General features: G+C 45.5%; 75 protein-coding genes, 1 tRNA gene, 1 rRNA gene and 1 other RNA gene. 28 read left to right on the top strand and 50 right to left on the bottom strand.

What is annotated here, in order from left to right; all coding sequences use genetic code 11:
- Together ACRD7P_RS15345 and ACRD7P_RS15340 are read left to right on the top strand one after the other, a co-directional pair.
- Nucleotides 1–2,976: gliding motility-associated C-terminal domain-containing protein (locus tag ACRD7P_RS15345; RefSeq protein WP_430908519.1), on the top strand; the 2,976-nt coding region annotated here is incomplete at its 5' end.
- A 14-nt stretch (nt 2,977–2,990) separates the two neighbouring features.
- Nucleotides 2,991–3,920 carry a PorP/SprF family type IX secretion system membrane protein gene (locus ACRD7P_RS15340; RefSeq protein WP_430908518.1) on the top strand — a complete coding sequence of 310 codons (930 nt, stop codon included), beginning with the start codon at nt 2,991–2,993 and terminating at the stop codon, nt 3,918–3,920.
- Between the two features lie 191 nt (nt 3,921–4,111).
- Here ACRD7P_RS15340 and ACRD7P_RS15335 read toward each other — a convergent pair whose 3' ends face one another.
- From ACRD7P_RS15335 to ACRD7P_RS15315, 5 genes are all read right to left on the bottom strand, one after another.
- The gene (locus tag ACRD7P_RS15335) at nt 4,112–4,930 is read right to left on the bottom strand and encodes an RNA polymerase sigma factor (protein WP_430908517.1); all 819 of its coding nucleotides are present in this window, start codon (nt 4,928–4,930) and stop codon (nt 4,112–4,114) included.
- 7 nt (nt 4,931–4,937) lie between these two features.
- On the bottom strand, nt 4,938–5,588 hold the full coding sequence (locus tag ACRD7P_RS15330) for a YdhR family protein (RefSeq protein ID WP_430908516.1): 651 nt from the start codon (nt 5,586–5,588) through the stop codon (nt 4,938–4,940).
- A gap of 345 nt (nt 5,589–5,933) precedes the next feature.
- Entirely contained in the window at nt 5,934–6,404 is a 471-nt protein-coding gene (locus ACRD7P_RS15325; protein WP_430908515.1) for a YybH family protein, read from the bottom strand.
- A gap of 72 nt (nt 6,405–6,476) precedes the next feature.
- Nucleotides 6,477–7,538, bottom strand: a complete 1,062-nt coding sequence (locus ACRD7P_RS15320) for a helix-turn-helix domain-containing protein (RefSeq protein ID WP_430908514.1) — start codon at nt 7,536–7,538, stop codon at nt 6,477–6,479.
- A gap of 297 nt (nt 7,539–7,835) precedes the next feature.
- Nucleotides 7,836–9,170, bottom strand: a complete 1,335-nt coding sequence (locus tag ACRD7P_RS15315; protein WP_430908513.1) for a MutS-related protein — start codon at nt 9,168–9,170, stop codon at nt 7,836–7,838.
- Nucleotides 9,171–9,426: 256 nt separating this feature from the next.
- On the opposite strand from ACRD7P_RS15315, the gene ACRD7P_RS15310 reads away from it, so the two are divergent.
- Entirely contained in the window at nt 9,427–9,861 is a 435-nt protein-coding gene (locus ACRD7P_RS15310) for a hypothetical protein (protein ID WP_430908512.1), read from the top strand.
- Between the two features lie 141 nt (nt 9,862–10,002).
- Here the strand turns inward: ACRD7P_RS15310 and ACRD7P_RS15305 are convergent, their stop codons facing one another.
- The 4 genes from ACRD7P_RS15305 to ACRD7P_RS15290 form a co-directional block, all read right to left on the bottom strand.
- Entirely contained in the window at nt 10,003–11,730 is a 1,728-nt protein-coding gene (locus ACRD7P_RS15305; protein WP_430908511.1) for a hypothetical protein, read from the bottom strand.
- A gap of 145 nt (nt 11,731–11,875) precedes the next feature.
- The gene (locus ACRD7P_RS15300; protein WP_430908510.1) at nt 11,876–12,325 is read right to left on the bottom strand and encodes a lipocalin family protein; all 450 of its coding nucleotides are present in this window, start codon (nt 12,323–12,325) and stop codon (nt 11,876–11,878) included.
- Nucleotides 12,326–12,509: 184 nt separating this feature from the next.
- Nucleotides 12,510–13,202: a hypothetical protein gene (locus tag ACRD7P_RS15295; protein ID WP_430908509.1), complete on the bottom strand. Its 693-nt coding sequence runs from the start codon at nt 13,200–13,202 to the stop codon at nt 12,510–12,512.
- Between the two features lie 167 nt (nt 13,203–13,369).
- Entirely contained in the window at nt 13,370–13,939 is a 570-nt protein-coding gene (locus ACRD7P_RS15290; RefSeq protein WP_430908508.1) for a Crp/Fnr family transcriptional regulator, read from the bottom strand.
- A 543-nt stretch (nt 13,940–14,482) separates the two neighbouring features.
- Between ACRD7P_RS15290 and ACRD7P_RS15285 the strand changes: the two genes are divergently transcribed.
- Together ACRD7P_RS15285 and ACRD7P_RS15280 are read left to right on the top strand one after the other, a co-directional pair.
- Nucleotides 14,483–14,842: a hypothetical protein gene (locus ACRD7P_RS15285; RefSeq protein WP_430908507.1), complete on the top strand. Its 360-nt coding sequence runs from the start codon at nt 14,483–14,485 to the stop codon at nt 14,840–14,842.
- Between the two features lie 166 nt (nt 14,843–15,008).
- Nucleotides 15,009–15,563 (top strand): DUF5946 family protein, encoded by a 555-nt coding sequence (locus ACRD7P_RS15280; RefSeq protein WP_430908506.1) that lies wholly within the window; start codon nt 15,009–15,011, stop codon nt 15,561–15,563.
- Between the two features lie 143 nt (nt 15,564–15,706).
- Here the strand turns inward: ACRD7P_RS15280 and tnpA are convergent, their stop codons facing one another.
- The 18 genes from tnpA to ACRD7P_RS15190 form a co-directional block, all read right to left on the bottom strand.
- Complete coding sequence (gene tnpA, locus ACRD7P_RS15275) at nt 15,707–16,138, bottom strand: IS200/IS605 family transposase (RefSeq protein WP_430908505.1); 432 nt, start codon at nt 16,136–16,138, stop codon at nt 15,707–15,709.
- 242 nt (nt 16,139–16,380) lie between these two features.
- Nucleotides 16,381–17,424, bottom strand: a complete 1,044-nt coding sequence (locus ACRD7P_RS15270) for a succinylglutamate desuccinylase/aspartoacylase family protein (RefSeq protein ID WP_430908504.1) — start codon at nt 17,422–17,424, stop codon at nt 16,381–16,383.
- A gap of 120 nt (nt 17,425–17,544) precedes the next feature.
- Nucleotides 17,545–17,976: a MerC domain-containing protein gene (locus ACRD7P_RS15265; RefSeq protein WP_430908503.1), complete on the bottom strand. Its 432-nt coding sequence runs from the start codon at nt 17,974–17,976 to the stop codon at nt 17,545–17,547.
- A gap of 34 nt (nt 17,977–18,010) precedes the next feature.
- On the bottom strand, nt 18,011–18,832 hold the full coding sequence (locus ACRD7P_RS15260; protein ID WP_430908502.1) for a hypothetical protein: 822 nt from the start codon (nt 18,830–18,832) through the stop codon (nt 18,011–18,013).
- A gap of 20 nt (nt 18,833–18,852) precedes the next feature.
- The gene (locus tag ACRD7P_RS15255) at nt 18,853–19,806 is read right to left on the bottom strand and encodes a DUF5829 family protein (protein WP_430908501.1); all 954 of its coding nucleotides are present in this window, start codon (nt 19,804–19,806) and stop codon (nt 18,853–18,855) included.
- 105 nt (nt 19,807–19,911) lie between these two features.
- Nucleotides 19,912–21,258 carry a DUF3526 domain-containing protein gene (locus ACRD7P_RS15250; RefSeq protein ID WP_430908500.1) on the bottom strand — a complete coding sequence of 449 codons (1,347 nt, stop codon included), beginning with the start codon at nt 21,256–21,258 and terminating at the stop codon, nt 19,912–19,914.
- Nucleotide 21,259: 1 nt separating this feature from the next.
- Complete coding sequence (locus tag ACRD7P_RS15245) at nt 21,260–22,711, bottom strand: ABC transporter permease (protein WP_430908499.1); 1,452 nt, start codon at nt 22,709–22,711, stop codon at nt 21,260–21,262.
- A 5-nt stretch (nt 22,712–22,716) separates the two neighbouring features.
- Entirely contained in the window at nt 22,717–25,212 is a 2,496-nt protein-coding gene (locus ACRD7P_RS15240; RefSeq protein ID WP_430908498.1) for a TonB-dependent siderophore receptor, read from the bottom strand.
- 94 nt (nt 25,213–25,306) lie between these two features.
- Entirely contained in the window at nt 25,307–26,002 is a 696-nt protein-coding gene (locus tag ACRD7P_RS15235; RefSeq protein ID WP_430908497.1) for an ABC transporter ATP-binding protein, read from the bottom strand.
- 118 nt (nt 26,003–26,120) lie between these two features.
- Nucleotides 26,121–26,426, bottom strand: coding sequence for a hypothetical protein (locus tag ACRD7P_RS15230; RefSeq protein ID WP_430908496.1), 306 nt, complete (start codon nt 26,424–26,426; stop codon nt 26,121–26,123).
- A 505-nt stretch (nt 26,427–26,931) separates the two neighbouring features.
- A tRNA-Pro gene (locus tag ACRD7P_RS15225) sits at nt 26,932–27,005 on the bottom strand.
- A gap of 233 nt (nt 27,006–27,238) precedes the next feature.
- Nucleotides 27,239–27,721 carry an SRPBCC family protein gene (locus ACRD7P_RS15220; protein ID WP_430908495.1) on the bottom strand — a complete coding sequence of 161 codons (483 nt, stop codon included), beginning with the start codon at nt 27,719–27,721 and terminating at the stop codon, nt 27,239–27,241.
- A 137-nt stretch (nt 27,722–27,858) separates the two neighbouring features.
- Nucleotides 27,859–28,434 (bottom strand): Crp/Fnr family transcriptional regulator, encoded by a 576-nt coding sequence (locus ACRD7P_RS15215; RefSeq protein WP_430908494.1) that lies wholly within the window; start codon nt 28,432–28,434, stop codon nt 27,859–27,861.
- Between the two features lie 86 nt (nt 28,435–28,520).
- Entirely contained in the window at nt 28,521–29,441 is a 921-nt protein-coding gene (locus ACRD7P_RS15210) for an alpha/beta hydrolase (RefSeq protein WP_430908493.1), read from the bottom strand.
- Nucleotides 29,442–29,548: 107 nt separating this feature from the next.
- Entirely contained in the window at nt 29,549–31,036 is a 1,488-nt protein-coding gene (locus ACRD7P_RS15205; RefSeq protein ID WP_430908492.1) for a sulfatase, read from the bottom strand.
- A gap of 80 nt (nt 31,037–31,116) precedes the next feature.
- Nucleotides 31,117–31,839, bottom strand: coding sequence for a M15 family metallopeptidase (locus ACRD7P_RS15200; RefSeq protein ID WP_430908491.1), 723 nt, complete (start codon nt 31,837–31,839; stop codon nt 31,117–31,119).
- Between the two features lie 89 nt (nt 31,840–31,928).
- A complete protein-coding gene (locus ACRD7P_RS15195) occupies nt 31,929–33,032 on the bottom strand; it encodes a serine hydrolase domain-containing protein (protein WP_430908490.1) in 1,104 nt (367 codons plus the stop codon).
- A 121-nt stretch (nt 33,033–33,153) separates the two neighbouring features.
- Nucleotides 33,154–35,010 (bottom strand): DUF5060 domain-containing protein, encoded by a 1,857-nt coding sequence (locus ACRD7P_RS15190; RefSeq protein WP_430908489.1) that lies wholly within the window; start codon nt 35,008–35,010, stop codon nt 33,154–33,156.
- A gap of 375 nt (nt 35,011–35,385) precedes the next feature.
- Here ACRD7P_RS15190 and ACRD7P_RS15185 point away from each other — a divergent pair, with 375 nt between their 5' ends.
- The 3 genes from ACRD7P_RS15185 (at nt 35,386) to ACRD7P_RS15175 (ending at nt 39,853) form a co-directional block, all read left to right on the top strand.
- Complete coding sequence (locus ACRD7P_RS15185; RefSeq protein ID WP_430908488.1) at nt 35,386–36,810, top strand: GH1 family beta-glucosidase; 1,425 nt, start codon at nt 35,386–35,388, stop codon at nt 36,808–36,810.
- 74 nt (nt 36,811–36,884) lie between these two features.
- On the top strand, nt 36,885–38,693 hold the full coding sequence (locus ACRD7P_RS15180) for an arylsulfatase (protein WP_430908487.1): 1,809 nt from the start codon (nt 36,885–36,887) through the stop codon (nt 38,691–38,693).
- Nucleotides 38,694–38,806: 113 nt separating this feature from the next.
- Nucleotides 38,807–39,853, top strand: coding sequence for a glycoside hydrolase family 26 protein (locus tag ACRD7P_RS15175; RefSeq protein ID WP_430908486.1), 1,047 nt, complete (start codon nt 38,807–38,809; stop codon nt 39,851–39,853).
- Between the two features lie 154 nt (nt 39,854–40,007).
- Here ACRD7P_RS15175 and ACRD7P_RS15170 read toward each other — a convergent pair whose 3' ends face one another.
- The 9 genes from ACRD7P_RS15170 to ACRD7P_RS15130 form a co-directional block, all read right to left on the bottom strand.
- The gene (locus ACRD7P_RS15170) at nt 40,008–41,687 is read right to left on the bottom strand and encodes an ankyrin repeat domain-containing protein (protein WP_430908485.1); all 1,680 of its coding nucleotides are present in this window, start codon (nt 41,685–41,687) and stop codon (nt 40,008–40,010) included.
- A complete protein-coding gene (locus ACRD7P_RS15165) occupies nt 41,687–42,055 on the bottom strand; it encodes a BlaI/MecI/CopY family transcriptional regulator (protein WP_430908484.1) in 369 nt (122 codons plus the stop codon). The genes ACRD7P_RS15170 and ACRD7P_RS15165 overlap by 1 nt, the downstream gene beginning before the upstream one ends.
- A gap of 216 nt (nt 42,056–42,271) precedes the next feature.
- Nucleotides 42,272–43,897: a sulfatase family protein gene (locus ACRD7P_RS15160; protein ID WP_430908483.1), complete on the bottom strand. Its 1,626-nt coding sequence runs from the start codon at nt 43,895–43,897 to the stop codon at nt 42,272–42,274.
- A 127-nt stretch (nt 43,898–44,024) separates the two neighbouring features.
- Nucleotides 44,025–45,611, bottom strand: a complete 1,587-nt coding sequence (locus ACRD7P_RS15155; RefSeq protein ID WP_430908482.1) for a sugar phosphate isomerase/epimerase family protein — start codon at nt 45,609–45,611, stop codon at nt 44,025–44,027.
- Between the two features lie 59 nt (nt 45,612–45,670).
- Entirely contained in the window at nt 45,671–46,390 is a 720-nt protein-coding gene (locus ACRD7P_RS15150) for a gluconate 2-dehydrogenase subunit 3 family protein (RefSeq protein ID WP_430908481.1), read from the bottom strand.
- A 5-nt stretch (nt 46,391–46,395) separates the two neighbouring features.
- Nucleotides 46,396–48,117 (bottom strand): GMC family oxidoreductase, encoded by a 1,722-nt coding sequence (locus ACRD7P_RS15145; RefSeq protein WP_430908480.1) that lies wholly within the window; start codon nt 48,115–48,117, stop codon nt 46,396–46,398.
- A 353-nt stretch (nt 48,118–48,470) separates the two neighbouring features.
- Entirely contained in the window at nt 48,471–49,226 is a 756-nt protein-coding gene (locus ACRD7P_RS15140) for a phytanoyl-CoA dioxygenase family protein (protein WP_430908479.1), read from the bottom strand.
- Between the two features lie 106 nt (nt 49,227–49,332).
- Nucleotides 49,333–50,184: a helix-turn-helix domain-containing protein gene (locus ACRD7P_RS15135; RefSeq protein ID WP_430908478.1), complete on the bottom strand. Its 852-nt coding sequence runs from the start codon at nt 50,182–50,184 to the stop codon at nt 49,333–49,335.
- A 12-nt stretch (nt 50,185–50,196) separates the two neighbouring features.
- Nucleotides 50,197–51,075 (bottom strand): helix-turn-helix domain-containing protein, encoded by an 879-nt coding sequence (locus tag ACRD7P_RS15130; RefSeq protein ID WP_430908477.1) that lies wholly within the window; start codon nt 51,073–51,075, stop codon nt 50,197–50,199.
- 179 nt (nt 51,076–51,254) lie between these two features.
- On the opposite strand from ACRD7P_RS15130, the gene ACRD7P_RS15125 reads away from it, so the two are divergent.
- Together ACRD7P_RS15125 and ACRD7P_RS15120 are read left to right on the top strand one after the other, a co-directional pair.
- Nucleotides 51,255–53,078 (top strand): sodium:solute symporter family protein, encoded by a 1,824-nt coding sequence (locus tag ACRD7P_RS15125; protein ID WP_430908476.1) that lies wholly within the window; start codon nt 51,255–51,257, stop codon nt 53,076–53,078.
- Nucleotides 53,079–53,089: 11 nt separating this feature from the next.
- Nucleotides 53,090–54,271: a glycoside hydrolase family 130 protein gene (locus ACRD7P_RS15120; RefSeq protein ID WP_430908475.1), complete on the top strand. Its 1,182-nt coding sequence runs from the start codon at nt 53,090–53,092 to the stop codon at nt 54,269–54,271.
- Between the two features lie 137 nt (nt 54,272–54,408).
- Here the strand turns inward: ACRD7P_RS15120 and ACRD7P_RS15115 are convergent, their stop codons facing one another.
- Both ACRD7P_RS15115 and ACRD7P_RS15110 read right to left on the bottom strand, forming a co-directional pair.
- A complete protein-coding gene (locus ACRD7P_RS15115) occupies nt 54,409–56,532 on the bottom strand; it encodes a thioredoxin domain-containing protein (protein WP_430908474.1) in 2,124 nt (707 codons plus the stop codon).
- A 45-nt stretch (nt 56,533–56,577) separates the two neighbouring features.
- Entirely contained in the window at nt 56,578–57,957 is a 1,380-nt protein-coding gene (locus ACRD7P_RS15110) for a sialate O-acetylesterase (RefSeq protein WP_430908473.1), read from the bottom strand.
- Nucleotides 57,958–58,056: 99 nt separating this feature from the next.
- Here ACRD7P_RS15110 and ACRD7P_RS15105 point away from each other — a divergent pair, with 99 nt between their 5' ends.
- The 3 genes from ACRD7P_RS15105 to ppk1 all read left to right on the top strand — a co-directional run bounded on the left by ACRD7P_RS15105 (nt 58,057) and on the right by ppk1 (nt 63,361).
- Nucleotides 58,057–59,427, top strand: a complete 1,371-nt coding sequence (locus ACRD7P_RS15105) for a Gfo/Idh/MocA family protein (protein WP_430908472.1) — start codon at nt 58,057–58,059, stop codon at nt 59,425–59,427.
- A gap of 116 nt (nt 59,428–59,543) precedes the next feature.
- The gene (locus ACRD7P_RS15100) at nt 59,544–61,019 is read left to right on the top strand and encodes a sulfatase-like hydrolase/transferase (RefSeq protein WP_430908471.1); all 1,476 of its coding nucleotides are present in this window, start codon (nt 59,544–59,546) and stop codon (nt 61,017–61,019) included.
- A gap of 278 nt (nt 61,020–61,297) precedes the next feature.
- A complete protein-coding gene (gene ppk1 / locus ACRD7P_RS15095; RefSeq protein WP_430908470.1) occupies nt 61,298–63,361 on the top strand; it encodes a polyphosphate kinase 1 in 2,064 nt (687 codons plus the stop codon).
- A 209-nt stretch (nt 63,362–63,570) separates the two neighbouring features.
- Here ppk1 and rny read toward each other — a convergent pair whose 3' ends face one another.
- The 4 genes from rny to ACRD7P_RS15075 form a co-directional block, all read right to left on the bottom strand.
- Nucleotides 63,571–65,139, bottom strand: coding sequence for a ribonuclease Y (gene rny / locus ACRD7P_RS15090; protein ID WP_430908469.1), 1,569 nt, complete (start codon nt 65,137–65,139; stop codon nt 63,571–63,573).
- A gap of 134 nt (nt 65,140–65,273) precedes the next feature.
- Nucleotides 65,274–65,384: non-coding RNA, 6S RNA (gene ssrS / locus ACRD7P_RS15085), on the bottom strand.
- A 63-nt stretch (nt 65,385–65,447) separates the two neighbouring features.
- Nucleotides 65,448–65,744 carry a cell division protein ZapA gene (locus ACRD7P_RS15080; protein WP_430908468.1) on the bottom strand — a complete coding sequence of 99 codons (297 nt, stop codon included), beginning with the start codon at nt 65,742–65,744 and terminating at the stop codon, nt 65,448–65,450.
- A gap of 17 nt (nt 65,745–65,761) precedes the next feature.
- The gene (locus tag ACRD7P_RS15075) at nt 65,762–66,052 is read right to left on the bottom strand and encodes a hypothetical protein (RefSeq protein WP_430908467.1); all 291 of its coding nucleotides are present in this window, start codon (nt 66,050–66,052) and stop codon (nt 65,762–65,764) included.
- Between the two features lie 309 nt (nt 66,053–66,361).
- Here ACRD7P_RS15075 and ACRD7P_RS15070 point away from each other — a divergent pair, with 309 nt between their 5' ends.
- Genes ACRD7P_RS15070 through ACRD7P_RS15060 form a run of 3 tightly spaced genes read left to right on the top strand, consistent with a single transcriptional unit; the run spans nt 66,362 to nt 71,199 of the window.
- Nucleotides 66,362–68,038 carry a M23 family metallopeptidase gene (locus tag ACRD7P_RS15070; RefSeq protein ID WP_430908466.1) on the top strand — a complete coding sequence of 559 codons (1,677 nt, stop codon included), beginning with the start codon at nt 66,362–66,364 and terminating at the stop codon, nt 68,036–68,038.
- Nucleotides 68,039–68,043: 5 nt separating this feature from the next.
- Entirely contained in the window at nt 68,044–70,512 is a 2,469-nt protein-coding gene (locus ACRD7P_RS15065) for a TonB-dependent receptor (RefSeq protein ID WP_430908465.1), read from the top strand.
- 9 nt (nt 70,513–70,521) lie between these two features.
- Nucleotides 70,522–71,199, top strand: a complete 678-nt coding sequence (locus tag ACRD7P_RS15060; protein WP_430908464.1) for a hypothetical protein — start codon at nt 70,522–70,524, stop codon at nt 71,197–71,199.
- A 206-nt stretch (nt 71,200–71,405) separates the two neighbouring features.
- Here the strand turns inward: ACRD7P_RS15060 and ACRD7P_RS15055 are convergent, their stop codons facing one another.
- The gene (locus ACRD7P_RS15055; protein ID WP_430908463.1) at nt 71,406–71,804 is read right to left on the bottom strand and encodes an ACT domain-containing protein; all 399 of its coding nucleotides are present in this window, start codon (nt 71,802–71,804) and stop codon (nt 71,406–71,408) included.
- 127 nt (nt 71,805–71,931) lie between these two features.
- The gene (locus tag ACRD7P_RS15050; protein ID WP_430908462.1) at nt 71,932–73,092 is read right to left on the bottom strand and encodes a cysteine desulfurase family protein; all 1,161 of its coding nucleotides are present in this window, start codon (nt 73,090–73,092) and stop codon (nt 71,932–71,934) included.
- A 91-nt stretch (nt 73,093–73,183) separates the two neighbouring features.
- Between ACRD7P_RS15050 and ACRD7P_RS15045 the strand changes: the two genes are divergently transcribed.
- Complete coding sequence (locus tag ACRD7P_RS15045; protein ID WP_430908461.1) at nt 73,184–74,194, top strand: hypothetical protein; 1,011 nt, start codon at nt 73,184–73,186, stop codon at nt 74,192–74,194.
- 69 nt (nt 74,195–74,263) lie between these two features.
- On the opposite strand, the gene ACRD7P_RS15040 is transcribed toward ACRD7P_RS15045, so the two are convergent.
- Nucleotides 74,264–74,812, bottom strand: coding sequence for a Smr/MutS family protein (locus ACRD7P_RS15040; RefSeq protein WP_430908460.1), 549 nt, complete (start codon nt 74,810–74,812; stop codon nt 74,264–74,266).
- Between the two features lie 111 nt (nt 74,813–74,923).
- Here ACRD7P_RS15040 and ACRD7P_RS15035 point away from each other — a divergent pair, with 111 nt between their 5' ends.
- Genes ACRD7P_RS15035 through ACRD7P_RS15025 form a run of 3 tightly spaced genes read left to right on the top strand, consistent with a single transcriptional unit; the run spans nt 74,924 to nt 75,830 of the window.
- On the top strand, nt 74,924–75,175 hold the full coding sequence (locus tag ACRD7P_RS15035; RefSeq protein WP_430908459.1) for a DUF2752 domain-containing protein: 252 nt from the start codon (nt 74,924–74,926) through the stop codon (nt 75,173–75,175).
- A gap of 12 nt (nt 75,176–75,187) precedes the next feature.
- Entirely contained in the window at nt 75,188–75,514 is a 327-nt protein-coding gene (locus ACRD7P_RS15030) for a CCC motif membrane protein (protein ID WP_430908458.1), read from the top strand.
- Between the two features lie 13 nt (nt 75,515–75,527).
- Nucleotides 75,528–75,830 (top strand): CCC motif membrane protein, encoded by a 303-nt coding sequence (locus ACRD7P_RS15025; RefSeq protein ID WP_430908457.1) that lies wholly within the window; start codon nt 75,528–75,530, stop codon nt 75,828–75,830.
- A gap of 84 nt (nt 75,831–75,914) precedes the next feature.
- Here ACRD7P_RS15025 and rocD read toward each other — a convergent pair whose 3' ends face one another.
- Nucleotides 75,915–77,198, bottom strand: a complete 1,284-nt coding sequence (rocD, locus tag ACRD7P_RS15020; protein ID WP_430908456.1) for an ornithine--oxo-acid transaminase — start codon at nt 77,196–77,198, stop codon at nt 75,915–75,917.
- Nucleotides 77,199–77,427: 229 nt separating this feature from the next.
- Here rocD and ACRD7P_RS15015 point away from each other — a divergent pair, with 229 nt between their 5' ends.
- The 5 genes from ACRD7P_RS15015 (at nt 77,428) to ACRD7P_RS14995 (ending at nt 83,830) form a co-directional block, all read left to right on the top strand.
- Entirely contained in the window at nt 77,428–78,600 is a 1,173-nt protein-coding gene (locus ACRD7P_RS15015; protein ID WP_430908455.1) for a mechanosensitive ion channel, read from the top strand.
- A gap of 311 nt (nt 78,601–78,911) precedes the next feature.
- Entirely contained in the window at nt 78,912–80,663 is a 1,752-nt protein-coding gene (locus ACRD7P_RS15010) for a serine hydrolase (protein WP_430908454.1), read from the top strand.
- 465 nt (nt 80,664–81,128) lie between these two features.
- The gene (rlmD, locus tag ACRD7P_RS15005; protein ID WP_430908453.1) at nt 81,129–82,538 is read left to right on the top strand and encodes a 23S rRNA (uracil(1939)-C(5))-methyltransferase RlmD; all 1,410 of its coding nucleotides are present in this window, start codon (nt 81,129–81,131) and stop codon (nt 82,536–82,538) included.
- A 4-nt stretch (nt 82,539–82,542) separates the two neighbouring features.
- A complete protein-coding gene (locus tag ACRD7P_RS15000; RefSeq protein ID WP_430908452.1) occupies nt 82,543–83,043 on the top strand; it encodes a DUF6452 family protein in 501 nt (166 codons plus the stop codon).
- Nucleotides 83,024–83,830 (top strand): DUF6048 family protein, encoded by an 807-nt coding sequence (locus ACRD7P_RS14995; RefSeq protein WP_430908451.1) that lies wholly within the window; start codon nt 83,024–83,026, stop codon nt 83,828–83,830. The genes ACRD7P_RS15000 and ACRD7P_RS14995 overlap by 20 nt, the downstream gene beginning before the upstream one ends.
- 69 nt (nt 83,831–83,899) lie before the next feature.
- On the opposite strand, the gene ACRD7P_RS14990 is transcribed toward ACRD7P_RS14995, so the two are convergent.
- Entirely contained in the window at nt 83,900–85,063 is a 1,164-nt protein-coding gene (locus ACRD7P_RS14990) for a THUMP domain-containing class I SAM-dependent RNA methyltransferase (protein WP_430908450.1), read from the bottom strand.
- Nucleotides 85,064–85,190: 127 nt separating this feature from the next.
- On the opposite strand from ACRD7P_RS14990, the gene ACRD7P_RS14985 reads away from it, so the two are divergent.
- The 3 genes from ACRD7P_RS14985 to ACRD7P_RS14975 all read left to right on the top strand — a co-directional run bounded on the left by ACRD7P_RS14985 (nt 85,191) and on the right by ACRD7P_RS14975 (nt 87,371).
- The gene (locus ACRD7P_RS14985) at nt 85,191–85,862 is read left to right on the top strand and encodes a ZIP family metal transporter (RefSeq protein ID WP_430908449.1); all 672 of its coding nucleotides are present in this window, start codon (nt 85,191–85,193) and stop codon (nt 85,860–85,862) included.
- Nucleotides 85,862–86,296, top strand: a complete 435-nt coding sequence (locus ACRD7P_RS14980; protein ID WP_430908448.1) for a DUF4268 domain-containing protein — start codon at nt 85,862–85,864, stop codon at nt 86,294–86,296. Before ACRD7P_RS14985 ends, ACRD7P_RS14980 begins: the two co-directional genes overlap by 1 nt.
- Before the next feature lie 148 nt (nt 86,297–86,444).
- Complete coding sequence (locus tag ACRD7P_RS14975; RefSeq protein ID WP_430908447.1) at nt 86,445–87,371, top strand: ThuA domain-containing protein; 927 nt, start codon at nt 86,445–86,447, stop codon at nt 87,369–87,371.
- A gap of 13 nt (nt 87,372–87,384) precedes the next feature.
- Here the strand turns inward: ACRD7P_RS14975 and trhA are convergent, their stop codons facing one another.
- The 3 genes from trhA to rrf form a co-directional block, all read right to left on the bottom strand.
- The gene (gene trhA / locus ACRD7P_RS14970) at nt 87,385–88,002 is read right to left on the bottom strand and encodes a PAQR family membrane homeostasis protein TrhA (protein WP_430908446.1); all 618 of its coding nucleotides are present in this window, start codon (nt 88,000–88,002) and stop codon (nt 87,385–87,387) included.
- 81 nt (nt 88,003–88,083) lie between these two features.
- Nucleotides 88,084–88,476, bottom strand: coding sequence for a RidA family protein (locus tag ACRD7P_RS14965; protein ID WP_430908445.1), 393 nt, complete (start codon nt 88,474–88,476; stop codon nt 88,084–88,086).
- Nucleotides 88,477–88,706: 230 nt separating this feature from the next.
- Nucleotides 88,707–88,818: ribosomal RNA gene (gene rrf, locus ACRD7P_RS14960) — 5S ribosomal RNA — on the bottom strand.
- Nucleotides 88,819–89,061 lie beyond the last annotated feature (243 nt).

The raw sequence follows: 89,061 nt of genomic DNA, 5'->3' as shown, positions 1-89,061 counted from the left end.
ACACAACCTACCGATACCGATGGGGACGCCGCGGAGGACCTGCCCGACTATATCGATACCGATAGCGACAACGACGGTGTACTGGATGCCATAGAGGCCTGGGATACCGACGAGGATGGAATTGCCAACTATTCCTATGTTGGAATAGATAGCGATGGTGATGGTTTGGACGACGGATTTGACGATGTGGATACGACCGGCCTCCCCTCCGATGTAAATGATGCTGAAAACAATGGTGCTAACGACACGAGAAATAGCGATACCGTAGATGAACCCGACTTTAGGGATATAGACGATGATAATGATGGTGTAAACACCTTGTTTGAAGTCGATGCCAATTCGGATACCGTTGGTCCCGACGACACAGATAATGACACCATTCCTAATTACCTTGACGTGGACGACGACGGCGACGGCGTGGATACCGCCTTCGAAAACCCGAACCCCGATGGGGACGGAAACCCCAACACCGGGGACACACAGGATACCGATACCGATACCCTGCCCGATTACCTGGACGTGGACGATGACGGCGACGGCGTGGATACGGCGTTCGAGAACCCGGACCCCGATGGGGACGGCAATCCTGATACCGGGGCCACCCAGAACAGCGATACCGATACGACGCTGGATTACCTTGACGTGGACGACGATGGCGATGGCGTGGATACCGTATTCGAGAACCCGAATCCCGATGGGGACGGCAATCCGAACACCGGAGACACACAGGATACCGATACCGATACCCTGCCCGATTACCTGGACGTGGACGATGACGGTGACGGCGTGGATACGGCGTTCGAGAACCCGGACCCCGATGGGGACGGCAATCCCGATACCGGGGCCACCCAGAACAGCGATACCGATACGACGCTAGATTACCTTGATGTGGACGACGACGGCGATGGCGTGGATACCGCCTTCGAAAACCCGGACCCCGACGGGGACGGAAATCCCAACACCGGGGCCACCCAGAACAGCGATACCGACGCCCTACCCGATTACCTGGATGTAGACGATGACGGCGACGGTGTGGATACCGTATTCGAGAACCCGGACCCCGATGGGGACGGAAACCCCAACACCGGGGACACACAGAACAGCGATACCGACGCCCTACCCGATTACCTGGATGTAGACGATGACGGCGACGGCGTGGATACGGCGTTCGAGAACCCGGACCCCGATGCGGACGGTAACCCGAACACTGGGGATACACAGAACAGTGATACCGATAGCCTGCCCGATTATTTGGACGTGGACGATGACGGCGATGGCGTGGATACCGCTTTCGAGAACCCGGATCCCGATGGGGACGGTAACCCGAATACCGGGGCCACCCAGAACAGCGATACCGATTCGATTCCCGATTATCTTGATACCGATGACGACGGCGATGGTGTGGATACCGTCTTCGAAAACCCGGACCCCGACGGGGACGGAAATCCCAACACCGGGGACACACAGGATACCGATACCGATACCCTGCCCGATTACCTCGACGTGGACGACGACGGCGACGGCGTGGATACCGCGTTCGAGAACCCGGACCCAGACGGGGACGGCAATCCCGATACCGGGGACACCCAGGATACCGATACCGATACCCTGCCCGATTACCTGGACGTGGACGACGATGGCGACGGTGTGGATACCGCCTTCGAGAACCCGGACCCCGATGGGGACGGGAACCCGAACACCGGGAATACCCAGAACAGCGACACTGATATCCAACCCGATTACCTGGACGTGGACGATGACGGTGACGGCGTGGATACCGTATTCGAAAACCCGGACCCCGACGGGGACGGAAACCCGAATACCGGGGACACCCAGAACAGCGATACCGATTCGATTCCCGATTATCTTGATACCGATGACGACGGCGATGGTGTGGATACCGCTTTCGAAAGCCCGAATCCCGACGGGGACGGAAACCCGAACACCGGTAATCCACAGAACAGCGATACCGATACCATTCCTGATTACCTGGACGTGGACGATGACGGCGACGGCGTGGATACCGTATTCGAAAACCCGGACCCCGACGGGGACGGAAACCCGAACACCGGTGATACACAGGATACCGATAAAGATTCCTTATTCGATTATTTGGATACGGACGATGATAACGATACCATAGCCACCGCTACCGAACTGTTGGATGAGACCGATCCGCTAAATCCATGTGATTCCATTGGTGGTGCCCCACCGGAAGGCGTAGTTTGTGATACCGATGGAGATGGCATTCTGGATGATCAGGAAATCGTTGACGGTACAGATCCGTTGGATGACTGTGATTCCTTAAACGGTACCCCATTGGAAACAAGTGATTGTGATAACGACGGGCTTACCAATGCAGAAGAAGTTTCGCTAGGCACCGACCCAATTAATTCCGATTCGGACGCCGATGAAATACTGGATGGTCAGGAAGTCTTGGATAATACCGACCCATTGGATGACTGCGATTCTTTAAACGGGACTCCATTGGAAACAAGCGATTGTGACAGCGATGGGCTTACGAATGCCGAAGAAGCAGCGCTCGGAACAGACCCCGAAAATGAAGATTCGGATAACGATGGAATTATAGATGGTCAAGAGGTAGCGGACAATACCGACCCCTTGGATAGTTGTGATTCCAACGGTGGAACACCACCACTGGGAGTTGCCTGTGCGATTGCGGTAGAAAATGAAATGATTACCCCCGATGGCAACGGTACCAACGATATATTCAGGATTACAAATATTGAACAGTTCCCGGAAAACTCGGTAGAAATTTTTAACCGCTGGGGCGTAAAGGTGTTTGAAGCAAGAGGATATGACAATGCCCAAAATTCTTTTTCCGGTATTTCCAGGGGAAGGGCCACCATACAGCGGAACGAAGCGTTGCCTGTAGGGGTATACTTCTACATCATTAATTACAATGATGGCGGGAAGACCAAAACGATATCCGGATACCTTTACATCAATAGATAAAAACCAAAAATCAAATGAAACGAATACTGATATACGGTATCCTTACCCTGGGCGTCTTTCATACCGTTATGGCGCAACAAGACGCCCAGTACACGCAATACATGTATAATACCATCGTAGTCAATCCGGCCTATGCCGGTTCTAGGGGCGTTTTGAGTCTTGCGGGCCTATACCGTACCCAATGGATTGGCTTGGAAGGGGCCCCCAATACCTTTACGTTGAACCTCAACGCTCCGGTATCGCGGAGAATCGGCCTGGGACTATCCCTAGTGAACGATGAAATCGGTGAAGGAACCAATCAGGAAACCTATGTGGACGGCTCTTTTTCGTATTCCGTACCCACCTCGGAAAATGGAAAATTATCCTTTGGTCTAAAGGCCGGAGGTCATTTTTTGAATATTGATTTCTCCAAATTGGCAAACTACGGGGTAGAATCGAACCTGGCCAATATTGACAGAAAGTTTTCGCCGAATTTTGGGGCAGGAATATATTATCATACCCAAAAATTTTATGCGGGTCTTTCTGTTCCCAATTTTTTGGAAACACAACATTTTGACGAAACTGGGGAAGGCAATTCCTTTCTTGCAGAGGAACGGATCAACTGGTACCTGATTACGGGATACGTTTTTGATCTGAATCCCGATCTCAGGTTCAAACCAGCCCTATTGTTCAAGGCCGTAAGCGGGGCGCCCCTGCAAGCGGACGTATCGGCAAACTTTCTACTGAACCAAAAATTTACCTTGGGCGCAGCTTATCGTTGGGATGCCGCGATCAGTGGTCTAATGGGGTTCCAGATATCGGACCAGTTCATGTTGGGCCTGGCATACGACAAGGAAACGACCGCATTGGGAAATACCTCGTTCAATAATGGTTCTTTTGAAATTTTCTTGCGATACGAGCTAAGGGCCAAGTACAAGAGCATAATTACCCCCAGATTCTTTTAGCCTTGAACATGAAACCGAAATTTCGGTGCCAAAATACCCATGGCAATAGTTCCTAACGACCGTAATGGCCTTAGGTGTACGAAGCGCTTATATCTCATTTAGGAACGGAGGGCGATTAAAAAATACAATTCTGATAAGATAGCGAACCATTGTCGTAACTAGAGCCCGGTACCGAGGCCATCGATTTTTTTTTAACGCTCCAGCAAACGCTCTAGCATACCATCGATCTCTTTTTTGACCTGGAACGGACTGGATTGAAACATTTCCTTTAAATCCAGCTGTATTTTGTCGCTCACGGTATTCTTTTTTTGATCAACTACATCCCCTATTTTTTTGGTAAAGGAGGTATTGAACTTAAGATTGTTGCCATCCACTACCCCTTGGCTTACAAGTACCTTTGCCTTTTTCGGGCATCGGCAGGGATTGCTGGGATCGATGATTCCACAGCGTCCGGAGACATAGTTGAGCAACTCGGCTTTTGCCCGATGCAACTTCACCCTATAATTCCCTTTTGAGGTCCGGAAGAGTTCCGTCCCTAGCGCGTGGTCGGCCCCAAAGACTTCACCGATAATATAAACCAAACGCTGTTCCCTGTTCAGGCACATGAGCATTGCGGTAGCGCACAAAACACGTACCTCCTCCGTAATCGCCTCGGTAATTTTAGGGGAATCGGTATGCGCCGAAACAGTCGTCAAATGCTCCGTTTCGCGCACAAATCGTTTTTCCATTTTTCGCTGTGGAGCGTTTAAAAAATGGTTGACCGTTATCCGATATATCCACGTTTTGAAACGGCTTTTCCCTTGAAAAGTCCTTAATCCGGTCAACACCTTGATCAATACTTCCTGGGTAGCGTCCTTTGCATCTTCCGGGTCCAAAAACATGCGTAGCGAAATGTTGTAAATATAGTCCTGATATCGCCCAAGCAAGGTATTTAATGACCGCTTATCCCCGCTAATGGAGCGCTCCACCAATACGGCATCGTTACAACTATCGTCTTGTTCCGTTCGCATAGATGGGTCAGTTTTGATTATTTAACAATACCGGTGTAACAAAGTACAAATTATTGGTGACGTATTTTCTAAAATAGTCCCTGGCGTATTTTTGACTTTTCCAAAGTGTAATATGGACCTTGTTCCCCGAAGCGTCCAAGGCATTTGTAATACGCAACAATCCCTTAGGAGCATCATTGAACACTATTTTTGCCGCGGAAATAACGGTATAGTATTTCCCTTTCGTTTCTGTTATTTTTCGGAGCGTTCGCGTATTGATTACTCGGTAGTAGGTAATCTGTCCGGTTTGATCATACTTTTGCCGTATACGTTCATGCCAAGCGCTGTTAAACCATTTTTTTGCCGCGTTTTCATCTTTCCACAAATATATACCGCCAAAATGGCCGTGATCTTCTGTAAAAGCATACGATTTGAACAGTAGGCCATCGACCTTTTCAAATTCCGGTATACTTTCGATAAACTTTTTCACTACGTAGTTTTTCGGAGCGATCCATGGTTTTTTGATTCTGGTTACCGTAAGATATCGGTCAGGGGTATTATCGTATTCGGAATGTGCCGCAATTGGCGTTAGCTCGGGTACTTGCTGCGCCGTCATATAGGTTAATCCAAGAATCACCATAACAATTATGACAAGGGAAATACTTATCGCTTTTTTCATCTTCTGTTGTTTTTACCCTTTAGACCGGAAAAACCAGATGTGTTACAAAAGCATGTTTTTGGGAGTGTGGTACCCTTTTAGAACGAACTGCAAGTTTCAAACGTTTTTTTGAACCGACCCATAACTTTTTGACTTGTTCGAAAATAAAAATGTTAGCAAAGATGAGTTCACCTCGTTAGGTGGAAAACAAGGCTATGTAACCGAGGTGCCGCTAACCGTATAAAAAATGTAAGGCGTTTTTGCTCTTGGGACGTACACTTTCGCACTGGCCTTAAAAAGAGCATTTTTTCTCTCAAATAGCCGTAGCAACAAAAGTCAACCAACAAACAACAAGGGGCCAACCACTTACTCCGTTGCAAGTTGATTAAAGGTATCGATGACCACACGATAACTCCCATCTATTTGCCGTTTCCAAACATTTACATATTTAAAGGGTAATGCTACGATTTCTCCATCTTCGGAACGGATATAGGCCGAACCGGTTCCTGTTTCGTAAAGCAATGCCCTTGTACCTTCCAAGGTTTCCATATGTAGGTTAAGGTCGGTCATAAAATCGAAGGAGGCCTTCCAATATTGAAGGATGGCCTTTTGGCCATGTATCGCATTGGCATCATTGGGCAGGTAATGCGCTTTTTCATCATATAGGCCGGCCAACAACGAAATATCCTTTTGTTTAATAGCCTTCCCCAAAGTAGTACTTGCTTCTACAATAAGTGGTTTAAGGGAATTGGGGTCAAAATTGGAATGTTCATTTTCTTGGGCAAAACAACCAAAGGTCATTAAAAAAGCAATGATAATGTAAAATACCTTCATCATAATTATTTGTTTTTCCGAAAATAGGCAGGTCTATGGAAAAAGGATCACTGTCTCAATAAAAAGAAGTAGCACCTAATTATTTGAAACCTGTTTTTTGTTGCGATAGGCACTCGGGCTGCACGCCGCAAATTTTAAAAAGGAACGATAAAAGGTACTTTTGTTCGTAAAACCGGACTCCAAGGCAACCGCGAGGATTTTCAGATTCTTATGTTCTGGGTTTTCCAATATTTTTTTTGCGTGACCAATCCGTTTTTCATTCACAAAATCGTTGAAATTCGTTTTCATTTCGGCGGAAAGCACCTGCGAAATCCAATGTTTTTTCTCTGCAATACCGATACTCAAATCGTTCAATGATATCTGAGGATCAAGGATATTCCCAGGCTCTTCAAAAAAAACATTTATCTTATTTGTAATTCGTTGAATCGTCTCTTGATCTAGATAGGAACCGGCATATTTATTACGCAGCCGGGCGAATACGTGAGGTTTGTAATAAAGCACATAACCCACAAACAAGCTTAAAACGGCAGTCGACAAAAAGTAATATATGAAGTAAGTATAATTTACCATTACCGCCGTTAAGACCGTAACCAAGACCGCGGTAGTCAAATAGATCAACATGATCATAAAAAAATACTGTTTTTTTTCGGTCGGGAGATACCGTTTATGCCGTTCATAGAACCTTAAAATCAAAACGGCATATATGAAAACATGTATGGCTTTAAGGTAATTCAACGGTTTTACAATGGTTTCGTAAATGGACGCTACATAGGACAACCGCTCCGTTCCATGATAACGAAACAAATAGACCGTAAATCCGGTAAACACTATAAACGGAATAAAATGAAACCATTGGTTTTTAAGCGGGTGCTCGGGACCAAAACGGAACAGCCATAAATGAAACCATAACACCGGACCTGCCAAAAGGCAAATGGGATACAATAGCATATAGAACGCCGGATACCCTTGTAATAAGGGGCTGGTAACATATAAGAAGTCCAACGTTTCAAAAGCAAAGACCAAAACGAATACCCCAAGATATTGATAGGTCCTATTTTGAGCATTGAACAACAACCCCCCACTAATCAAAAGACTTAACAGTGCATAACATAAAAGTACATGTCTAGCAAATTCCATGAGCATTGGCCTTAGCGTGTTTTCAAAAACGATACCTAAATATAGACTATTCGTCGGACTGTGTACAAAGCCCCATCTACACTATAATCATAGTAAATTAACGCCACATATGTTGATTACTGCAGCGGATACGGTCAAATAGGGTACTTTGGTCCAACATGTGGCGATCACCACTAAATTCATGACCATTTCGCAAAATAAGGCGGAAACTTTACGATTCTCCTATGACGTAAATCCATAGCCTTTCCTCCTTTTATTACTGACCGACCCGTTGAAGTCTTATATAGTGAAGATTGGTCAACCCCGATCGCAAACCCGATTTAAAATTTCCAGTATTCCTTCTTGTTCCAAAATTTTCCTGCCAAGTTTCCGGTGCGCAACACCTTTTCGTAAGGCATAGGCATAGCTTTCCAAATCCTTCTCGTCACCAATACCAAGATGCCAGTATTGTATACCACGATTACTTTCTTGCAAATCGCCGGTCACTTCCACAATATGGCTCGAAACAAAAAACTTACTCTCCTTTATCTTTGTAAAGGCGGCCGATATCGCCGCGGTACCGTATCTGGCATCTGTTACATTGGTACCACGAAACATTTCATCGATGATCACAATAACACGTTGTAACTTTTCCAATCGTAGTGCCACGTACTTCATCCGCTGTATTTCCCCATAGTAATGGCTATACCCTAGATTTAAATTATCGGAAAGATTTATGGTGGTAATCAATCCATGAAAAGGCGTGAGCCGTATTTTTTTTGCCGGCACCGGAAATCCTAAGTGTGCAAGATAGACACAAAGCCCTATCGACTTTAAAAAAGTGGATTTCCCGGACATGTTCGGACCGGTCAAAAAACAACAGTTATCATCTTCCTTTAATTCGATACTATTTTTTACGGGGCTATCGACCAAAGGATGATAGAGGTCTTTTATGGATAAAAAAGTTCCGGATCTAACATTTTCAAATTCCGGCAGTGAAAACTCATTTTTCTGCATGGCCTTTACAAGGGAGAATAACACATCCAACTCGTAAATGGCTTCCATAAAATCTTTCAATTCGAGAATAGTACGGTCCCTAAAAAAATTATCCAGGCGATTGATAAAGCGGCCACTCCGCCTCCTTGTCTTTTTTTCGGGGATGACAAGTACTTCCTGCGGAATCGATAAGGCGTCCAATTTACTTTTGATACCGGTCAAAAGACTTGGTAATCGAGAAGCCTCATGGTACAGGAACGATTGTCGTAGGTAGCGATAAAGTTTTAAAATGGCATCGATTCCCTTTCCGATAAGGTAATAATCATTGGTAGCCTTAATTTTATTTTTTAGGGCGTCCTTAAAGGCATCGATAAAATGATCTTGCAGTGGTTTTTTATCCAGCCTTAGGTAATGTTCCACATAGGCTACGTCCTTTTGTAGGATTTCAAATTCCGGGGTCAAATCCATTAAATAGTCAAGCGCCCGCACCCTGTTGTCGATTGTGGTAAAATCGGAGCTCGGCGTGCTCATTTGTTTTCGAAGCAATACTTTACCACCGAAGGTATTGGTATAATTGTAGCAGTTAAATATGCATTCGTCCCTTTCGGAAAAAAGGTTTAAATCCTTCACCGTTTGTGCGTCTGTCTCGAATTTCATTTTTGACCGGGATTCCATACCTAAGATACTCGTTATACCCTGCAATTATTCTAAACTTTTTCATAAAGTAAATCAAAACGATTTCATAGCAGTCCACGGCTATCGATAAAAAAAACGTTTTAGAAAAATTGACTTTATTTTGGCTTTTCGCCCCTATAACCCCTTAAAAATCAACATTTATCCGATTTTCAAACATCCGAAGCCCTCTTTTTTTCGTTAATACCGGTATAATCGTATTGACTCCGAATGTTACCTGATGAAACGAAAAATACCCTCCCTATTTTTTGCACTGTTCCTATGGTATAGCTACGCACAGCAAATTTCCAATGGCTGGACCGTACTCGATCCCAACAAGGCCGATAAGATTATTTACGTAAGCGACAGCGATGGCACCAACAATGGCGTGGTATACTCCTTTCCCTCTCCCGTCATCGGAAGCGACCCAATGACACCCTCCGGCACTATCGCAGCATTCAAAACGATCGATCAGGCCATGGAGAACGTCGATGATGGCGAAGCGGCTTGGGTACTCTTTAAAAGGGGCGATGTCTTTCAGGGCGGTATTCCCCCGCAGTCAGGGGCGGTACAGGACCGTCCGTTTTTATATAGCAGCTACGGAACGGCGCAGGAACTTCCTCTTTTCTTGACCGGAGCGGAATCAGCGGTCAGTTTTTGTTGTACCGGTCTGTAACATTTCTGGGTCGTTGGCCTCTCTTTTTATGCATACCAGAGGCCCTGAAAATCCAGATTACCAAGGGGAGGCCGGTAGTAAGGGCATTTACATTGAAACCAATGACGGCGGCGTTATCAAAAATGTTCTTTTTGGAGGAGGTTACCTCCAATCGGGCAAAGCCGTTTGGGTCAGGTTTCCCAAATCTTCAAATGTTTTTTTACTCATATAATGCCGAACGGGATGGTACGCTCCCAAAAACCCGTTTCGGTCATTCCTACCGATGATGTTCCTATCGAAATCGCTTCCGCTCCAAGTCGTTTTTTTCCAAGGCAAATGCAGTTCGTCGGGCGTTTTGTCGAAGCTCCATTCCGGTCCCACGGAAACCCATCGCAGCGTAAAGGCCTGGGTACAGGTATTTCCATAGTCGACCCAGGTTACCCCATTTTCGGGAACAGCGTTTTTGGGACGGTCTTCCGGCCGGGAATACACGATAATGTAGTTTCTGTCATCGTCAAGAACCACCTCATCATCCATAATAGAAGTGTTTTCAAGACCGACAACTTTTGAAAAGGGGAAACTTGCATCATAACTCGTCAAGCTCCAGTAGCGGCATTGTGCAGGTTGGAGTTGGCCCGCCCCATCGCGGGTATCCGGAAAGGTCGGCATCTTCCCCGAAATCGCATAAACGTTCCCTTTTTTAATACTCATGCCATTGGTAAGATATCCATGGTAGTTGCAACCTGTAGCGTGTGGTTCCAAACTGGCGGGAGCGATCATATCAGCTCCTCGGCCGGTGATGCCCTTGTGCAGGTTGCGCACGTATTCCTTATCCGCTTCGGTATCCTTGTACAATGCCCTTGCCCCACCGGTCGCAATTTGAAGAAAAATACCGAACTGTTTGTCCCAACCGACGTCCTTTCCGTTATAGGCGGCAGGATCATTGTTTCCAATACTTCTATTGGCCATGGTCTTTTCGGAGGCCTCAATGAATCCTTCATAGTCGGCAATGACAGTAAATCGTTCGCCCGTTTTGAGTTGGAAGTACATCTTGGGCAATGCCACGCCCCCCGAGGGGAACTTATCGTGGTCTATACCGTAATACCGCACCCAAACATCCCCGAAGTCCCAAATGCCCCTCCCATGGCCACTTTTGGAATCTTCTCCCCATGGCCCCTGTACCTGAATCGCACTGCCATACCGCATATGGCCATCGCCCCGATAGGGCGGGGTATGCGAAGGGTCCAAGGCACTGGCATTTCCCATGGCCATCATATAGGTTACTTCATAGGAACGGTTTTTTGCCATTCGGTCCCCGTTGGGCGTAAAGGGATTTACGTGCCCCGGTTTGGGAACCATATCGCTATCCACAATGGCCACTTCCCCATTTCCCGCAAACTTGTCGTAACGGTATCCTTTTCCATCAAATGGCGGCGATGTTTGAATATTGAAGAAGCGACAATATGGAAACTCCCCTTCAATGACCATCTTCGCCCCAAATGGTGCATATATGATGGGAGCCAATAAATAGGTACAGTGCGGATCGGGAAAACTACCGTATAGTCTATTGAAATCGATATCATGTGCCTTTCTGGAGACCCATTGTGTTTCCGGGTCGATTTCCCCGTATGGAACAAGGCGAACGTTTTTAAAACGTTCGGTGTCATATCCTTTGGGCAATATGTTGTCCGGCAGTTCGGCGGGTACTTCCCCCCTTGCCCATTTTCTGATATACTCCTCCAAATTATCGGACAATTCCTGGGCACCTCTTTTAAGTTCCGTATCAGAACGAAAGGGGTACTCGGAAACTTTTGGCAAACAACCGATACAACAGGCACCTAAGAGCATCATGACGAGACCGCTATAGAGAGTACTAATGGGTAGTTTCATAGGGGTAAAAGGCTTAAATTCCATACGTTGATCAATGAGAGCATAACACCTGTCAATTTAAAAAAAATCATTTGCGCGATAAAATAAATTCCGTTCCAGAGCGGTTTTCCGCACTCAGACCTTCCCCATAAATGATAAATTCATTTTAGGACAACCGTATTCGTGCGCCTTCCGAGGGCGTACCCTGACCGTCGTCAAATGTTAGGATATCTCCTTCCAGCTCCCAAGTACCTTGAAACGAATCGGACGAACCGGTCGGACATACGATGTTATCGGGATCGGTACTAATATATAGGATCGTGCTTTCGGTAAAAACGTCCCCATTCGCCCTAAAATCATACGATAAAATTTTACAGTCCGCTTCGATCAGTGTGCCAATAATCGCTTCACTGACCAATAACTGTGGCGCCGAAACGGTATCGGAGACCTTAAACGCTGAAAGTTCCCATTGACCGACCAATGTCGGCGCTTCGTTATTTTCGGTAGCATCGTCCGAAGTACAGCCGTGTAAACATAAGACCATACCGGTCAAAAAGGCCAAAACCGATTTCATTTTATCCATATTCGATTTCTTGTTATATGATAGGTGCTTCATGATGTAAAATGTTGTTTTTCAATTTGCAGTCGTTTCAAGGATATGTATTTAACGGGCCATCTACATTCGATACTACGCTGTGACCGTTGCATGGAGACAAAACTCTTTCCGTATCCCGTTTGCCCGCACGGTACCGGTGCCATGGTTTTATCACAGGCACGGTCGAACGCGCTGCGGTCCAATTTTAGTCGATGTCGATATCCAGGGCATTTGGACGGTATCGCGCCGTAACGAGTCCTCCCGCTTCCGTGGCATCCATGGCATCCATGGCTTCGATACGTTCCAAGACCAATAGTCCCTTTTGTTCGTTTGCTATCTGGCCCAGAACGTCCGGCGTAAGCATTACCGAGGTGGCCCCCTCTGCGGTCTGGGAAAAAAGCTTGGTCTCCCCTAAGTTGGAGGGTACCACCGTAGCTACAACGGAAGACTGTCCGGTCCCCACCGCTTGGCCGTCCCACCGAATTTCGTGGGATTTTGACCTGTCGATAACAGTAGGCGTCCCTGCCGCAAAAGCTATCGGGACAATGGAAATATCGTTTTGAAAAACGTTACCGTTCAAATCGATATACTCGAACGTTCCGGTCTGCACAAAACCGGTCAGTTTTAGCTCGTAATATCCCAATGAGGTATAGGGTACCGCATCACCATTAAAGCTGATGGCAGCACCTTCGGCAAGTTCCAAGCGCGTACCATTATAGTTTCCCAGAGAAAAGGTAACATTGATAATGGTAAGGTCTTGGGCTTCGTCCCACAAGGCACCATAGGCCACATATATACGGTCCTGCGAAACATCGACAGTGCTTTCGGTCTCACAACCGAAACATAAAAAAATAAGACATATAAATGACAAATAGGGTAGGCGTTTGGTCTTCATCATTGGTTTGATTTTAAATTTCAATGATAACGTGAAAGGGGGTACCGTAAGTATTCCGTATCCGGGATATCCTATGAAATGAAACCTTTTTTGATATTTATCAAAAAAAACAGCGGAACAAGGAGCTGCCGGAAGAAAAATCTTCTAACGGAAACATCTATTTTAAGGGACTACGGTCGTTTTGCGCGTATTCTGCTCAGGGTTTCTTGGGACATGTTCAAATAGGATGCAATTTGTCCCGAAGTGGCCAGTTGAAGAAGATTGGGACGTTGCTCCACAAGCTTTTCATATCGCTTTTGCGCGGGCGTTATCTTTGAAAGCTCCCCAAGGCCGGCAATCTCCAAAAAATACTTTTCCAACATCAATCTCCCAAAATGATTGAATTCAGGATACGTTTTATACATGTACTGCAGGTCGGCATAGCTTAGGGCGTATATTTTACTATCCTTTAGGATCTCTATGTTCTCGCTACAAGGGGTCTGCGTCAAAAACGATATCATATGGGTAACAAAATCGTTATTGGTCCAAAAGAAGTTGGAAATCTTTTGGTCTTTTTTCCATTTGAACTGATGCGCAAAACCAAATTGCATGAAATAGATATGGGAACAAGTTTCACCTTCCTTTAGGAGATAGGCCCCCCGCTGTACGAATTTGGAACCGATCATCGATGTGAGCTCGCTTTCCGCGGCATCGCTAATGTTGCTTATACTTTTGATAATATCGATTACTACGGTGCTCATAACATAAATAGCTTGGTCCTATCAAATAAAATAAAGGTAAGGATTGACGGATTCCATTCCAAGGCACCCCACTGGGGATGGCCCGGTTTTTTGTTGACAAATGTCAAAAAAGAATGCTATTGGGTCCATCCGCACCCTCAATTCCCAATCGTTCTTTTACTGGAATCCAAGGTAGCTTAAAACCAGGTGTTCTCCCGGTTCTACAGTAGTATGGACATTGCCTTACGGTTATCGTGATCGCAGTTTCAGTGTGCTATAGGTTCCTGTTCAAAAACGATGGCATACCATTATCGGGGATACCCATTTCCCAATAAAAGGTGTGCTATTCCGCAGCGAATTGCCGTAACTTTACGGGCTACCGGGCCGATTGAAAAACACCAGAGGTACCGGCAAAAAAATATCAAAATTACATACCTAATTTAAAGGGTATGGCCAAACCACAACCAAACCGGTATGCTTTTAACGTGCGTTCTTTCAACCAACACCCGTAACGAATGAAACCACTTTAGCGCACATAATAATGTAAACCATAAAAAAATCCAAATGAATGGCGTCGTCCTCTTTAACATATTTTATTTTGCCTTACCCCTACTTATCGTAGGAGTATTGATAAAATATGTATTGAAATTGAATGTGAACATGTTATTGCCCTCCGCAATAATGTTGGTGGTTTTTATCCTCGTCACCAGCTGTTCCCCGTTTACTTCAAAACAATTTGAAACCGAACTGTACACCATATTTTGTATCGTTCAACTGGTAGCACTGGCGTTCGGTATCTTTTTGATGTCCCGACAAAGGGTTCCATGGAAGCACTTTTTTGTCTCTTTGTGCTTTCAGTTTTTTTATTGGATCTATCTGTTTTATTATGGCGGCCTGCAGTTTACACATAAATTTGATGTGTAAGCCTTCGTTCGGATGTTTTTTCATCTACGTTCATTCGTATAAGACGGCTCACCAGCGAACGAAAAATGATCATAGGGCAACATTAAACCAAAATGGCATCCGAAAATTTTTATTCGCGCAAGACGGGAAGCACCGGGGGCCAAGCGGTTAAAAATGACTAAAAAACATGCAAGATTATATTGATTTCGCAGCAAAGAACGGGGTGCTACTTTTAAAATCGGGAGCTTGTCAATTTTGCGGTGCGAATACAAAACGTGGCATCCATGAATGTTTGGAAATATTTAATTTCGGATTTGGCGAAATAGACTTTTCCAAGAAGGAAAACCACATGTATAAGTTTCTGATGGTGGATGCCCATACCTTACAACATCCCGAAATTCACGGCAGATGGAACAACCACTTTCATCTTTCCAGATTGCATTTAATACTGAAACATGACGTAAAATGGAGCTACCGGCATTCACCGATGCTCAGCAATTATTTGAAAGTTTATAAAATCGACAAGCAGAACGAATATTTAATCCCGCCGGAGGTATTGAAGCGAGGAACGATCACAACAACGGATATCCTTAAAAATACGAAAAACGCATCCGATCGTAAGGCCTTGATCTTTGAATGGGCAACAGAAGTACACCGAACATGGCATTCCTCCCACCATGTGGCCGAAACCATTGCCAAAGAATTCTTGAACAGAAATAAATCACTTAATGAACTCATTTAGACTTTTTTAATTGGCTAAAAAATTGCCCTTTACAGCCCTGTTTTTGTCTTTTTTTCCTCCCGTAGCCCTGCTATGAAACTAAACCACTATGGACTAAAGTACCATAGGTTTTTAAACCCAGCTAAAGTTAGCTGTTCGGAAGACTACTCCAGTATGAAAGCATCGGTATCGTTACCGGACTTACGATGATGCTCCAAATACTCGTCCACCATTTTATCCGTTATATTGCCCGTGCTCCAACAGCCGAATCCTATAGCCCAGAAATGCCGGCCCCAATATTTCTTCTTCAGTATCGGGAATTCCATTTGAAGTTTCCTGGAACTTCGACCCTTTAGCTTCTTGACAAGCGTACTGATATCCTGGGACGGGCGATACTCCAAATGCATGTGGACATGGTCCTTACTTACCACACCTTTCAAAATGTTGACCCCTTCCGCGTCACAGATCTCTATCAGGACCGTACGGCAACGCTTTTGCACATCTCCCACAAGGACAGAATATCGGTATTTCGTACTCCAGACTATATGCACCGAAAGACGAGAGACCGTATGTCCATTTACCCTTTGTTCCAACATAATAGCAAAAGTAGGTTTTTTTAGAAGCTAAAGCGAAATGCACTAAAGTGCATAGGTTGAACTATTGCTGTGACCACTCAAAAAAGTCTTCAACAGGCCTTAAAATGGATAATTTTCGCTTCAATCCAAAAAGTCTAAATGAGTTCAATAGCTAAAAGGTACCATCGAATACCATTTCTGATGTTAAAACATAACAACGGTACTGGACGGCAAGGATAACCACAGTTAAACCAGAAATGGTATTACTCCAAATTGGTGCTGATGCACATTACCGTATCGCCCACGTTGATCGGTGGGGTCGCGATCTTATAGAGGATAATACCGCCAGACGGTGCCCGATACTCGGCAATACGTTCACCGAACTCATCCGTGGTATACCCTACAACATCCCCCTGTTTGACGGCATCCCCGGCCTTATGGTCACTATAAAAAATTCCTTTTTCGTTGGACCTGATATAGGTTTGATGGTTGAGCCGTATCCGCTTCGGTTTTGGCATCGTCGGGGCATCGTACATCTCCATTTGGTGCAACATATTATATATGCCTTTTTTAATCAAAACTACCGCTTCTTCCTGTACGTTCCCCAATTTTCCACACTCGATGCTCAGGGCCGTTTTTCCATCTTGCACGGCCTGTTTGAACACATATTTTGCGGGGTCGTCATCTTTTAGGGTATAGGGATAGGAAACGATATATTCAAATCCACTGGCCTGGGCAAGTAGCTCGGCCATTTGGGTCCTTTCGGGGCGGTTCTTGTTATTATAGTAACATACAAAGGGTAGCAGGTCCTCATTGGCGTCGCCACCATGAACATCCAAAAAAACATCACTTTCCGGAATAACTTTTTTAGTGATCAGATGTGCCAAACGCTGGGTAATGGTCCCTACCGAATCCCCAGGAAATGCACCATTTAAATTGGTACCATCTTGTGGGTTGATAAAGGGCGTTCTGGTATAAAACGAGGCGGTATTCGCAATAGGAACACATAAAATCGTCCCGGAGAGTGCTTCTGGCTTAATTTCCCGCATCAATTCTTGTACGGCAACGATTGGGGGGTATTCAAACCCGTGCACACCGGCTACTACCGTAAATACCGGACCATCGGTTTTTCCTTTTATGATGGCCACCGGCAAATGCCCTTTGTTTCCCTGACCATCTTGAACATGCCAGCGAAGCGTTTCTTTTAAAGGCCCGGTGGTGTTCGCGAGGACCTTTTTTATGCTTTTTTGCGCTCCGCCTACGTGGACCGAGCAAAGCATTAAACCGATAAAAAAAAGTTTGTGCATGACTAAAAATAAGAAATGACCGGTAAAAAAGAAGCTGCTACATAAAACGTAACAACACCAACGCCATGAGACCCTCCCAAGGCGTAAAGGCGTCCTTCACAATTCAACATAACCAATCGCTCACCCATCGCCCTTTAGGCTTTGGTTTTCGTGAACGCAACATTCGTTTGGGCACCTACAATACTTGCGATTGTAAAGGTGTAACACGATCAGGGCGATACTCGGAAAATAAAAAAATGCTTCGGCTACGGGAAACAACTCCAACTTTTCGTTTACGACCAGCACCGCCAATAATGCCCAAGAAATCCAAAGCGCATATTTCATCCAGTATTTTGATGTATTTCGTACGGACCAAAAAACCGCCAAAAATGACAGGACTATAAAAAGCACATCGATACATCCCCACCAAAAAGGATGTGCATGATGCCCGTGAACATGCCCGGGATGTGCAGCAAATAAAAAAGGCGTCGCCACACAATGTGCAAGGCACAACCCACTGGTAAAACTGCCCCATATATTGGGGTGATCGGTCAATGTAATACTGGCTTTCATAGCGTTTTGTAAGTTATTTTAAAAAGGATACTACCTATTGTTCCAGGGTGACGGTACGGGTTACTTGATTAAACGGGCCGGCGATCAAATTACCCTGATTATCGACCAGTTCCAGTTGCAGCGTCACTTCTCCCATAGGAAGACCTTTAATAAGATATGGCGCCCATTCCGAAATCATGAATGTTTTACCGTTAATGGTGGCCCGCACTTTGTTTCCATCCTCCGAGAGCACGGTATTGAGTACAAAAAAGTCCAACAACAGGTTTTCGGTGTCCTTTCCGGAATAGGTTCCCTTGGGACGGCTGTAAATAAGCGTCGGCGCTTTCATATCCAACCCCAATGAGTCCTTCGGGTTCTCCCCTACTTCCAGTTTGCGAACGACCACCGAGTTTTTATTTTTAACCGATTCGTGATACGATCGGCTTAAAAAAGCCACCAAATGGTGTACTCCGTCCGGAAGTTCTTTCTTGAATTGGGGTTCATAATGGGCGGAATAGGGTTGATTGTCCAGAATAAAGTGAATGTGCTGCCCCTTTCCCGAATTGGCCAGCATTTCGGCGTTGGGACCTTTGGTCTGCGCCTTCAGTTCATAATTGTTCACCTGAAAAACGAAATCGGCATCGCTCCCTTTTGCAATGGTACCCGTACCCGGCGATTGCAGTTCCAAAGCGGCCGCTTCATATGAAGGGGAGCCTTCCAACTTGATCAATTCCAAGGGCGTTTCGGCGTTTTCACTGGAAACGGTAACGGCTTCTTCCGTTGTATCGCCTTCCAACTTTTCTTTTTTCTGCGGTTTGCACGCGGTGATACCTATTAGGGTCACGACCAGTAAAATACTTGAATAGGATGTTCTCATTTCTTTTGTTTTAAATGAACTCAGTTAGACTTTTTATATAGATTTTCCAAATTCCATATCGATTCCATACCGGTATCGATAATGGTAATGTTACCCAATCGGGTACTCCCGGAATGGTGTGTGTTCAGCCCGCACCGTATACGATCGATACGACTGTAGGCAATAGTGTCGGAAGGAGTAAGGTTGATGGATACGTCGCCGCTGGCAATGGTAAGGGTGTTCTCATCTTTTGCTATCAGCTGGCATCCCAACTGCCGCATCTCTTGGACAATTCTATCGTAGTCCCGGGAGGTGCAGCTCATATCAATGGTCTTTATACCTTCAAAAAGCTGTCCCTCGTCATACGATTCCTTCAAAAATTCCTTCCGGGAATACTCTCGATGTTCCTTTTGATGCAGACTGTCCAAAAAAGCGGGATTATAAAAGGCGTACCAGGTATGTAGGGCGGTCCCCAAACTTGGGGAATAAAAGGCTTTGAACCAAGTGGTCCGTTCGTTTCGGAAAGGCATGTCCACCGTTTCGAAGGCACTTAAATACGGTGTTCCGGTCTGTTTCAATTTCGGACTTACCCCCAAATGAAAGTGCTCGCCCTTATTATGGAGCGCAAAACCGATACCACTCTTCCCCACAGGTTCATTGTAACTGTTATTGGGGCCCAACAGTTCTATAAAATGTTTATGCCCCCTTAAATAACAGGTGGTGGTACTATCGTCCACTGCCTCAAAATTGGGAAGTCCCTTATCGATGGAAGCATAGGTTTCCTTAAAAAAGTCATGCGTTGTCATTTGTGCGTAAGTAGCACTGTCCAACACCACATACAAGTGGTCGAACAGTACTTGGGATACATCGTGCCCGAAAACCTGATCGATCTTCTCCCGATCAATGATCGAGGCATCATATCCTTTTTTCGGCTGCTCTTGACAAGAAACCAACAAAAACAGTGCGGCTAAAAATTTAAGTACGGGCGTTTTCATATTGAAACTGTTTTACCGATTAATAATGTTATCCCATTTTAACGTTGAAATGGTATAGCCTTTCCGCATAAGCCTTTCGGTACCGAAGGGCACCCGCCCAACGGTTCAATACCATCTTTTAAAAACGACCGCACAACCGAGCATTACGATAAAAGCGGCGCTTAGCAATGGCCACAGATACCGTATCGGGTTTTCCCCTTCAGTGTTCTGGGACCAATATTTTGGCGTGAATTTTGTCCAATCCACACGGTCACCGGATACTTCCTTGAATACCATGGGATAAAAAAACAACCTCAGTTCTTCATGGAAGGCATTGGTCGCCTCCAAAAAATCGAGCTGCTCCCCAAGGCCGGTTCCGGCAAGTCCATTGAATGCCAATTGGAGGTGCATGTTCGGCAAAAACGCGGAAACCCGTTTGCTCACGCTCTCCCGTTTCCGGATTTTTTGCCATAAGGCTTCGGTGTCCTTTCGGGCATCGTCATCGCCCATTTGTTGCATGGCATAGTACCACGTCCAATTGAAGCCTTCCGTCGGATATCCAAAAGTTTCAAATTGCGGATAATGCCCATAGAACTTTTTTATGGTCTCCGTTTTGTCCATATCCCACTTGGTATGGTACCCGTCGCGTTGGCTGATCATGGTGGTCAATGCTTCGGGAATGGGGTATCGGTTGGTTATATACGCGTTGATGCCCGCTGGCAAGAGCATGAGCAGTCCCAACCATGTAGACAACAGCAACAGCGCATTGAAATGGGATCCCTTGTTGAACGCGATCACAAAAAAACAGACCCCGAACCAAAAAGCGATATAAACTATCGATAGCAGTACCACCATCATAAAATTAACATCCAAAGGAATGGACAGTGCTATTTTGGCGGCGATAAGCAATATTCCCAACACCGCATATACCAATACCGCCCTCACGGACAGCTTGGTCAAAAGATATTTTCGTTTTGAGGGAGCCTGCACCGCTACCAGTCGCCAAGTTCCGGTCTCCGTTTCTTCGGACAGCAAATTGAACGTAAAAACGATGACCAACAACGGAAAAAGATAGATCAGGACGAAGGAGAGGTCCAGGTTTCCCGATTGTAAATTCATGGGGTTGACCAGATCGGTGTCATAACGTTGTCCCTCCAGGTTTTTGATCGTGATCCGCTGTATAATCGGGTTGATATCGCTTTGGCCGACGGAAAGCCCCGCTAGACTGGCCGGACTGTTTACGAAAGCAAATTTTAGGTAATACATCAAAAGCCCCAAATCGTCCTTGTGCAGTTCCACATTTCGTTCGATATGTTGTTTTTGGTAGCGTTCCACCTCATCGATAGCGGCATTCTTTTGATCCAGAAACTGATGCCCAATACCAATGCTTATTCCCCCCAACAAAAGCGTTAACAACAAACCGGCACGTACTGCCTTTGATCTTAAAAACTGTAAAAAAAGAAGTCTGTACATGCTAAATTGCTTTTGCTTTTTTAGAGAGATATCCTAAGCCTAATATGGAAAACACCCCCCACCCCAGCAAGGAGAGCAGCGCCAAATAGGTACTTTGAAAAGCACTTTGCAACGGTAGTGCCCGATGGTTAAAATCCGGAAATTCTTCCCAATGTTCATGACCGACCACGTGTTGCTTCCCTTCGGAACCACTTATTTTTTTGGTACTGATATAGTCCATCTGAAGCGTGTTCATCTCTTGTGCCAATTGATAGCGATAGGTTTCTGCCTGCCGCTGAAAATCCACATAACCTTTAAAATCCGTTCCCGCGAAGGCCATGGACAGGGTCTTTATGGCCAAAAAAGGATTTAGAACGGAAACATAATGGCTAAGGTCGTTCTGTTTTTCGTAGATGTGCAACAGGCTGTCATGATGTTTCCCGTAGAGGTTGGCACTCGTTTTTTCCCCTTCGCGCATTACAAAACCTCCATAGTTAAAAGGGAGTTGGGTAACGGAATCTACCTTATGAACGGCCAAAACGGAATCCTTGAGCTTATTGAAATACGGATCATTGGGGTCGTGGCTATCCCCTTTTTTGATCACATCCCGTTCAACCGCCGATTGAAAACTTAATTTTGAGGGCGTGGGGTACACCGCGTTTCCTATGGCCTGTGCGGTTTTGGGAACCAGCACCACCATGAGCAACCAAATACCCAATAAGGTAAGCAGGGCGTTTTTGGAAGAACGTGCCGTAGCGGATACGGTGATGCTCATCACGCTCAAAATCCATAGAAATAGGAGATATCCTCCCAATAACCATAAGAACCTCCCCCAGGTATCGTATGGGTCCATTGGGGTTTCGCTAAAAAACAGAAAAAAGAGGGTAATCAAAGCAATCGGGGTGCAAAATAGCAACGCAAGCGCAAACAGCCCTAACGATTTGCCCAATAAGATCTCTTTCCAGCCGGCCCCTTGGGACAACAGTATCTTTAAGGTTCCGTTCTCCTTCTCGGAGGCGATCGTAGAAAACCCTAAAAAGAACAGGATCAAAGGCAATACCAGTTGTAACAACATCGCCATACTCAACTCCCCAAAGCGCAAGGTTCCGGTGGAGAAGCCCGCATCCGAAAAATTAACGCTATTTTGCCGATGCGCCTCCAAAAAAATAGCATTTCCGGTAAAACTTTCGATACCGTAATCGAACATACTCAACGGTTGCTTCAAACGAAACGCAAAAGATCCAAAGTGCGCCATACGATGTGGATGCTTATCGGGATTGGCTTCCCAACTTTGACGCGCCTTGCGTTGGTGTTCCTTCCTGATCGTATTTTGTTCCTCATAGTTATGGATACCGCTGACCGCGGCATAAACCGTCAACAGCGTAAAAATGCCCCAAAGCACATATACCACTTTGGTCTGCATTACATTTTTAAGAAAATACCGACCAAACAAGCCAATGTTGATCTTCTTCATAACCGTTAAAATTTATAGGTTGCATTGAGAAGCACATTCCTTGGCGCGCCCGGACCTAGCCTGGAAGGGTTAAGACCGCCCAACCAATAGGTCTCATCAAACAAATTGTTCAATTTAAGGGTCAATTGAATCCCCGTATTGTTTGGTCTGTAGTAAACGGCGGCATCGAACACCGTGTATGACGGTAACAACAGCCTATCGGTATCGTAGGTAGGGTTGTACCAAGTAAATCTTTCGTCTACATGTTGTGCGCCAAAACCGACTCCAATGCCCTTTAAGGTGTTGTTCATAAAATCATAACGTCCCCAAAAATTTGCCGTATGCCGAGGCGCCCCCCCGATCGGTTCCCCAATGAATTCCGTTATGGCATCTTCCACAATTTCGGCATCTGAAAAACCGTAGGATGCCGTAAGCTGAAAGTTGGGCGATACGTAACCGGAAACATCCATTTCAAAACCGGTACTTCTTTGCTCGCCCCTTGTGGTCAGGGTTTCCAGATCATAGGTATCCCCTAGCAGGATATTTTTTTGGGTGATATTAAAAATTGCAAGGTTCGCAAATACCTTCCCATTTAAGAACTCCCCTTTAGCGCCCACTTCCGTTAAGCTACTTTCCAAAGGATTGAACCTGCTCGGTGAAGCGGACCAAAAGAACCCTTCGGCGGTCGGTGATAGGGATACGGTATTCGTATGCGGTTGAAATCCTTCGAGGTAGGTGGCATATGCACTAATGGTATTGGTCACCTCATAGGTCAGACCCAGTCGCGGTACAAAAGCATTGGTTTTAAACTCCTCTTCATCCGCCTCATAGTTAAAGATATCCGTGAACCACTCGTAGCGCAAGTTTACTAAAGCCGAAAATTTTCCGACCTTAAATTGGTTTTGAAAATAGATACCGTTCGAACTCGTTAAATTTGCCGGTATGGTCAGTTCGGCCAGGTTGTAGGCATTTGTATTTCTGGCCCCGTTAAAGGGGGTTTCCAAGTTAAAATGGGGAACGGCCGGTACGGGCATCGTTACACCATCTACGACCATTTGTTGAAAATTATCCGCATTGTCCGGGTCAAAATTGGACTGTCCCCCATCGACGGTCAAATATCTCCTGGCACGTAAAAATCCCGCTCCAATTTTCCGTTCCCAACGCGTGGCATCGTACCCGACCAATATTTTATTGGTAATCTTGTCGCTTTTGATGTCATAGGTCAAATACGTACTAAAATTATCGGTTTCCCAAAATTGTTGCCTTTCATCATATCGCAACCTTGCCAAGGTAGGGATCACGTTACCCTCAATATCCACCGCGGTACCGTCAACTCTATGTTCGGCCAGATCTTCGTCCCACGTTTGTTTCATGAACTGGGCATTGAAACCAAAATTTTCCGTAAGTTTTTTACTGAAGTTGGCCATAAAAACGAACTCTTTGTTTTTGTAATGGTCGCTGGATGCCCCTACATTTCTGGTAATTGGCGTACTGTTGAGATCAAATTCCCCGTTAATGGCACCAAAAATGGGCTGTCCCCTATCCAGGTTCCCCTCGGCATCGCTGTAGACCATTTCCACATTTAACGAGGTCCTTTCATTAGGGACATAACTTAAAGAGGGGGAAATCAAAATAGCGTTGTTGTTTACGACATCCCTAAAAGAGTCCGCCTCTTGAAAGGCAGCGTTAAAGCGATATAGCAAGGTTTTTGATTCGTTTAGGGGTCCCGTAAAATCGGCGGTAGCCCTTAGGGTACCAAAACTTCCCGTAGTCAACGAAATTTCGCTTCGTTTTTCGGTCAACGGTTTTTTGGTCACCATGTTTACGGTACCTCCCGGATCTGCACTGGAGAACGTTACCGATGAGGGCCCCTTTATGACCTCGACACGTTCTAAATGTGACGTAATGGGTTGCAGAAAATAATATTGGCGCGTACGCATACCGTTTAGCATTTGTCCGTCATCGCCCTGTGTTATACCCCGTATGTTGTAATGGTTGTATAGGCCGGTAACCGTAACATTACTGACCGCTTTTACCGCATCGGGCAATTGAAAGGCAAGGCGATCGGCGATCAATTCCTTGGTTACCGTGGTAATGGCCTGCGGCAGTTCTTTGTTCTTGATGGCGACCTTGGTGGCCGAAAAGGAGTAGTCACTATTATAATCCGTTCTGGCGCGACCGATAACCTCTACGTTCTGGAGGTTTTCCGTAGCTTCCATCAATTCGATCTTTCCCATATCCAAAGGGGTATCCGCGTTAACGGTTATCGCTTGTTTAGTGGATACGTACCCCAAAAAACGCACCTCGAACGCATAACTCCCCGGAGGAACGTTCAGTTGGTAGGCACCACTGGCATCGGTAAGTACGCCGAAGGCATCGTCGGTATTGGTCAGGGATACCGTGGCCCCAAAAACGGGAGCTCCCCGTTGATCCGCTACCGAACCGGATACCGCTACCTGCGCGTAGCCTGCACCGACGAACATTAAAAGGAATAAGGTGAAGAGAATAGGTGTAATTTTCATAAGTGATGAATTGTTTCGACCGGAGGATCGCCACTAAATGGACGTTCCCATAAAAATGGGTCACGCACATTGTAACGCCCCCGATCTCTCGTTTTTAAATTGTTTTTAAATAAAGGTGCTGTAATTCGTTGGCATTGACGGCCGCGGTATCCGACGTATATACTAAGCGGCCCTCTTTCATAATACCGATTTTGGTGCCTACGTTCACCGCATTAAAGATGTCGTGGGTAGCCATGAAAATCGACTTGCCCATTTGGCTCAATTCCTTGCAAATGGCCGTAAATTCCATAGCGGCTTTTGGATCCAGACCGGAGATGGGTTCATCCATAAAAATGAAATCGGCATTTTTGGAGAGGGCGATCGCTATCGCTACTTTTTGGCGCATTCCTTTGGAGTACGAAGCCAGTGGCCTACGATGATAGGCCTCCTGTAGTCCCGCCTTTAAGAGGTATTCGGCCAGGACATCGCTCGCATAACGAAACCCGGCGATACGGCTGAAAAAATCCAGGTTCTCGATCCCGGAAAGGTTCCCGTACAACTGCACCACTTCGGGTATGTAGGCGATCATTTTCGAAGTAGCGTTGCTGTTTGGTTTTACTTCAACACCATTGATCAGCGCTTTGCCGCTCGTTGCCGCGAGCAGGCCTAAAAATAAATTAATTGTGGTGGTCTTGCCAGCGCCATTTTGGCCCAACAAACAGAAAATTTCGCCTTGGGCAACGGAAAGGTTCAAATTGCGCAATGCTTCGTGCCCACCGTATCTTTTAGAAAGATCGATTGCTTCCAACATCTGAAACTATGTAAATGTGATTAACAAAAAGAGGATACGATCTTAAAAAAGACCGCATACGACATGATGACCGGGTACCCTAGGGAACCGACCAATCGTTAGCTAGATAAAAAAGATGTTAGACCACGGGGGGACCACGCAGGTATTGCTGTTCTTGTGTTCGAACAACGGGAGATGCTACCGGAAACTCCTGAAAATAGTACGGAGAGGAGGCCAATTCGTAACTAAACGAATTTTCCACGTACAGTTGTTGATCAAAATAAAAACTACAGAGCTGACAATCCGTATCGTGGTCAACGGTAATCTGATCAACATCTCCGGTAGCGATGGATATCGCATTTTGAGTATGCGTCCGGGAGTGAAAAACCAACAGCAAGGGCAGGGACAACATATACATTGCCAGCAGACCTGTCCGTATTTGCATTTTATTTTTCACAATCGCTAAAGTAAACTATTTTTTAATTTGTAAAGAAGCTTTGACGTTATTCTTTTATGAATACCGTTATCGGTACTCAAAGCGGAAGCGTATCGCTTTTGAACGGTGCCGAGGGTTTCCGGAAACCTAAAACTTCATTTTCCCATCCCGGTAGGACCGGTTTCAAATAAGCTCGAAACGGTTTTACACTTGAATCGATGATTGGCGTTGTTGGAAAAGTTGTGGTCAAACAAAAAAGAACGATTTATTACGGTAAATCGTTATATGCTTCTTTTCGGATTATACATGATTTCGACACCTGAATGCTACTATGTCGATAACATCGACACCTTATAAATATATGTCGAAATATATTAATTTTATCAACATTTACCCATTAGACCGCACAATCCAAATACTTGGCAAACTTCAAAAAAACATGTACCACAGTCTCACGGAGCCAAGTTCGGAAACAAAAAAGTGATTTACTAATGTAAATCACTTTTCCGTTCGGTCGGGATGACAGGATTTGAACCTGCGACCACTCGGCCCCCAGCCGAGTGCGCTACCGGACTGCGCCACATCCCGAAGTTTACTTTTTGAAACTTAAAATTAATCAAGCCTAAGCGGTTTTTGACCGGCCCTGAACTTACTGTAGTGCAGTTTATTCTGAGCGGAGCCGAAGGACCACATCCTGCGTTTGGGAGAATTAAAAATTACACCCAAATTAAAACGGCAAAAATAAACAGTTCGGAACGTATTTGACAACTTTTTGATAAAAACTTTTAACAAAAGAAACGTGGTTGATCCCCGTTTGTAGATCAATCGGTCAAAAGCTCCTTAACAGTGACCAACTCCGCTTCTAAAATACCGGTATAATCCTCCCCCATGTACTTTTTAAAATTCTTTGGGGAAATGCCGGTATACCAAACGTTTGCCGTAAGCAGCGCTCCAGAATCGGTTTCCGAAATGGACCGTTTGATAAAAAGGGTTCCCGAGGATAATTTGTGCCGTAGCGTGTACCCGACCCCTTCTTGAGACTCCTGTATACCGAAATCGATTACTTTGGCATTTTTGGTAACCAATTTTCCCTGGGCCTTTGGCGCAAACCCGTCTATAAGTTTTGCATCGATTACATGCGTGTCCCATTCCTTCCACCGGGCCACATCGGTCAACAAGGTCCAGACATCCGCAGCCCCCACATTAAGGTCGATCGTTGCCTCGAACCGTTTATCGGTATCCTTTGATTGCGAAAAAGCAAAAATGGAAAAAAACAGTGCCGTACTAAAAAGAAGCGTTTTCATAATGTTGGTTTTAACGAATACCCATTGTCTATAGTCTAGGATATTCTAGTTATAGCTTAAAGTTCATTCATCCATAACCAAACCACTGTGTCAAATGACACACTAACAAAAAATTAAGAAACTAGGGCACGCTAACGTTAAGCAAAAAGATGTTTCTTTCGAATACGGTGCAAGGTTTCCCTTGACGTGCCCAAATAGGAAGCTAATATTCCAACGGAAGTGTTTTGTACGATATCCGGTTTGGTTTTCACCAGCTCTAAATATCGTTCCTCGATCGTTTTATTCGCGATGGTTTTCAATTGCTCAAGAATGTTGACCAAGGTTTTTTCGATGACCCGTTTTACAAAATTGCTCCATTTTACATTGGTATTTACCAAAGCATCGTATTTCTCCTTCGTCAAAACGTAAATGGTAGCATCCGTTAGGGCCACACAACTATCCTTAGACAATTTTCCTTCGGTAAAACTTTCGAGGTCCGTACAAAAGCAAGGCGCATCGTGCAGGTCGATGGTTTTTTTCTCTCCTTTTTCCGTATAGTTAAAATGGTGGAGTATTCCGGTACTTACAAAAAAAATAGTGGTGACCACTGCCCCTTGCTCAAAGAGTACGGTTCCCTTTTTAATGCGCCGTTCCTCCAAATGATCGATCAAAAAAACCATATCATTTTTTGACAGCCCTTCGGAATGATTTAAAAATGTGCGTAGTGCTTCCATAACCGTGTACCGAAAGTACAAAAAAGCAATTCCCAAATGGAATGTAAGACGTTAAAACGGCAAATGGGGCCCTGAACCGGCAAATATCATTCTAGGCTGCTGATCCATTCGACCATGCGCTCGGTCCATCCCCGTAAATGACGGTCGTCCCGCGCCAATGAAAATCCATGTCCCCCTTTTGGATATACGTGTAAGGTCGCGGAGCATCCTTTGGCCTCTAACGCTTCCAAAAAGAGCAGACTGTTCGCCACCGGCACCGCAACATCGTCCAGGGCGTGTACCAAAAAGGTAGGCGGGGTTTCCGTAGTAACCTGTTTTTCAGCGGAAAACCGCTTTATCAAATCTGCTGCCGCATCTTTTCCCAACAAATTGTTTTGTGAACCTTTATGGGTCACCGTTTCCCCGAACGCAATAACGGGATAGCACAAGGCCATAAAGTCCGGACGTGCACTTTCCGTATCGATCGCATCGATCGGAGCATACACGTTCTCATTAAATTGTGTCCCGAGCGTAGCCGCAAGGTGCCCCCCTGCCGAAAAACCGATAATGCCGATCTTATCGGCATCCAAGTTAAATTCGCCCGCCATGCTCCTGACGGACCGAAGCGCCCGTTGCGCGTCTATTAACGGCACATGGTGTTTTTCCTTTTGGGAACGATCGGAAGGCAGTCGGTATTTGACTACAATACCGGCAATCCCCTTTCCGTTCAAAAACTTTGCAATATCGGTCCCTTCCCAATCGTAGGCCAAAATGCCATAACCGCCCCCGGGAAATATCAATAGCCCCTCGCCCGTTGCGTTTCCTTTTGCGGGAAGGTATACCTCGATGGTTGGTTCCTGTACCTTTCTGAGCTTCAACATGCCGTTCGCCCGCTCCTGCGTTTCCCGTTCATCGGAGGCAATATAGTTGGGCATAAGCCCCTTGGGCCATAGCGGAATTATAGTATCCTGTGCACTACCGAACAGTGCCATTGCGCTAAAGAAGGTTAAAAGGACAGTTTTTTTCATCTGTTTACATTTATTGTTTTTTAATGGTCAGATGTAATTCGCCAATAATCATTTCGGTCGGTATCAAGAGTTGTTATGGCTCATTTCATATTCGATTTTTCTTTAAACTATTCCAACCCGGGAATGGGATCGGACGCTTCGATCGCCTTTCCCTGCCAGATAATGGAATCGTTTTTATACTCCAATACCCGCTGGTAGTTTCCCGTATACGGAAGGTGGTTTTCCTTGGGAAGCCACGAGGCCAAACTATCCACCAAGGGTTTGAGCTGTTGGTCATCGATACGGTTTTCCCATTCGTTGGGATCGTTCTTCATATCGTACAATTCCTCTTCGCCGTCCGCATAGCGGATATAGCGCCAATTGGTGGTACGCACCGCATGGTTGTTCCAGTTGTTGGTGGTAATGGCCGGCCATGGGCGCGGAGTTTCGCTATCGGTCAATTGGGGCACCAAACTATGTCCCTCCAAATCCTTTTTTGGGGGCAGTCCGCAAAGTTCGTTAAGGGTAGGATAGATATCCAACAGTTCTACCGGTTCGGCATACCGTTTGCCCACGCCAATACCTCTTCCCGCAAAAATAAGCGGAACCCGGGTAGCGCGTTCCCATAGCGTGTTTTTTCCCGATATTTCTTTTTCGCCCAAATGAAATCCGTGATCGGACCATAACACAATGATCGTATTATCCTGCTGTCCGCTCGCCTCCAAAGCGTCCAATACCCTTCCCACCTGATCGTCGACAAACGAAATGGAAGCAAGGTAAGCCTGAACAAAAAGGGTATCCTGCTTTTTTTCCTGGAACCATTTCCAACGCGGTTCGGGAACGTCCCAATGATTGTACCAGGACGAGCGTGGCGTATCGGTCCGATCATTGGCCAACATCGGCGGCATGACCACCGAATCTTTGGGATACTTTTTAAAATGTTCCGTGGGAGCGAAAAGGGGAACGTGGGGCAGAAAAAAACCGACTCCCAGGAAATAGGGTTCCTCCGGTGTATTTTTTAACACATCTACCGCCCAAGAGGCGATATCATAATCCTGGGTATCCTCTTTCTTTAGTCCAAAATCGCCCCAATCCACCCATGGATTGTTACCACCGGGCGTTTCACCGGCCAACTTTTTTGGAGGAGCGGTCTTTACCCCGGAAGCAGGTCCCAAACTATCGAACTCCACAGGGTCTTTTCCCTTGCCATATCCTCCATGAAATATTTTGCCCGTGGCATAGGTGGCATAGCCGTTCGCAGAAAAATATTGCGGTAGGGTCACCATGTCCTTAAGATCGGGCACTTGGCGTATCCAAGGGGAAAGCCCGTAAATGCCGGTAGTAGAGGGGCGGTACCCTGTCAACAAACTGGTTCGGGAAGGATTACAGATCGGGGATTGGGTATGGGCATTGGTGAACAAGGTACCCATGGCCGCCAAACGGTCCATATTGGGCGTCTTTATCTGTGGATGCCCTTGCAAACAGCCGATCCAATCGTTAAGATCATCAACGGCAATGAACAATACGTTCGGTTTAGACGCTGTTTTCTCAGGGGCCTTTACGTCCTCCTTACACGATAGAAGGAGGCTAAAGCCCAACAACAACACTAGAGCCATCGGTGATATACGGGTGATTTTTTTTATTAAAGTTCTTTTTAAAGCTACCTCGTAGTACATGTTCTTTTCCATAGTAATTATTACTTACAGTCCCATTTAAAATTGGCAATCTCGTTTTTGTGGGCACCGTTCAAATTGTAGTGCCACCATTCCGTCCGGGTAGACCAAAACCCATGGGCCTCCATCGTTGTTTTTAGTAACTTTCTGTTCTCCAATATTTCCTGTGGCAAATCTTTCATATCATGATAGGCCCGCTTTCCAAAAAAATCAAAATCGGTTCCCATATCGAGCACCTTGCCGTCCAAGGTTTCCAAAGTGATGTCCACAGCGCCTCCTTTGTTATGGATCGACCCTTTTTTAGGATTCGCCACATATTGCGGGTTGGGTACTATGGCCCACATTTTGTACTGTACGGAATTGGGCCGGTAACAATCGAAAAAACGGATCCGCACCTTTTTTTCCCGAAAGGCTTTATTGGCCGCCAATAAGGCCTTTGCCGTTTTTACCCTGGTATAACATTCGGCACAATCATACACTTTTTCCTTTAAAAAATTGTTCTCGGTAGCATAACGCAGATCATAGGAGAAACCATCGCTAAAATCGGCCAAACGCACAAAAGTAGTATCGGCCAGTTTTTCGAACGACCGAAAGGTTTTTGTTTCGGTGGTTTTCTGTTCTAGCTCTTTTTTCGCTTGTATGGTATCCATGGGCAAAGGGTGCTCCACCACATCCTTGTTTTCTGTTTTTTCCTTACAAGAAACTAGCAGTAAAAAAACAAAGAGGTAACCCAGTTGTTTGGTCATGGCGTTTTTGTTTGATGCTTAAGAACCCGTCTTGGGTTCGTTTACAAGATGATTATTGCGTACCGAAAGTACTAAAAAAGTAGGTGTTGTTACTTCACCGCCAATGCCATCCGTTTAAAAAACGCGTTGTACACAAATGGCTTTCCTTTTTCGGGATTGCCATCCTCTCCCCTTCTCACGAACACCATGTTCCATTCCGGTATTACAAAACACATATTATTGTGCAGTCCACTAGCGTAATACAGGGATTTGGGCGCGTCGGGCATGTGCCATTTCCCTGTTGGCATTTTATCGTTTACCCACCAGTTATAGCCGTAGCAGCCCCTACCGTCAACTTTTTTTCGGTCGGTATCGGCCACCTCTTTTGCGAACACCTGGTTTTGGGTCGCTTTTTTCACCCATTCTTTTGACAATAATTGTTGTCCGTTCCAATTGCCCTCGTTCAGGTAAAAATGTCCAAAACGGGCCAGTTGCTCCGCGTTTATGGTAACGCCCGTGCAACCATTGTTCAACACTTTTTCCGGCATGTCGGGATCGTTTTCCGTACCCCAATCATAGCTTCCCATACCGATAGCGTTTCCGATCTGTTCATCAAAAATGGTCTTTAAACTTTTGTTTGCACTTAAGGTCAGTAAGCGACCGAACATCATTTGCGCCTCGTCCCAATAGGCATATCGGGTACCCGGGGCGAACAATGCCGAATCAATGGCATAGGGCGTCCAGGACCAATCTTCGCTAGGTTCGTTCCATCGGCTAACGCCTTTACCGCTATAGCCTGAGGTCATACTGGAAAAGTGTTTCAATCGTACTTCGGGGTACTGTTCCGAAAGGGCGGTATCAATAGTTTTTGCATACGTATTTTCATCTACGATCTTCTTATCCGACAAAATACCGAGCACCGTGCTGGTAAATGATTTGCTAGATGAATAAATGTTATGCTTTTTATGAATACTGTCCCCTTTATAAATGAGATACCCGTTACGGACGATAAACACCTCATCCAGACCGTCCTCACCGGATTCGGAGGCCAAATAATCTAGGGCTTCTTGCATTTTAACGGCATCTATCCCCAAATTTTCCGGGCTTTTCTCGATCCAGCTGTCCGTTGGAAAAACCATCGGTAACGCTTCTTTCTCGGTTTTGCAGGACGTCCATAGACATAAGGACATTATAACGGCTAAAATTCTTTTCATGTTAAAATGTTTAACAAGGTTTCCCTATACTTCTTATACTGTTTCTGTTTTCCCGTAATAGGTGATATCCCTAGAGATAAAATATAATTTCGGAATGCATCTGAAACCGAAGAGCAATAGGCTACTTTCTTTTGATCACAATAACCCAATCCATGTCGCTTTTCCCGTTCAACGCTGACAAGGTGACGCTATTGGGTTTGGTAATTTCCCACCCCCCGTTCTGCATATCGTATAGCTTGCCTCCGGCCCAGGGGTCAAAAAAAGCAATGGTAAAGGCCCCATCACCAATTTCCAGTTCGGTACGTTCGTTTTTGGGGAGGTACACCACATATATTTCGTCTTTCTTGGCAAAACAAAAGGCTTTCGGATTGCTCAACAGCTCGTCATGCCCCTGCATTTCCCAAAAGGGAAGATGATCGTTAAAAAACTTTTTGGCATTTCCGCTGATCTGCCACCATTGTTCCCGTGTTCGAAAGTCTTCGGCCGCCATATCGTTGTTGGGCGTATCCAGCCCCCCAAAATACCAGGAGGTTCCCGCACCACCGCTCAAAAGGCTTCCCCAGAGGCTGGAACGCATGACCATTTGATGGTTGTTATTTGCGGCAGTGTCCGTAGTGACACCGATATCCCAATGTCCGATCTCATCCAAATATACCACCCAAGGCTTTTTGTGTTTTACCGAAAGGTCGCGCCATTTACGGACTTCACGATGTACCTCGGTAGTGTCGAACATTTGGAGGGAAGGCACCTCAAAATCGGCATATCCTAGCATTGGCGTAAGCGTCTCCTTTATCGGGTCGAGCGGTCTGCCCTCCATCCGTTTTCCGGTTACCCGAACATGGTTGTGCACGGCGATGGGATGACGATAGGGGTCTAGTTGCCGAATATAACCGGCATAACTTTTTAGTTGGTCGGCATTTCGGTTGGTTTCTTCACCTAAATTCCAGACCACGCCCAAATGGTGCCCAAACCGCGCTACCAATTCCTTATAATATAATTTACGGGTGGCGCCCAAGTCACCTTTGTCCAGAATGGTATCGTTTTCCGTCTCTTGCGTAAACAGGTTCATGGCTATTCCCAAGCGATCCATATGGGAAAATACCATTTCCCATTGTTGCAATTTGCTCACATCGTAACGCGTCTGTATTTCAGGTTCAATCCAAGGCCATACATCGTCGCCATCACCATGTTCGTTCATGGTTAGAAAATACAGACTGTTCATTTCATTGGAGGCCATGTAGTTCAGTGCACCAATAATACCCTTTCCTTTTCCATTGCCCCAACTCGGGTCTCCCGACTTCCAGTCGCGGGTATGCGGTTCATATCGGTGTAATCCATCGATTAATGTCGGCGTATCCGCCCCGCCATGGTCAAACGTACCGTCGAACTCCCAATAGCCTAAAAAGTTCTCCGGACTGCCTACCCCATTTTTTAAAAATGGCGCCCCGCTTTCCGATCGCTCCAAATAATGCTTACCGACATAGGCCAGTTTTCCTGTCCGATAAAAACCCGTTTCGGTGGTATCGGTTTCAGCAACTTCGAAAGAACCTTTGGTTTTCCAAAGTAAATCGACCTTCTCGAGAGCAGTATCGGGAACGATACCGATACCCGCTCCCTTGCGGAAAAAGGATTCAAAAGTCCATGAGCCAGTTTTGGGAGGGGAAAATTTGGTTTCCCATTTGTTTCCCGAGCTAGCGCCGGAGTTGGCCGCATCCCCATCAGCCGCAAAATAGCCGTGTACACGTAAAGTATCTTCGCCATTAGTGAAAATAGTGAGCAAACTGTATTCCGTAAAGGGATTGACACTATCGGTTTCGGAGACCTTGGGACCGTCAAAAGTCAGTGTCACCGGTTGCCATTTTTTCAGGCTCCCATCGATCAAGTAGTTAGGGTTCCGTTCTTTTTCGGAACACGCCATAAGGCAAAATAGAAACGTGCACACAAAAGCTAGGGTTTTGCGCCTTTTCCATATTTTCATTGGTAGTAGTTTGATTGGAAGTTTTATACCATTTTAACTTTGAAATAGTGGGTATAGAAATTGAATTATTTTTTGGGTATTCAAGGCAAAAAATGGAAGCATAGCCTTAGCTACGGTTCTATTTTTTAACGAAGAATACCTGAAAAAGAAACCATTTATTAGTGCTATTTCAAATTTAAAATGGTATTACACCAATTGCCCATTAAAATGAGCCATTGGTAGTATTCCGTTGCGCAGGTAAGATAGGAATATTTTTCCGTCGTAAAAATCCGTATCCTTTCAAATTGGTATTCGAATTTGTCAGTATCCGCGTTGCGGTTTTCTAAAATTTTAAAGATTTTTATATCCGTATCTTACGGTAATCAATTGCGCCTTATGATTGAAAAACAGCTATTGACATTTCCTTCGAATTTTATCTGGGGCTCCGCTACCTCAAGCTATCAAATAGAAGGAGCCGCTACCACCGATGGTCGTGCCTGGAGCATATGGGACGCCCATGCCCATACCCCTGGCAGAACCCATAACAATGAACATGCCGATGTTGGTTGTGACCACTATCATCGGTATAGGGAAGATGTTGCCCTCATGGCCGACATGGGCGTAAAGGCCTATCGGTTTTCAATTTCTTGGAGCCGGATCCAACCCGATGGTCGGGGCGAAATCAATGCAAAGGGAATCGCTTTTTACAACAACCTGATCGATGAACTTATCGCCAATGGAATAACCCCTTGGGCGACACTTTACCATTGGGATCTTCCGCTGGCGCTCCAAACGGAAAAAGACGGATGGCTCAATCCGGAAATCGCTGATTTTTTCGCCCGATATGCCAGCATCTGTTTTGAACATTTTGGGGACCGTGTAACGCATTGGATTACCTTGAACGAACCTTGGGTGGTGGCGATTTTAGGATATGGGGAAGGGGTGTTCGCCCCCGGAAGAACATCTAAAAACGAGCCCTACTTGGTGGCACACCAGCTTTTAAGGGCCCATGCAAAGGCCGTACAATGCTATCGTCAAAAATTTCAGAAAACGCAAGGAGGAACGATCGGGATTACCAACAATTGCGATTGGCGGGAACCGCTGACCACATCACGGGCCGATAAGGACGCCGCCGAACGCTCCTTGGAATTTTTTCTGGGGTGGTTTGCCGACCCGATATATTTGGGGGATTACCCGCAGACCATGAAAGATCGTGTCGGGGACCGTTTGCCCCGCTTTTCCAAAGAGGATAAGGCCCTGCTAAAGGACTCCTCCGATTTTTTCGGGCTCAACCACTATACTACCCTTTACGCCTCCGATGTAGACCCAAATGGTGAGGTGCAAAACGAGGTATATGGAAACGGAGGTATTTTTGAGGACCAGTACGTGCAGTTGACCGCCGACCCGAAATGGAAAATGACCAGTATGAATTGGGGCATCGTCCCCTGGGGATGCCGAAAGCTATTGGAATGGATTCGAAATCGTTATGGAAACCCGCCCATTTATATCACCGAGAACGGTTGTGCACTTGACGATCGAATAGAAGACGGCGAAATACGCGATCCCTTACGACAGGAATTTTTAGAAGGATATTTGACCGCCTGCCATGAGGCCATTGCCAACGGAGTAGACCTAAGGGCTTATTTCGTATGGTCCTTTATGGATAACTTTGAATGGGCATTGGGGTATTCCAAACGATTCGGTATGCATTATGTTGACTATGAAACATTGGAGCGCACCCCAAAAAATTCGGCGATCTGGTATCGAGAGGTTACCCAGAACAACGGATTTCGGGCCGCGGACGATAAAGAACACTTATAAATGTTGCTGAACAAAGGTAGTCGGGGTTGCAGTGCGACTTTAACCCATCACCTCATCATAAAACACTAGAACAAATGAATATCAGAGTTTCCATTGCAATTTTATGTCTATTGTGGGCCGCCAGCGCCTGCAAGACCGATAGCAGAAAAACTGGCACGGAACCTTTTCTGGAAAGACTGCCCAACATCGTAATCATTTTGGCCGATGACCAGGGTTGGGGAGATCTGAGCTTACACGGCAATACCAATTTAAAAACACCCAACATCGACGCGCTTGCCCAAAACGGGGTTTCTTTCGACCATTTTTTTGTACAGCCCGTATGCTCCCCTACCCGCGCCGAACTGCTCACGGGAAAGTACTACCCCAGAACCGGCGTACATTGGGTATCGGAGGGAGGGGAACGAATGAATCCGGAAGAGCTCACCTTAGCGGAATTGCTAAGGGAACAGGGGTATGCGACCGGTGCTTTTGGTAAATGGCACAACGGCATGCAACCGCCCTATCACCCCAACTCCCAGGGCTTCGATACCTACTATGGGTTTACCTCCGGCCATTGGGGAAATTATTTTGACCCTATGCTGGAATATAACGGAAAATTGGTCCGTGGGAAGGGATACCTGACCGACGACCTGACCACAAGGGGACTCGAATTTATGGAGGAAAACAAAAATGGTCCCTTTTTGCTCTATCTGCCCTACAATACCCCGCATAGCCCCATGCAGGTCCCCGACAGTTACTGGGACCGTTTTAAAGATCGGGAATTGGAACAAAAATACCATGGAACGGAAACCGAGGACATCCCATTTACCAAAGCGGCATTGGCCATGGTAGAAAATATAGATGATAATGTAGGGCGGGTCAGTGCCAAATTAAAGGAGCTCGACCTCGAGGAGCAGACCATCGTCATTTACCTATCGGACAATGGACCCAACGGATGGCGTTATAACGGGGGAATGCGCGGCAAAAAAGGAAGTACCGACGACGGCGGCGTTCGAAGTCCCTTGTTCATACAATGGAAAAATGTGCTGCCGGCCGGTAAAAAAGTTGCACACATCGCTAGTGCCGTGGATCTTCTACCGACCTTGCTCAATTTGTCCGATGTAACGCGCCCGACAAATTTATCAATCGATGGAAAAGACCTTTCGCCGATCTTAAAAGGAGATAAGGACACCCCTTGGGAGGATCGCTTGATCTACAACCATTGGAACGGCCATACCAGCGTACGTACCCAAGGCTATCGTTTGGACCATGAAGACCGTCTCTATGATATGAAAAACGATCCCGGCCAAACTACTGACATCGGTCTACAAAACCAAAAACTAAGGGATTCCCTAAAGCAGGCGAAAGCCGATTGGCTTATGGCAACGGCCCCACTTACCCGGGAAACCGATGATCGGCCCTTTACCTTGGGGCATCCTGGGGCCATATACACCCAAATGCCTGCGAGGGACGGCATTCCACACGGAAACATAAAAAGAAGCAACCAATACCCGAACAATACGTTTTTCACCAATTGGAAAAGCCAAAACGATTCCATCACCTGGGATGTGGAAGTATTGGAAGATGGTAATTTTGAAGTAGAACTGCTCTATACCTCAAAGGCCGACAACAACGGGGTTGGGCTTATGTTGAGCCACGGCGAGAGCAAATTGGTCACCCGTTTAAGGGAAAATTTTGACGCTCCCATCACCGGAATGGAACATGATCGTGTTCCCAGAAAGGAGTCCTATATAAAGGAATTCAAGCCGCATAACATGGGCGTGATCCCCCTGAGAAAAGGAAGGCATCTTTTAACGCTAAAAGCACTGGCCTTTGATGGTAAGGAGGCGATCGACCTGCGCTTGTTACAATTTAAAAAAATGGCGCTCCCTCTTAGGAACTAATTGACAGCAAACAGGAGAAACCCGAAGGATTACCGGCCTGTCCCGAACGACCGATAACGGGGTTCGGTCGCTTTTCAGTTCATTGATCGAATTTCATTTGTACCTTCAGCGATATGACAGATGCTAAAAAAATCGCCACCACCACAATACGCAAAAAAATGACTCGGCGTACGGCCGAACTGTTGCGACGCCTTTCCGAAATTCCAAAAAAAGGCTATGCCTTCGGGCACCAAGATGCCCTTTCTTATGGCATCACTTGGAAAAACAACGGCAAAAAAATGAAAAGCGATGTGGCCCTGGTATGCGGTAAGTACCCAGCGGTATTCGGTTTTGAATTGGGAAATTTGGAAAAGGCCCTACCGAACAGCATCGATTCGGTCAATTTCGACATCATGCGCAAGCTCATTCGCAAGGCCTACAAAAAAGGCGGTGTCGTTACCTTGAGCTGGCATCCGGACAACCCAGTGTCCAATGGCAATGCATGGGACATTACCAAAGCCGTACCGAGCTTACTTCCCGAAGGCGATCGATACGATACACTTTATGAGTGGACCAAAAACCTGGCACATTTTTTTAGGAGTTTGAAAGATAAAAAGGGCAAACGTATTCCTGTAATCTTCCGGCCCTATCATGAAATGAACGGCGGATGGTTCTGGTGGGGAAAGGGCCATTGTAACGCGCAGGAATACCAACGTCTTTGGCGAGAAACGCACAGGCTTTTGGTACGGGAATTCAAAGTACATAACCTGCTGTATTGCTATTCGCCCAACCTCCTGTTCCGAAAAAAGGACTACCTGACTTATTACCCCGGGGACGCTTACGTAGATATGTTAGGGATAGATGTATACCAACACCTTACCACCGGCTTGTTCAAAAGACATTTAAAAAAAGATCTAAGGACACTACAAACCGTGGCCAAAGCAAAAAACAAACCCTATGCGCTTACGGAAACCGGATTGGAAAAAGTGAATACCGCCAATTGGTTTACCAAGGTACTGCACCCGCTATTGAAAGATAGCGGAATATGCTATGCGTTGGTTTGGCGCAACGATAGCGAAAGACACCACTACGCCCCTTTTCCCGGCCATACCTCTTGTGACGATTTTATACGGTTTTCCAGACTTGAGGAAGTGCTTTTTTTAAACGATTTGAAAAGGTAGCAATGAAATTGATCGCTGTTACAACATATGCGGTACAATAGCACTTATATACCCGCTGTATCTTTTCTAAAAAACGCCTTAATACGATGAAAAAACGCTCTTTTCGATATCGAAAGAGCGTTTTTTCGGTCTGGTCAAGTCGATTTGAAACGGATTATTCTTCGGCTCCCTTACTTTTTAAAAAGGTACTGATTTCCGTATGTCCTTTCAACCGGGCCATCTTTAATGGCGAACGGTAACGGCCCGAGCTATCCGTAGAAGATAGGTTTACATCGGCGCCCCGTTCGACCAAATAACGTACGACAGCAAGATGTCCCTGTTCACTGGCGTTAATGAGTGGAGTTTCGTCGTCCTTGACCGCTGCATTTACATCGGCGCCTTCCCCTATAAGGTATTTCACCACATGCAGCTTTCCATTTTTAGACGCCATGATCAGTGGGTTTCCGTCTCCCTTGACTCCCATATCGAGATCGGCACCTTCCTTTACCAGCATTTTTACAATTCCCAGGTATCCCAATTTTGATGCTACGATCAGTGCACTCCCGTCCCCCGGCAACAACTTGTTCACATCGGCTCCTTTTTCGATCATCCGCCTTACCATATCCTCATCGCCACTGGCAATGGCGACCAACAACGGAAAACCGTCCATCCGATTTCCAAGGTTCGGGTCCGCACCATGCGCTAGAAGCACATTGGCAATACCGACATGGGAATGCTGTAAGGCCAAGTATAGTGCGGTTCCTTCGCCCCGTATCATTTGATTGGCATCTGCCCCTTCCGAAATTAAACGGCGTACCGTTTGCAACTCCCCATCCGCAGCGGCACGCATCAACGGGGTTTGTTCCCCCGTATCCCCATCATAATATTCGCTTGGCCCCGTACTTTCTTGGGCATATAACATCGATGGTCGGTTCATAAATAAAATGGTAAAGCATAGCATGGGTGCGATCAATGCATACTTAAAATAGTTTGTGCGTTTCGATTGTTTTGTGTTCATCATGATGATTCGTTTTTTGATTAATGATTTATTATAATTGGATACGATGGATAAGGATTTTTGACCCGTAGCGGTCCTAAGCAAATTCATTTGGTAGTCTTCCGGATCTACCAATTCGGTGCGAAGCATGAAATGGTCGGTCTGAAATTCAATGTTTTTTTCGATATCCTTTCGGAACATCCATGTAAAGGGGCTGAACCAAAGCAGCATACAAACAACCTCCGCCATTAACAGGTCGAAGGAATGGTAGACGCGGGCATGTACCTTTTCATGGGCCAAAATGTATGCATAGGCTACATCGTCATATTTTTCGGCATCTATAAAAATGTAATGGAAAAAAGAACAGGGACCACTGGGCATTTCGTTATTGATAATGACGTACCGTCCATCGTGAAACTTATCAGCGCCATCGCCGATACTCTTGAAAACGCACCACAATTGATAACAAAATTTAATGCACAACAGTCCCATGCCAAAAAGATAAACGAGCCCTATCCAAAATAGCGGTCTTTGGAATTTAGTACCCGTAGCGGTTGCTTCGGGTATTGGTATGGTTGCCAAGGCAGCACCGACAGCTTCCGATTTTGGCCCATCACCAATATCACCTTGAATTACATAAGGCTCGGCCGCTCCTACTTCCGACAGTGCAACGCTCAGTATGCCTTGATCGGAAAACAATGTCGGTAACACCATAAAAGGCAAGCAGAAAGTAAAGAGTAGGCCTCCCAAAAGATACGCCCTGTTACTGCTAAAAAAACGTTCTTCTTTTAACAAAAGCCGGTAGAACCCCAAAATAATGGCCATGCCGAAAGCCGCTTTGATAACATACAACACCATTACCCGCTTTTTTTTGATTTGATGATCCTTATCAATTCCGCAATCTCCGCTTCCGAAAGTTGCTCCTCTTTAGCGAAGTGCGCCATCATTTTTGGAAGGGAATTGTTAAAGTACTTTTTCTTGATATCCAGAATATCGGTTTTGCGATAACGCTCCAAACTGACCAAAGCCCCATAACGGTCGCTATTCCCTAATTTTTCAGAAGTTAAAAATGCCTTCTTCACCAGAATCTTTACTATAGTGGCTATGGTATTGTAATGGGGTTTTGGATCGGGCAAATGCCCCAAAATATCCCGTATGAACATCCCCTCTTCGGACTGCCATATAACCTGCATGATCTGGTCTTCCCTTTTCGTCAATTTCTGCATTCGAACAATTGCTTTGGAATAAAACTACTAATTTTTTAGTACTACTACTAACTTTTTAGTAGAATTATTTTATTTTTCTCCAACGGCTCTGATATATGGGCGTCATTAATTATACCATTTTAATTTGCAATTGGGATTTGGTTCCGCAAATGGTCAAGACAGCAGCAACTGTTTCACTAAATCACTTTCTTTGTTCCGTTAACGCAAAGGGTAAGGTTATTGCCGATACCGTAAGGTGTCACTATCGATAAATCCGATGCGTTCCGCTTTTGCCTCAAAAGATACCTTATTGGGCAAGGGTGTACTGTATACCGACCAAATGGAATCTTGGGGTCGTTTCCAAACAATGGTAGCATCGCTTTTTTTGGAAAGGAGTACAATGCTATCCCCTTTCTCTTCCATTTCCAAGGGTGGCAATGCAGGCTGCACTCCCTTAGGGAGCCATTTGGCAAGGAGTTCTTTTTCCGGAAAACCGCCCAAATCGTTAGTTTTTGTCATCCAATCGGACAATAGTTTTCGATAGAACAGTAAGGTGTCCGCCAGCGCTGGTACCGCTGCCAAATTGTGTAGTTCGTACGGGTCCTTTTTCAGATCGTACAACTCCTCTTCCGGCTTTGGACTGTTCAGCCAAGCGGCCTGTTCGTCATTCAGATCGCCACTTGCGTGCAATGCCCTCAAATTACGCATGGTGGGCATTTGCTCCCTGTAGGTCACCGGAAGCGCATGGGGCAAATCGGCATTAAAACTTTTAATGTACTTATAACGTGCTCCCCTTACCGCCCGCAACCGATCATAAACGGCATCAAAACGGTCGGAGGCATGAAAGGTATACCGTGGTTTTTTTACTGCTTCGAAAGTTCCGAACTGCGCCTTTCCCTGCATTACTTTTGGCGGCTCGATACCCGCTAGGGAAAGCACTGTCGGTGCCAGGTCTATAAAGCTAAGAAAGCGATCGTCCCTGCTACCGGCGTCCATGTTGGCAGCAAATTTTATGACCATCGGCACCTTCGTTCCGGTTTCGTACAATGCCCTTTTATGTCTTGGGAAAGGTCCCCCATGATCACCATAAAAGAAAATGATGCTATTTTCGTATAATCCGTCCTCCTTTAATTGCGCCAATACCTCACCGATTTGGTCGTCCAACCGCTTTAGGTTACTGTAATTAACGGCCAGGTCGTGACGAATGGTATCATTGTCGGGAAAATATGGAGGAACGGGAACATCTTTTGGGTTTACGAACAAGCTGTCCTTACCTCTTTTCCATATCTGGGATTCATGGCACACCTTAAAATTGAAGACCGTAAAAAAGGGTTGGCCGTCCTTTCGTTTTCTCCAATGTCGTTGGTCACTGCTTTCGTCCCAAGCGGCATCGGTTTTTTCAAAGTTGTAGTCTTCTTTGGGTCCATTTGCACAGTAATAGCCTTTTGCGCGCAAATATTCGGTAAACATTCTGGCACCTTCAGGTACTACCGGGGAATAGCTTGGAATACCTATGGTCGGTTCGTTGTTTACCCCTCGCCATGAGGCATGGGCGCGCATGTTATGGGTACCTAAAGTAGTCGGGTACATTCCCGTTATAATGGCGCTCCGGGCCGGGGCGCATACCGGTGCAGGGGAATAGGCATTTTCGTAGGTAACCCCATCATTGGCCAGCATTTGCAAATTTGGCAGCGCAATGGTCGTATCGCCATACATGGGAAACCATTCCGGAGACTGGTCCTCGGCCACCAACCAAACAATGTTGGGCAAAACCGTTTTTTCGATAGGGGACGTTTCTTTGTTCTCTTCGGAACAGCCCATAAAGAAAGTAATCCCTACCAATGCTAAAACTATATTCCTCATTACCAACTTTTTAGTATACCATTTTAACGTTATAATGGTATTATTAACGGGTCGCTACTATAAAAAATTAGAAGCGTTGCCTCTTTTCGAAGACAACACTTTTAAAATTATGGCAGGTTACGGACCGCTATTCCAAGTTTTTTAAGTACTCCACACTTTTAGGGACTTGATCGACCACGCGAGACGATTCATCCTCTATGAACAAATACTCCAGTCCCAATTTTTTAGCTTCCGCTACGACCCCTGAAATATTTACTTGACCGGAACCTAAGACCACATTATTTTCAACATCGGACTCTCCGGTATGGCTGACACCGACACCCTTTTCGCAGTCTTTAAGGTGCATCAGCTTAAATTCGTTCGGGTACCGTTGGAGCCACGCCACGGGATCTTCACCGGGAAGTGCAAACCAATATACATCCATTTCAAAGTCGAAATGTTCGGACTGTTTTACCATGTGGTCCATTAGGGTAGCCCCTTCATACGGCCTAAACTCATAGCCATGGGGGTGGTACATCAACTGGACTCCTTCCTTTGCCAAAAATGCTCCGGCGGTATTGAACACTTTTATGGCCTTTTCGGTATCCTCCAAGGTAAAATCGGTACCATTATGTGGAATCCAAAAACAGACCACGTATTTGGAACCATAATTCTTTGCCCTTGCCAATACGGTCTCGGGACTATCCTTTAACTCCTCAAAGGGCGCACTTACGCTGACCATCTTCAAATCGTTTTCGGCGATCATGGCCTTGTACTCCTCCATCGGATACCCATAAGTGCCGTCATTACCATCTTCCAGATAATGGATACCCCATTCCTTGATTTTGGCAAAGGTACCTGGTACGTCCTTGGGGAATTCGTTGCGCAAGCTGTATAGCTGTATCCCTATTTTGGTTTCGTTCAGCGTTTTCAAATACGCCAAACTCTGCGGCACCTGTTCTACCACGCGAGACGATTCGTCTTCGATAAAGAGGTATTCGATACCCAATTTTTTGGCCTCTGCTACCGTTCCGGCGATATCGATCTGCCCTTGTCCCAAAACCACATTGGTCTCAACATCTTCATGACCGGAATGGTTACCCTCAACTCCTTTTTCCATATCCTTTAAGTGCATCAGGGTAAATTTTGAAGGGTATTTTTTCATGAGCGCCAATGGATCGGCACCTCCGTGCTGTGCCCAAAAAACATCAAGCTCAAAGGTGAAGTGGGTCGCATGCTGCGCCATATAATCGAACAAGGTGCCGTCTTCCCAAGCACTGAATTCATAACCGTGCGGGTGGTATACAAAAGTAATCCCATTTTCCTGCATCAATTTCCCGGCCCTGTTGAACACTTCGGTGGCTTCCTTGGTTTCGGCAAAGGCCCACTTGTTTTCTTCATGCGGCACCCATGCGCACATGACATATTTCACTCCAAAACGTTTTGCTCTTTCCATTACTTTTTCAGGATGCTCCTTCAAGGCGTCAAAATCGGCGCCCATGCTGACCATATCGAGTTCGTTTTGCGCCAACAAGGCCTTAAAATCGGCTTCGGACATTCCATAGGTGTCTTTTGCCTCAATTTTGGTAATGCCCCAATCGCTGACCATCTTTAGGGTTCCCGGAACATCGGTCTTAAATTGGTTCCTTAGACTATACAATTGCAACCCGATTTCCTGCGCATTTGCTACGAGGGTAAAAAGTAGCGTTAGCGGGATGAATAAGAATTTTTTCATGTTATCGTTAATTTCGTGTATTGTTTATTTTAAAATGTATGGTGTCGGCCTTGTTTCGTTCAGGTAAGCAAATTCCCTTCATCGTCCCATTCCGCAATAACGCCCCGTTTGCTGTGGTCTATACATTTTGCCACCCATTCCGGGTCATAGGCAATACCGTGCTTGTCCAAAACTTCCTGCGGTACCCCGTCCCAAACATTGGGCTGGTTGCCTTTATAGCCGAGGTCGGCAATACCCACTTTTGAACTGTAGTATCCTGATACCGTAAGCCCCCGCATCAAATGAAAAAACTGGATTTCCAGGGCCTGTTCCTCTAAGGGAACTTCCACATCGTGATAGGCAATGGTATCCAAAATAGATTTTTGTTGTTCGATGGTAGCGCTCTTAAATTCGGTACCAAAGTCCGTATTGGTTTTATGATCGAGCCACATAAGCCCTCCCAAAAGGGTAGTCTGCATAACGGGAAGATCTTTGCCCATAAATTCTACGAATTCCGGAACACCTGCCTCTATTGGCCCTCCATGGGGTTCCTTTGGTGGCAGAATGATCGTACTCAGTACCGCAATGGTCTCCATTTCGTGTGCGTTGAAGAGTTGTTCGGCATTTAGCTTTTCAATTCGCTCCAACTCCTTTGGGGTACGCCCGAAATACTTTTCCGCACCTTCGGTGATCTTTTCTTCGGTCGGGACATTTTCCCCTTCGGTTTTACAGCCGTGCATGGCCAAGCCAGCGGCACCTGCACCAAGAATAAGGGTCTGTATACTTTTTCTTCTATCCATTGTCGTTAGATGTTTTGTTGTTTCAACTGCTCGATAATATAATCCGATGCCCTCCAGGACAGCGCCATAATGGTCCAGGTACAGTTTTTATCGGCCTGGGATACGAATGGTCCGGCATCAACGATAAAAACGTTATCCACATCGTGCAGTTGGTTGAATTTGTTGGTCACCGATGTTTTGGGGTCGTCGCCCATACGGGTGGTTCCCACTTCGTGAATGATCTTTCCCGGTGCCTCAAGACCATAGCTTTCCTCTTTACCGGGTTTTTCGCCCAGTGGGTGCCCGCCCATATTATGAATTACCTCTTCAAAAGTGTCTTGCATATGTTTCGCCTGCTTGACCTCAAAATCGGACCATTGGTAATTGAATTTTAATACGGGAATACCAAACTCGTCAACAGTGGTCGGGTCGATTTCGCAATAGTTTTCTTTTCTGGCGATACCCTCTCCCCTACCGGCCAGTCCGATGACCGACCCATAGTACTTTTTCACATCGGTACGTATCGATTCCCCGTAACCACCTACTTTCAGTCCAAAGAACTTATTGAACTCACTGGGGTTCCATGAGAAACCATAACTGGGCATGCCCATTCCTCCCCACATTTCAATATGGTACCCCCTGGGGAAGTCCAACTTACTGTTATCGCCCCACCAAGGAGAATATACGTGCAGTCCACCGACCCCATCTTCGTTATAGGACACATCGCGGTTCATCAATGCCGGAATAAATCCCATGGCGCTCGATCCGGTAGAATCATGCAGGTATTTCCCCACCAGGTTGCTACTGTTTCCTAAACCGTTGGGATGTTGTTTGCTTTTTGAATTGAGCAAAATTCGCGCCGAACTACAGGCGGATGCCGCCAAAACAACGACTTTACCCTTTAATTTATATTCTTTTCGATCGTCCTTGCTGATATAAGAGACTCCTGTAGCCTTGCCTTCCTCGTTGGTGAGCACTTCACGGACCATGGAATTGACAAAGAGTTTGACCTGTCCCCCGCTTTTTTGGGCCGGGAATATAAGACAGCTCCCCGAAGAGAAATCCGCGTATACCTGACAAGACCTGCTGCACTGTCCGCAATAAAAACAAACGCCCCGGTCCTCGTTGATTTTTTTGGTCAACATGGACATTCTACCCGGAATTACGGGAATACCGGACTTTTTTGCCCCTTCGATATAAAACAGTTCGTGTAACCGTGGTTTTGGCGGTGGCAAGAAAAAGCCATCGGGATCGTTCTCCAAACCTTCATTGGTTCCGAAAACACCAATGAGCTTATCCACCTTATCATAATAGGGTTTGATATCGTCGTAACCGATCGGCCAATCGTCACCATGGCCATCCCTGGTCTTCCCTTTAAAATCCTTTGGTCCGAAACGAAGGGAAATGCGTCCCCAGTGGTTCGTACGGCCTCCCAACATTCGGGAACGGTACCACCAAAAATCGGTGCCTTCTTCTTGGGTATAAGGCTCCCCTTCTACTTCCCATCCGCCATAGGCCATGTCCCATTCCCCGAACACGCGATCGGTATTCGCACCGCGCCTAGGCGATTCATATGACCATTTCAGCTGCGTCATGGTCTTAGGGTCCGCCGGATCGAAAAAGGGTCCCGCTTCCACCACCGCAACCTTCAAGCCTGCGTCCGCCAACTGTTTTGTGGCCATTCCACCGCCCGCACCCGAACCTACGATAATCACGTCGAATACTTCGGAAGATTCTTTTATCTGCATAATCTGTTTTTACACTGGTTTTTAATGGCAATAAGTTACTGCTTTTAACGGAAAAGGAATGTACAATTTTATCATATCGGAACCCAATAAATAAAAAAAGGCCGATTAAAAATCGGCCTTGGGGGATTTTACAAAAAAAAAGTGAAAAAAGACCACAATTTTGCCTTCATAAGCATGGGTCGGTCTTAAAGATTTGGGAATTCTTTTACGCCTTTTTCAAAAAGGGATAACATCGTTTCCGACAATTTAGGGAATAGCGAGGTCGGTCCATTTCGATTTTGCGGCTACCTGTCACTTTAATTGCAACGGCAACGGCGCTGTTTGGATTTTTTTTTAAAAAAAGTCGCTGTAAGTTATAGGTAAATCAACGGGTTGTTGCCCTTGTTTTCCCCGCAGCAGTGGTATATTTTATGGGTTTTATTACCGGGGTGTTCCCTATTTAAAATGAGGTCGGTGCTAAAATAACGCATCGTGTAGCCGGTTCTTCTATGGGAACTTTTGTTGGCATTGGCACCGTGTATGATCCGAGAGTCATGCAGGGAATAATGCCCTTGTTCCAGTTCGAACCATACCACATCGGCATCGTTTACAGTCATTTTGATCTCGGTATCGAAGGTAGCGGTACTACCATCGATTTCCTTGTACTCCGAAAATCCATTTTTATGGGTTCCGGGCACTACTCCCATACAACCGTTTTCCTTAAAGGAAGGGTCGATTGCCAGCCATACCGTAACCACCTTGTCAAAACTATCAAAACGTCCTTCCCAATAAGCACTGTCCTCATGCCATGGGGTACGCTTACCGACCATAGGCTCCTTACAGATAAAATGACTGCTCCAAAGCCCAATATTGGGTCCGATGAGCGAACCTACTACCTCCAATACGGAATCGGCCATTAAAAAATCGAACAGGCGGGCATCCTTAAAATGGGGAACATCCAATTCATCTGCGCCCAACGCCCCTTTATTGGACAGGTGTTCTTCAAAAATAGCATGCAATCGTTCAAATTCGGAGTTTCCGAACAAGGGCCGTTCCGTTAATAGGTATCCCTGGTCCCGATAAAATTGTCGTTCCTTTTCCGATAGTCCCTTTTGTGTTGTAGTAGCCATGTGTTGTTGTTTACGATTGCGGGTACAAAGATAAGGGGGTATTTTCAGCCAAAAATGGAGACTTTCTGGCGTGCATCGCACATTTATAGTACTGTACGCGTATTGGTCAGAAAACGATGGTCTTTTTGTTACGGTAAGCATTGGGGCTCAACCCATTGGCCGCCTTGAACAGTTTGTGAAAATAGTTGACGTCGTTAAACCCGAGGTCAAAAGCGATCTCTTTGATCCCTTTGTTCGTTGCCGTCAGCGCTTGCTTTGCCCTTCGAAGCCGTAGTCCGTTCACAAAATTCGTAACGTTCTGCCCATAAAAAGCACCCAATGACCGGTTGACATGTGCATTCGAACGACCGCACAACGCTAAAAATGCAGCTACCCCCTCTTGATATGCTTTTCCCGTCGGTTCGGCGTTAAATGCACCGATTGCCTGCTTTAACCAAAATGGGGCCAGGTTGTCGGGGCTATTCGAAAACACCATAAGGTCGAACAGATACAACAACAAGTTATCCAAATAGAACAGTGATCGGGGAGCTCCCAACAACTCATCGGCACGATTTGAAAGCGTTTTTAATTGGACTTCGTCGGCCTTAAGTTGCTGCGGCCGCGCTTCGGTCGTCCAAAAATACTCCTCCTTGTTTTGAAGGTAACGTTCCTGAAAGCAGGAGACATCCTTTGGAAAAAAAGCAAGGTTGTAGATCAACACAAAATCCGATGGCGCATCAAAAGAAAAGGTATGCGAATCCCCAGGCCTCATGAACAGGAGGTCCCCCTTTGCCAACCGATAGGTTTTTCCGTTCAAAAGGTGGTGCCCCTTCCCCTCGGAGACCCAAAAAAGTTCAAAGTAGTCATGCCTGTGGTACGCCAGGTCCGTTTCGGCCGATAAGCGGTTCTTGGAAAAATGAAACCGATCGGAACCCTCCAAAAAATGTTCAAGTTCAAAAAGGGTTCCGACGCGTTCCATGGGCAAAAGCATTTATAATACCCTTTGAATGCCCGAAAAATCTTCACGATACCGGGTGGGGGTTCTTCCCTTGCTTTTTCGGAATACCCGGTTAAAATTTGCAATGCTGTTAAAACCGCACATAAAGGCGATTTCCGAGATACTGAGGTCTTTCTCGATCAGCCAACGAGAGGCATAACCGATACGTACATCGTTCAAATATTCGACAAAAGTTTTACCCGTCCTTTTTTTGATGAAACGATTAAACGACACATTACTCATGTTCAATAATTCCGAAACTTGCCCTAAAGTGATCTTGGAGGCATAGTTCTCCTGAACAAAATCATATAGTGTCTTAATTTTCTCGCTATTCTCAAAATTTTCCAGATGTATGGTGGAAGTGGACAACAAACGCTGGTTCCTGGAATTCGCCAAATCGAACAAAATGGACAATAGCTCCATAAAATAGTCGATACCGTCCAATTTGGAAACTTTGAACAAACGAGGCTGTAACTGCAGTGCGACCTCTTCTGAAAATAGGATGCCGTGCACCGACCGGTCGAACAGATCTCTTAGCGGTTTCATAATACTTCGTCTCAGAAAGGCGTTATCAAAAAGGTCGTTATGAAATTGGATGGTCACTTCCCTGATGTTTTTGTTATCACAACGGTTTTGTTCCCAACCGTGATACAGGCTTGGTCCAACCAATACTAACTCTACATTCGTAATCTCTTCTATACTGTCCCCAACAATACGCTGTACCCCTTCCCCATTGGAAATAAAGTTGAGTTCCATTTCGGGGTGAAAATGGATGGGAAAATCAAAAAAGTCCTTGGTCCTATCAAAGACCAAAAAACTATCCTCATTGGACAATGGCGTAATTTCCCGATGGATTTTTTTTAGAATGTCCATTTTTTCGTGTTAAATATGCTGTTTTTTGTATTTTTTTTGACAAAATATAGTCGGCACAATATTAACAAATATTTTACATTTGAACAATTAATGAAGGACATAAGAAGCCAAATACGGAGTTTTATCACAATTCTGTTTCACTTTTTTATATATCAATCTTTCTTATAAGACAAAATCGTATGCTTAAAACTGTAGACATCTTAATTATTTTGGCATATCTGGCAGCTACAGTTATCATTGGGTTGGTACTTAGAAAACGGGCACAACGGAGTAAGGACGACTACCTTTTAGGGGGCAAATCCATCCCTTGGTATATGTTGGGCCTTAGTAATGCTTCCGGAATGTTCGACATTTCGGGCACCATGTGGCTCGTTACGATAACCTTTGTATACGGATTAAAAAGTATTTGGATCCCTTGGTTATGGCCCGTATTCAATCAAGTATTCCTAATGGTCTACCTATCGGCCTGGCTACGGCGCAGTAATGTCACCACCGGGGCTGAATGGATTTTCTTTCGTTTTGGTGAGGGCAAGGGCGGTCGCCGGTCGCATACCGTAGTGGTCATTTTTGCCATCGTCAGTTGCCTTGGTTTTTTGGCCTACGGTTTTATTGGATTGGGCAAGTTCGTTGAAATATTTTTGCCGTGGGAAGTAATCGGCGCCTATATTCCTTTTGATATTGCACCACAGTACGTACCGCATTTCTATGGTACGGTTTTTACCTGCTTCGCCGTTTTCTACTCCGTTTTGGGAGGCATGTCGGGCATTGTATGGACCGATCTATTGCAATTTACCATTATGACGGTATCGGCTTTTGCCATTGCCTTTATCGCCTGGAGCGCCATGGGAGAGCATAGCATGACCTTGCCAGAGGGCTGGATGGATCCCTTTTTCGGTTGGCAGCTCGATATCGATTGGACGGGCATTATCAGTGAAGTAAACGAAAAGATTGCTTCGGACGGATTCTCCCTGTTTGGAATATTTTTTATGCTCTGCGTGTTCAAAGGGTTGCTTTCCAGTATCGCAGGTCCCGCACCGAACTATGATATGCAAAAGATATTATCGACAAAATCGCCCAAGGAAGCGGCGAAAATGAGCGGTTTTGTGTCCTTGGCCTTAATGCCCGCACGGTACCTGATGATCGGAGGGTTTGCCGTATTGGGGCTGCTGTTCTATGACCAACTGGATCTTCAACGCGCCGGAGCGATCGATTTTGAACAGATCCTACCTTCGGCCATCAGTCAATTTGTACCGGTAGGCCTTATGGGACTGTTGCTTGCAGGACTATTGGCCGCGTTCATGTCCACTTTTGCGGGCACCCTTAACGCTGCACAGGCATATCTGGTCAATGATATTTACCTCCGCAACAAGAAGGATGCCAGTCCCAAACAGATCAGCGCCATGAACTACACCAGTGGTATCGTTGTGGTGGTGGTGAGCATCGTACTCGGTTTTTTTGTAAAGGACGTCAACTCCATTACCCAATGGATCGTATCCGCACTATGGGGCGGCTATATCGTTTCCAACATCCTAAAATGGCACTGGTGGCGTTTTAACGGCGAAGGCTATTTCTGGGGAATGCTATCCGGACTGGTGCCTGCCGTTCTCTTTCCGTTAGTGTTCAAGGAAACCTTGGAACTACACCTCTTTCCCTTGCTGCTTTTGATTACCACATTAGGGTGTATCATAGGCACCTATACCGCAGGGCCGACCGACGAAAAAAAATTAATGGAGTTTTATAAACGAACACGTCCATGGGGCTTTTGGAAGCCGATACACGATAAGGTAGTAGCGGAAGACCCCACTTTCGTAGAAAACAAAAAATTCAAAAAAGACATGTTCAACATTTTTGTAGGGACCGCGGCACAGACCTTGTTGGTAATCATTCCGCTTTACCTGGTCCTAAGGGAATACACCCCGCTGCTGATCTGTTTGGGCATTTTTGCCGTTTGCGCCATACTACTTAAAAAATTCTGGTGGGACACCCTCGATGAACAATTATAAAATACCTTACCATGACTATGACCTCCACAAAAATTAAAAATCAGGACAACATTTTAGCTGAACACAAAAAGTTGATCCAACGCCCCAATCCCGCTGCCCAACACACCAATGGTATCTTTCAACGTTATGAACATCCGATCATCACCGCTGGACACATCCCTATCCATTGGCGGTACGATCTAAATCCGGAAACCAATCCCTTTGGCCTCGAACGTATCGGCGTTAATGCGGCCTTCAATGCGGGAGCGATCAAATGGAAAGATAAATACGTATTGGCCGTACGGGTAGAAGGATGGGACCGAAAGTCATTTTTCGCTTTTGCCGAAAGTGATAATGGCATCGACAATTTTCATTTTTGGGACACCCCTTTATGCCTTCCCCAAACCAGTGAACCCGATGTCAACGCCTATGACATGCGATTGACCTTGCACGAGGACGGATACGTATACGGTATTTTTTGTACGGAACGAAAAGATCCGAACTCTCCCGATGGCGATACCTCCGCGGCAATTGCCAATGCGGGAATCATTCGGTCAAAGGACATGCTGAATTGGGAACGTCTCCCAGACCTGATATCGAACTCACAACAACAACGGAACGTTACTATTCACCCGGAATTCGTAAATGGCAAATATGCCATTTATACCCGACCGCAGGACGGTTTTATCGAAACGGGATCTGGTGGCGGAATCGGCTTGGGCTTCGTTAGCGATATGGCACATCCCGAAGTAAAGGACGAAGTTATCCTAAACCCGAAAGCCTATCATACGGTTTATGAACTTAAAAACGGACAGGGTCCATCACCGATCAAAACGGAAGAAGGATGGTTGCACCTTGCCCATGGGGTTCGTAATACTGCTGCCGGTTATCGCTACGTACTCTACATGTTCATGACAGCGCTTGACGATGTTACCCGGGTAATCCATCAACCTGGGGGGTATTTAATGGCCCCGATCGACGAGGAAATGGTGGGTGACGTTGGCAACGTACTTTTTAGCAACGGTTGGATCGCCGACGAGGATGGAAAAGTGTTCATTTACTACGCCTCCTCCGATACCCGCATGCACGTGGCAACCTCCACATTGCCCGTCCTTATCGATTACTGCAAAAACACTCCAAAAGATAAATTGCATACCAACGGATCGGTAGAGAACATACTAGGGCTTATCGAAAAGAACAAGGGGCTTTATTGAGCGCTACCTCCAAACGGATTTTGATTTGAGTTCTACCATTTTACATCTCCTTTTGACCATATGTCAAAGGGAGTTTTTTTATGGAACACCAACAGCCGAATCAACTTGTCATACCATTTCTGGTGTTAAATTGCCCATTAAAAATTCTTTAGTTGCTCCAATGCCGCTGATGTCGTTTTTACCGGGAGTTTACAAGCCGAGTTTTTACAGACGAAGACATAGGTGCCATCATCAAAAAACCGACTTTTAAAAAGGGGCAGATCACTGTCTTTGACGGTCCCTACCACTATGGTATTCGGTACCTGGTACGCATGCATCTCCATGGTCATTTTCTTGGCATCGGGCCCCACTACGGCCACTTCAAAAAATGGGTATGCCTCATGAAGCAACAACTTTGCCCAATGCCCGTAACTTGCAGGACGTTCCATAAGCGAGGGCATCAGGGATGCAAGCATTTTTTTTGCCTGATCTTGTTTTTTGGGAAGGTAGCGCAAATGCCCTAGGCGAAACAAATTGTGCGCCATAACACTGTTGGCCGAAGGTATTACACCATCGTCGGTCTTTATTATTTTGGCAATAAGTGCGTCATTATCGGTATACCGGAACATTCCGGAAGCGTCCACGTATCGGTCCGCCACTTTTTCCGTCAAGGTTTCCGCAAAATTTAGATAACGTTCGTTCAAGGATACCCCATATAGGTCCAAACTCGCACGGATCAAAAAAGCATAATCCTCTAAAAAGCCTTCTTTTCGGGTACTGCCCTCCTTGTAGGTATGCACCAAGTTCCCCTCTTGATAGCATGTCGTTTCAAGAAATTTGAAAACCGCTTCCGCTTTCTCCAAATAGGCGGCATTGCCAAAAACCATATGGGCCTTTACCAGACCACTGATCAGCATGGCGTTCCATGATGTGATGATCTTATCGTCGATTCTTGGGAAAGTCCTTTCATTACGAGCGGCCATTAATATGCTTTTCCAGCGCGATTTCTTTTGAGAGAAATCGGAGACGGCAATACCATGTTTTTTCAAAAAAGCGCTATCCGTCCCATTTTTTCGCAACACATAGTTTCCATGTTCCCACTCCCCATTTTCGGTAATGGAATAATAATCGGCGAACAACTCAAAATCGGCACCCAAGAGCGTTTGTAGGCGCTCCCTTTTCCAAACGTAGAATTTCCCCTCCTCCCCCTCGCTATCCGCATCCATAGCGGCATAAAAACCACCCTTGTCGTCCCGCATTTCCCGGACCAAAAAGTCGAAGGTCTCCGCCACCAAGGCTTTATAGGCCGGATTTTGAAATCGGACATAGGCCTTGGAGTAAAGGGCTATCGCCTGGGCATTGTCATATAACATTTTCTCGAAATGCGGTATTTTCCATTCCGAATCGACACTATACCGATACAGCCCGCCCCCCAAATGGTCGTATACACCGCCATTCGCGATGGCGTCCAAGGTGTTCGTTATATGGGTGTCGACGGTCTTGTCTTCGGACAGCGTGGCATAATCCATTAAAAAATCGAGGTTCGTCGGGACCATAAACTTTTGGGAACCTTTGTCCCCCCCATTTTGAAGGTCCCATTCCGCCCTCCATTGGGCCACTGCCGTTTTTAGGTTTTCCGTATTCAATGTTTCAAAATCCTCGCTGGGTACGATAAGGTTGGTTTCCGCAACGCCCGCCGCCACCATGCTGGCATATTTCTCTGCCTCCGAGGGATCGTTCTTGTACAATGCGCTGATTTTGGACAATACCTCGATCCATTGTTTTTTGGTGTGGTAGGTACCTCCGTACAAGGGCTTTCCATTGGGAAGTACGATAACGTTCAACGGCCATCCACCATTTCCCGTCATTAGTTGTACCGCGGTCATGTATACTTGGTCAACGTCGGGCCTTTCCTCCCTGTCTACCTTTACGTTCACAAAATTGGCATTCATCATTTTCGCCACTTCCTCATCCTCAAAAGTCTCTTCCTCCATCACATGGCACCAGTGACAGGAAGAATAACCGATGCTGACCAAAAGCAGTTTCCCATCCTCCTTGGCCTCTTCCAGCACCTCGGGACCCCACGGTTTCCAATTTACCGGGTTATGGGCATGCTGTAACAAATACGGGCTGGTTTCGTTCGCCAGGGCATTGGTGTAGGCATGTTCGACGGTATTGGCCTTGGTCGATTTTTTGTCGCCCTTGCAACGGCACAATAGCAAAAGCATCGCCAATAAAAGCGAAACATGATATAAACGGGAAACAAAAAAAGATACAGTCATAAGGATAACGCTACAAACCAACTCAACGGATTTTTTTTAAAAGGCCTAATCGCTTGTAAAGCTGGAGGCGGGCAATCCCACACCATTGAAAAGCTGTGCCATATCGGTATTGTTCCAAGCGAAACGGACCCGCACCGGATCACTTACCTTTTTCGAGGAAGCGATGATCACATCACCTTTAATTTTTGCCTTTGCGGGATAAAATACCCCATCGGGTCCGGCAAGCTCGAATTGATCTATTTTTTTCCCTTTTGCGGTGAGGCCCTCCGCATGATCGAAAACAATGCGCAACTTGGAGCCGTTTCGCTCAAATTCCTTGAACAAGGGTCCGTTTACTTCTTCGGAAATTGCCCCATAGTGTTTTTTTAGCGCCATATTTGCCAACCGCAGGCCTACATCCTTCTTATTTTTGGGGTGAATATCATCGACCGTACAAATATCGCTGGTGAGCACCATTCCCGTATTCGTCAGCGACAAGGCCCTGCGCTGTTGGTCCCTTACCTGTACGCCTTCTTCGGGACTGCCATAGGTATACGGGGCGATCTGTACAAAATAGAACGGAAAATCGGCATTCCAGGCGGTTCTCCACGAACGGATCATCGTTGTAAAAAGATCGGAATACTTTTCCGCATTAGCGGTGTTCGATTCTCCTTGGTACCATAAGGTGCCGGCTATCTTAAAACGGTGCAGCGGGGCGATCATAGCGTTATACAAACTCGAAGGCTGAACACTGACCCATTTATTGGGGCGTATTTTTTTTGCGGATTCCGCGAGATCGGAACGTTGCTCAAAAACGGTCTGTGGCGTCCATACCTCCGCCGAGGAAGCGCCCCACGCGGCATCTATGAGTCCTATGGGCACATCCAAGGCCCCTTGCAACCGTTTTCCGAAATAATAGGCCACCGCACTGAAATCGGCCATTTCTTTTGGATCGCATTTGGACCAGGTCCCGCTTACATTTTCTTGTGGTGCTTCGGCAGTTCGCTTGATTACCGTAAAAAAACGGATGTTCGGATAATCGGCCGCTTTGATCTCGGTATCCGCATTATCGATACCGCTGTTGGCACTCCATTCCATATTGGACTGGCCCGAACACAACCACACTTCCCCGATAAGCACATCGGTCAGTTCGATGGTATTGGTCTGCCCCTCGAACCGCACTTGGTAGGGCCCACCGGCATCGGGTGTTGGCACCAGTAGCGACCACTTGGCATCCACTCCCGCCGAAACCGAATAGGATTTACCGTCCCATTCCGTAAAGACCTTTATGGACTCGTTCGGTGAACCCCAACCCCAAAGCGTGACATCAGTGTTTCGTTGGAGCACCATATGATCGGAAAAGATGTTGGGCAACTCAATTTTAGCATGCCCAAAAAACATTCCGAACAACAGCGAACAAACGAACAAAAAGTGACGACACCCCATTTCAACAGTTTAAATATCCGACTAAATATAGTGATTTGGACCGAAAGGCAAACCGCACTTTTTTTTTAATATCTTTAGAAACCGTTCCGGCGGTTTAGCATGGACAAAACAAATTTTCATATCGATAGAAGGCATTTTATCAAGGGGGCTACCGCTGCCATGGCGCTGTCTTCCCTGGGCGCTTATGGTATGGACCTCACCCCCAATGGCCGTGCCCTTAAAGTAGGTTTGATCGGAACCGGATGGTATGGAAAAAGTGATCTTTTTCGGTTGATGCAAGTTGCCAATGTAAGCGTTTTAGGGCTTTGTGATGTGGATGCACGTCAGCTTTCCGCTGCCGCTAAATTGGTAGCGCAACGACAACCGAAACACACACCTCCCAAACAATATACCGATTATCGAAAAATGCTTGCCGAACAGCGGCTCGATATCGTACTGATCGGCACTCCCGATCATTGGCATGCCATGCAGGCCATTGATGCCATAAAATCAGGCGCCCATATATACCTGCAAAAACCCATTAGTGTGGATGTTCTGGAAGGGGAAGCGCTTATGGCCGTCGCCAAGAAATATGGCAAAACCGTACAGGTGGGCATGCAACGAAGAAGTACGCCACATCTGATCGAAGCAAAACAAAAAATTGTGGACACGGGAATGTTAGGGAACATTGCCCATGTAGAAATGTGGTGCTATTACCATATGCGGGACACGAAAAACCGCCCCACCGCACCGGTCCCGGACTATTTTGATTACGACATGTGGACAGGCCCTGCGCCCCTGAGGTCTTTTGATGGTATTCCGCACCGCCGTTGGCGCTCCTTTATGGAATATGGAAACGGTATTGTTGGCGATATGTGCATTCATATGTTGGATGCCGTTCGTTGGATGCTCGGCCTGGGCTGGCCGAAACGCATCAGCTCTACCGGGGGCATCTATGTGCAAAAAGACGCCAAGGCCAATACCACCGATACCCAAAATGCCATTTTTGAGTTCGACGAACTGGATTGTGTTTGGCAACACCGAAGTTGGGGAACGCCCGACGACCCGGAATACCCGTGGGCGTTCAAAATTTACGGGGACAAAGGAACGCTTACGGGCAGTGTTTTTAAGTATGAGTTTGTTCCTGTAAAAAAAGGAAAGATCCTTACGGGAAAGGTGCGCTATGAAAGGGAAGAGTATCCGGAAGACCTTAGCGAAGCGGATATTGAACTGCATACCGCTCCCGCCACCCGCAACCATATGCTGGATTTTTTATCAGCGATAGACCAAAATAGCGATCCCGTGGCCGACCTAAGGGAAGGCCACATTTCAACAGCTTCCTGTATTTTGGCCAATATGGCCCTGGCCTTAAAGCGCCCGCTGTCCTACGATGCTATCAATAAAGTGATCGTTAACGACCCCGAGGCTACAAAACTATTACAACGGGCTTACAGGGAGGGATGGCAACACCCCTCAAAAGAATTGTTTTAAAACTATGCGCTTGCCATGGATGCAACAGCGTAAACGGCCCTAAAGCATACACCATACTATAAAAAATTTGTCTTCGGAACGTCCCGGTCAACCTATCAATAATATAACATTACCCAATGAAAATACTGTTGTTCATATGCCCCATATTTCTTTTTCTCTCCTGTAAAAAAACGGTAGATCCACCACAGCCCCGCCCCAACATCGTCTTTATTTTTGCGGATGATATGACGTACACTGCCATTCGCGCCCTGGGCAACGATATAGTGCACACCCCCAACTTGGATCGCTTGGTCCTAAACGGCTCCACTTTCACCAATGCATATAACATGGGCGCCTGGAACGGAGCGGTTTGTGTGGCATCAAGGGCAATGCTGATTTCGGGCAGAAGTGTTTGGGATGCACGGGACATGTCGGAAAAATGGAAAACGGGAAAACAACTGGAAAATACCTGGGGAAAACTAATGGAAAAGGCCGGCTATGACACTTATATGACCGGTAAATGGCATGTGGACGCCCCTGCCGATAGCGTTTTTCAACAAACCGCCCATGTTAGGCCGGGAATGCCTGGAGATGCATGGATCAATAGCGGAAAGGGAGGTTACTTTAACTGGAAAAATTCCGATGAGCTCCCGATAGGCTACAACCGTCCCAAAAATGAACGGGACACTGCATGGTCTCCATCCGATCCAAAGTTTGGGGGGTTCTGGAAAGGTGGACAGCATTGGAGCGAAGTATTACGGGACGACGCCATATCCTTTATTCAAAAAGCCGAAAAAAGTGAAAATCCTTTTTTTATGTACCTGGCGTTTAATGCGCCTCATGACCCCAGACAGGCCCCAAAGGAATTTCTTGAAAAATATGACCTGAAAGATATAGGGGTTCCCAAAAGTTTTCTTCCGGAATACCCATTTAAGGACAGTATCGGTACCGGAAGTAATTTGAGGGACGAAGCCTTGGCCCCGTATCCCAGAACGGAATATGCGGTAAAGGTACACCTGAAAGAGTATTATGCCGCAATTTCACATGTTGACGCTCAAATCGGAGCAATTGTGGATATGTTGAAAAGCGCAGGAAAAATGAACAATACCTACCTTATTTTTACCGCAGATCACGGACTTTCCGTGGGGCGTCATGGATTACTGGGTAAACAGTCCCAATACGACCACAGCATCAGGGCCCCTTTCATTTTTAGCGGTCCCGGAATTCCAAAAAATAAAAAAATACCCGCCGACATCTATTTACAGGATGCCATGGCCACTTCACTACAACTGGCCGGGATGGATGCCCCGGATTTTCTTTTTTTCAATAGCGTTTTAGATTTGGCCAAAGGGATCCGGACAGAAAGCGCATATGATGGAATTTATGGGGCATATATGACCACACAGCGTATGATCCGGAAAAATGGTTTTAAACTTATCGCTTATCCGAAATTAAATAAAATACTACTCTTCGACTTGAAGAAGGACCCGGAAGAGCAATATAACCTTGCGAAAGATGCACAGTACTCGGAACACATAAAAACCCTTTTTCGGGCGCTATTGGACAAGCAACAAGAATTGAACGACCCATTGGACCTTACCCACCTGATGTAAGACGTTATTCGCATTATGTACGCCAACCTGACAATGCAGGTTTAATTACAATTACCCGTTAAAATAAACCATAAACAACGAAGTTACTTTTTCATTTACCGAGGCCATAAAGGTTTTGCATAGCCATAGCTACGCCAAACGCTTACAAGAAAAATAAATGAACAAGTTAGATTGGCTCATTTTAACGGGTAATTGGTATAGCAGCGGCCATAGACCCAATACAATCTTAACGCTGGGATAATGTTCGGCCATCACATAATCGGTACTTTTATAGGCTTATGGAAAACGTGACCAATACTAAAAAAAACAAGGATCTTTATAAAAACCGGGACCTGGACTGGATCAATTTCAACGGCAGGGTATTACAGGAAGCTGCCGACAACAGCAATCCCCTGTACGAACGATTAAAGTTCTTGGCTATTTTTTCTTCCAATCTTGATGAATTTTTTAAGGTGCGTGTATCCAAATTACGACAAATACGAAAGGTGAAAAAAGCCATTCGAAAACCCTTGGCCCTTAAACCGAACAAACTACTGAAAGAGATTTTAAAGAACGTTCAGGAACAACAAGAATTTTTTGGCCGATTGTTCTACACGGAACTGCTGCCGGAAATGCATCGTGAGGGCATCACCCTTTTGCTTCCGGAAACGTTCGATGCCGCTGCCGACGCCAAAAGTTTTGCATTTTTTGAAGAACATTTGGCCGCGCAACTATCGGTAACCTATGACACCGACATTGAAACGGACACTTTTGAAGATGGACAACTGTATCTTACGCTCTCTTTTTCGGAAAGCGATACGTTGGGATTTTTAAAAATACCGACTGCCGATTTTCCGCGTTTTATCACCCTCTCGCATACCGAAACCCAAGTGACCTATGCATTTTTGGAGGATGTTATCAAGCGTCATGTGCATACCCTTTTTCCCGATAAAAAAATTGTAGGCAAACATATAATCAAAATTTCTCGTGACGCGGCGCTCTATTTGGATGATGATTACGATGGGGAATGGGTACAGCAGATTTATGAATCGTTGGCGCAGCGCAATGACGGTCAACCTACCCGTTTATTGTTTGAAACGGGAATGCCAAAAAAAACTCAAAAACGACTACGACAACTTTTAGCGTTGGGCAAAATAGATATGGTGCCGGGGGGCAAGCATCATAATTTCAGTGCATTTTTTTCGTTTCCCAGGGATGGTTCCAAAATGGACCTATCGGATGCACCTATGCCTCCACTCCTACATCCGGATTTTGAAAACGGTGATCCCTTTTTTGATTTGATATCTGATAAAGATCGCATTGTACATTTTCCTTATCAACGTTTCGATTATCTGGAAAGCTGGCTGACCCAAGCGGCAACGGATAAAAATGTACGCACCATAACTATTTCGTTGTACCGGGTAGCAAACGACTCCCAATTGACGTCCGCCCTGCTGACCGCCCTGACCAATAAAAAAGAGGTCAATGTTTTTGTAGAGGTCCAGGCCCGTTTCGATGAGCGGAACAATCTGAAATGGGGCAAGATTTTCGAAGAAAACGGGGGACATGTCCACTACAGTTTTCGCAACGTAAAAGTACACTCCAAAATTTTATTGATCGAACGCGAAGAAGCTGGAATCGAAAAACGTTATGCCTATATCGGTACCGGGAACTTTAATGCCAAAACGGCAAAGCTGTACTGTGACCACGGTATTTTTACCGCCGACGAAAAGGTAACTTCCGATCTGCAGCAGGTGTTCGCGGTATTGAAACGGGAAATTGAAGCACCACAACTGGATACTTTGATCGTTTCACCGTTTACCACCAGAACCCGTTTTGAAGCTTTGTTGCAAAATGAAATTACCAATGCACGCCAGGGGAAGCCAGCAGGGGTATCGATTAAAATGAACAGTTTAGAAGACAAGCGAATGATCGACCTGCTCTATAAAGCCGGCAAGGCCGGAGTTCGGATACGCCTTTTGGTTAGGGGGTTTTGTTGTTTGATTCCCGGTGTTCCGGGCCTTAGCGATAACATAACGGTTACCAGTATCGTAGACCGCTATTTGGAACATGCACGCGTTTTTCTTTTTCACGATAACGGAAACGAAAAAATGTTCATCGGTAGTGCGGACTGGATGACCCGTAACCTCGACAAACGTATTGAGGTGTTGACCGCTATTTTGGACGATTCGGTTTTACGGGAACTTAAGGATATTCTGGAACTACAATTCAAGGACAACGTTAAAGCCCGTAAAATAGATGCAAAAGGGACCAATACCCTCAAAAAGCCGTCCCCGGACAATACAGCCGTTCGCTCTCAACTAGCCATTTACCGGTATCTAAAAAATCGTTTGACCCCATAAAGTAAATAACCTCGGGGCAAACCCATGAGGCATTAGAACGAAAATTAATATTGATTTCGACGCAAGCGTCGGAGCATTTTAAATCTCGATTATCGAGTAAATGTTCATCGGCCTTTTCGAAAAAACCGATACGATCATTGAACCTCAAACTTATAAAAACAAAAAAAGCCCGAAAGGGCTCTTTTTTTGTTTTCAAGAAGCAAGGCTTATTACTTCGCCACATTGACCGCTCGGGTCTCGCGGATAACGGTGACCTTTACCTGTCCGGGATAGGTCATATCCGTTTGTATTTTTTGGGAAATTTCAAAGGAAAGTGCAGCCGCCTTATCGTCGCTTACCTTTTCACTCTCCACAATTACCCGCAGTTCCCTACCGGCCTGAATGGCATAAGCCTTCTGAACGCCGTTAAAGCCAAAAGCAATGTCCTCCAAGTCCTTTAAACGCTGGATATAGGAATCGAGTACCTGTCGTCGCGCGCCCGGTCTGGCTCCGCTAATGGCATCACACACCTGAACGATCGGCGATATCAAGGTCTTCATTTCAATTTCGTCGTGGTGGGCCCCAATGGCGTTGCATACGTCAGGCTTCTCCCCATATTTTTCGGCCCACTGCATTCCTAAAATAGCGTGCGGCGTCTCCACCTCCGCTTCCGTATTCGGTACCTTACCAATGTCGTGCAAAAGCCCGGCACGTTTGGCCAGTTTAGGATTGAGACCCAATTCGGCGGCCATCACGCCACATAATTTGGCCACTTCCCTAGAGTGTTGTAGTAAATTTTGACCATAGGAAGATCGGTACTTCATTCGCCCTACCGCACGGATCAGTTCGGGGTGCAAGCCGTGTATACCGAGGTCGATGACCGTACGTTTACCTACCTCAACGATTTCTTGTTCGATCTGTCTCTCGGTCTTTTTTACAATTTCTTCGATACGGGCCGGATGAATTCTACCATCGGTCACCAACTTATGTAACGACAATCGGGCCACTTCACGGCGAACCGAATCGAAACAGGAAAGAATGATGGCCTCCGGGGTATCGTCAACAATAATTTCTACGCCGGTAGCCGATTCCAACGCCCGGATGTTCCGGCCTTCCCGCCCTATGATACGTCCTTTAACATCGTCGGACTCCAAATTAAACACCGACACACAGTTTTCAACGGCTTCCTCGGTACCGATACGCTGTATGGTATTAATGACGATTTTTCGGGCTTCTTGCGCTGCCGTTAACTTCGCCTCTTCCACCGTACTCTGTATAAAGCCCATGGCATCGGTACGGGCCGTCTCCTTTAAGGATTCCATCAATTGGCTTTTGGCATCATCGGCCGAAAGTCCTGAAATTACCTCTAACTGTTGTACCTGATGTTTATGCAATTTGTCCAGCTCGCTCTTCTTTTTCTCGAGAATGTCGCTGCGGTGTTCCATGTCCTTGATTTTCGACTCGAGCTGTTGGTTGAGTTTTTTGCCCTTTGCCAGCTCGTTGCTCACTTGCGACTCTTTGTCCCGCGTGCGTTTTTCCGCTTCGTTTATTTTTTTGTCCTTGCCAATGATCACTTTTTCATGTTCGGCCTTTAATTCCAAAAAACGTTCCTTCGCTTGAAAGATCTTATCCTTTTTAATGCCCTCGGCCTCCGTTTTAGCCGTTTTTAAAATACTATCGGCATCCCTTTTGGCATTGGCCACCGTTTTGGAAGCTTTTCCTTTTTCCAAAAATTTGGCGATAACAAAGCCGATGAGCAGCCCCGCTGCCGCACCTATTATAATTGATGTAACATCCATGTTTTTAGTTTTAACTATTGGAAAGGTAGCTGTACCGTTCCGTTTTTGTTCGTTGGTTTGTTGTAAGCGCCCCGCTTATCGCAAAAGCACTCGAAAAATCTCATAAAAAAACCCACATTGGAGAAGTTTTGTACAAACTCCTATGAACAGGTTTAGGGCTAACAGACCGATCAAGGATCCTTGTACATGCAAGGCTTGCTTTTACGACCTAAACTCACCCTTTTTAAACTTAATTAACGTTGAGTTTGTCAAAAGATAGTACCAATGTGGGCAGTAACTTTGATATATTTTAAAGAACGTATACTACTTTACTTGATGCTAAGCTTGGTATTCACCAAACGATCCAATGCCTTTAACCGTTCCAATGCTTCAGAAGTATCTTCCGATTTTTCGATACCCTTTTGCTCGATCTTCGATGCGAACTGCAGGGCACACATGGCCAGAACGTCCTGTTTGTCCCGAACAGCATAACTCTGTTCGAATTTTTTTGCCAATTGTTCGATGTTTTTTGCAGCCTTTCGCAACCCCTCTTCTTGACTGGGGTCTATCGTAAGGGGATAAACCCTATCTGCAATTGAAAGCTTGATCTTTAGCTTTTCCGACATCTTGATATGTGTTCCAATTATTCGGAGAGCTGGGCGATACAATGGTCCAACTCCCTGATTAATGTATTTATTTTAAGCTTAGCTTCTGTTTTATTGGTATTACTGCCCAACATCGAACTGGCCAACTTGAGTGAATTATACTTTTCCTCCCATTCCAAAACCGAATTTCGTATGCCTTCCTTTTCGTTTTTAACGGAAACCAACTCTTTTTCCAATTTCAGATTGGTCTGATGCAATACTTCCATTCGGTGCAACAATTTACTGATCTTGTTTTCGAAGGAATCCACGATTTGCACCAATTCACTCATACACCCAATTCAATGCTGTTTACACAAAGTTAACATACCTGCCTCTACTGGGCAATACTTTTTTAAATATTCTTAAAGGGACGCCTTTGCGGCCTTTTTGCGGTTTGGTATCTGTACTATTTTTCTCAATTTATTGAGCGATTTTCCGGTTTGAAGATGGAAAATCGTAATGGTCTGATTAAATTTACCTTGATTTTTTTACTCGATACCCCAATACCTTGTTAAAAAACCCGTTTCTAAATCATTAAACGCATTTGAGTTGTTATGGTGCATCTTCTTCCTTCCCCTTCTTTTCGCAAACAGCTATGCATGCTGTTATTGGCATCCTTTCCGTTTTGGGGCAACGGCCAAACGACCTATCCCCAGGAGGCGTTTCGATCACCTATGGACATCCCCCTAATCCTAGCGGGGACTTTCGGGGAACTGCGTTCCAATCATTTTCATTCCGGAATCGATATTAAGACCCAACAGCGACAGGGACTTCCCATTTATGCCATTGGCGATGGCAGTGTGACCCGTATTAAAATTTCACATTGGGGCTATGGCAAGGCCATATATATCGCACACCCGAACGGATATACCTCGGTCTATGGGCATTTACAGAAGTTTTCGCCAGAAATAGAGGCGTACATCAAGGCCGTTCAGTACCAAAAAAAATCATATCAGGTAGAGGTATTTCCCGATTTGGGCGAGGTATCCCTAAAAAAGGGGGACGTTATCGCCTATGGTGGTAACACGGGAGGCTCTTCCGGCCCACACCTGCATTTCGAAATACGGAGCAGCGTTTCGGAAAAACCCACAAACCCGCTCTTGTATGGCCTTGAGGTCAGGGATGCCACCAATCCGGTGTTGGAAAAGGTTTATGCCTATCCCCTCTCCGAAGACGCCCAAGTAAACCAGAGCGAATCGAAAGTGGAAGTCCAGTTTACAAGGCAAACGGATGGTAGCTATCTTGCGGAAACCGTTTTTGCGGCCGGGGAAATCGGTTTTGGGTTCAAAGGGTTCGACCGTCAGGATATGGCCGCCAATAAAAACGGGGTATACTCGGTAACGCTCAAGGTAAACGGCAAAGTGTATACCGATTACGACTTTGAGACCTTTTCGTTCGGGGAAACCCGTTACATCAATACCCTGATCGACTACGAGCATTTTGGACGCTATCGCCAACGGGTGCAGAAATGCTTTAAATCCGCCGGAAACAAATTGAACATCTACAATACGCTTTATAACGAAGGTAAGATTGCGATACAAGAAGGCTTGAGCTATAGTGCCACCTTGGTCTTAAAAGATTTGGCCGGTAACGAAACCAAAGTGATCATCCCGGTTAAAGGAAAAAAACAGCCCGTACAAACTGCCAAGGGGGGCATAAAAACGGAACATTATCTTATTGCCGGAAAAAACAATAATTACGACCTGGGTGCTGCAAAGGTGTACTTTCCTGCCAATACCTTTTACGAAAATTTCTACCTCGACCTTAAAAAAGGGAACGATACGGTTACCATTCACAACAATAAGGTACCCGCCCACCGAAAGTTTACCTTGACCTTTGATGTGAAAAAGTACAGCGCTTCGGAAAGAAAACAGCTTTTTATCGCCCGTTTGGACAGTAAGGGCAGGCCCAGCCATGCCACCACCTATAAAAGGGGGAATTCCTTTACCACCAAAACCCGAAGTTTGGGCACTTATACCTTGGTAAAAGATAGTATTGCCCCAAAAATACGCCCAAAGAATTTCAAACAAGGGCAATGGTTAAACAACTATAGTTATCTTAGCCTCCATATTTCGGACGACCTCAGCGGTGTAAAACGGTATTCGGCGACCTTGAACGGGGAGTGGATCCTAATGGAATATGAACCTAAAACCAATACGCTTACCTATAACTTTGACGATTTGATCTTGAACAAGACCCAATGTGAACTTAAGGTGACCGTAACCGATAATGTGGGAAACGCGACTACGGAGGAATACGCGTTTTCTAGAAAATAAAAAAATTGAGGGGCTACCTATTTCTTTTTTATGTTTTCCTTTTTGGGGCCTTGGGTTCGGTACTGGCGCAAACGGCGACCATAACCGGAGTGGTACTGGACGAAAACGATATACCGCTGGCGGGTGTAAATGTTACCACTGCGGAAAGTGGTAGTGCCTCGAACGCGGACGGGTTCTATATTCTGGAACTGATCGCCGACCGACCGACCGACATTACCTTCTCCCATGTGGGCCACAAAAATGTGGTGTTGAACGCACTAATCCTGACCACCAACGAAACCTATCAATTCAACCCTGTTTTAAAAACCGATGCCATCCAGATTGCAGAGGTTACGGTCAGTGCCTCCGGCGAACGACGGGCCGAAGGCGTGGTTGCCCTGTCCCCCGAAACGGTTCGCAAAATTCCCGGCGCCAACGCCGGAGTGGAAAATATTTTAAAGCTGTTACCAGGGGTTTCCTCCAACAACGAACTCAGTACACAATATGCGGTAAGAGGTGGTAATTATGACGAAAACTTGGTATATGTCAACGAAATTGAGGTATACCGCCCTTTTTTGTTGCGCTCCGCACAACAGGAAGGTCTGAGTTTTGTAAACAGTGATCTGGTACAGGGCGTAAAATTCTCATCGGGCGGTTTTCAGGCAAAATATGGCGACAAGCTTTCTTCGGTACTCGACATCACCTATAAAAATCCCGTGGCGTTCGGGGCCACACTGGACCTCAGTTTTCTAGGGGCCGCCGCCTCCGTAGAAACCGTATCAAAGGATAAAAACTTTAGCGGTATTATGGGGCTTCGCTATCGAAACAACAATTTGTTGTTGAACACCTTGGAAACCCAGACCAACTTGACCCCTATCTTTGTAGACATGCAAGGGTATTTTACCTATCGTCTTTCCAAAAAATTCTATCTTAACTTTTTAGGTACCTTATCGGTAAACGATTATCAAAACGAACCGATCAACAGGGAAACCACTTTTGGCACTTTGGATGATCCTCGCAGACTTACCGTTTTCTATCAGGGCCAAGAGAACAATCGATTCAATACCGCGTTGGGCGCCTTCAAGGGAAACTATATTGTGAACGAGCAACTAACGCTCAAGCTCATTTCCTCACTTTACCATACCACCGAACAGGAATATTCCGATGTTATCGCGCAATATGAACTGGGCGATGTGGACACCAACCTCGGAAGCGATAATTTGGGAAATGTCGTCGATTCCAAGGGAGTGGGTTCGGAACTGAATAGGGCCCGTAACGATTTGGATGCCCTGATCTTTAACTTACAGCACAAGGGAAGGTTCGCGAAAAATAAAAAGGTGGTGGAATGGGGCGTTAAGTATTCGTATGAAGACATTCGTGACCGCATCAAAGAATCCGAATTCATCGATTCGGTCGGGTTTTTCGTCCGTCCCCTTGGCGGGGAATTTGTAAATGACCAACCGGAAACCCCTTTTGAGGCGCCCATTGCGGCCTTTGAAGCCTTGGATGAAACCAACCTCGTTCAAACCGATCGTTTTAGCGGTTTTGTACAGTATAGCGACCAGACCGATTGGAACGGCCACGATATCTACTACAACCTCGGGGTTCGGGGCCAGCACTGGCGGGTTCGGGGCCAAGGAATCGAAACGGTATCGCAGACCGTGTGGAGTCCGCGAGGGCAGTTCGCCATCAAACCCGATTGGAAACGCGACATCCTATTTCGGTTCTCCACGGGATTGTACCAACAGCCTCCTTTCTACAGGGAACTTAGGGACCAAAACGGAATTATCAATCCAAACGTCGATGCACAACGATCGCTACATGCCGTATTGGGCAGTGAATATAGTTTTACGATGGGCGACAAACCCTTTACGCTTACCGCGGAAACCTATTATAAAAAACTATCGAACGTAAACCCATATACCTTGGAAGATGTTCGGATCCGCTATGCCGCCGATAACAATGCGGAAGCATACGCCTACGGCGCGGAACTACGGATGAACGGCGCCTTTGTACCCGGAACCGAATCGTGGTTCAGTCTCGGCTATTTAAAGACCGAAGAGAATATCGACGATCGCGGGTATATTTCAAGACCGTCAGATCAGCGTTTAAAGGTGGGTATCCTGTTCCAGGACTATATACCGGCCATTCCCAATCTTAAAATGTATTTGAACCTGGTGTACAATACAGGGGTTCCGGGGGGATCCCCGAACAATGCCGACCCTTATCTTTTCCAAAGCAGATTACGGGACTATCGTAGAGCGGATTTGGGAATTTCCTATATTTTTGTGGACAATACCAAAAAATACCCGAAAAACCATTGGCTAAATCGATTTAAGGAACTCAGTGGTGGCTTTGAGATCTTCAATTTGTTCAATACCCAGAACTCGATTACCAATACTTGGGTGAGGGACGTAGATACCCGACAGCAGTTTGCCGTACCGAACTTTTTAACCAGCCGGGTATTGAACGTGAAATTGAGAATGCGCTTCTAAAAGAATCAAATGCAAAGAAAAATAGCTGCAATACTGATATGGTCCGTGGTTCTATTGATCGGAACCAGCGGGCTTCGGGCACAGAAGAATATTTATGAAGCCCATAAATTCGATGTCCTGAGCAAGGACCATCGCCTTCTGGCCATTTTACCCTTTCTTACCCGATTGGACCTCAAGGACGACAGGACGCAGAAGTCCCTGAAGGCATTGGAAAAAAAAGAGGGTTTGGCCGTACAAAATGCCCTGGAAACATATTTTTCGAAAAGAAAAAAGAAAAAAAAGTTTTCGGTCGATTTTCAGAATACCGAAGACACCAATGCCATGCTCGCCCAAAACAATATTAGCTATGAGAACATCGACATTTACACTACGGAGCAATTGAGCGAACTATTGGGAGTGGACGGAATCATTAGCGGTACATTGAGCCTAAACGTATTGCTTTCCAAAGGAGTGCCGACCGAATTCAGTATCATCGATTATTTTTTGGGGGAAGCAAATTACGGTCGTATCGGTATAAAGATAAGTGACGGTGACAGCGGAAAATTGTTATGGAAATACGAGAAAAAAATCAACAAAAAATCAGGTAAAAATACGGATGACCTCATCGATCGGATGATGAAACTCGCAGCCCGTAAATTTCCCTATGACCGCGAAAAACGAAAAGAACGGAAAAAGCAAAAAAAATAACCACAGGTTAAACAAATCCCTTAGTGCTTTATACCATTTTTGCTTTGAAATTACCCAAATAAAAAGCAGTCATTTTTTGCTTGGACGAAAAAGAAAAAGCAAGCATAGCAGTAGCTACGGTTGTTTTTTATTTTGAAGTATAAGCGGAAAAGGGCAATTTTTAATGGGTAATTTCAAGGTAGAAATGGTATTAGCGGTTTGTAATTTTAATTATCGCTAATTTTCCTTAGTACCTTCATGGCCGCTTCACTTTCGTTTTCGGGAACAAAAATATGATCGTGATAATATCCGGAAATGACATTGCAGCTAATGCCGTTCTTTGATAGGGCGCTTGAAAACGCAGCGGTCAAACCGATAGCATGCAAGGAGGAATGAACGCTAAGCGTGATCCATGCCGCAACATAATCATAGGACAAGCCTAGGGCGTCGGCCCTTTCCTTTTTCATAATAACGGTAATTCCCTCTTCTTCCTTAAATTGACAAATGGTATCGTTGCTATCGATATTTTCGCTTGTTGCCGCTACGGTAGTAAATACATAGGAGCCTTTGTTTAATTTGGGAGACATCCCCTGAAGCAATTTGGATACATCGTTCTCTCCCGCCATTCTTCCGTTTTTCGCAACTATTTTTTGAGACTATATATGGTATGTACACTCGGTCTACGGCTACCGTAACAAGCACCGGGTATCGGTTCCGATACCATTATAAGGTTAGCCACTTTCCGCACGCCCGTCAATTCGCTATAAAATCCTTCAAAACGGCCACTACATAATCCAATTCCTCCTTGGTATTGTATTTTGAGAAGGAAAATCGTATCGAAGGGCGTTGTCGCGCCTCCGCTGTCTGCAGTTCCGCCAATACATGGGAGCCCGCATCACTTCCGGATTGGCATGCACTCCCTTTGGAACAGGCGATTCCCTTAATATCGAGATGAAAAAGTAACAGCAACGCTTTTTGGGCCGCTATCGGCAAACAAACATTCACCAAGGTGTAGGTACTCTTTTCCATATCCCCCGAGTGTCCGTTAAAAAATACACCGGGAACGGCGTTCCCAAGTTCATGGATAAAATAGCGTTTTAGTTCAGAAACATAGTCCCGTTCTGCCGTCAGGTGCTCGTAGGCTTCTATAAAAGCGGTTTCCAGCCCCACGATATTGTGCATCGCCTCGGTACCCCCGCGGATACCTCTTTCCTGCGACCCTCCCGAAATAAAGGGTTTTATTCCGGAATTCTTTCTTATGAACGCAAAGCCCACTCCTTTAGGGCCGTGAAATTTATGCGCCGCGGCGGCCATAAAATCGATGGGGACCTGTTGAACGTCCCATTCAAAATGTCCTATGGACTGCACCGTGTCGGAATGGAACAGCGCACCGTGCGCCCGACAGCTATTTGCAATTTGAGCGATGGGCGCAATGTTTCCCACCTCATTGTTTACGTGCATCAGACTAACGAGCGTCTTAGCATCGTTCCCTTGCAAAAGGGTTTCCAAATGGTCCATTTCGGGATTGCCGCGCGCATCCAAATCTACGTAAGATACCGAAATGCCGTATTGTGCTTCCAAATCGGCCACGGTATGCAAAACGGCATGGTGCTCTATTTTGCTGGTAATAATGTGGCGCACCTCCAAATCGCGCACAGCGCTTCTTAAGATCATGTTATCGGCTTCTGTACCGCCCGAGGTAAAAACGATTTCGGAAGGATGCGCACCAATGTATCGGGCTATGGTCTTTCGTGCCGTTTCTATGGCCGTTTTTGCTGTTCTACCAAACCCGTGTGACGAAGAAGGATTACCGTAGGCATGGGTGAGCGCTTCTTGCATTTTTGCGATTACGGTCTCCCTTACCCTTGTGGTAGCCGCATTATCCAAATAAACTTTTTTTTCTGGCACCGACATGCGTATTCTTTTCCCAAAAATAACCCAAATAAAGTTAATTTCTATCCAATACACCTAGGCGTAAAAGGGAATTTGGTTTAAATTTGATTTCATGAGACAATTGTTAACATTTAGCCTCCTAATCCTCTTTTTTTCCTGCGATGATGGCGACATTCAAATAGAGGAAATCAATTTTGACGAGACCGACGCCCAGTTTTGCGGATCGACATCGGATGAAAAACTGGCAACCACCTTTCTATTTAAAATTTTGGAAGACGAGGCATTGTTGTTGACCTTGGCCGCCGGACAGTTCGCCAACGCCACTACGGCAGAGGGAAGCACCAATGGCGACCTTTCCGCAACGGGCACCCCCTCCCTAACCTATCGTTTTTTTTCAGGGACCGTTAATAAAGATTATTTTTGCAATGAGGTACCCGCCCTGGAACCTACCGTGGTAAAAGAGAATGCTGCCACCGGGGGAACGGTATCCATCGCATCCAATGTAACGCAAACGACGGAGACGACCAAGACCTATATCCATTCCATCTCCATCACCGATCTGTCCTTATTGAACGATCAGGAACAACGCCTGACGGACCTGTCGACCCTTGAATACGGAAATTTCACTACGGAAACCCTAAATAGTGCCAGTTTGGAGGTCCCCTTCTCCAATTATGAGGCGGCTACCGTTGCCAGTTGCGATGCCAGCTCGGGCCAGATACCGCTGTACAAAACCGCAAACGATGAATTTATCCGTTTAACGTTATCCACGGCACTGCTTGCCAATGCGGCAACAGGTGACAACCCCAGAACGGCCGAAATCGGTACCGAAGCCTCCTTTACAAACATCGTTCTGTCGGAACTGGTTACAGAAGAACTGGTCTGTAGCACCGCTATGGACGCCGATATCGTAGTCGGCGATTATACCGCTACCGCGGGCACCATATCGGTCAGTACCATTGAAAACGCACCGGATTCGGAAGGAGTGATCACCTTTACCCACACCATTACCTTGACCGATGTAACGCTCGTTTTACAAAGCAATACGGAAGGGGGCAGCGATGTTACCTTGGATGTTGTACCGAACATTGCTTTCGGAACGGTCACTACAATAAGCGGATAGGTAAGTCCGATAATATTTTAGGGAAGGCCCCGAAAGGATATACCATTTTTTGATCGCCCTGCTAAAAACTCAGGCATTTTGATAACAGTACACTTCTGTGGCACCCAATCCATACTGCGCGTAGTCCGCATCATAAAAACGAATGTTGTCGTACCTGCGGAACAAGGTGTACAGTTCCTGTTTTAAAACGCCCTCCCCTACACCGTGAATAAACACTACTTTTTGAATTCGCTTTCCAATCGCAAAATCCAATTGACGTTTCGCGGTGGCCACCTGTAGGTCCAAAATATCAAAATTCGACATTCCTTTTGAAGAGGGCAGTAGTTTGTTTATATGAAGATCGATGACCATAGCAGGGGCGTTCCGCTGTTTTGCGGGTACTTTTGGTCGGTGCTTTTTACCGCTAGGTTCTTTTTCCCGTTTTATCCGTGCCACTTCCCAATTGGTTACTTTTAAGGTATTACCGTCCGTTATTTTAAGGAGCTCGTCTGCCGCATATCGCAAAGGGAAACCTTCGTCGCTCTCAATGGTGATTTCCGGTCCCTCGACCGCAACAACAGTACCTTTGATCGTATCGTCTATGGTCTCTACCCGGTCACCAATATGAAAAACACCCATCGTTTTGTTTTTATTCCATAAAATTAATGGTATTTTTCACGAAAATCTGCGAACGGCATGATGAAGTTGTTATTCCTAGTTTGGGCCCTTGAAGATTTTATGCTTCCGTGCATGACAAAGAAACTCTTTGGTTTTGATTGTCCCGGTTGCGGTCTGCAACGTTCGGCCGCCTTTTTGTTGCGGGGAGACTTTGTTGCTTCGGCCCAGATGTACCCTGGCATGGTTACCCTGATACCGCTCGCATTGGTCCTTTTTTTAAACCTTTTCGTTAAAATAAAACACGCCAATAGTATCATAAACACCCTTATGATCAGCTCGGTAGCGCTGATTTTGGGGAATTTTTTATTAAAAATATTCAACTAAACCCTTTTTATTATGGAACAACAAAAACTACCTAATGAAACGATTATTATCGTCTTAGGAATTTTGGGATATTTATGCTGTTGCTTTGCAGGTGCTGGTGTCATACCGGCCGGAATTGCGGTGTTTCTAGCTTCGAAATCAGAAAAAATATACGCTAGTAATCCTGAGTTGTACACTAATATAAAGCAAATAAAGACGGGAAAAATTATCGCCCTTATTGCGTTGGTTCTATCTATTTTAATGATAGTCCGGTTCATTTATGTATTTGCCTCAGGAGATTGGGAAGCAGCCATGCAACAATCCAGAGAAATTTTGGAACAATACGGTATAGAAGAGTAAAACCAAATATCCTATGAATCAAGAAACCCTACCTGGTGCCAGCAATGCCCTCATCTTTGGTATATTGTCGGTAGTATTGGTATTCGTCTGCTGTGGTCCCTTTGCGGCCATCTTCAGCTTTATCGGTCTTTCCAACGCAAAAAAAGCGGAACGGATCTATCAGCTCGAACCCCATCGGTATATGGGCTATAGTGATGTAAAAACAGGGCGTGTGCTTTCCTATATCGGACTGGCGCTTTCCCTGATAGGTATTATTTTCATCATCCTTTACTTTGGTGTAATCGTGGCCCTTGTCGCTGCGGAAGGTGGATTCTAATCCCTTCGGGAAGCAATAAAAAAACCTCCGAAGTTTTTCGGAGGTTTTTTTATTGGGGCTAATTACCGGCCGATATCCCAAGGCTTATCTCGTTTTCTCGAACGTTTCCAGGGTTTTGGCAATTATGGCAACACATTCCCTTAGCTCCGTTTCGGTCATGACCAAGGGCGGTGCAAAGCGGATGATATTCCCATGGGTCGGTTTCGCCAACAGACCATTTTGCTTCAAGGCCATGCAGATGTCCCAGGCCGTGGAACTGTCTTCAGTATCGTTGATTACGATGGCGTTCAAAAGTCCTTTTCCCCGCACCAGTTTCACCAGATCCGTTTTATCCACCAAGGCTTGCATTTCATTTCTGAAAATAATGCCCAACCGCTCCGCATTACCGGCCAGATCTTCGGACCTGACGACTTCCAACGCAGCTATGGCGACCGCACAGGCCAAAGGGTTTCCGCCAAAAGTGGAACCATGCGTACCGGGTGTAATGACTTCCATTACGGCATCATTGGCAAGTACCGCGGAAACTGGAAAAACGCCACCGGAAATGGCCTTGCCCAATATCAGTACATCGGGCTTTACCTCCGGCGTACCGCTGCAGTTTTTATCGGTGCAACTGCAGTTTCCACAAGTGGCCAACAACCTTCCCGTACGGGCGATTCCCGTTTGTACCTCATCGGCAATGAACAGCACGTTGTTCGACCGGCAGAGTTCGGCGGCATTTTTTAGATAATCCAGATCAGGCGTATAGACCCCTGCTTCTCCCTGAATCGGTTCTACCAAAAATGCCGCAACGTTGGCATCTTTCAATTCCGATCGCAAGGCCGTTATATCATCATAAGGTATCGAAACGATCCCTGGTGTAAACGGTCCAAAATTGTTCGTGGCCACAGGGTCGTTGGATGCGGAAATGATGGTGACCGTACGACCGTGAAAGTTATTGTGGCATACTATTATTTTAGCCTGACCTTCAGGTATCCCCTTTTTTTCATACCCCCACTTTCGGGCAAGTTTAATAGCGGTTTCCACCGCTTCTGCGCCCGTGTTCATGGGCAAAACCTTGTCAAAACCGAAATACTCGGTCACGTACTTTTCATATTTCCCGAGAAGATCATTGTAAAATGCCCTCGAGGTAAGGGTCAATTTTTGGGCCTGTTCCGTTAAGGCCCCGATAATTTGTGGATGACCATGCCCTTGGTTTACCGCAGAATAGGCCGAAAGAAAATCGTAGTATTTGTTTCCTTCTACGTCCCATACGTAAACGCCTTTACCTTTGCTTAATACGACCGGTAACGGATGATAGTTGTGTGCTCCGTGTTTTTCTTCCAATGCGATGGCTTCGCTAGAAGAAATGCTTTCTAAAACAGACATGATAAAATTACTTTAAATAAGACTTCAGCAATTCCTTCTGCACCTTTTTCCCTTCGAAGTATCGAAAATTCAGCGTGGGAGAGAAATCATCCCTACTCAAGAACACAAAAGTAAAAATATTATTGAACATAGTCCGCCCAAAAGGGCCTGGGAAGATTTATATCGTAAAAAAGTGACTTTTCATCAACGAGCTGTGTCTTAATCCATAACCAACGAGAAAAACACTACTATGGAACATTTAGAAGGCATATTACAAAAACTTACGGAAGCGACGGGAGATTTTTTACCCAACACCCTGGCGGCGCTGGCCATTTTAGTAATTGGGTGGCTTATCGCCCGTTTTATAAAGCGATTGATCACCAAACTCATTAAGCGTACCAAGGTAGATGAAAAACTGGGTACCGATAAAATTACACTTTCCAAATTTATAGGAAAACTGGTCTATTTCTTGCTCATGATCTTTGTGTTCATGTTAGTTTTGGAAAAGCTTGGTATGACCAATGTTTTGGAGCCGGTAAAAAACCTGCTCGATAGCTTTTTAACATATATCCCCAACATCATCGGTGCGGGACTGGTCACTTATGTTGGCTATATGCTTGCTACAATTGTCTCCGAATTGGTAGGGCTTTCTGGGGAAACACTACAAAAGTTCGTACCAAAACTACGGTTACCGGAAAACTTGGATCTGGTCGGCATTTTAAAGAAAGTAGTTTTCATCTTCATTTTTATTCCATTACTGATCGCGGCATTGAACATACTGAATATGGAGGCCATTTCGGAACCGGCCACAAAAATGCTCGAACAATTTTTTGCGGCCATACCAAAAATACTGGTGGCGGTATTGATCATGATGTTCTTTGTGATCGGCGGCCGGTTTGTAACACAGCTGTTACGGGAGTTGTTACAGAGTTTACAGTTGAACAAGCTGTTCAAAAACATGAATTTGGGCAATTTGTCAAGTACGGTCGACATTTCAAACATTGTGGCCAATATCGCCTATTTCTTCATCATTATTTTTGGGCTTATGACCGCTATAGAAAAACTGGAATTCGTTCGCTTGACCGAGGTTTTAAACACGGTGACCGGTATTGCGGGAAATGTACTTTTCGGACTGGTCATCCTGTTGCTGGGAAATTGGATCGCTACGTTGGCCCATCAAGCTATGGCCAAACACAATAGCGGTTTTATAGCCTCGATCGTTCGGGTATGCATCCTAGCACTGTTTTTGGCCATGGGGCTAAAGACCATGGGAATTGGCGACAACATTATCAACCTTGCGTTTGGCATTACTTTAGGAACGGTAGCGGTTACCATAGCCCTTTCTTTTGGGTTAGGGGGAAGAGCTGCGGCCGGCAAACAAATGGAACGCATTTTAGCAAAATTCAATAGTACCGACAATTAGTAGTTGTTTGTTTTCAGTAGGGAGTGCAATCCCCAAAAGGAAGTTTCTTAAATAGAGCTTCCTTTTTTTGTGCTCAAAACTGGCCCTTCTTTTCATTTGTTTTCCGATTTGTGGATACCGATTACCATCATTTTTATTATTATCCAATTAGCGGAGCGATCCATTAAAATTTCAAAAAGTAGTGTCATCATTCCAAAGAAATCATTGAAAACCCCATCTTTTTAAGGTAATGACAGTAACATGACATCTAAATGTCGGGTATAATGCAAGCGGCGTTGCGTAGTTTTGTTTCATCAATAAAAACGAAAAGAATGGACAATGCATCACTCGCAGAACGATTACGCTACTATAGAAAGGTAAAGGGGCTTTCCCAAGAAGAACTCTCAAAGCGTACCAATATTACGGTACGCACCATTCAACGCATTGAAAAGGCAGCGGTACAGCCCCACTTGAATACGGTAAAGACTTTAGCAACAGCCTTGGAACTGGAGGTAACCGACCTTCTCCCATTGAACGACCCCAAAGAGGAAACCATCAAGAAAAAATGGCTCTTACTAATGCATGCCACTCCGTTATTGGGCTTTTTTATTCCGTTATGCAACGTTTTGATTCCGCTTTTTTTATGGATACACAAACGGGAAGACAACCCCGTTTATGATCAACATGGGGTAAAGATCATTAACTTTCAGATTACGGCACTGCTCTTGGCCATACTTTCCTTTGTAAGTCTGGTCACCATAGAAAAATGGGGATTCTTCATCTTCATCGGAACGGTTCCGGTCTGTATCGGAATCGTAATCGCAAACATCGTATATGTCCTTCGAACGGAAAAGTGTTATTATCCTTTCTCGATCCCTTTCCTAAGATTCAAAAAAACGCCTATGGCAATGACCATCACCTTATTTTTAACGCTTTTCACTTTAGGCACTATGGCAGCACAATCCCAGGAGCATGTGGTCCGGTTGGACGGTAGTACCGTCGCAAAAGACTCCATAACCTATAAAATAGAACACTTGGCAAAAGAAGCGGACATTCAGGGTATGGCCATTGCCATATTCAATAACAACAAAGCGGTATATCGACATATGGCGGGTTACAAGGACTACCCCAACAAAATGGTACTTACCGATAGCACCAACATCTACGGCGCCTCATTCAGCAAGGCGGTGTTTAGTGTGTTGGTCATGAAATTGGTCGATGAAGGCCTCATCGATCTGGACACTCCTTTGGAGTCCTATCTTCCAAAAAAGCTACCGGAATATACACCACTTACGCGGTGGCACGACGATTATTCCGATTTGCTTGCGGATAGTCGATATCATAAAATTACGGCCCGAATGTGTTTGGCGCACACCACTGGGTTTCCCAACTGGAGGTTTGACGAACCGGACCGAAAGCTACGCGTCAGGAACACACCGGGGGCGGCCTACGGGTACAGCGGGGAAGGTTTTGTTTACCTTCAGGTAATTTTGGAAAAATTGACCGGAAAAGGATTGGAACAATTGGCCCAGGACATTATTTTCGGTCCGTTGGAAATGCATAATTCTTCCTACCAATGGCAGGCCGCCTTCGAAAAAGATTTTGCCTATGGGCATATGGCCGATGGTAGGCGGTATCAAAAAGATACCGACAACGAACCGCGATCGGGAAGTACCCTGGAAACCACCGCAGGCGATTATATTCGTTTTATGGAGGCGGTACTTCACCAAAAAGTACTTTCGAAAGCATCGTATCAAGAACTGTTCAAACCACAAATACGTATTCGTTCCCTTACACACTTTGGTTCCGGAAGATTGGTTGAAACCGACCGATATGATGATATTAATCTCAGTTGTGCCCTGGGATGGATTTATTTTGAAACACCTTTCGGGCCGGCCCTTACCAAAGCTGGTCACGGAAACGGGTTTCAACATTATTCGATCCTATTTCCGGAAACGGGAGACGGAATGATGATCATGACCAATTCCGATAACGGTGAAAGTGGATATAAAGAGCTCCTGAACTATTGCATTGGGGATACCTTTACGCCTATGGAATGGGCCAACTATATTCCCTACAAGTAATCGGGCATACCATAAGGGTTGCGATTCCATTTCAACAGCATACCTGGTTTTCCCAAAACGACCACATACCGAACCCTTTTGGAGTAAAAATGGCACAAAAGAAGGCGTTACCCTTTTCGGACTAATACCATTTCTGGTGTTAAATTACCCATTAAAAATTGTCCTTTTCCGGGTATGCTTCAAAATAAAAGCTAACCATAGCTACTGCTATGCTTGGATTTTCTTTTTCGCCTACCCAAAAAATCCCTGGTTTTTATTTACCTAATTTAACACCAGAAATGGTATAAAGTCCCGCTATCGAAAGATTCCAAAAGTTAGGATTACACAAGCGGAGCATTCCCTACCGCTTCTTTTCATATACTAGCGAAACAAAACAAGGCCAAAGCCCTATGTTTTAACTTTTTTTTGATAGCAAAGGGCATCCGATAGGCGCCATAAATGCATTGTGATGCTTACTTTTGCCCCATGCGAAAAAAGAAGAAAAAGCCGTTTTTCGAAAAGGTAATGGTAGTAGATGCGGGAGCAAAGGGAAAAACGATCGGGAAGGCGCCCGATGGTAGGGTCATCTTTCTTTCCAATACCGTTCCCGGCGATGTTGTGGATGTGCAGACCCTAAAAAAGCGAAAAGCATATTATGAAGGGGTCGCCACGGTTTTTCATGAACTGTCACCAAAACGTACCGAACCGGTCTGTGCCCATTTTGGCGTATGCGGGGGTTGTAAATGGCAAAACATGGGCTACGAACACCAACTGTTCTACAAGCAACGGGAAGTAGAGAACAACCTAAGGAGAATAGGGCATTTGGACCTTCCGGCAACCACTCCTATTTTAGGGGCTGCGGAACCCTATTTTTATCGCAACAAAATGGAATTCTCATTTTCGAACAGCCGATGGATGACTTTGGAAGAGATCCGTTCCGATGTCGCAATTACCGACAAAGACGCGCTTGGTTTTCATATTCCGGGCATGTGGGACAAAATACTGGACATTAAAAAATGTCACTTACAACAAGATCCCTCCAACGCCATCCGTTTGGAAACAAAGGAGTTTTCCATTCGCAACGGGCTCAGCTTCTTTAATCCCCGTAAACAAGAAGGACTGCTCAGAACCTTAATGCTGCGCACCGCTTCTACGGGAGAAATTATGGTATTGATCCAGTTTTTTGAAGACGATACGGCAAAACGGGAACTGCTATTGAACCACTTGCAACAAACCTTTCCCGAAATTACGGCCTTGCTTTATGTCATCAACCAAAAAAAGAACGACACCATATACGATCAAGAGGTCCATTGCCATAGCGGTAGGGAATACATTATGGAAGAAATGGAAGGACTTCAGTTTAAAATCAATGCAAAATCCTTTTACCAGACCAACTCGCGACAAGCATACGAACTGTATAAGATCACTAGGGATTTCGCCGGGCTTACCGGTGAGGAATTGGTATATGATCTGTACACCGGTACCGGTACCATTGCTCAGTTTGTGGCAAAGAAGGCAAAAAAGGTGGTGGGCATCGAATCCGTACCCGACGCAATTATTGCGGCAAAAGAAAATGCGGTACATAACAAGATCGAGAATGTCGATTTCTTTACCGGGGACATGAAAACCGTTTTTAACGATGCCTTTATTGCGGCGAACGGAACGCCCGATGTAATCATTACCGACCCACCAAGGGACGGTATGCATAAGGATGTTGTGCAACAACTATTGCAGATCGCTCCCCAAAAAATCGTTTATGTGAGCTGTAATAGCGCTACACAAGCGCGTGACCTGGCATTGCTGAAGGAGAAATACCAAGTAACCAAAGTACAACCGGTAGATCTCTTCCCTCAGACCCATCACGTTGAAAATGTTGTACTTTTGGAAAAGTTATAGGCCCATGTATAAAAGCATCACCATTGTCTTATTGTTCTTAGGAATCATAACTGTCGCTTCTTGCGAGAAAGACGACATTTGTGTGGATAACGACACTCCCCTATTGGTAATCCGATTTTATGATCAAGAAGATACCGCCATTGTAAAAGCGGTTCCTTCCCTAGAAGTTAGAGGCATTAATGCGGATACGCTTTTGGGAATTTGGGAAGATGACGAAGACACCTTCGATTCCATAGCCATACCGTTACGGGTAGATCAAGGAAATTCCACTTTTATTTTTTCTACCAATGCCACCGATGATGCCACTGCAGCGAATATCGATACCGTTACCATTTCCTATGTTGCGGAAGAAATATTCTTTTCCAGGGGATGTGGCTACATCGTGAACTACAATGATTTGTCGGCAAACACCATTGCAGATGACAGTCTATGGATCAACGAAATAAGACTGGTTACTCCCTTAATAGAAAATTCAACCTCGGCCCATGTTAAGATACTGCACTAGCCTTTTTCTATTATTGGTCGCCGTGGTTGCCTACGCCCAAGAGGACAAAACCATCGATCTGAACCCAAAGGATACATTGGTATACAAGCAACCATACGGACTTCGTGTGGGTATCGATCTGAGCAGACCGATCACTTCTTTTTTTGATGATAACTACACGGGCTTGGAATTCGTTGGGGATTACCGTTTGTCACAAAAGCTCTATTTGGCGGGAGAATTGGGAAACGAAAAGAAAACACGTACCGAAACCGTTGGTGAAAACCAAATTGACACGGGCGACGGCGAACTGTATACCTTTACGGCTTCCGGCAGTTATATTAAGCTGGGTGTCGACTACAATACGTATGGCAATTGGTACGGCGAACAGAATATGATTACGGTAGGTGGAAGATATGCGTTTTCCTCTTTTAGCCAAACCGTGAACAACTATAACATATACGAGTCCAATCGGTATTGGAATCCCACGGGCTTTACTCCCGGTGCTTTACCGGAACGCGAGTTTAAAGGGCGTACCGCATCGTGGATCGAAGGGGTAGTAGGAATGAAAATGGAACTTTTTCACAATCTATATTTGGGCGGTAGCATCCGCTTGGGCATTTTGATTACCAATCCGGATAAGGAGTCTACGGCATTTCGGAATTTATTCATCCCCGGTTTTAACAAAGTCACCGACGGCAGCCGATTTGGTGTAGGCTACAACTACTCGATTACCTATTTGGTTCCGCTCTACAAGAAACGGAAAAAACAAGAAGAGGCCACGGAAACGGATACCGAAGAACGGCCATAAACGTGCTACATCTACTATTGGAAAAGTAGCTTCCGATTCCGTCGGATTCTATAAAAGATGAGCCTAGGCTTATTTTTGATCTTGATACTTTGCCTTTTTACTTCCCTCGTACATGACGTATTTGACCAAACGGGACTCCAAATGGCTATTGAACACCTTAATTTTTCGTGACGGTCGCAGCCCCACATATTTTAAAGCCTCTAAATTCGACGTAATGAACCATGCCTCGGTACCAGGGTACGCTTGCTTTAGGGTATCCCCAATGGAGGCATAAAAATCCTCCATATCCAAATTCAACCGTTCTCCATAGGGCGGGTTAAAAACCATATGTAATGGACCGTCCACCTCCTTTTCCGTTTTAAAAAAGTTTTTTCGAGATACGGTAATATAATCTGTGAGGTTGGCATTTTCAATATTATCCTGCGCTTTTCTCACTGCGGAAGGTGCCTTATCGTACCCGATGATCGTATGTGAAAACTCACGTGTTTTTTTCAAGCTGACCGCTATAATTTTCTCGAACAGTTCTTGATCAAAATCCTCCCATTTTTCAAAAGCAAATTCCTTTCGGTTGATGTTGGCGGGAATATTACAGGCGATCATGGCGGCTTCGGTCAAAAAAGTACCGCTCCCGCACATGGGATCTAAAAAATCGCACTGCCCGTCCCAGCCGCTTAGCAATAACAGTCCTGCGGCAAGTACTTCATTGATCGGGGCAATATTGGTGGCGGTACGGTAGCCCCGCTGATGCAACGAACGTCCGGAACTATCCAAAGACACATTGCAATGTTCTTTATAGATGTGAATGTTGATCCTTAAATCGGGGAACTTCACATCCACATCGGGCCGCGCACCATCGGTTTTCCGAAACTTGTCCACTATGGCGTCCTTTACCTTTTGCGATACATATAACGAATGGGAAAAATGATCGGAGTTTACCGTGGCATCTATGGCAAAAGAAGTATCCAAGGAAAGGTATTCCGCCCAAGACATGTTATAAATTTCCCGATACAGCTGATTTTCATTGCAAACGGGGAACGAATGGATCGGTTTTATAATTTTTATGGCCGTTCGCAAACAAAGGTTGGCCTTGTACATAAAACCGGTATCCCCTTCAAAGGAGACACTTCGGGTACCCTCTTGAACATTACCGGCTCCCAACTTGCGTAATTCCTGTGCCAACAGCGGCTCAAAACCAAAAAGTGTTTTGGCCACCATCTTAAAATTATTGTTCATAAACTTGCTCCTTTCAATCGCAAAAATAGGTTAATTTTACCCCTTACGATAAAACCAACGAAGTAATCGGCACGCCAATAAGTGAAAAACCTTTTTTGGGTTGTCCCGCTTCACCTGAGTTACGTTAATGACATACATTTTACCTGTATTGGCCGTTCTTCTGAGTTTTATGCCCGTGTATATTACACGGCCAAAAAAGAAAGGCCATTTTAAACTGTTGCTTGCCTTTAGTGGGGCCTTTTTGCTCGCATTGACCGTTTTCGAACTTTTACCGGAAGTATACGAAGCCGGTAATGCAAAAAAAGTGGGCCTGTTCATTATGCTGGGCATTTTGTTGCAAATATTCCTTGAATTTTTTTCCAAAGGGGCGGAACATGGCCATGTACATTTACAGACGGACGCTTCCGCGTTTCCCTGGTCGCTTTTCATCAGCCTGTCGGTCCATTCTTTTCTGGAAGGGTTTCCCATTGAAGAGCATCAGCTGATGCTGTATGGTATCCTTATCCATAAAATTCCTATTGCCATTATCTTAAGTATATTCCTGGTGAATTCGAAAATGGGTATTCAAAAAGCCGTTTTCTTTATCGTACTGTTTTCGCTAATGACCCCCTTGGGTAGTTTTGTTTCGCATAACATACCCTGGGTGGCGACCTACAGTACGGTGATCAAAGCGTTGGTTATTGGGGTGTTCTTGCATATCTCTACCGTAATTCTTTTTGAAAGTTCGGAAGGCCATAAGTTCAACCTCAGAAAACTTGTCGTAATCGCGATGGGAATCGGTATCGCATATTTTCTCTAATGTTCAGTAAAGAAGCTTCCAAACGGCTGCGGCAGGACTTTTGGATTTCCTTCGGGAAATCATATCCCAAAAAATGGATCCGGTATAAAACGGGCATCAAGGACTTGGCCTTTAAATTTCATTTCGACCGGAACATGGCCCTGGTTTCGTTGCAAATAAATACGCACGACCTAGAACACCGAATTACCCTATGGGAACGCTTGACTTCGTTGAAAACCATATTATTACAGGACTACCTTCACGATGCGATATTTGAAGAAACGGGTATACTCGAAGATGGTAAAGAAGTGTCCCGAATTATCGTAATCAAAGAAAACGTATCCATTCACGACAAGAACACCTGGCAAGAAACGATGCTGTTCCTGAATGAAAAAATGCTATCGTTCGAAGACTTTTTCGATACTTATAAAACCGTTCTGGACTATCCCGCTTAACCAGAAGGCCGTAAAGAAATCCCGTAATACTATTTGATTCTTTACCAAAGACCAAGAAGACCTGTAGCCACAACACCTGCGTCCGATATCGTTTGAGCGAGATATAGTATCTTTCGGCATTGATCTTAACGAAATTTCCATTTACGACATGAAGAGAACGAACGTATACTTCTGGATGCTAATCGGTTTTTACGGTTCTTTTTGCTTTGGCCAAGAACTGGAGCCTTTTGAACTCACGGATGCTTGGACCGCTAAAATTACCGCCATGGCCCCATCCAAAACTACCGTTCCGGCCACAAAGAATAGAAATATTTTAATTTTTTCATTGCATACGGGATATGAGCACTGGACCATTCCACATACTGAAACGGTAATGCGCACGGTAGCAGAAAAATCAGGCGCTTTTAAGGTGTCCTCATCCAACAAAATCACGGCTTTTGAAGCAGAAAATCTTGCGAAATTTGACGCGGTAATCCTAAACAATAACTGTTCGGAAAGGGATAAACGCGACCTGTTTTGGGACATCATCAAGAAGGATAGCTCCCTGACCGAAACGCAGCAGTTAAAAAAGGCCCAGCAGTTTCAACAAAACCTTTTGGATTATGTTACGACCGGAGGGGGACTCTTTGTTTTACATGGTGGTATTACGATGCTGAACAAGTCCGAAGCTTTCGGGAAAATGGTAGGGGGAAGTTTTGATTATCATCCCGTGCAACAAAAGGTTACCGTAAAGACCGTGGATGCGGAGCATCCCTTGACCAAGGCTTTCAAGGGAATTGACTTCGAACATGTTGATGAACCTTATTTTTTCAACAATGCCTATTTTAATACCGACTTCCATCCACTACTCTATATGGAAGCTGATGCCATAACAGAAAAAAAGGAAGGCACTAGTACCGACAACATCTGTTATGTTTCCTGGGTAAAGCGGTACGGCCAAGGGCGTGTTTTTTATGCATCGCCTTCGCACAATCCGCAAAGCTACGAACACGAAGGAATGCTCCAATTTCTTTTGGATGGGTTACAGTACGTTTGCGGAGACCTTGTTTGTGATGATACGCCTTTAAAAAACTAATGTGGCGCCATATTCAAATAATATCATTGCAAATAAAAAACCAATGGGATACGGCCCCGGCCAACACGAACAGGTGCCATATAAAATGGTTATAAGGAATTTTATGTATGGCATAAAATACAATGCCGACCGTATAGAACATCCCTCCCAAAAAGAGCAACAGCAATCCTAAATCCGATATCGCGGCATACAAGCTGGTGAAATCAACAATAATCAACCATCCCATGAGCAGATACAACAAAAGGGAGAGCCACTCGTACTTCCCGGTAAAAAAAAGTTTAAAAAATGTGCCAATGGCGGTAAGGCCCCAAACGGAATAAAAAAGCGGCCACCCTTTACTATCTTCCAAAGCGATAAGGGCAACGGGGGTATACGTACCTGCAATGAGCATGTATATGCTAATATGGTCGAATACCCGAAGTTTTCTCTTTAAATCCACATCGGTTACCAAATGATACGCGGTAGAAGCCATAAACAAGATGACAAAACAACCACTATATACCCATATGGAAAGTGTTGCGTAAGGGGTTGCAACACTATTTTCTTGAAGCAGGTAAAACAGACCGATACTACCAAACAATACGCCCATTGCATGGGAAAGCGTATTCAACTTTTCTTCTAAGGATAACATGGCCAACATAAAGCAATTCAAATAAAGTAAGAAAAAAGAAAACTGTTCGCCCCTCAAACCAGTCCTTATATTCTGGTAATACTATTGCGCCAATAGCTCTTTAACAGCGGTACCCGTTATTTTTATTTTACCACCAAAAGGAAGGGCCTCGGCCTGGTATATTGTTCTGGCGGGTCTCTTGTTCTCGGGAAATAATCTTTTATACAATGCATCTATTTCCGCTAAATCGTCAAGATTATCAAATGCAATGTCAATAAAAACGATATCGTCTTTCCTAAAATTGGCATGATGCAGTACTGCAAAAAAATTGGAAAATGCCAATTTTCCCTCCTCCAAAATTGTTCCGGTACGATACGATCCATCCGGGTCTACCGATAATTGACCACTTATAAAACACATGTTATTGACCACCACGGCATGACTAATTGGATTGGACCATTGTGGGATACCTTCTCCCTTTGTAATATATTTCATAGTATTTGTATTTTAAACAGATTACAGTTGGTATAAGGACGTTTTTCAGTAAAAACGTTATGTATTTTCAGGATTATTTCTTCATATGCCTATTAGCTATGGACAACCTTATAAAGGTTGTTAAAAATAATAAGGAGTAGCGGTTCGTTCGTTCTTTTTCCGGTATTATTTTTCAGATTTCATGTCGGGCGATAAAAAAACCCCCTCCGTTACTGGAGGGGGTTTTCGAAGTAAGGCGGCGACCTACTCTCCCACTTGGTATAGCAGTACCATCGGCGCTAACGGGCTTAACTTCCCTGTTCGGAATGGTAAGGGGTGGGCCCCGTTGCCATGGCCACCTAAATTGTCGTCCCCCGCACGGGGGCGCTGATATTTTAAAGAATTCCCTTGGGAATCCTTGACATAATAATGGGACAGTGCAAAAATCGTATTACAGGTATTCCATGGGAAGGTACGTACTTAAAAAAAAAGGATTCGTGCCCCCCTTCCCTTGCGGGAAGGGGAGCCTTGCGCAAGCTCGACGGGCAATTAGTACCACTCGGCTACGGACGTTGCCGCCCTTGCACCTATGGCCTATCGACGTGG

It is taken from the genome of Maribacter sp. 2-571 (assembly GCF_050589625.1).
Lineage (GTDB): Bacteria > Bacteroidota > Bacteroidia > Flavobacteriales > Flavobacteriaceae > Pelagihabitans.
Note: the sequence above shows the minus strand (reverse complement) of the source record. Positions and strands in the feature narration are given on the sequence as shown.

Bases quoted from the DNA above. Each gene is read 5' to 3' on its own strand.
- ACRD7P_RS15280 (WP_430908506.1), top strand. From the start codon at position 15,009: ATGCAAGATTATATTGATTTCGCAGCAAAGAACGGGGTGCTACTTTTA.
- ACRD7P_RS15060 (WP_430908464.1), top strand. From the start codon at position 70,522: ATGCAAAGAAAAATAGCTGCAATACTGATATGGTCCGTGGTTCTATTG.
- ACRD7P_RS15325 (WP_430908515.1), bottom strand. From the start codon at position 6,404: ATGATGAAGGTATTTTACATTATCATTGCTTTTTTAATGACCTTTGGT.
- ACRD7P_RS15330 (WP_430908516.1), bottom strand. From the start codon at position 5,588: ATGAAAAAAGCGATAAGTATTTCCCTTGTCATAATTGTTATGGTGATT.
- trhA (WP_430908446.1), bottom strand. From the start codon at position 88,002: ATGTTATCCTTAGAAGAAAAGTTGAATACGCTTTCCCATGCAATGGGC.
- ACRD7P_RS15290 (WP_430908508.1), bottom strand. From the start codon at position 13,939: ATGAGCACCGTAGTAATCGATATTATCAAAAGTATAAGCAACATTAGC.
- ACRD7P_RS15305 (WP_430908511.1), bottom strand. From the start codon at position 11,730: ATGAAACTACCCATTAGTACTCTCTATAGCGGTCTCGTCATGATGCTC.
- ACRD7P_RS15185 (WP_430908488.1), top strand. From the start codon at position 35,386: ATGATTGAAAAACAGCTATTGACATTTCCTTCGAATTTTATCTGGGGC.
- ACRD7P_RS14985 (WP_430908449.1), top strand. From the start codon at position 85,191: ATGACATACATTTTACCTGTATTGGCCGTTCTTCTGAGTTTTATGCCC.
- ACRD7P_RS15245 (WP_430908499.1), bottom strand. From the start codon at position 22,711: ATGAAGAAGATCAACATTGGCTTGTTTGGTCGGTATTTTCTTAAAAAT.
- ACRD7P_RS15120 (WP_430908475.1), top strand. From the start codon at position 53,090: ATGACTATGACCTCCACAAAAATTAAAAATCAGGACAACATTTTAGCT.
- ACRD7P_RS15260 (WP_430908502.1), bottom strand. From the start codon at position 18,832: ATGAGAACATCCTATTCAAGTATTTTACTGGTCGTGACCCTAATAGGT.
- ACRD7P_RS14965 (WP_430908445.1), bottom strand. From the start codon at position 88,476: ATGAAATATATTACAAAGGGAGAAGGTATCCCACAATGGTCCAATCCA.
- ACRD7P_RS15235 (WP_430908497.1), bottom strand. From the start codon at position 26,002: ATGTTGGAAGCAATCGATCTTTCTAAAAGATACGGTGGGCACGAAGCA.
- ACRD7P_RS15035 (WP_430908459.1), top strand. From the start codon at position 74,924: ATGACAAAGAAACTCTTTGGTTTTGATTGTCCCGGTTGCGGTCTGCAA.
- ACRD7P_RS15190 (WP_430908489.1), bottom strand. From the start codon at position 35,010: ATGAAAATATGGAAAAGGCGCAAAACCCTAGCTTTTGTGTGCACGTTT.
- ACRD7P_RS15075 (WP_430908467.1), bottom strand. From the start codon at position 66,052: ATGAGTGAATTGGTGCAAATCGTGGATTCCTTCGAAAACAAGATCAGT.
- ACRD7P_RS15250 (WP_430908500.1), bottom strand. From the start codon at position 21,258: ATGTACAGACTTCTTTTTTTACAGTTTTTAAGATCAAAGGCAGTACGT.
- ACRD7P_RS15195 (WP_430908490.1), bottom strand. From the start codon at position 33,032: ATGAAAAGAATTTTAGCCGTTATAATGTCCTTATGTCTATGGACGTCC.
- ACRD7P_RS15295 (WP_430908509.1), bottom strand. From the start codon at position 13,202: ATGATGAAGACCAAACGCCTACCCTATTTGTCATTTATATGTCTTATT.
- rny (WP_430908469.1), bottom strand. From the start codon at position 65,139: ATGGATGTTACATCAATTATAATAGGTGCGGCAGCGGGGCTGCTCATC.
- ACRD7P_RS15230 (WP_430908496.1), bottom strand. From the start codon at position 26,426: ATGCAAATACGGACAGGTCTGCTGGCAATGTATATGTTGTCCCTGCCC.
- ACRD7P_RS15270 (WP_430908504.1), bottom strand. From the start codon at position 17,424: ATGCACAAACTTTTTTTTATCGGTTTAATGCTTTGCTCGGTCCACGTA.
- ACRD7P_RS15265 (WP_430908503.1), bottom strand. From the start codon at position 17,976: ATGAAAGCCAGTATTACATTGACCGATCACCCCAATATATGGGGCAGT.
- ACRD7P_RS15205 (WP_430908492.1), bottom strand. From the start codon at position 31,036: ATGGCTCTAGTGTTGTTGTTGGGCTTTAGCCTCCTTCTATCGTGTAAG.
- ACRD7P_RS15215 (WP_430908494.1), bottom strand. From the start codon at position 28,434: ATGGAAGCACTACGCACATTTTTAAATCATTCCGAAGGGCTGTCAAAA.
- ACRD7P_RS15110 (WP_430908473.1), bottom strand. From the start codon at position 57,957: ATGGGGTGTCGTCACTTTTTGTTCGTTTGTTCGCTGTTGTTCGGAATG.
- ACRD7P_RS15025 (WP_430908457.1), top strand. From the start codon at position 75,528: ATGAATCAAGAAACCCTACCTGGTGCCAGCAATGCCCTCATCTTTGGT.
- ACRD7P_RS15050 (WP_430908462.1), bottom strand. From the start codon at position 73,092: ATGTCGGTGCCAGAAAAAAAAGTTTATTTGGATAATGCGGCTACCACA.
- rlmD (WP_430908453.1), top strand. From the start codon at position 81,129: ATGCGAAAAAAGAAGAAAAAGCCGTTTTTCGAAAAGGTAATGGTAGTA.
- ACRD7P_RS15175 (WP_430908486.1), top strand. From the start codon at position 38,807: ATGACAGATGCTAAAAAAATCGCCACCACCACAATACGCAAAAAAATG.
- ACRD7P_RS15335 (WP_430908517.1), bottom strand. From the start codon at position 4,930: ATGCGAACGGAACAAGACGATAGTTGTAACGATGCCGTATTGGTGGAG.
- ACRD7P_RS15125 (WP_430908476.1), top strand. From the start codon at position 51,255: ATGCTTAAAACTGTAGACATCTTAATTATTTTGGCATATCTGGCAGCT.
- ACRD7P_RS15210 (WP_430908493.1), bottom strand. From the start codon at position 29,441: ATGAAAAAAACTGTCCTTTTAACCTTCTTTAGCGCAATGGCACTGTTC.
- ACRD7P_RS15070 (WP_430908466.1), top strand. From the start codon at position 66,362: ATGCTGTTATTGGCATCCTTTCCGTTTTGGGGCAACGGCCAAACGACC.
- ACRD7P_RS15080 (WP_430908468.1), bottom strand. From the start codon at position 65,744: ATGTCGGAAAAGCTAAAGATCAAGCTTTCAATTGCAGATAGGGTTTAT.
- ACRD7P_RS15135 (WP_430908478.1), bottom strand. From the start codon at position 50,184: ATGGAACGCGTCGGAACCCTTTTTGAACTTGAACATTTTTTGGAGGGT.
- ACRD7P_RS15255 (WP_430908501.1), bottom strand. From the start codon at position 19,806: ATGAAAACGCCCGTACTTAAATTTTTAGCCGCACTGTTTTTGTTGGTT.
- ACRD7P_RS15150 (WP_430908481.1), bottom strand. From the start codon at position 46,390: ATGGATAGAAGAAAAAGTATACAGACCCTTATTCTTGGTGCAGGTGCC.
- ACRD7P_RS15030 (WP_430908458.1), top strand. From the start codon at position 75,188: ATGGAACAACAAAAACTACCTAATGAAACGATTATTATCGTCTTAGGA.
- ACRD7P_RS15320 (WP_430908514.1), bottom strand. From the start codon at position 7,538: ATGGAATTTGCTAGACATGTACTTTTATGTTATGCACTGTTAAGTCTT.
- ACRD7P_RS15055 (WP_430908463.1), bottom strand. From the start codon at position 71,804: ATGGCGGGAGAGAACGATGTATCCAAATTGCTTCAGGGGATGTCTCCC.
- ACRD7P_RS15045 (WP_430908461.1), top strand. From the start codon at position 73,184: ATGAGACAATTGTTAACATTTAGCCTCCTAATCCTCTTTTTTTCCTGC.
- rocD (WP_430908456.1), bottom strand. From the start codon at position 77,198: ATGTCTGTTTTAGAAAGCATTTCTTCTAGCGAAGCCATCGCATTGGAA.
- ACRD7P_RS15115 (WP_430908474.1), bottom strand. From the start codon at position 56,532: ATGACTGTATCTTTTTTTGTTTCCCGTTTATATCATGTTTCGCTTTTA.
- ACRD7P_RS15240 (WP_430908498.1), bottom strand. From the start codon at position 25,212: ATGAAAATTACACCTATTCTCTTCACCTTATTCCTTTTAATGTTCGTC.
- ACRD7P_RS15165 (WP_430908484.1), bottom strand. From the start codon at position 42,055: ATGCAGAAATTGACGAAAAGGGAAGACCAGATCATGCAGGTTATATGG.
- ACRD7P_RS14995 (WP_430908451.1), top strand. From the start codon at position 83,024: ATGTTAAGATACTGCACTAGCCTTTTTCTATTATTGGTCGCCGTGGTT.
- ACRD7P_RS15300 (WP_430908510.1), bottom strand. From the start codon at position 12,325: ATGAAGCACCTATCATATAACAAGAAATCGAATATGGATAAAATGAAA.
- ACRD7P_RS15170 (WP_430908485.1), bottom strand. From the start codon at position 41,687: ATGGTGTTGTATGTTATCAAAGCGGCTTTCGGCATGGCCATTATTTTG.
- ACRD7P_RS15000 (WP_430908452.1), top strand. From the start codon at position 82,543: ATGTATAAAAGCATCACCATTGTCTTATTGTTCTTAGGAATCATAACT.
- ACRD7P_RS15100 (WP_430908471.1), top strand. From the start codon at position 59,544: ATGAAAATACTGTTGTTCATATGCCCCATATTTCTTTTTCTCTCCTGT.
- ACRD7P_RS15285 (WP_430908507.1), top strand. From the start codon at position 14,483: ATGAATGGCGTCGTCCTCTTTAACATATTTTATTTTGCCTTACCCCTA.
- ACRD7P_RS15310 (WP_430908512.1), top strand. From the start codon at position 9,427: ATGAAACGAAAAATACCCTCCCTATTTTTTGCACTGTTCCTATGGTAT.
- ACRD7P_RS15180 (WP_430908487.1), top strand. From the start codon at position 36,885: ATGAATATCAGAGTTTCCATTGCAATTTTATGTCTATTGTGGGCCGCC.
- ACRD7P_RS15155 (WP_430908482.1), bottom strand. From the start codon at position 45,611: ATGAAAAAATTCTTATTCATCCCGCTAACGCTACTTTTTACCCTCGTA.
- ACRD7P_RS15105 (WP_430908472.1), top strand. From the start codon at position 58,057: ATGGACAAAACAAATTTTCATATCGATAGAAGGCATTTTATCAAGGGG.
- ACRD7P_RS14980 (WP_430908448.1), top strand. From the start codon at position 85,862: ATGTTCAGTAAAGAAGCTTCCAAACGGCTGCGGCAGGACTTTTGGATT.
- ACRD7P_RS15340 (WP_430908518.1), top strand. From the start codon at position 2,991: ATGAAACGAATACTGATATACGGTATCCTTACCCTGGGCGTCTTTCAT.
- ACRD7P_RS15145 (WP_430908480.1), bottom strand. From the start codon at position 48,117: ATGCAGATAAAAGAATCTTCCGAAGTATTCGACGTGATTATCGTAGGT.
- ACRD7P_RS15140 (WP_430908479.1), bottom strand. From the start codon at position 49,226: ATGGCTACTACAACACAAAAGGGACTATCGGAAAAGGAACGACAATTT.
- ACRD7P_RS15010 (WP_430908454.1), top strand. From the start codon at position 78,912: ATGGACAATGCATCACTCGCAGAACGATTACGCTACTATAGAAAGGTA.
- tnpA (WP_430908505.1), bottom strand. From the start codon at position 16,138: ATGTTGGAACAAAGGGTAAATGGACATACGGTCTCTCGTCTTTCGGTG.
- ACRD7P_RS14975 (WP_430908447.1), top strand. From the start codon at position 86,445: ATGAAGAGAACGAACGTATACTTCTGGATGCTAATCGGTTTTTACGGT.
- ACRD7P_RS15130 (WP_430908477.1), bottom strand. From the start codon at position 51,075: ATGGACATTCTAAAAAAAATCCATCGGGAAATTACGCCATTGTCCAAT.
- ACRD7P_RS15015 (WP_430908455.1), top strand. From the start codon at position 77,428: ATGGAACATTTAGAAGGCATATTACAAAAACTTACGGAAGCGACGGGA.
- ACRD7P_RS14990 (WP_430908450.1), bottom strand. From the start codon at position 85,063: ATGAACAATAATTTTAAGATGGTGGCCAAAACACTTTTTGGTTTTGAG.
- ppk1 (WP_430908470.1), top strand. From the start codon at position 61,298: ATGGAAAACGTGACCAATACTAAAAAAAACAAGGATCTTTATAAAAAC.
- ACRD7P_RS15040 (WP_430908460.1), bottom strand. From the start codon at position 74,812: ATGGGTGTTTTTCATATTGGTGACCGGGTAGAGACCATAGACGATACG.
- ACRD7P_RS15315 (WP_430908513.1), bottom strand. From the start codon at position 9,170: ATGAAATTCGAGACAGACGCACAAACGGTGAAGGATTTAAACCTTTTT.
- ACRD7P_RS15160 (WP_430908483.1), bottom strand. From the start codon at position 43,897: ATGAGGAATATAGTTTTAGCATTGGTAGGGATTACTTTCTTTATGGGC.
- ACRD7P_RS15220 (WP_430908495.1), bottom strand. From the start codon at position 27,721: ATGAAAACGCTTCTTTTTAGTACGGCACTGTTTTTTTCCATTTTTGCT.
- ACRD7P_RS15200 (WP_430908491.1), bottom strand. From the start codon at position 31,839: ATGACCAAACAACTGGGTTACCTCTTTGTTTTTTTACTGCTAGTTTCT.